This window comes from Spirosoma arboris, assembly GCF_009754945.1.
Lineage (GTDB): Bacteria > Bacteroidota > Bacteroidia > Cytophagales > Spirosomataceae > Spirosoma > Spirosoma arboris.
In genome coordinates, this window is record NZ_WPIN01000029.1 from 1 (window position 1) to 82,345 (window position 82,345).

General features: G+C 46.2%; 67 protein-coding genes. 37 read left to right on the forward strand and 30 right to left on the reverse strand.

Annotation, left to right across the window (positions count from 1 at the left end; genetic code table 11):
- Window position 1 precedes the first annotated feature (1 nt).
- The 3 genes from GO755_RS38385 to GO755_RS38395 are packed head-to-tail and all read left to right on the forward strand — an operon-like array spanning window position 2 to window position 3,834.
- Window positions 2–1,027, forward strand: coding sequence for a Gfo/Idh/MocA family oxidoreductase (locus tag GO755_RS38385; protein ID WP_317166044.1), 1,026 nt, complete (start codon window positions 2–4; stop codon window positions 1,025–1,027).
- A gap of 2 nt (window positions 1,028–1,029) precedes the next feature.
- Window positions 1,030–2,301 carry an MFS transporter gene (locus GO755_RS38390; protein ID WP_157590747.1) on the forward strand — a complete coding sequence of 424 codons (1,272 nt, stop codon included), beginning with the start codon at window positions 1,030–1,032 and terminating at the stop codon, window positions 2,299–2,301.
- 12 nt (window positions 2,302–2,313) lie between these two features.
- The gene (locus GO755_RS38395; RefSeq protein WP_157590748.1) at window positions 2,314–3,834 is read left to right on the forward strand and encodes a class I adenylate-forming enzyme family protein; all 1,521 of its coding nucleotides are present in this window, start codon (window positions 2,314–2,316) and stop codon (window positions 3,832–3,834) included.
- An 18-nt stretch (window positions 3,835–3,852) separates the two neighbouring features.
- Here the strand turns inward: GO755_RS38395 and GO755_RS38400 are convergent, their stop codons facing one another.
- Complete coding sequence (locus tag GO755_RS38400) at window positions 3,853–4,464, reverse strand: NAD(P)H-dependent oxidoreductase (protein WP_157590749.1); 612 nt, start codon at window positions 4,462–4,464, stop codon at window positions 3,853–3,855.
- Window positions 4,465–4,562: 98 nt separating this feature from the next.
- Here GO755_RS38400 and GO755_RS38405 point away from each other — a divergent pair, with 98 nt between their 5' ends.
- The 6 genes from GO755_RS38405 to GO755_RS38430 all read left to right on the forward strand — a co-directional run bounded on the left by GO755_RS38405 (window position 4,563) and on the right by GO755_RS38430 (window position 16,072).
- Window positions 4,563–5,462, forward strand: a complete 900-nt coding sequence (locus GO755_RS38405) for a LysR family transcriptional regulator (protein ID WP_157590750.1) — start codon at window positions 4,563–4,565, stop codon at window positions 5,460–5,462.
- 87 nt (window positions 5,463–5,549) lie between these two features.
- Entirely contained in the window at window positions 5,550–6,077 is a 528-nt protein-coding gene (locus GO755_RS38410) for a CopD family protein (protein ID WP_157590751.1), read from the forward strand.
- A gap of 664 nt (window positions 6,078–6,741) precedes the next feature.
- Entirely contained in the window at window positions 6,742–12,420 is a 5,679-nt protein-coding gene (locus tag GO755_RS38415; protein ID WP_157590752.1) for an SdrD B-like domain-containing protein, read from the forward strand.
- A gap of 283 nt (window positions 12,421–12,703) precedes the next feature.
- On the forward strand, window positions 12,704–13,078 hold the full coding sequence (locus GO755_RS38420) for a hypothetical protein (RefSeq protein WP_227687267.1): 375 nt from the start codon (window positions 12,704–12,706) through the stop codon (window positions 13,076–13,078).
- Window positions 13,079–13,974: 896 nt separating this feature from the next.
- On the forward strand, window positions 13,975–14,304 hold the full coding sequence (locus GO755_RS38425) for a hypothetical protein (protein WP_157590753.1): 330 nt from the start codon (window positions 13,975–13,977) through the stop codon (window positions 14,302–14,304).
- Window positions 14,305–14,593: 289 nt separating this feature from the next.
- Window positions 14,594–16,072, forward strand: coding sequence for a sensor histidine kinase (locus tag GO755_RS38430; RefSeq protein ID WP_157590754.1), 1,479 nt, complete (start codon window positions 14,594–14,596; stop codon window positions 16,070–16,072).
- A 4-nt stretch (window positions 16,073–16,076) separates the two neighbouring features.
- Here the strand turns inward: GO755_RS38430 and GO755_RS38435 are convergent, their stop codons facing one another.
- The 6 genes from GO755_RS38435 to GO755_RS38460 form a co-directional block, all read right to left on the reverse strand.
- The gene (locus GO755_RS38435) at window positions 16,077–17,324 is read right to left on the reverse strand and encodes a GAF domain-containing sensor histidine kinase (protein ID WP_157590755.1); all 1,248 of its coding nucleotides are present in this window, start codon (window positions 17,322–17,324) and stop codon (window positions 16,077–16,079) included.
- 356 nt (window positions 17,325–17,680) lie between these two features.
- A complete protein-coding gene (locus GO755_RS38440; protein WP_157590756.1) occupies window positions 17,681–17,875 on the reverse strand; it encodes a hypothetical protein in 195 nt (64 codons plus the stop codon).
- Between the two features lie 137 nt (window positions 17,876–18,012).
- A complete protein-coding gene (locus GO755_RS38445; protein ID WP_157590757.1) occupies window positions 18,013–18,444 on the reverse strand; it encodes a hypothetical protein in 432 nt (143 codons plus the stop codon).
- Between the two features lie 93 nt (window positions 18,445–18,537).
- On the reverse strand, window positions 18,538–18,741 hold the full coding sequence (locus GO755_RS38450; RefSeq protein WP_157590758.1) for a hypothetical protein: 204 nt from the start codon (window positions 18,739–18,741) through the stop codon (window positions 18,538–18,540).
- 24 nt (window positions 18,742–18,765) lie between these two features.
- Window positions 18,766–19,146 (reverse strand): LytTR family DNA-binding domain-containing protein, encoded by a 381-nt coding sequence (locus tag GO755_RS38455; RefSeq protein WP_157590759.1) that lies wholly within the window; start codon window positions 19,144–19,146, stop codon window positions 18,766–18,768.
- Between the two features lie 203 nt (window positions 19,147–19,349).
- Complete coding sequence (locus GO755_RS38460) at window positions 19,350–19,598, reverse strand: hypothetical protein (RefSeq protein WP_157590760.1); 249 nt, start codon at window positions 19,596–19,598, stop codon at window positions 19,350–19,352.
- A 372-nt stretch (window positions 19,599–19,970) separates the two neighbouring features.
- Here GO755_RS38460 and GO755_RS38465 point away from each other — a divergent pair, with 372 nt between their 5' ends.
- From GO755_RS38465 to GO755_RS38475, 3 genes are all read left to right on the forward strand, one after another.
- The gene (locus GO755_RS38465; RefSeq protein WP_157590761.1) at window positions 19,971–20,558 is read left to right on the forward strand and encodes a hypothetical protein; all 588 of its coding nucleotides are present in this window, start codon (window positions 19,971–19,973) and stop codon (window positions 20,556–20,558) included.
- A gap of 130 nt (window positions 20,559–20,688) precedes the next feature.
- Window positions 20,689–20,856, forward strand: coding sequence for a lmo0937 family membrane protein (locus GO755_RS38470; protein ID WP_157590762.1), 168 nt, complete (start codon window positions 20,689–20,691; stop codon window positions 20,854–20,856).
- Window positions 20,857–21,005: 149 nt separating this feature from the next.
- The gene (locus GO755_RS38475) at window positions 21,006–22,133 is read left to right on the forward strand and encodes a S41 family peptidase (RefSeq protein WP_157590763.1); all 1,128 of its coding nucleotides are present in this window, start codon (window positions 21,006–21,008) and stop codon (window positions 22,131–22,133) included.
- A 13-nt stretch (window positions 22,134–22,146) separates the two neighbouring features.
- Here the strand turns inward: GO755_RS38475 and GO755_RS38480 are convergent, their stop codons facing one another.
- The gene (locus GO755_RS38480; protein ID WP_157590764.1) at window positions 22,147–22,293 is read right to left on the reverse strand and encodes a hypothetical protein; all 147 of its coding nucleotides are present in this window, start codon (window positions 22,291–22,293) and stop codon (window positions 22,147–22,149) included.
- A gap of 536 nt (window positions 22,294–22,829) precedes the next feature.
- On the opposite strand from GO755_RS38480, the gene GO755_RS38485 reads away from it, so the two are divergent.
- Window positions 22,830–23,114: a hypothetical protein gene (locus GO755_RS38485; RefSeq protein ID WP_157590765.1), complete on the forward strand. Its 285-nt coding sequence runs from the start codon at window positions 22,830–22,832 to the stop codon at window positions 23,112–23,114.
- Window positions 23,115–23,512: 398 nt separating this feature from the next.
- Window positions 23,513–23,902 carry a LytR/AlgR family response regulator transcription factor gene (locus GO755_RS38490; protein ID WP_157590766.1) on the forward strand — a complete coding sequence of 130 codons (390 nt, stop codon included), beginning with the start codon at window positions 23,513–23,515 and terminating at the stop codon, window positions 23,900–23,902.
- A 69-nt stretch (window positions 23,903–23,971) separates the two neighbouring features.
- On the opposite strand, the gene GO755_RS38495 is transcribed toward GO755_RS38490, so the two are convergent.
- The gene (locus tag GO755_RS38495; protein WP_157590767.1) at window positions 23,972–24,127 is read right to left on the reverse strand and encodes a hypothetical protein; all 156 of its coding nucleotides are present in this window, start codon (window positions 24,125–24,127) and stop codon (window positions 23,972–23,974) included.
- A 163-nt stretch (window positions 24,128–24,290) separates the two neighbouring features.
- Between GO755_RS38495 and GO755_RS38500 the strand changes: the two genes are divergently transcribed.
- On the forward strand, window positions 24,291–25,172 hold the full coding sequence (locus GO755_RS38500; protein ID WP_157590768.1) for a hypothetical protein: 882 nt from the start codon (window positions 24,291–24,293) through the stop codon (window positions 25,170–25,172).
- A 139-nt stretch (window positions 25,173–25,311) separates the two neighbouring features.
- Here GO755_RS38500 and GO755_RS38505 read toward each other — a convergent pair whose 3' ends face one another.
- Window positions 25,312–27,945, reverse strand: a complete 2,634-nt coding sequence (locus tag GO755_RS38505) for a GEVED domain-containing protein (protein WP_157590769.1) — start codon at window positions 27,943–27,945, stop codon at window positions 25,312–25,314.
- 303 nt (window positions 27,946–28,248) lie between these two features.
- Here GO755_RS38505 and GO755_RS38510 point away from each other — a divergent pair, with 303 nt between their 5' ends.
- Window positions 28,249–28,530, forward strand: a complete 282-nt coding sequence (locus tag GO755_RS38510) for a hypothetical protein (RefSeq protein WP_157590770.1) — start codon at window positions 28,249–28,251, stop codon at window positions 28,528–28,530.
- A gap of 247 nt (window positions 28,531–28,777) precedes the next feature.
- On the opposite strand, the gene GO755_RS38515 is transcribed toward GO755_RS38510, so the two are convergent.
- The 6 genes from GO755_RS38515 to GO755_RS38540 form a co-directional block, all read right to left on the reverse strand.
- Entirely contained in the window at window positions 28,778–29,284 is a 507-nt protein-coding gene (locus tag GO755_RS38515; protein ID WP_157590771.1) for a hypothetical protein, read from the reverse strand.
- A 457-nt stretch (window positions 29,285–29,741) separates the two neighbouring features.
- On the reverse strand, window positions 29,742–30,521 hold the full coding sequence (locus GO755_RS38520; RefSeq protein WP_157590772.1) for a hypothetical protein: 780 nt from the start codon (window positions 30,519–30,521) through the stop codon (window positions 29,742–29,744).
- A gap of 235 nt (window positions 30,522–30,756) precedes the next feature.
- Window positions 30,757–32,907 carry a sensor histidine kinase gene (locus tag GO755_RS38525; RefSeq protein ID WP_227687268.1) on the reverse strand — a complete coding sequence of 717 codons (2,151 nt, stop codon included), beginning with the start codon at window positions 32,905–32,907 and terminating at the stop codon, window positions 30,757–30,759.
- 39 nt (window positions 32,908–32,946) lie between these two features.
- On the reverse strand, window positions 32,947–33,657 hold the full coding sequence (locus GO755_RS38530; protein ID WP_157590773.1) for a hypothetical protein: 711 nt from the start codon (window positions 33,655–33,657) through the stop codon (window positions 32,947–32,949).
- A 195-nt stretch (window positions 33,658–33,852) separates the two neighbouring features.
- Window positions 33,853–34,704: a T9SS type A sorting domain-containing protein gene (locus GO755_RS38535; protein ID WP_157590774.1), complete on the reverse strand. Its 852-nt coding sequence runs from the start codon at window positions 34,702–34,704 to the stop codon at window positions 33,853–33,855.
- Between the two features lie 106 nt (window positions 34,705–34,810).
- On the reverse strand, window positions 34,811–35,413 hold the full coding sequence (locus GO755_RS38540; protein ID WP_157590775.1) for an Hcp family type VI secretion system effector: 603 nt from the start codon (window positions 35,411–35,413) through the stop codon (window positions 34,811–34,813).
- A gap of 627 nt (window positions 35,414–36,040) precedes the next feature.
- On the opposite strand from GO755_RS38540, the gene GO755_RS38545 reads away from it, so the two are divergent.
- Together GO755_RS38545 and GO755_RS38550 are read left to right on the forward strand one after the other, a co-directional pair.
- The gene (locus tag GO755_RS38545; protein WP_157590776.1) at window positions 36,041–36,355 is read left to right on the forward strand and encodes a hypothetical protein; all 315 of its coding nucleotides are present in this window, start codon (window positions 36,041–36,043) and stop codon (window positions 36,353–36,355) included.
- A gap of 170 nt (window positions 36,356–36,525) precedes the next feature.
- Window positions 36,526–36,852 (forward strand): hypothetical protein, encoded by a 327-nt coding sequence (locus tag GO755_RS38550; RefSeq protein ID WP_157590777.1) that lies wholly within the window; start codon window positions 36,526–36,528, stop codon window positions 36,850–36,852.
- Window positions 36,853–37,075: 223 nt separating this feature from the next.
- Here GO755_RS38550 and GO755_RS38555 read toward each other — a convergent pair whose 3' ends face one another.
- Window positions 37,076–37,588 carry a hypothetical protein gene (locus GO755_RS38555; protein WP_157590778.1) on the reverse strand — a complete coding sequence of 171 codons (513 nt, stop codon included), beginning with the start codon at window positions 37,586–37,588 and terminating at the stop codon, window positions 37,076–37,078.
- Between the two features lie 503 nt (window positions 37,589–38,091).
- Here GO755_RS38555 and GO755_RS38560 point away from each other — a divergent pair.
- Together GO755_RS38560 and GO755_RS38565 are read left to right on the forward strand one after the other, a co-directional pair.
- A complete protein-coding gene (locus GO755_RS38560) occupies window positions 38,092–38,337 on the forward strand; it encodes a hypothetical protein (protein WP_157590779.1) in 246 nt (81 codons plus the stop codon).
- Between the two features lie 169 nt (window positions 38,338–38,506).
- Window positions 38,507–38,791 (forward strand): hypothetical protein, encoded by a 285-nt coding sequence (locus GO755_RS38565; RefSeq protein WP_157590780.1) that lies wholly within the window; start codon window positions 38,507–38,509, stop codon window positions 38,789–38,791.
- Between the two features lie 488 nt (window positions 38,792–39,279).
- On the opposite strand, the gene GO755_RS38570 is transcribed toward GO755_RS38565, so the two are convergent.
- The 3 genes from GO755_RS38570 to GO755_RS42100 all read right to left on the reverse strand — a co-directional run bounded on the left by GO755_RS38570 (window position 39,280) and on the right by GO755_RS42100 (window position 42,596).
- On the reverse strand, window positions 39,280–40,362 hold the full coding sequence (locus GO755_RS38570; RefSeq protein ID WP_157590781.1) for a cytochrome-c peroxidase: 1,083 nt from the start codon (window positions 40,360–40,362) through the stop codon (window positions 39,280–39,282).
- Between the two features lie 485 nt (window positions 40,363–40,847).
- Window positions 40,848–41,660 carry a class I SAM-dependent methyltransferase gene (locus GO755_RS38575; RefSeq protein ID WP_157590782.1) on the reverse strand — a complete coding sequence of 271 codons (813 nt, stop codon included), beginning with the start codon at window positions 41,658–41,660 and terminating at the stop codon, window positions 40,848–40,850.
- Between the two features lie 159 nt (window positions 41,661–41,819).
- The gene (locus GO755_RS42100) at window positions 41,820–42,596 is read right to left on the reverse strand and encodes a helix-turn-helix domain-containing protein (protein WP_157590783.1); all 777 of its coding nucleotides are present in this window, start codon (window positions 42,594–42,596) and stop codon (window positions 41,820–41,822) included.
- 616 nt (window positions 42,597–43,212) lie between these two features.
- Between GO755_RS42100 and GO755_RS38585 the strand changes: the two genes are divergently transcribed.
- Window positions 43,213–45,012: a glycoside hydrolase family 97 protein gene (locus tag GO755_RS38585; protein WP_394351062.1), complete on the forward strand. Its 1,800-nt coding sequence runs from the start codon at window positions 43,213–43,215 to the stop codon at window positions 45,010–45,012.
- A 122-nt stretch (window positions 45,013–45,134) separates the two neighbouring features.
- Here the strand turns inward: GO755_RS38585 and GO755_RS38590 are convergent, their stop codons facing one another.
- The 3 genes from GO755_RS38590 to GO755_RS38600 all read right to left on the reverse strand — a co-directional run bounded on the left by GO755_RS38590 (window position 45,135) and on the right by GO755_RS38600 (window position 51,525).
- Window positions 45,135–46,595: an FAD-dependent monooxygenase gene (locus GO755_RS38590; protein WP_157590785.1), complete on the reverse strand. Its 1,461-nt coding sequence runs from the start codon at window positions 46,593–46,595 to the stop codon at window positions 45,135–45,137.
- Window positions 46,596–46,664: 69 nt separating this feature from the next.
- On the reverse strand, window positions 46,665–47,198 hold the full coding sequence (locus GO755_RS38595) for a Crp/Fnr family transcriptional regulator (RefSeq protein WP_157590786.1): 534 nt from the start codon (window positions 47,196–47,198) through the stop codon (window positions 46,665–46,667).
- Window positions 47,199–47,256: 58 nt separating this feature from the next.
- Window positions 47,257–51,525, reverse strand: coding sequence for a hybrid sensor histidine kinase/response regulator transcription factor (locus GO755_RS38600; protein WP_157590787.1), 4,269 nt, complete (start codon window positions 51,523–51,525; stop codon window positions 47,257–47,259).
- A 254-nt stretch (window positions 51,526–51,779) separates the two neighbouring features.
- Here GO755_RS38600 and GO755_RS38605 point away from each other — a divergent pair, with 254 nt between their 5' ends.
- The 5 genes from GO755_RS38605 to GO755_RS38625 are packed head-to-tail and all read left to right on the forward strand — an operon-like array spanning window position 51,780 to window position 62,512.
- A complete protein-coding gene (locus tag GO755_RS38605; protein ID WP_198175057.1) occupies window positions 51,780–55,013 on the forward strand; it encodes a SusC/RagA family TonB-linked outer membrane protein in 3,234 nt (1,077 codons plus the stop codon).
- 18 nt (window positions 55,014–55,031) lie between these two features.
- Window positions 55,032–56,774 carry a RagB/SusD family nutrient uptake outer membrane protein gene (locus GO755_RS38610; RefSeq protein WP_157590789.1) on the forward strand — a complete coding sequence of 581 codons (1,743 nt, stop codon included), beginning with the start codon at window positions 55,032–55,034 and terminating at the stop codon, window positions 56,772–56,774.
- A gap of 17 nt (window positions 56,775–56,791) precedes the next feature.
- Window positions 56,792–58,216, forward strand: a complete 1,425-nt coding sequence (locus tag GO755_RS38615; RefSeq protein ID WP_157590790.1) for a glycosyl hydrolase family 28 protein — start codon at window positions 56,792–56,794, stop codon at window positions 58,214–58,216.
- A gap of 5 nt (window positions 58,217–58,221) precedes the next feature.
- Window positions 58,222–60,084 (forward strand): glycoside hydrolase family 97 protein, encoded by a 1,863-nt coding sequence (locus GO755_RS38620; RefSeq protein WP_157590791.1) that lies wholly within the window; start codon window positions 58,222–58,224, stop codon window positions 60,082–60,084.
- 28 nt (window positions 60,085–60,112) lie between these two features.
- Window positions 60,113–62,512: a heparinase II/III domain-containing protein gene (locus GO755_RS38625; RefSeq protein ID WP_227687269.1), complete on the forward strand. Its 2,400-nt coding sequence runs from the start codon at window positions 60,113–60,115 to the stop codon at window positions 62,510–62,512.
- A 69-nt stretch (window positions 62,513–62,581) separates the two neighbouring features.
- Here GO755_RS38625 and GO755_RS38630 read toward each other — a convergent pair whose 3' ends face one another.
- Entirely contained in the window at window positions 62,582–63,577 is a 996-nt protein-coding gene (locus GO755_RS38630; RefSeq protein WP_157590792.1) for a toll/interleukin-1 receptor domain-containing protein, read from the reverse strand.
- A gap of 264 nt (window positions 63,578–63,841) precedes the next feature.
- On the opposite strand from GO755_RS38630, the gene GO755_RS41940 reads away from it, so the two are divergent.
- Window positions 63,842–63,973 (forward strand): hypothetical protein, encoded by a 132-nt coding sequence (locus tag GO755_RS41940; RefSeq protein ID WP_262887047.1) that lies wholly within the window; start codon window positions 63,842–63,844, stop codon window positions 63,971–63,973.
- Between the two features lie 84 nt (window positions 63,974–64,057).
- Here the strand turns inward: GO755_RS41940 and GO755_RS38635 are convergent, their stop codons facing one another.
- Window positions 64,058–64,882: a class I SAM-dependent methyltransferase gene (locus GO755_RS38635; protein WP_157590793.1), complete on the reverse strand. Its 825-nt coding sequence runs from the start codon at window positions 64,880–64,882 to the stop codon at window positions 64,058–64,060.
- Between the two features lie 394 nt (window positions 64,883–65,276).
- On the opposite strand from GO755_RS38635, the gene GO755_RS38640 reads away from it, so the two are divergent.
- Window positions 65,277–66,857, forward strand: coding sequence for an autotransporter outer membrane beta-barrel domain-containing protein (locus GO755_RS38640; RefSeq protein ID WP_157590794.1), 1,581 nt, complete (start codon window positions 65,277–65,279; stop codon window positions 66,855–66,857).
- An 817-nt stretch (window positions 66,858–67,674) separates the two neighbouring features.
- Here the strand turns inward: GO755_RS38640 and GO755_RS38645 are convergent.
- The 4 genes from GO755_RS38645 to GO755_RS38660 form a co-directional block, all read right to left on the reverse strand.
- Window positions 67,675–67,812 (reverse strand): hypothetical protein, encoded by a 138-nt coding sequence (locus GO755_RS38645; RefSeq protein ID WP_157590795.1) that lies wholly within the window; start codon window positions 67,810–67,812, stop codon window positions 67,675–67,677.
- Between the two features lie 272 nt (window positions 67,813–68,084).
- Entirely contained in the window at window positions 68,085–68,357 is a 273-nt protein-coding gene (locus GO755_RS38650; protein WP_157590796.1) for a hypothetical protein, read from the reverse strand.
- 184 nt (window positions 68,358–68,541) lie between these two features.
- Window positions 68,542–68,778, reverse strand: coding sequence for a hypothetical protein (locus tag GO755_RS38655; RefSeq protein WP_157590797.1), 237 nt, complete (start codon window positions 68,776–68,778; stop codon window positions 68,542–68,544).
- A gap of 212 nt (window positions 68,779–68,990) precedes the next feature.
- Window positions 68,991–70,331: an autotransporter outer membrane beta-barrel domain-containing protein gene (locus GO755_RS38660; RefSeq protein WP_227687270.1), complete on the reverse strand. Its 1,341-nt coding sequence runs from the start codon at window positions 70,329–70,331 to the stop codon at window positions 68,991–68,993.
- A 1,032-nt stretch (window positions 70,332–71,363) separates the two neighbouring features.
- On the opposite strand from GO755_RS38660, the gene GO755_RS38665 reads away from it, so the two are divergent.
- The 7 genes from GO755_RS38665 (at window position 71,364) to GO755_RS38695 (ending at window position 77,880) form a co-directional block, all read left to right on the forward strand.
- The gene (locus tag GO755_RS38665; protein ID WP_157590799.1) at window positions 71,364–72,692 is read left to right on the forward strand and encodes a site-specific integrase; all 1,329 of its coding nucleotides are present in this window, start codon (window positions 71,364–71,366) and stop codon (window positions 72,690–72,692) included.
- A gap of 20 nt (window positions 72,693–72,712) precedes the next feature.
- Complete coding sequence (locus tag GO755_RS38670) at window positions 72,713–73,660, forward strand: hypothetical protein (protein WP_157590800.1); 948 nt, start codon at window positions 72,713–72,715, stop codon at window positions 73,658–73,660.
- Window positions 73,661–73,727: 67 nt separating this feature from the next.
- Entirely contained in the window at window positions 73,728–74,114 is a 387-nt protein-coding gene (locus GO755_RS38675; protein ID WP_157590801.1) for a hypothetical protein, read from the forward strand.
- Entirely contained in the window at window positions 74,111–74,599 is a 489-nt protein-coding gene (locus tag GO755_RS38680) for a VRR-NUC domain-containing protein (protein ID WP_157590802.1), read from the forward strand. The genes GO755_RS38675 and GO755_RS38680 overlap by 4 nt, the downstream gene beginning before the upstream one ends.
- Window positions 74,600–74,658: 59 nt before the next feature.
- Window positions 74,659–75,906 (forward strand): hypothetical protein, encoded by a 1,248-nt coding sequence (locus GO755_RS38685; protein ID WP_157590803.1) that lies wholly within the window; start codon window positions 74,659–74,661, stop codon window positions 75,904–75,906.
- Between the two features lie 104 nt (window positions 75,907–76,010).
- Complete coding sequence (locus GO755_RS38690; protein ID WP_157590804.1) at window positions 76,011–77,552, forward strand: BT4734/BF3469 family protein; 1,542 nt, start codon at window positions 76,011–76,013, stop codon at window positions 77,550–77,552.
- A gap of 4 nt (window positions 77,553–77,556) precedes the next feature.
- Window positions 77,557–77,880, forward strand: a complete 324-nt coding sequence (locus GO755_RS38695) for a hypothetical protein (protein WP_157590805.1) — start codon at window positions 77,557–77,559, stop codon at window positions 77,878–77,880.
- Between the two features lie 13 nt (window positions 77,881–77,893).
- Here GO755_RS38695 and GO755_RS38700 read toward each other — a convergent pair whose 3' ends face one another.
- The gene (locus GO755_RS38700) at window positions 77,894–78,265 is read right to left on the reverse strand and encodes a nuclear transport factor 2 family protein (protein ID WP_157590806.1); all 372 of its coding nucleotides are present in this window, start codon (window positions 78,263–78,265) and stop codon (window positions 77,894–77,896) included.
- A 680-nt stretch (window positions 78,266–78,945) separates the two neighbouring features.
- Here GO755_RS38700 and GO755_RS38705 point away from each other — a divergent pair.
- Complete coding sequence (locus tag GO755_RS38705) at window positions 78,946–79,263, forward strand: HNH endonuclease (protein WP_157590807.1); 318 nt, start codon at window positions 78,946–78,948, stop codon at window positions 79,261–79,263.
- A 36-nt stretch (window positions 79,264–79,299) separates the two neighbouring features.
- Complete coding sequence (locus GO755_RS38710) at window positions 79,300–82,230, forward strand: hypothetical protein (RefSeq protein WP_157590808.1); 2,931 nt, start codon at window positions 79,300–79,302, stop codon at window positions 82,228–82,230.
- Window positions 82,231–82,345 lie beyond the last annotated feature (115 nt).

The following is an 82,345-nucleotide window of genomic DNA, read 5'->3' on the forward strand; positions in this document are numbered from 1 at the left end:
TATTAATGTTGGTTTGGTTGGTTTTGGCTTGTCTGGACGGTATTTCCATACGCCGTTTTTGTCTGTCAATCCAAAGTTTCATATAAAGAAGATCGCCAGTAGCCGTCCCGATGCGGTTCGAGAGTTCGATGCGTCGATTGAGTGGGTCGCTACGCCCGAGGAGTTGTTCGCCGATCCATCTATCGATCTCGTTTTCATTTGTTCGCCCAACGAAACGCATGTCGACTACGCGCGAAAGGCACTTGAACAAGGCAAAAACGTCGTGGTTGAAAAACCCTTTGCGCTTTCGGAAGCCGAAGCAATTGAGTTATTGGCGTTAGCCAAACAACAGGGGCTTATCGCTACCGCGTATCAGAACCGACGGTGGGATTCTGACTTTTTAACCATCAAACGACTACTGGCCGAGGATGCCTTAGGAGAACTCGTTGATTATGAATGTCTGTATGATCGCTACTCGCCTGTTCCACCGAATTCCCAAAGCTGGAAAGAACAGGCTGGTGAAGGTCGGGGTAATCTGTACAACTTAGGGCCCCACTTGCTCGATCAGGCGCTGAATCTGTTTGGCAAGCCCGATACCGTACAGGCTACCATCCGAATCCTCCGTCCGAACAGCCATGTGCCTGACTATTTCGACATAAAACTTGGCTACCCTGACAAGGTGGTTCGACTTGAGTCGAATCTGATGGTGTACAACAATCAGTTACGGTTTAGTCTGCATGGTACCAAAGGCTCATTTATTAAAGGTGGGTTGGATGTGCAGGAAGAACGGCAACGGCTCAACGAATTACCGAATAAACCCGATTGGGGCGTTGAACCAGAAGACCGTTGGGGAACACTGTACCGGGATGGGAAGGCCGAAGTGATCGAAAGCGAACCCGGCAACTACACCCCTTTTTACGATAATCTCTACGACGCAATTGTGAACGGAGCCGAACCCGCTATTACCCCTGCCGATATTCAACAACTTGCCCGTGTCATCGACCTAGCGCTGGAAAGTAGTCAAACACAACGTACCATCGCTTATTAATCATGACCACCTACCGCTGGCGAATTGTAGTGCTTCTGTTTGTAGCCACGACTATAAACTATTTGGACCGACAGGTGATCAGCCTGCTCAAGCCCACACTGGAAACCGTTTTCAACTGGACCGAAACCGATTACAGTCATATCGTGATGGCGTTTCAGGCTGCTTATGCCTTTAGCTACGTTGTGTTTGGAAGGCTGATCGATGCCATTGGCACCAAGATGGGCTATGCAATTGCCGTTTCGGTGTGGAGCATTGCCGCCATGATGCATGGGCTGGCAACCAGCACATTCGGATTTGGTGTTTACCGCGCTCTCCTGGGTTTGGGCGAAGGCGGAAACTTCCCCGCAGCCATCAAAACAGTAGCGGAGTGGTTCCCCCGTAAAGAACGGGCCCTGGCAACAGGTATCTTTAATTCCGGTACAAACATCGGTGCGGTGGTTGCTCCGATTCTGGTCCCATGGGTATTGGGGGCTTATGGTTGGCAAATGGCGTTCGTGCTGACGGGGCTGGTTGGATTCATCTGGCTTGTTTTCTGGTGGATGAGTTACGAAAGTCCCCAACGGCATAAAAAATTATCATCGGAAGAACTGGTCTATATCACCAGCGATGCTGAAACAACCACCGGCGAATCGATCCCATGGCTGAATCTTCTTCGGTACCGGCAAACCTGGGCGTTCATTCTTGGCAAATTATTCACTGACCCGGTCTGGTGGTTTTTCCTGTTCTGGCTGCCCTCCTATTTTGCTTCCTCGTTTAACCTTGACCTGAAAAAGCCCAGCTTACCCCTCATTTTTGTGTACACAGCGGCTACGCTCGGCAGCGTAGGGGGTGGGTATTTGTCGGGTTACTTTATTCGTCGGGGATGGACGATAAACCGGTCCCGCAAAACGGCCATGCTGCTCTATGCGCTCTGTATTGTACCAATTGTGCTAACCCGTTATGCAACCTCTATTTGGGAAGTTGTTGGTTTGCTGAGTCTGGCTGTTGCCGCTCACCAGGCCTGGAGCGCCAATCTGTTTACGCTCGTGTCGGATATGTTTCCCAAGAATGCCGTTAGCTCGGTTGTCGGGCTTGGCGGCATGGCGGGTTCATTGGGTGGACTCGGCTTCCCGATTGTAGTAGGGGCACTGCTGGATACCTACAAAGCACAGGGCGATATTACTATTGGCTATAACTATCTGTTTTTGCTTTGCGGCAGCGCCTATATACTGGCCTGGTTATGCATCCACTTTTTTGCGCCTAAGTTGAAGCCAGTTGAAATAATAGAACGCTGATTTTTATGATCTATGTATCCCCTTACCATTAATCACTGGCTGACGCAGCACGCTCAATTTCGAGCCAATCATCTGGCGTTCGTCTTTGGCGATACACGCCTTACGTTTGCGGAGTTGAACCGAAGTGTCAACCGGATGGCGAATGCGCTGCGGGCAGCTGGTATTGGTAAAGGAGATAAGGTTGCCACTGTACTGCCTAATAGTCGCGAGTTGTACGAAACCTTTTGGGCGGTGGCTAAACTGGGCGCAGTACTTGTACCCATGAGCCCGATGGTACGTGGCCGTGGCTTAATAAATCTGCTCAACGATGCTGATTCTGGCTTGGTCCTGACCGATTCTGCTCATGCCCCTTTTCTTGACGAAGTTCGCAGCGAACTGATTATCCCTGATACCAACTACTGGCTTACCGACGGCGAGCAACCCAATTGGCAATCGTATCCTGCCTTATGGCAAGCGGCTTCGCCAGATGAGCCACCTACGCCAGAACTCGACGGTGACGATCTGTACAACATCATGTACAGCAGTGGCACAACCGGATTGCCAAAAGGGATTATGCACTCCCATTTTGTTCGGTCGATGTATGGTTCGCTGTTTGCCAACGCCTATCGAATCCGACCCGAAAGCGTTATTATGCACTCAGGCTCCATTGTGTTCAACGGGGCTATGCTGACGTTTATGCCGGCTATGTTTATCGGCTGCACCTATGTGCTGTTGAAAGAATTTTCGGTACAGCCAGTCCTGCAAACGTTGGCCAGTGAGGGTGTTACGCACACGATTCTGGTGCCTACCCAAATCGCATCCTGTCTGCGTTATCCTGAATTCACCATCAGTAAACTGCCAACAATCGAGTACATTCTATCAGTTGGCGCGCCGTTGTTGAGCGAACAGAAAGAAGAATTGATCAGGCGATTCCCGAATACGTTTTACGAGTTATATGGTCTGACGGAGGGATTCATGACCGTTTTAGATAAGACAGTTTCGGCCGAAAAAACCGGTTCGGTTGGGCGGCCGATCTGGTTTTCAGAAATGAAGATTGTCGACGATAATGGCCTTGAACAACCCATAGGCGAAGTCGGTGAAATCATTGGCCGGGCTCCTTTTCTGACATCGGGTTATTACAAAAAGCCAGCCCAAACCGCCGATGCCCTCCGAAACGGCTGGCTTTACACTGGCGATCTGGGCTATATTGATGACGATGGGTATCTGTTTTTGGCGGGCCGTAAGAAAGATCTGATTATTTCGGGTGGGGTTAACGTCTACCCAAAAGATATTGAAGAGATTATCATTCGCCATCCCGCCGTTGCTGAAGTAGCCGTATTTGGCGTCCCACACGTCGACTGGGGTGAAACACCCGTTGCAGCTGTCCGTTTAGTGACCGATGTGTCTGCCCAGGAGCTAAAAGACTGGACGAATAAACACATAGAAGCTCGTTATCAGAAGATTTTCGGAGTCATGCAGGTCGATGAATTTCCGAAGAACGTAGCCGGGAAAATCCTGAAAAACGAACTGCGGGTGCAGTATGATAAAGAGTAGGGACAGAAGCTCACACTACTAACAAACCTCTACCACGCTCCCCAACAGCACTTTCTCTAAGTGTGCTTTATACAGTACCTCGTCCCGAATTAAATTAATATTCTTTTCCACGTCGTGAAAGTGAATACTTTCCAGAGGCTCCATGCCGGTGAAAGCGTTCATGCGGTGAAAACCGAACATAACACCTTCATCGACGCTTTTTTGCCCGAAAAACTCACCCGGCAATGTGAAGGCTTCTTTAGGTGCATTCCAACTTGTGGTAAGCATATACTGCCGTCCCTGTAAGGTTCCTCCGGTGCCGTAGTTGATGGCTGGATTATTCCGTGAACGGCCATCACTTACGTAAATTCCCTGCTGATGCCCAGCTGTAAATACCAGGTCGATGTACTCTTTCATCCGGTGAGGCAGTTGAAACCACCAGACGGGTGTATGATAAATCACGATGTCGGCCCAAACGTATTTTTTTACTTCTTCTGCCGGATCGTAGTCGTCATTAATGTTAGTAACCTGAACGGAAAAATCAGGGTGTTGCTTCAGGAAATCGAGTGTCCAGCCAGTCAGCGTTTCGTTAAATGCGCCACCAGAGTGGGCGAATTTTTGACCGCCATTGATCACAAAAATATTTTTCATGGATGTGTTCGTCTTTATTGTTGATGCAAAATTAGTGGCACTAGTAGTATTATAAAAATAAGTTAACTAGTAGATTTGTATCATAAAAATGATAGATAATGATTGTTAATTTGGAATGGTTTCGAACGTTCAAAGCCATCTACGAAACCGGCTCACTAACAGCGGCTGCTCAGGCTTTATATATTTCTCAACCAGGTGTGAGCCTCCATCTCAATTCGCTGGAAGCACATACGGGCTACAAATTATTTGACCGGGCCGCCCGAAAAATGGTGCCTACTGAGCGGGGCAAGCTGATGTACAATTTTATTCTGGAGCCAATCACGAAGCTGGAAGCGGCTGAGCAACAGTTTAATAAGAGCTCGAAAACGGACAAGGCCACTATTAGCATCGGCATGTGCTTTGAAACCTTTCAGTTTACGCTGGAGCCGCATATGAGTACGCTGCCGTTTAATGTCATTATCAAGTTTGGGGAATATGTTCAAATGCAGCATGATCTTGATAAAGGATTGCTGGACTTGATCATTACGCCACAAAAGGGGATACAGACGAATCTGGATTACCGACCATTTTCCAAAGAGCGAATTGTCCTCATAGGCGGCTCTCGATCAAATACCGATGCGTTTGACAACCTCCTGTCGGCAGGAAAGGTTACTGAAGCCGAAGCCTGGTTGAAACAGCAGGTTTGGTACAGTACAGCCGCTGATATGGATCATCTGAAAAAATTCTGGCACCTGAATTTCAATAAGCATCCCGACTTCAAGCCAAATTATATTGTGCCTAACATTTGCTCTATCGTACGCTGTTTAAGTGACGGAATAGGCTTTTCGATCATCCCGGATTTTTTATGCCGAAACGAGCTTGAGCAGGGTAAAGTGAAGCTGGTTTGGGAAGGCAGGAAAGTGATTGAAAACATACTTTATTTTGGCACCCGCAAAAAGACGATTTATACCAATGAAATCAATCAGATCCAGCGGATTTTTGAAAATCATACTACCTGATAAGTAATATATGGCGTCGGTTATAAGTAGCTGACACCACGCCCAACTCGTATCTTTACCACAAGATGTCCCCCTTTGCGTTGAATCATGACGTTTTATTACAGCAAAGCTCTACATATTATTTTTGTCGTGACCTGGTTTGCGGGTTTGTTTTACATACCGAGGCTATTTATCTACGCAACCGAAGCCGAACCACTGGCTGAGCCGGGACGCAGCGTTCTTCAGCAGCAATTGTTGTTGATGCAGCGTCGGCTCTGGTTTGGTATTACCTGGCCATCGGCCATAATTACCTTGTTACTTGGGTTGAATACGTGGTACAACTACGGCTCAACACCCGACTGGCTGGTCTATAAGCTCGTACTGGTGGTTGGCTTATACGTGTATCATGGTTTGTGTCATGTCATTTTCCGGCAGGAACAGCGCGGTGAATTCCGCTATACCTCCAATCAACTGCGCATCTGGAATGAAGTAGCCACTTTATTTTTGTTCGCCATCGTCTTTCTGGTCGTTCTAAAAGATGCCCTGAATATGTTGTGGGGTATGCTTGGCTTACTGGCTTTACTAGTCGTTTTAATGGTAGCCATTCGTGTTTACCGACGTTTGCGGAAAGGATAATCCTACCGAGAAAAAAGAATTTCGTTCTTTTGGGCTAGCCAGGAATACTTGTCAAAAATGAGACGAGGTTGGCTTATAATCCAAGTTGATGAGCACCCTTAAGGCTTGTGTTGCTAGTAGTAATGTTATTTATCTTGTTGTTTGATGTGAATTTCTTCGTGTACGTTTAATTTGGCACGCTATTGGTGGGGTCTTTGTGTCTAATAATAATAGAGCTATTGCAATAAGCCGGATACAGTACAGTGCCTGATTTGAAAAATAATTCTACAAATTTCAACGATTCATTTTTATAACGTTATATATAAGATAAGTAGATCTATCATATGATTTTTATATACTAATTAATTTGACCTATCTAGTCGGCCTATTCAATTACTTTTCCTGCAAACTATTGATTACGAGAAAGTTGCTTGTTTTTTTATAACTCTGTATCTACCTATAAATATATACTGATACTACTAATATATAGTTTACCTTATATTGCTAAGCATATCATTAATATACCAAATTTAGTCGTTAGCAAAGTTAAAGTCCCGATTTTCAAGAAAGTGGCACTCCATTTGTCCTGTTTAGAGTCAGTGCACCTCTAAGACGAAAATCTCTGATTTTCATCTGTATTGGCGTGTGTCAGTACGTATTTTTTATACGCTCAACTAACAGTTCTATGAAAAAAAAACTTTACACTAAAAAGGATAAGCTGGTTAATTGTTCCACCTGGGGAGAAGTGCCTCAGGTATACCAGATTATCTATACTCTGTTTTTTTTCATAACCTCATGCCTAACGGCGCATGCACAAATCTCTGGCACTGTTTATCGCGACTTTAATGAAGATGGTATACGCAGTTTTACGGCTGCTACCCCTTTGGATGGTGAGATTGGTGTGGGCGGGGTTACGGTCAACATATATAATGCAACCGGTTTAGTTGGAAGTACGGTTACCAGCTCGGCCACGGCTATAGCAGGCTCATACACAGCTACAGTGTCGGGAACGGGTCCTTATCGGGTCGAGTTTGTTGGTCTGCCTACAGGTTACTACGATGGATTTCGGGGTGCACAAAGTGGAACCTCTGTCCAGTTTATTGATAGTTCGCCTGCTACAGACGTTAACCTTGGTATTAACTATCCCTACGATTACTGCCAGCCTATACCCAATTTTCTGGTGCCCTGTTATGTAAATGGAGATCCGTTGGGTGGAGGAACATCTGGCTTACAGAATGTTTTTGTCACCTTGCCTTATAATTCTACGAGTAGTCAGATGACTACTATTATAGGTGGTAATACAGATTCAGAAACAGCTATCAGTATAAATAATGAATTAGGAACCGTATATGGGGTGGCGTATCAACGGGCTACAAAATACACCTATACGGCTGCTTTTATAAAGCGGCATGCCGGGCTTGGCGTAGGGGGAGCAGGAGGGATTTATATCACAAAATCTTCGGGAGGTACCTATACAAGCAGCCTTTTTACTACGCTCCCGACGGCGGCAACAGCTATTATCAGTACTGGGGTATCGGGTACTGTTGCCACACTGAGTTCGAGTACGGTTGGCTCTAATACAGACCGTGGATTACCTGCTACTTTAACGGATCGAAATCGAGATCCATCGGCGTTCGACCTGGTTGGGAAGGCAGGTTTAGGTGATCTGGAAGTTTCAGAAGATGGCACCCAATTGTATGTCGTTAATCTGGGCGATCGGCGATTGTACCAAATTCCGATTGTTGATCCTACAAGTGCTAACCCAACGGCTGGTACGCCTACCAGTTATGAAATTCCCTCGCCAAGTCAGAAACCGGGCAGCGTTTTTAGACCATTTGGCCTGAAATATTATCGAGGACGCGTCTACGTAGGTGGGGTTACAACAAACGAAGGTGTCGAAGGAACGGTCAATTTTGGCGTAGGCGGAGATATTAATGGCCCCCCAAGCAGTAATAGCCTGATTACTCAGGATACAACTAGTATGAAAGCGGTTGTCTATGAATACAACCCGATCGATAATAGCTTCACCGACGTATTATCCTTTCCACTTACGTATCAAAAAGGAGCGCCTAATAACGATAAAGTCGGTGCTGACCGTGCTGAGCACTGGCTACCCTGGATTAGTGCGCAACCAACACGTTTCGCGCGCAACGATCTGCCTAACTGTAGTTATCCACAACCCATGTTGACAGGCATTGAGTTTGATGTTGATGGGTCTATGATTATAAGCATTCGGGATCGTTTCGGGGACCAGTACGGCAATAATAACCTTGGGCCAGATGCCAACAGTACGCCTGACCCGACGCAAACATACCGGGCCATTGCCCCTGGCGATATTCTGCGAGCGGGTAAATGTATTGATGGGGTTAATAAATGGACGCTCGAGTACAATGCCAGCGTTTGCAATGGAATCGCCACGGCAGGAGCTAATACGACGCAGGGGCCCGGTAATGGAGAATATTATTATGGAGATGCCGTTGGATTCGGTTTGTCCAGTGGGCCGTTCCACCTGGAAGTGAGCGAGGGGGCGCTGGCGTTGCTACCCGGAAGTGGCGAAGTGGCTTCTATTGCACTTAACCCAACATTTAACGTCAATTCTGGCGGTATCCGACGATTTAGAAACGCAGATGGTTCGGGCAGTGCGTCTACTAGTGTTCAAATCTATAGAAGTGATGATCCGGGAACGTATGGAAAAGCCAATGGATTGGGCGATCTTGAATTAGACTGCGATTTACCACCTATTCAAATTGGTAACCGCGTTTGGCGGGATATCAATAACAATGGCCTGCAGGAGCCGGGAGAACCGGGTTTGGCGGGCGTACAGGTGGTTTTGCAAGGGCCGGGTTCAACAACGATTGCTACGGTAACGACCAATGCCAATGGGGAATATTACTTTTCGAATGCGGTCGGTACCAATGTGTTGGGATCGGTGTATAACTTAACATTGACGACAGGGGGAAGCTACACCCTTAGTTTTCCAACTAGTGTCAGCGCCTTTACTATAAGCACTCCACCGGGCTCTACCCCAGCAACGGATGCCATAGATTCAAATCCTGACGCAACGGGGAGCATTGCATTTACCCTTGGGCAGGCTGGCCAAAATAACTTTACATACGATGCTGGCTATGTGTGCGCCCCATTAGCCTTGTCGTTAACATCGGTGACCGTTTGCGCTGGTCAACCAATTAGTCTGACAGCTACGGATGGGTTTAGCAGCTACACATTTTCAACGGGTTTAACGCAGATAGGTATCACCAATGTGGCTAGTGCAACTGCTGCGGGTACGTACTCTGTGACAGCTTTAAATTCGGCGGGTTGCTCGGGTACGGCTACAGGAAGTAGTACGATTGAGGCATTACCCGTGATAACGCTTACGTCGCAAACGATTTGTGCGGGCCAGATCGCTAGTCTGACGGCTACTGCGGGCTATGCGTCTTATATCTTCTCGACCGGACTCGCTCAACTGGGTACATCCAATGTTGCCATCGGTACTACAGACGGTACCTATTCGGTAACGGCTATAAGTACAGCAGGTTGTGCTGGAACCGCGACAGGTAGCATAACGGTCAATCCATTGCCTATCGTCACGCTTTCCTCGGCGAGTGTTTGTGCCGGCCAAACCGCAGTACTGATGGCAACGGCTGGATTTGACACATACCTCTTTTCAGCTGGCCTTTCTCAAGTAGGCAACTCGAATGTGGCAACGGCTACGGTAGACGGTATCTATTCCGTAACGGCCATCAATAGCCAAGGGTGCTCGGGAACGGCTACCGGCAGTATCACAATCAACCCACTACCAGTTGTCACGCTTTCTTCGGTGACGATTTGCGCAGGCCAGTCGGCAACCCTGACAGCTACAGCGGGTTATGCGTCTTATCAATTCCCCTTGGGTTTAACACCTGTGATAGGCCAGCCAAATGTGGCTACGGGCACAGTAGGAGGCACCTATTCGGTAACGGTAACCAGCGTTGACGGGTGTGTCAGTGAGGGATCTGGCACGATCACGGTCAATCCGTTGCCAGTCGTAGCGCTTACATCAGCGACGATGTGTGCGGGTCAGACAGTAAGTTTAACGGCCACGGCGGGTTATGCCTCTTATGTGTTCTCGGCAGGACTTACTCAATTAAATGCATCAAACGTAGCAGTTGGCGCAACAGATGGCACCTATTCAGTAACAGCCATTAATACAGCGGGTTGTTCGGCTACGGCCACAGGTAGTATCACAATTAATGCGAATCCAGTTGTCACGCTTTCGTCGGCAACGGTTTGTGCTGGTCAAACGGCAATTTTGTCGGCAACTCCCGGTTATACTACTTATTTATTTTCTTCAGGACTGGCTCAAGTAGGTAGCTCGAATGTGGCCACCGGCACCGCAGATGGTATTTATTCGGTAACAGCTATCAGTGATGTGGGTTGCTCGGGTACAGCTACCGGAAGTATTACGGTGAATCCTTTACCAGTGGTTGATCTTATCTCCGCGACGATTTGCGTTGGTCAGTCGGCGACGCTGGTTGCCACAGCCGGTTATGCCAGTTATACCTTTTCTGCCGGGTTAACGCCAATCTCAGGCCAACCAAATATGGCCATAGGTACTGTTGACGGTACCTATTCCGTAACAGCCACTAGTGTAGATGGTTGCGTAGGCACTGGAGCAGGCAGCATTACAGTGAGCCCCTTACCTGTGGTCACGTTATCCTCTACTACGATTTGCGCAGGCCAATCTGCCACATTAGTCGCGACTTCAGGTTATGACAGCTATAGTTTCTCGGCAGGTTTAACGCCAGTAGCAGGAACGCCGAATGCAGCTATAGGTGACACGGGTGGTCTTTATTCGGTAACTGCCACAACACTGGCAGGCTGCTCTGCCACGGCCACGAGTAGTATTACGGTAAACCCATTGCCGGTAGTTAGTCTAACTTCGGCCACTATTTGTATCGGCCAAACAGCTAGCCTGAGTGCTACGGCGGGTTATGCCAGTTATCTTTTCTCGACGGGCTTAACGCCAGTACCAGGCACGCCTAATGTGGCTACCGGGACAGCCGATGGTATTTACTCCGTGACGGCCATTAGTACAGATGGTTGTTCGGCTACGACTACGGGTAGCATCACGGTCAGCCCTGCGGTTGTGGTAACGCTCTCTTCAGCAACGATTTGTGCAGGCCAGGTGGGTGTATTGACCGCGACAGCTGGCTACGATACTTACATTTTCTCGGCAGGTTTAACGCAGGATGGTGTTACAAACATAGCGAGTGGAACTGTAGATGGCATGTACTCCGTAACAGCCATCAGTGCAGCAGGTTGCATAGGCACAGCGACAGGTAGCATAACGGTCAATCCATCGGCTGTCGTCGCGCTTAGCTCGGCTACAATCTGTGCGGGCCAGTCGGCGACCTTAACAGCTACCCCCGGATTTGCAAATTATGTTTTCTCTGTCGGATTAACTCCGGTAATAGGCCAACCAAATGTAGCGATCGGCACCATTGATGGGACGTATTCCGTGACTGCCACCAGCAGCGCAAGTTGCTCTGGTTCTGCTACAGGTACCATTACCATAACCCCATTGCCAATAGCTGTTATTGCGGTTAGTAGTGCCACGCTTTGCGAGGGACAAAGTGCGACCTTAACCGCCAGTGGTGGAGACTTGTATGCATGGTCAACCGGAGAACAAAGCGCTTCAATTGTCGTGACGACTAGTAACGTTTATTCGGTGACAGTAAGTACGATTACCGGATGTTCAGATGTAGCCAGCACGACAATCACTGTAAACCCATTACCCGTATTAACAGTGAATTCTGCAACAGTATGTTCGGGTCAGTCGGCAACATTAACAATAACAGGTTGCGAAGGGGGGACAATTCTCTGGTCAACAACCGAAAGTACGGCTACTATACTGGTATCTCCTGTACTAACAGCGGCTTACTCGGCAACCTGCACATTCGCGACGGGCTGTTCATCAACGACATCGACTACGGTTACGGTGAATGATGTTCCCTGGTATACGGCTGTTCCTCAGGCAACAACAGCTACCTGCACAGGAGCGGTAGCGAATAACGATGCTCGAATCGATTTCGCGACTTTACAAAATACCGAACGGGCAGATATTGTTGCGGGCAGTACTTATGGAAGTGGACCTGCCTACGGTGCACCAACAAACGTGACTGTAACGGCTGGCACTGTTAGCTTCACGAACTTGCTGAATCCTGCCACGAGTCAGCCATACACCATTCGACTGTACAGCCCAGGCGGTACTTGCTACACCGATGTCACGGTGATACTTGAGCCAGCTTTCTGCAATTGCCCGGACCCCAAGTGTGTACCGTTGATTATTCAGAAGACGAGAACCGGTCGAACCGCTATTCGGTAACGTATATTGAAGAAGGTAAAGGGTTTTATAGTGTCGACCGTTTTGATCGGCACTATAAAACCCTTTACTAGTTACACTGGGGATGGATGATAGATTCCCTTCAGTGTCCTCCAACTTCAATTTTGTCCGCAAGTGAACAGGATATGTCCAGTTACGGACGATACCTATAAGTAGTAAAATGTGTAATGTGTTGATAATCATTATGATTAATAAGCTGGCACGTACTTTGGATTATATGTACCAACTCAGTAAACAACAACATAAACACTAAACAACTACTACCATGTTACCACTAATGAGCAAAGTCGCTGCTTCCCTTTTACTAAGCGCTTCGACACTTTTTAACCCTACTACCCCTAAAACACTCTCCTTTGATGCCAGCGCGTATGTGACGACTGACCATCAAATTCGGTTAGCCGTCCAGAAGTCAGCTGAGATGCCAGTCGATGTGGTACTTCGCAACAAAAGCCATGAGGTGCTTTATCAACACAGTATTGGCAAGAAAGAAAGCAAATACGCCGTAAAGTTGAATGTGAATGATCTGGCCGATGGGGAGTATGAATTGGAAATCAAATCGAGCGAAGGCAGCATTGTTAAGCAATTGAATGTGTCTTCTCAACCAGTTCAACAGGTTAGCCGTGTTATTGCCATGAACTAAGAGCAGGCAATTGAAACTACTAGCAAAGCCCGGCAGCCGCTGGGCTTTGTTGCTATAGGATGAATTGAGTATGCAGATTTTTTAATGTCCCTCTCTATATAATGCCCAGAACGCCAGCAACAAGCCAGCCACTATAAGCAGCGAGATAATGATTGCCAGACGGTTATTTTTTGGATTCGACATGATCAGTTGAGTGCCTTTAGTAAGATTGATGCAAATCCTTGCTGTTTTCTGTAAACAGGCGCATGTTACTCATAGTTAATCCCCACTATGGATATTGATTAATAGGTCGTTGCGATTAAAAATTTGTTAAAAATACTTAAGTATAAATACAGTATTATTTGCAGACTATTTACTTTGCCTTATCATTCACTGTAACTACCTAAATCAATGGCTATTAAGAAAAACGCTTTCCCTGTTCCTGGTCCCTGGACCCTCATTTTTCTCGTCTCCGGCTCCCTTTTCTACTGGACGATCCGAGTGATTTATCATCTATTTGTCCCTTAGTTTCTTTGTCAGTTCGCTTCCTAATAAAAGAGGGTTTAAGGCGTAATGATTTTTTGTCATTTGTTGACGTTCATGTTGATAAAACGTGAGAAATAAACTTCTACGCGCACTAAGCATTCTTTCATTGCTGATATCAGTTTTCTTAATCGCTACTGCCCTGTTTCTTTTAGGTCAAGCCAGTGGTAATCAAGCGTTGCTATGTTTTCTGGCTTCATTTGTTTTTACAGGTCTAGGGCTTTTCTTCTCAGCCAAGTCAACCGATTAACAGATTATGATTGTCCCTCTGTTTATTAACGAAGTTAAATTTTAGTTAGGATTCGGTCGTACTAAGTCCTTTTTTATCCCATTCTGGTTTCACTACTATTAAACAATACAATGTATTGATTAACATGAAAATCAAGATCAAGTCGCTACTCATTGTCGTGCCTAGTCGTTCCTGTTATACAGTTCCTGTCAGTTCAACTGGTTCCTTGTGGACTGGATATGGAGGCTGGAGGTACTCGGCCTGCTCATTTTCGTTGGTGAAGCTGAACACTCACCTTAAAGCGCGAATTAATCATTCTGCCTGTCGATTTATCCATCCTGGCGTTGATTACTTTACTAATCCTTACCCATCAGCTCCGCTTAGTTCTCACTCTCCTTTGCGCAGGTGGGCCAAGATTGATATGCAGGTGTCAGTTCCGATGTTTCAGAATACCCCGCAGAAGTGGGCAGCTTAGGCTTCCCTGGCACGATTGTAGCTTTACTAGAATAGAGAATAACCAAAAAAAACTGATCTGCTCAAGACCAGTTTTTTTTGTGCATTAGTTACTACCCTTTAGGAGATTTAAGGGTATTTTGCATAAACCTTATTCAATTGACAATGCTTGTTAATCGAATAAACGAAACAATGGTTATCTGTTCCTGCCGTTTAACGAAGTAGATTTACGTCGAAAGATACTCCCTTACAAAAGCCTTACTAGCCGGCTCTGAAGCTGGCTAATTGACCGTTATGTCTACTGCTCCGTTATGAACCCATTGCGCCTTACTATTTTGCTAATAGGCACTTTCGGACTTATTAGTATACTGCTTAGTCTGACCGCTAACTTGTCTTGGCGAAGTAATCAACAACAACGAAAGCTAAATGAACAGGTACGCCACACGTATGAGATTATCTCTAAAGTAGAACAGGTTGCGGCATTGTCCCGAGACATTCAGACAGACGCCCGTAATTATGAACTGACGGGGAGGAAGGATTTCTTATTGACTTATCAACAAGCCAGGCAGCAACTGCCTACCCAACTACAACAGCTTGATCAGGCACTTAGTCACGAACCTAAGGAACAGGCTTTATTTCGGCAATTGAGGCAATTTATTGGCCAACGTATGCAGGTTAGTGAGCGCCTGTTTGCCAAACGGCATCAACAAACGCCGAGCCCTACGTCAGAAGAACTGCTGGCAGAAGGTCGCGAATTGCTGGCGCAAATGCGGCCACTCGTTAGTCGATTGATTGAGCATCAGCGAACGCTTGCTATCTGGCGTCGGGGGAAAGCCCAAAATGCTTACGAGGTAACTCAGCGATGGATTATCCTGTCGAGTATTGTCTCTATAACCGTAATTGCCCTTGTTTTCTGGATACTCTTCCGGCAATTGCTTCGTCGCATTCAGAATGAAACGAAACTGGCTCAGTATGAGACTGAATTGCAAAATCAACTGCGTCAGCAACAAGCGCATAATCAGGCGCTGGACCAACTCAATCAGCAACTAACACGGTCGAATGAGAATCTGCAACAGTTCGCTTACATTGCTTCGCACGATTTACAGGAGCCCCTACGCAAAATTCATCAATTCAGTGATCTGTTGAAGACCCGTTATGCAGCTCCATCGGGTGAGGAACTAAATTACCTGAACCGAATGCAGCTAGCGGCCAGCCGAATGTCGCTCCTGATAAAAGATTTGCTAACATTCTCCCGCATTTCAACCAGTCCAGCGCCAGACGTTTCTGTATCACTTCAACAGGTCATAAACGATGCGATCGATAATTTATCGGTTACCATTGGCGAAACACAGGCTCAGATTCAAGTAGGGATTTTACCTACTGTGCAGGGTGATCCTTCTCAATTAGGCCAGCTCTTCCAGAACTTGCTTTCTAATGCCATTAAGTTCAGTCGTAAAGATCAGTCGGGCCAGCAGATAGCTCCACAGATTACTATTCAGGCGACCAACTTATTGGCCAACGAGTTGCCTGTGACGGTAAAGCCAGTTCAGTCAACTGAGGCTTATTATTACATAAAGGTGATAGACAACGGAATTGGTTTTGATGAGAAGTATACCGATCGCATTTTTCAGGTATTCCAGCGACTACATGGAAAGGGTGAGTTTGCCGGAACAGGTGTGGGCCTGGCAATTTGTCAGAAAGTAGTGACCAATCATGGAGGAGCTATCACGGCTACCAGTAAGCCTGGTGAGGGAGCTACCTTCAGTGTGTATTTGCCCATAGCAGCCTAAAGGCTTACTGTACGCCAATCGGAAGCTGAATGGTCATAGTTGTACCCTGGCCTATTTCTGATTTGGCCTCGATGCGTCCAGAATGATTGCGAACAATTTTGCGACAGTAGGCCAGACCAATGCCCTCACCAGCTCGAATCTGATTCGTTGAAGGCACTTGAGAAAACATATTAAAGATCTTTTCAAGCTGGGATTTTTCAATGCCGATCCCATTGTCGATTAGCCGAATTTCAATAAAACTCGGTTCGTTTCCTGCCAGATGGCCCGATTTCGATGAGGGTAATTCGTTCGCTGTGATCTCAATTCGTAGATCTACATCTTTTTTCGCAAACTTAACCGCATTGTGAAGTAAGTGATAAAAAAGCTGTTCCATCTGAAAACGGTCGGCCTGTATAGAGGGTAGCGTATCTATATGAAACGTGGCTTTGCTTGCCGTCAGTTGTGGCTTTAGCTGAACGCGTACGTCTTCGATTAGTTGTCCCAAATTAACGGTTTCAACAACAGTATTCTCGGCGTTTACCTCCGTAAAGCTGGATACATCTTTTATCATCATGGACAGGCGCTGCGCACTGGAACTGATTCGTGCGGCAACAATCTTAGCCTGACCAAGATCATTCTTTTCCGTGGCATCGATCAACATACCACTAAAGACCCGAATTTTTCGAAGTGGTTCCTGAAGGTTATGATTGGAAATATGTCGATACTGCCGATTTTCATCAAGTGAGTTCGATAATTGCTGATGTACCGTTTCCAGAGAAGCCTGACTTTGCTCTAATAATTCGATTTGTTGCAAATGAAACGCAATCAATTCTACAAACAAGGTGAACATACCAATCACCTTTGAATTATTGAGTAGGGCCGGTCTGGGGTCAATAGCGCAGAGCGTCCCGAAAAAGTCTCCGTTTTTCAGAATAATAGGAACAGAAATATAACTCTGAAATCCGTACATGGCAGGCGTGGGATGATTGCAGTAAAATTCGCTGGTCTCCACATGATCGATAATGACGGCTTGATGCGTATCCCTGATCTGATCACAAATAGTGGTTTCTACTTTTAACTCCCCACCGGGCTTTAGACCAAACTGAATCTCATCGCGCACACTACAGGCAATCCATCGGTCCTGCGTGACACGGGCAATGGCCGCAAATCCCATTCCGGTTGTTTGGCACACAACATCAAGTAAGGTGGATATAATCGGGATTTGCCCTACCCGTTCAATATCATTAACTAAAGCGGTGTCTGTATAGATCATTTTATCGAACGGCCTGCTTATCAAAGATACTGATTAAGCTATCGGTATCTTCTGTTTCGCTCTACTTTGGTAGTAATTAGACTCTTTCTGAAATCTGATCGAACTCAGATATGACTTAATAGAGCACGTGATCTAACCAGTAATCAAACGGTGTGAACTAATCTGCCATAGTCGTTGGCAGCTCAAGATTGAGCAAAATTTATTTATTTCTCTTTCTGAAAAGCAGCCAGAATACTACCCCCAGTCCGATTGCAAGTAAGAGAGGCAACACAAAGTTTCCTTTGTAAACTACACCGTAGTAATCGCCTGGCTGATCTTGTTGTATGCTGATTTTCATGAGGCTAGATCGACTTTTGTTAATTTGTGCCTGATTGCACCGAGTTTATTCTCGCTTTCTCGACTGCCTTGCGTGTTGAATCCTGCCTCAGCCGGTTGGTTTCCGAGATCGAATAATTGTTCATGTCTTCCAGCACTAAAGCAGCTACATAAATCAGGGCAATCACCAAAATGTAGCGCAGAACATCCCACTCCTTGACATTATCCTCTTGCATCTAGCCAGTTGTTTTGGTGTAGAATACTAAACTACCAGGAATTGATTCTAAAGGCAAATGCCAGCTAACCGGTTCATTACAAACTGCTCTCCAAAATTCGGAAAAGCGCAATGTCGACTTTAGTAAAGGCTAAAACGCTATCTTTTTCCTACAGAAGTAATCGTCTGCGTAAAGTTGTTCGCAGGGCTTATTATGGTTTGTGAGAAAGAAAAACCCGTCAGCGAAAGATACCCGCTACTTAGGCTGGTTGCTTTTGGATCATTGGCCGGTAAAGAAGGTATTAACGTAAAATTGGTTCCGCCATTAACCGACTCGCCAAGAATAATCATCCGTGCTGTATCAGCATAGATAATTAAGCGCTTTGGGTCGCCATAAGGTTCAGGCCCTATTGACTCATACCCGCCCCCAATAATCGTTTTGGGAGCAGCCCCGCCAATAATTGTCGTTTTGGTATACTGTCCACTATAAAACCCTAAATAAGGCGACGAATAGGATGAAGGCGCAACATCTTTCTTGCCTGAACAACTGGCCAATAGCAGTACTAACAAAAGAAGTCGATAGGAGCTCATGGAACTAGTGATAAGGGTGTTAACCTAAAGGCTAATACAAGTCAAGTCTAATCAGTACCTGCACTTGTTGCCTGATCCAGCCTGAACGGATTACTAGATAGTTCGGCTTCTAAGGAAGCGAAATCCTGCATAGGAATACAATAAAATCCCCCCTGTATCGCGAATGGCCTCATTATGATCTCTGGCGAAGATTCCTGTCCTGTAGTCCTGAATCCAGTCAATCAACGCCCAGCAATAGATAGCAAAGCCTAGCAGGCCAGCCAGCAAAAATGCGATAATGAGCAATGAATTCTTCATAACGTTCTCTTTAAAGGAATACACCTACCAGCTAGCCATTAATGCATCGGTTTCTAAACTTATTCCACTGATTTTCGCTAATACCGGCTCAATTCGTCTACGGGAAACCTTTGATTTGTAGTTATTCAGTAAACAAATCTCCAGCTGACTAGCATCAAAGAGATCGATCGATTGAATGAATAGTGGGTTAATCAGCTCTGATTTATGAACTCGAACAAAGCCAGGTAAATGGGTCTCAAACCATTTGAGTGTCAGTGCGATTAGTACGGGAGCTGCCTGAGTAGAAAGATATAGCCAGGTGTAATTACCATCACCCTGCAAGCGGATAATGGCTTTTACTGAAAAGGGTTTTCCAAGACCAGGCAATTTGATAAAATCGGGCCCACTATTGACAAAATCATTCATTTAGAAAGCAGTTAAAGTGATTAGGTGGATTATATCAGACTTCTCCTCGTCAGGTCACGATCCGACCGCCAGGAAATACCTATAAATTCAGTTGATAAATAAGAGGCACACTTTATCACAGAAACAGCTAACCTGTTCACTATGAACCAATACGAGCCATAAACGAATCGTTTGTCGTTCGTTTGCGCTTTAGCCAAAGCGTGTTATAAAAGAAACTGAGAGAATCCTAAATAGAGAGGAGAAACACTCTGATTGCCTGTATAGAGAGTGTGGGAAGTGAGGCTGTAATACCTGGAACGGTGGAGCTGTAGAGCAGAATTTGCAAAAATGAGTAGAAAAGGGTCAAGGGCAATTGGGTCGAAAGATGGCTCACCGAGGAAAGCCGTTTTAGCTGAGCGTCGCTGTCGATCAGTCAGGAAAGCATTTTTTAAAGCTGCAAGAATAGGGTTCATGGTAACTAATTTAAATGGTTAATATCGACCAGTTTTTAGGTGAGTGTGGAGTAAACACCGATACCATGCGAAAAGGCAAGCATCGTTGGTTGGCTATATACGCTTAAACGAGTACCCTATAAAAATGTTTAACGCTCTACAATGGCTGACTTAGTAAGTATTGAACGCTTTCAATAGCCGCCAGCCATGCATAATACAAGCAGAGAATTCAGCTCTATAATGTCACTATATTTTAAATTTTGTGTCTGAAAAAGGCAGTTGATAAAGTTTACAGGCTTCCTTCCACTTAAAACAGATCCCATTTTAACAAATCGACCCGGGCCAAGTTGTGATGGACAGTTTCTCACCTTTACTTAAAATTTATCAACGATTATGAGACCATTTTCCAGACTTCTACTGGCAACGCTTTTGAGCACGATTATCTTTTCATCCTGTAGCCGCCCTGTGGCTTATTTCCAGCCCACGGCTCGCCAGCAGTTTACCTCTACCCAGTCAATTGTTTCAGTCAAGCCAACTGAAGCCAGTGCGTCCGATCTGATCGAAACCGAACCTGCTGTAGCAGTTTCTCCATCTGAACCGATCATACAAACCAAACAGGCTATTAGTCAGGTAGAAACCTATGTACGCAACGATAGTAAACTGGCGTCAAATAAAAAGTTAGCCAAACGCATAGCCAGAGTAAATGAATTACTCTCGGCCCCAAAGACTCAGGAGGCTTTGGCTACCAAAACCACGACTACCAAAACAACTCTTGCTCAGCGCCTTATGCTCAAGCAGGTAGATAAAAAAATAAAGAATCATTTGTCGCCTGAGAAGCCTATGGCTAAGTCGGTTCTGACCATTGGCCTGATCATCGGTATTATTGGTCTGATACTTCTCCTGCTTAATGTCGCTTCTCCTTTGGGGATTATCGCCCTGCTTGTGGGACTTGTCCTTATCCTGGTCGATTTGATACGGTAGCTTACCATAGCTGGTAGTCTAGCTTATTGACCGATGCGGATAGCTTTGAATTAGATCTATCAACTCACTTTTCCAATTTTTAAATAAGGGCGAAAGTCCACTAGTTTTTCAACTTTAAACGAATATTGACATGGGCAATCTATTGTACACCATCGCAGTGATATTAATTATTATCTGGCTGCTAGGCTTCTTAGGTGTTTTAGGCGCTGGCATGGCTGGCAGTGGTTTAATTCACATCTTACTGGTAATTGCTGTTATTGCTATTATTCTTCGATTAATTCAGGGCCGAAGTGTTTAATAGGCAATAGCGCTTGTAACGCTCAAAAAAAACGACCACTGGCAACTACGTCGCCAGTGGTCGTTTTTTTTGAGCGATTTTATAGTTTAGTTTTAAATTTGAGTTAAGCATCTAACCGAAAATTGGTAAAAATCGACAATTACTGATCTATGCCTAAACCCGTTAGCGTTTTCCTAATCCTATTCATCTGCTTATTGACTGAGTTGTGTCTTGCTCAAGTGAGACAAAAACCAAGTCAACCCATATCGTCAACCTGCTCCTGTTCTGCAATTCTTGACGAAACGATTGATAAGATTAGCCGGATTTATGCGGGCTTCCAGGATAAGGTCAATCTTCAAACCCAGGCGCAGTACAATCAACTCGTTCAAACCGTTCGGAAACAAGCTCGACAAGCTGACTCACAAACCACCTGTCGGGATGTGCTAAAAGCATATACGAGCTTTTTTAAGGATAGCCATGTCTTTGTCATCTGGCGCCAATCGGCCTCTCAGCGTACCGTATATGCCGAGGCAGTTAAAAACCGCTCGGATCTGGTCGAATTTAAACAACTCAATCAGGACTATCTCTATGTCAAACTATCGCTATTCAATCAACGGGAGGTTGATCGATTAGACAGTTTACTGAGAGCCAATCAGGACTTGATAGCCAAAACACCGAATCTGATTTTTGATCTTCGGGGCAATGGAGGAGGCAACGCCAGTACGACCGATGAAATGATTAAACTCATTTACACCAATCCCATTGTATATCCAGCCTGGGATTACCGGTCGAGCCCCGAACGAATCCAGGCCACATTAGATGAACTGGCGGGATATCAGAAAGATACCGTGGCGAATGCTTTTTTCTATCAGCGAGCCAAACAATTACTAAAAGACATGCTGGCCAATCCAGGTGGATTGGTGCGGGAAGGAGAAGCCTTAACGCGTACTGCCGATGTAGACCCGGCGGCCAACCCCCGGCGAGTTGCGTTTTTAATTGATAAAGGCTGTGGCAGTTCGACTGAATTTTTTGTCTTCGAGGGTAAACAGAGTAAGAAAGTGACGCTGTTTGGTACCAATACGTTTGGGGTCATGGATTACGGCAGTGACCAAAACTTTAATTTATGCGATGGTACCTTCAACTTAGCCGTCCCATGGGGGCGTAATGGTTGGGTGCGCCAGTATCGAATCGATACGATAGGTTTTGCTCCAGATGTTCGAATTCCGGCAGGAGAGAAAGATTGGGTTGCCTTTGTGCAACGCTACTACCAAAAGTCCGATGCTACGCTAAGGAAGTAACGGATCTTTTTTCTTAAAAACTATCTCTTCGTGAGCTATCGGGCACGGCGACAATCTTGCCATCTGCTCCCCGTTTTACCCGAATGCCAATAGGCTGCTTCCTGGATTGGCTGTTGCATGCCAGCAGGGTTAATAACAATAAAAGTGCTGTTGCTTTCATGGGGTTAAGTTACGCAAAACGTCGATATCAAAGCCACGAAGATGGATCGGAAATGGATGCACCGGAGTGATAACTAAACGGCCTGAGTTTGGTTGACACAGTTACTAAAAAAATGCCGACTCGATCCGAGTCGGCATTTCATTATTATCCACACCACTATGTACTGCTTAGGCACATAGCTACTTTAAACGTAAAAGGGCAAAGTCTCACGGTTATACTAATCCAGACCTTTTAGGTCCATGGGTAATGTGGATTAGAATACGAAAACACCTGCCTTACTGGGAATAGCCTTGTTTGACCCTATTTTAGTAGTATTGAAAGGCGGATGGGAATAATCAGACTAGTTTTATAACGTTATTCATTCAGTCATTACTAAAGGAAGCATAAACAATGATCCGATCTTGCTTTTTAAGTGGCAAAATAAACTGACTATTAGGTAAGTATCTTTGTATTAGTAGAGTAAATTTACTAGTACTTAAGGTAAGTATAAATGCTTAAAATAGGTATATTAGCTTTGTTATTCACCGTAACAACATATGAAAGCATCCATGCCTAAAAGCTCCTTGCCGAGCTTTGAATATCGTCTGATGGAAGGACTTCACAAAGCCATACCTGGCGCATTGGCCTTCATTGAAGTTGACAATCCATCGTTTCAGGGGCGCCTTATCACGATCTGCGATGAAGCGGCTGACATTACCATTCAGCATAAACTTCTCGATACTGAAGTTAATGAGTGGAGGGGCGATTCCGAACAGTTATATATATCGCTGCTAATTGAGGAGTTGAAAGTTGCCTTCAACGCGAGAAAAAAAGCACTCTAAAGCTGCGCACTTTATCCACTATCCCCAGGTACTCACAATGAGTGAGCATCAGCAGGACTCAGTGTAGTCTTGTATAGTAAAAACGGGAAAAAGACGGTATGTAATGGGGTGTTTTTCCCCTATTCTGGAAGGGGAAATGTCTCGATTATTGATACCGCTTTTACAATCTATCCATGCAAGAACTATAAGTTATCTGAACCCATAGCTAAAGAAGGCTTCTTCGCTCAATCTGAGCAAAAGCAGCCTGAAAGTACCTTTTGACATTCGTTACGTTTTATTGCTTTTGGGCTCAAAAGTGCTTTACATAAAGCGCTGTATTTCACAAGTAGCATAAGCCTGACTATGTCTGGGCTTAGCTACGGGGAGATATGAGTTGGTCTCTCCAGCTACTTGTTTCTATGATTTATTATTTAAAACATCAACCAGCAGAGGTGGTTGATCTGCTAGCCTGGCCCCCGCTTCGGGTCTATAACAATGCCACGGGCGCACAATGGCTATCGATAGCTGACTTAATATATTTAGAAGGAGTAGCCAATTATACCTGGCTACACTGGGCAGATGGTCGGCGAGTGCTAATTCCTTATACGTTAAAACGATTGGAATCCCAATTGCCTGACGCCTGGTTTCTACGGCTGCACCGGCAGTATCTAGTCAACCGTCAGTTTATTGAGCGGGTAGAATTGACGATAGATAAGCCACAGATTCAGTTGATTACGGGCCTGTATTTACCTATTTCCCGGCGTCGCTGGGTATTACTTCGTCAGCATCTTTGCCTTCAGAAGCCATAGGTGATCCAGTCACTGGTTTTTATCTACTCCTTACGGATAGCTAGCTACCCTTTAGCGAACTATTAAGATTTATTTCTTTTCCAGCAATTGCTTCACCAGCTTCGCTAACTCGTCGAGCCTTGCCTGTTGCTTGTCAAGTTGGTTTTGCCTGGTCTGGTCAGCCTTTTCTAATTGGATACTATACAAGGTCAATTCCTCGACCTGCTCTAGCAGCATAGCATTCATTTTTACTAAATCGACCCCATTGAAAACTACTTTCCAAATCTCACTTACCTTTCTATCGCTCAGCCTATAAACAGGTATAGTGGAAATAGTCGAGCCGTATCGCCGAAATCTCCAGACAATCCATTAGCTGTAAATAGTCATAATATCTTATCACCCTAACGACATGAACACAACACGTTTACTTCAGGGCTTGGGCAGCCTGCTACTTTTTATTAGTTTTTTCGGCTGCACCGACCATCGAATTCCCTCGGTTACACCAGGAGCGACCCGACTACGGGTTAAAACAATAACTCAGGAGGGGTCAAATGGTACCTCAAAGGTGAGTGCATTTAAATACGACGCGCAAGGACGACTTAGTCTGATTATTGGGTATCAGACACCCGACAGTAGCACAGCATCACTAGAAAATACAATTTTTCAATATGATGCCCAAAATCGGCTCACGCAAGCTCAGCACTCGCAAATCCGACCTGGATCGTATACTGAAACCTACACCTTTACGTACAATGGAGCAGGTCAGGTGTCGGGATTGCGTAACATGCCGTCTACATTTGGTGTAGGCATCCAGTACAACTCCGCTAATCAGCCATCGACATATACTAAAGGAATTAACGTAGGTGGTCTTCTGTCCAGCGGAAGTGGTTCGTTCACCTTTACCGGGAATAACGTAACTGCATCCTCTGACCTATTTACCGTAACCCGTTTAGGGGAGCCTTCATCCGCTCCAAAGTACGGCTGGTCGGCAAACACCACCTTTACATACGATGATAAAATAAATCCGTTTTATGGTGTATTTATCATTCCCGCGCCGGGCGTGTTTCTACCTTCTGCCGGTGTGGGATCGTTTGGTCCTTTCTACACGTATTACGGAGGAATAGATAATAAGCTTAACTTTAGCCAGAACAACGTAGCCTCAGCTACAGATGGGGGAGTCGTCACTCTATACTCGTACACCTACAACGCTGCTGATCTACCAACCAAGCGTGTGACGGCGCGTGGTAATAGTGTCGTGGAAACTTTATACTTCGAGTACGAAAACTATTAGGGGATACTTGGTGGGAGTGCTATTAGTCAGATAACTAAATGAAAATAATAAAGCCCCAACCGTGAGGAAGGGGCTTTTGGTTGTTTAATTCAGATACTCAATGAATAACTGACATAGCAAGCGGAGTGTGCAAATGGCTTTATAACCCACTAATAATACGGGCGTACACATTGTTGGACAAATTGCCGTCGTAAGTCATTGTCAAATCATCCTTCACATTCACCGTGATGTTAGCCGCACTGCCCGAATTAGCCGTTGTTCGGGTAATGCTGAACCCTAAACTAGCCTCTCGACCCGCACCAATGAACACGCCACCATTCATCGTCAGCGTTAGTTGTCGATCCGATACATTATTAGTCTGAGTCCAGTGAGTATTATCGACTGGTACCAGGTTGCCTGAACCTCCCGACACACTAGTACTGACGAGCGCGGGAGCAAACGCAAGCGTGTAACCTATGGGGGCTGTCACGGTGATGGTTACATTCCCCGAGGAAGTAGGCAGTCCTCCTACTTCAAATATATTCACAATGAAATTATTGACCGTCCCTACCTTGGCAAAGTTGGCCTGGGGTAGATCAAGCGTAAGGGTTAAATCGGCACCCGTAACAGGAATACTGGCGGTGGCAGTACAACCAGCAGGATTGGTAAGGGTGACCGAATAGACGCCACTTGCCGTAACGGAGATGACTGGCGTAGTTTCGCCGGTAGACCAAATCAGTATACCCGAACCTGTTGCAGACAAACTGGCCGTTGGACTGGCTTGTGTTAATGTGGCACTGGTAGGACTCACACTCAAGGTAGGCGCAGTCAGGCAATTGATAGTCACCGTCGCCGTTCCACTGACCGTACCCTGACCACAACTATTGGCTACATTCCCAAGGGTATAAGTTGTACTTACGCCTGGGCTCACTGTGAAATTAAAGGGGGATGCCGCAATACCCGAAAAGGTAATTGGTGGACCATTACTGCCATTTACCGTTAAGGAGTAGGGGGCCGTACCGGTTAGGCTGACCGAGAGTGTAGTTGTTTGCCCTGTTGAAATGGAAGTTGCACCACTTAGGCTGGCAATTGGTGCAATACATGGTTGATTGACAATTAGTGTATACTCCTCAGTTTCTCCATAGTCATAAATTCCGCATGGATCGGAGGGAATAGCATTGTAAGCACTAATAACACGCATCGTAATTGCACTGGCTGTGGTGCTTAGTGGAATGGCCAGACTGCCCGAAAACGTACTCACTATATTGGACTCTGGCGTTTGATATAACAGTTCACTGTCGTCAAACGAACCGTTATTATCCAGATCAACCCAAATAGCACCTCCCATGGGAAATGTAGCTGTTCCTTTGGTTACGGTAAAAGTTGCCGATTGCCCAGCCGTAACAGTCCCACTAACAGCGGTAAATGACGTAAAAGAACCATTGGGACTTGGTGAGCAGCCTGAATTCTGACTTAGATCTGTTCCATTAACGGCCACGCCTGTTATAGTAATATTATATTGACAGCCATCATTTGTAAAAGTAGGAATGCAATTTGGTGCTATAGCGGTAGCTGTAGGGCTAATGCTAGCATCTGTCGAATTGGAAGCCTTAATTCGATAGTAATAGGTAGTTTGGGGTGTAAAGAATGCATCTGTAAATGTCTTTACATCAGGACCAACACCACCTATTGGTAGAAATCCCGTTGTAGGGTTGGTAGAGCGTTCGATGAAATACCCCATTTCAGTACTGGAATTATCCTGCCAGGTAATAACCACACCACCTCTACTCATTGTGGCAACTACAGCTGAAGGAGCAGCCATGACTGTTGAGGGCGCATCGAGCGTATAAGATGTGTGAGTTTGGCGTAAGGCCAGCCCTGCCTGGATACGGTCGTACTGCCCAGGGGTGAAATCATGGCTGCATGGAAAATAATAGGACATAATATTGGTAGGCGAAGGCTGATACTTATTGCCTTGACCATCAACAAACGAACACGTATAGGTAGCCGGGCATCCAGATACACAGGCATCGGTTGCCTTTGTAAAGGCTGCGTAGGGGTCGGCAGGTGTATCACAGACCCTATCGCCTGCAGTGGTGCAATTGGCTCCAGCTCCACGTGTCACTAATTCATAGCCGTAAGCTGACTCAAAGGTGTGTAGCAGATTAAATGTATGACCTAGCTCATGCGGTACCAGTCGATTACCCATATCAAGATCATCACCTTCATCCAGAATAATAGTACGGGTAGACGCTACATTATCAGCGGGGAATTGGGCATAACCGCCCAAACCAGCATTGTTGAATGCGTGAACATAATACTGGTTCAAGGCATTATTCACATCGTACGGAGCTACCGTACGATCATCCGTATTTTGCAGATACTGATTATACAACCTGGTATTGTCTATATAATCAGGAGTAGTACCAGCGAAATAAAATTGGATACCACTTCCATTCTGGAGATAATACTTGTTGGTGAGCGCCAATACATTGTTGAGACTGGCCATCGAATAGCCACCTGTGCCATCCGATTTGCGGATAATATGCGGCCTGATTGGGACATACGTAATCGTAGACGTAAAGCCAGGGGCTTTTAAGCTAAGTGCTTTGGCTGCTGCAACTTCCAGAGCCTGCCGATCGGCAGGCGATATGCTTTCTGTGCCACATTGGGCGCCATGCCGCTCAATTGATTGAGCAGATACTGCTCGTGGCAAAGCGAACGCCAAACCAATAAGCAGATACAGAAATAGTCTAGCTGAATAGCTAGACTGCGTTGGGTAAATAACAGACATAGATTAAGAGGGCTAAGTTTTGCGTCCTGAAAATACGTACATATATTCAGTAAATTAGTTCTTGCTTTACTGAGTGGTTAATTCGTAGTTAAAAGGCACAGGACTAATCTGGCAGAAAAGTGTAAACTGCGAGTCAGATCAGAGAAATCGGTGCGTAGTTAAGAGTGCGAATCCTGATCAAATGAAAAGAGAAGGCCAGGCTTAAATCTATTATGTTGTAAAAACTGATAAAATGAAAACAAAAATGATTAATAAATTGTATTTATAGTAACATTTGTTTTCCATTTCGTCTATATTAGGCGCATGAAAACAGCGCTACTACCACCCTCCGACCGACAAATTCATATCACCATTGAGGCCATTAAGAATCGCCTGAAACACCCAGCCATGAACAAGCCTGCAAACCGAGCGCTGAAAGAGGGCTATTCGGAAATGATTAACATTCTAAAAGAACGACGCGAGACGTATACTGGCATTAATCGACTCTGTGCGCTAAGAGCTCAGGCTATTGCCATGCTGGGGGTAGACTACATTGTCGGCCATTGCAGCGATCGGTCGCTATTAGATTTGCCAATAAAAGAATAAACGCCGGAAGCAGGAGCAGGCTCAATTGAAGCAGATGTTGCAGCAGCTATTGAATTATATATAATGCTTGTTGCTCATTGGTGTACGTGGGCTCATGCTCATTTACGGTATAGAAAAATATAAATGCCGACCCGGATCGAGTCGGCATTGTTTGCAAAATCAGCCGATACCTAAACAGGTGACGACTATAGAAATCAGGCACTAATTAAAATGACCCCTCCCAGATTGGTAGTAGAGAGTCAACAGGTTAAAAGGTATCTACTCGTTGGGGGTCTTTTTGTACTTTATAACGAATAACCCCGTGTAAGACAGGCCTTAATTTATGAGCCAGTCCGTCCAAATACATGAAACCCGCTTTGGCTAAAGTGCTTTTCCCTGTATGATAGCGAATGGGAGTTATGTTACGCTCACTCGATCCGCTACTGTCTATTTCAGAAGAGAGATGCATTCGGCCAGTTAATTTGACCAGACCACCTATGACGGAAACTTGACCCATGAAAAAAGCCCCCTGACTGCTTAGCGATGGATTTCCTTTCGTACTAATCAACATCCCATCGCTGGCGAGCGAAAATAATATGGAATGTTCAGTCAAGACTTGACTAATAGCCTGGTAAGCCTGCTTATCGGCCAGGTCTGTGGTAATGAAAATTACATTGGCATCCTCAAAAGGAAGTGGCTGACCCATGGAGGGGGTAAGAGAGAAACTGGTTAGGATTAGCCAGTAACCGAGCTGACTGCGTAGGGTGTTTTTCATTGCTTGCTTATGGATTAGGTTGATTTGCCTATACACGCAACTAACAGACAGCCTTTCTTGTGGACAGTTCTCCATTTCAGAAACAGAAAAATCGCCAAAGTGCAGGCTAAACTATCTATTGTATTACGTGTAGCCAATTTCGCATACAATATACTTACAGTCAAATAGTTATAGCAATAAAATGTAAAAATAAATCTATTGGAATGCCAATGGCGCGACTAAGTATAACTAGCCGCTGTCACCCTGCCCAGAACTATCCTGAAGCCTAAGAATGAGATAGTAAAAGCAGGCCGTGTCGCTTTCAAGGATTCAGGGCAAAACGACTTCTGGTAGATAATTAGTTGCATTGTTCGATGAGGTAATCACATTCCGATTCAATGCTCTATGTTTCTGTAATTCAGTTGATTAGTTGAGTACTTGAGTAGGTATGCAATTGCCGTAGTCCATCTGCAACTAGCTAATAAGCTTCATATTCGTAAATAAACTCGTATCCTCCGTTGCGTTGGGTGACTTTGACTAATAAACCATTGGAATCGTATGTATTGATTTCGCTGTCATTCAGTACATTATTTTTGCTGAATGTCTTCCAGTCAGGATCAAGATAATAGCCAAATAAGAACCTGTAGAACGGATTTGGTTTATCATCGTATTGATACGTGGCTACAGAGTTACTTTTATCGTAGGTCGTGGTCTGGGTTCTTATTCTCACTTTTTGTTGCACAATATTACCTCCCTGATAGGTATACTCTTGAATAGTTGAATCCCTTGCCATACCTAATCGGCCAGACAGGGATAACATTCGAATGGGGACGGGGTCCGTCGAGTTACTATAGGTCAAGTGATCTTCCTGGGTTAAGGATTCATAACCGGGAACGGATATGTAGGCGTACTTAGCGGAGAGCCGGCCAGTTGTATCGAAATAAAGTATGTATTTATTACTACCCGTGTTTGTGGTTGCTTTAATTACCCTTCCTTTTTGGTCATAATCGTAAAGAAATCCAACCGTCACAGGAGCAGGTATACCATCTGTCGTATGACTGACAGCCGAGTCTATCCAGCCGTTACGGTTATAGGTATAGATGGTTTCGACGGGAAGGGAGCCAGACTTAGGATAGAATTTAGTTACCTTTTTAATTCGAAACTTCTGCTGAACTACTGGATTATCAGGCCGTTGGCAGGCAAAAAACAACACAGGAATGCTGAAAAAGCAAATCCAGATAGACAACTTAAGCTTCATTATAGAAAAGATGATTGGAAAGCATCTGTTTCTGATAGATCGGCGAAGTAAAAAAAAGGTAAGTCTATTGGGTAGAATAATTCATACTCCTGTTCCACGGTCAGTTAATAGTTGGGCAGATTGCGGCTATACAGGGTTAATTTTTACTTAGGATGCTTTCTTTTAAAGGCTGGGTAATGGACAGGGAATCAGAATAAGTAGACTACATAAATGAGGTCGCTCTCAAATCAGTCAATCACGAAGAGATAACAACTGGTTTAGTTATGGGTAGCTCAATTCTAAACTCGGTTCCCTCTCCTTGATGACTGTCCACCAGCAGGGTACCACCATGACCCTTCGTAATAATATCATAGCTTAGAGATAAGCCTAGCCCGGTTCCCTCCCCGGTAGGCTTAGTGGTGAAAAAAGGCTGAAAGATCTTCGCCTTCACCGACTTTGGAATACCCGTACCGTTGTCCCGTACTCGGATGATCTCCTGCCCTGACACCTGGCTTGTGCTAACCCAAACTGTCGGTTTATAATCCGCATTATGGTTTTGGCTGGCTCGCTGCGCAACCGCATAAAAGGCATTGTTGTACAGATTTAGCAATACCCGTCCAATCTCCTGGGGAGCCACTTCGACAGGCTCCAACGCCGGATCAAACTCAGTGATCAACTCGCAATTGAAACCAACCTTGTCCTTGGCTTTTAGACCATAATAAGCAATCTGGAAGTACTCATCGGCTAAGGCATTCAGATCGGTAGGTCGTTTCTCGCCCGATTCTGTACGACTGTGCTCCAGCATACCTTTGACGATGCTACTGGCTCGATTGCCGTGATGGTTTATTTTTTGGAGATTGCTGGTGAGGTCATCGGCAATGGCCATCACTTCATCGGTGTTACCCGCCTGAGCTTCTTGCTTTAATTCGTCAATGAGTTCGGTAGACACCTCCGAGAAGTTATTGACGAAGTTGAGCGGATTTTGAATCTCATGGGCAATGCCCGCTGTCAACTCGCCTAAGCTGGCCAGTTTTTCCTTCTGGATGAGTTGAGTTTGAGACGCTTTGAGTTCGGCGGTACGGGCTTCTACCTGCGCTTCGAGCCGTTCATTCTGCGTGGCTAAAAGCTGATTTTTTTCTTCCGTTACCTGCAAAACGGCGGTGGCCTGTTGTTGAATTTCCGTCAACGTTTCTTTGAAGCGAAGCGCAATATAGACCAGAAAAGCTACCGGTAACGACAGAGCAATGCCGGTAAAGTTTAAATAGAAATCGAAGTCAGTTTTCCTGAATACCGAAATAGCGTAGAGAATCGAAAACACATTTGAGCTGATCAGGCCTGAAACAATAGCCCACTGCGCGCCTTTTAGTCGCTTCCAGTAATAAATTATCAGAGAAACGTAAAAGAGTTGTTGCAGGATATTGGCAATAGAAATAACCGTATCACCGCCTACCTGATCGCCAATAACCGTTGCTGAGAACGCGATTAGAATACTGATACTAAGCCACTGATACTTAATTCGGTAGCCGAATAAATTCAGTGAAACCATAATTGCAAAGAAAAGAGTCTGCCACAGACAAAAATGCATAACGAATCGACTTCCATAATACACGGCAAACGAAGGATCGCTGATGGCTGTGAATCGGCATAAATTAGAAATAGCGCCAAACGTCCAAAGAATTGCCAATAGTCTGATCGTTTTTTTTTCGTAAAGATTTTGTCCGGAAAGCAGCCAAAAAAATAAGGTTATGAACACAGATACCGAACTCCAGAGTGTAATATAGGCTGCGTATTTACTCGTTTTTTTGATTAACGCATTCGTGTAGGCCGATTTCGTTAACTGAAGACAATTTGCCAGACTGCCCTCAACTTGTGACTTTAGTCTTTTTTGAAAAAAATAAGGTAAGGGACAGGTATAATCGACTATATGCAAGGCAATCAAATACTCTTTGCCCGCTTCAATTGGTATGTCAATCGGTGGTTGATAGGGGAATCTGTTCTCAGTATAGGGCGCACCTTCGCTGCCTGTCCGACCAAAGGAGGCCACCAACTGACCATTTATATAGACCTCTGTGGCCGCCCAGGTGCCGTTTTGTAACCCCATCGACATCCGATTGAACGATGAATCGAGCCGGATCTTCAGCCGGAACCAGCCCTCGACCCGTCCGTTTTGATCGGCATCATCGACCGACAAATCACTCGGCTTTCGCCCAACCCAGGCCGTTGCATCGACAGCCTGTCCGGCCCAGGCCGGATTATGCCCCGAATGATAGACCCAGCCTGATTCAGTCGCGAGCGGGATCTGGTGATTGGGTGAAAACATGCTCGTGCCGAGTTTCAGTGTCGTGTCCTGCGCGCGCACAGCCGCCAGGCTTACATACAGTATGAGGAAGAGCAAACCTAATTTCATCGGCCAGGCTATTTACGTGTGCTGAAACGGTACGGTAGTTTAGCTACCTGATGCTGAATCGTGAGCATTCGGATTCCACAGGGGAATCGTCTTGGTGTCAAGCATAATTTCACGGCCCAGCCATCCAGTGAGCAGCGACACATCCAACTTTTCCGAAAAATCGAGGGGTGCATAGCTGTTGTCGACATACGCCTGAGTAAGTAAGCCAAGGGCTTTGTAGGTATGCGCCACTAATTGGCTACAGAAAAAAGTATTATCCGTAACCGGCAGATTCTTGAACCGACCGATTATGAAGTTCATCATTTCTTCCATGCCTGGGCCGCCTTCTTGCGGAAAATTGGCTGAATGAGTTTCCTTAATAACTGCCTCTAGGATGGCTATCTGGTGTTGTGTAATTGGCTGGGGCAGATACAGTTTCCGGGCAGCTACGTCGCTGTCATATTTCACCGATGTGTTGTAGACGATCCGGTCATACAGTCGGGTTAGTTGAGGCCCCTGTTTGGAAACGTTCAGGATTACGTCGTCAATGGGGTCCTGTGTATTACTTTCCCACAGTAGTCGGGTTTCTGGGTGAATGCCCGGAAGGTTCAGGTCGCCCGCTACAACGACAATGGCACTGTGAGACCAATTGGCACCTTCGACGGTTTCAACTGCCAAGCTACTGGCGTGCAGCCCGTGCATCAGGAGGATGTCAAATGTCTGGAGAGAATTTAGAAAATCGCTAAATGGGAGTGGTCGTTTGGTAAACATATTCGTTATATAGTTTAAGAGTTGATTACATACTTATTGAAAAAGTGACCATTGGTAATCGTCCGGCATATCAAAGGTCGGACTCATTGTGAAGAAGCATTGTCACATTTGGGCCAAAGGCTGATACGTTTGGGACAGGGAGTTTTGCCATTCAGGTAAGTTGCAATGAATTTTTGTCCCCTTCACCAGCATTGGTCAGGGCTGCACCAGGAAGGCAGTCGTTGCTGGCTGTTCGTTGATAACGACCCGCACATAGTATCGGCCCGGTGTTAGGGCCATCGTTGTTGGCAGTGCAAAACGCCCTAAGCCATCTAACTCCATGCGCGGATTCTGGAATAAGGTTCGCCCTTGTCCATCATAGAACATGACCGACACGGCTTCGCCTGATTGGCCAGCTACTTCAAATTGTAGACTGGTAACAGTCCCCGGATTGGGGAAGGCTTTGACGCTCGGCCGAAACTCCACACCCCGGATGGCTACTGAGGGACTGTATACTGGCTGCCCTACGGCGTTGACCCAACTAAGTCGGTAATAGCTGAGACCAGTGTGTGTGTTGTTGTCCAGGTGCTGACCCTGTGTTCCTGCAGCGGGGCTGGTGGGTAGCCAGTTCACCGGCTCAAAGCCCGCGTTTGAGTCAAACGACCGTTCGATAACCATCGACGCATTGCTCAGCTTATTGGCACGTGCCCAGGTAAGCTGTATTTGTCGTTCGTCCTGGCGCACGCCTTGCAACGTAGGTGTTTGCTGGGCAACCGCGACCATACGACTGGCTTTACAAAATCGACTGGCAACGGTAAGGGCTATACGTCGATCTTGATTGAGGTTTTGCCAATCGGGAATCAGCATCGCCTGGTAGTAGCCGGGTCGGGTCATGGCCACTAACTGCTCGGCTCGTTGCTTAACACTGGCGACCGAAGAAGTCTGTGACGATGTTGACTGAGCCCGTAGCGTACCAAGTCCCAATAGAACCCAACTCAGGGCGGCTAAGCTGAACCATTGGTGGCTCCTGCCGGTGGGGAAGCTAATGCATTTACAGGGAGTGGACATGGAAAATTCTAAATCTAAGAGTGTGTTAGGAAGGTATGTTTGGCAGTACCGCCGGTGCAACCCGTTGCGTACAAAGTTGACGCAGCTCGCGACCTTTCTTAATTCCCTATTTGAGTGGCACGCTGGGATTTATATCCTTGGTATTAGTAAGCCGGCTCCAGCCAGCTATGTTCTGCGACTTAATCGTACCATTGTCGTCCAGACTATTAGTGGTAAGTACATAGGCACCATAGTCAAAACTAATGCTCTCGGCTACAGAATCACAGTTAGCTGAACTGACCGCCATGGTTTTAACGAGGGCTTGTTTAAAGGTGATTTTGTTGATGACAACTTTGGGGCCCTGTGAAGATTTGATTAAAACAAAATCAACAAGCGGAAACGAACTTCCACTGGCCATAGCTTGAAAGAGCGGCCCCGAAGCCTCATTAACCTGTTTAGTGATCACCAGCGGGTTGAAGGTAATTTTTCCGGCACCGGTTGAACCACCCGAAACCGAGTTATTGGTCTGCGCAAAATCAAATTGAATACTCGATACCTGTATATATCCAGTTAGGTCAACTGTGCCCTTATAATCCTGTACGTTATTCAGTTTGGACGGAGAATTTCCAGTTACGGTCGTGATTTTCATATAAATGTCAATCTGAGCCTTTAACGCTAGTGGACTACAAATGGCGAGGAAAGCGAAGAGGAAGCGAAACCAGGTTTTCATAAAAAGTGGAAGGTTAGGCAGCCGTAACTGCTTGAATTTTTATTGATTAGTACTGAGACAAAGGTCGCTGGCCACGTTGACTGGGGCTGTCAAAGTTGAGTCATTTGCTAGCAAGTTTGGGACAACGGACTTAACCTTTATCTCTTACTAGATTGCGCACTGTGGAGGTAATTCGCACGTATATAAGACATGCCGCAGAAGAGATGGTTAAGCACATTTACAACCTATCCATCTGGCTCTCAAGTCTCTAAACACCCACATTTATGGGGAAAGTATGCCCCCTTTTCCACATTCAGCAGGGAGTGGCAAAGGCAATGTAAAATACGTAAATGGTTTACTATCAGGGAAATTGTAAACCATTTGGCAAATTGGCACAGTTTACGCTATATAGGAATCAACAAACGGATTCGCTAGTTGCCAGCAAGTAAAGGCAGCGTATTTATAGATTATCTACTCAACGTTAAGAAAACTGAAAAGAAAGAAGCTCGGTATTTGCCGGGCTTCTTTCGCTTTGTGTTCTACTTCGAACCAGCCAATCGCTTCGGTATCGCACCGACGACCTGGTTAGAGGGCTCTTTTTCAACCATTAACCTTATTTGCGAGTCTTGACAGAAAGACCGATTACTGATGAAAAAGCTAAGCGCTATCACCTGCTTACTTAGTATTATTATGGGATGCCATTCCAATTCGGTCCTCCCTGATCAGCCAGTGAAAGCTACTCTATTGGGTATCGTACCCGTTCCGCTCAATGGGGAATGCTATGCCTTGCAGCTACAAATTGGTGAGTACCGGTACGCTACTAACCCGGCAGACTTTCCCTCAAGTATACCCTATACAGTACCTGGCACAATCGTTTATATCACCTACCAGGCCGATACAACTTGTGCCCAATTTGGTGGTGACAGGCGCTACTTGATTCGAGTAACATCGGCTCATCAATAGACTAAGCCAAGCGCAATTAAATTATCTAAGGAAAAACGCCTTTCTTGCTTTACTGTCCAAGGGCTTCCGGGAGAGGACTTGTTAGTAATTTATCGGAATGCCCACTCTTTCAGGGCAAGGTAATTAGATTTATACAGGGAAGAGTCTATGACAGACGAGAGAATTACTTTATGAACAACTTAGTCGCTTGGGTTACGGACAAATGGGTGATGAATAGTTCCACAAAGGGCCATGGGTTCGTGGTTTGGTACTATGTGGCTAGATACATCCATGTCGAGGAGCTACACATCAGACTTCGCTTTTACGAGTCTACTTTTCAGCGCGAGCACAACCCGTCTATATCCAAAGCTGATATAGAATTTAGAATTAGAATGGGTATACTGGGTGAGCGAGGTAGCTATCAATTATTTGAGAAAGAAGAAAATGGACTAAAGCCTATTCGCTCCTTCACGAATGAGATTGACCTGCTTATTCATTTAGATACGGCTGAAAGATGAGTAGTGTCCCACCTGCTTTGCAAAAAAAGTAAGACAAGTGCCTCATCCTGAGTAAGAGCAAGTCATGGTGCCCATAGGGGTAAACCCCGCAGGTCGACACCCTATGATAAACAGCTTCATTATTTCTTTTTCGCCAGCGCAACTAATTTTCTGAGCGGATAGGCCACATTAAGACTCCATACCCGGTTATATACCTTTTCGTCAGGGTTATGGGGGTTGATATTTACCAGGCCAAGCTGTAGGTCAGGTAACCAAAAGGTTCCAGATAATTCATGCGAGTCGTTGATCCTGTACCGCCCGACCCTTTACCAATAAGCTGAGCCCCATAGAGGAACCCAAGGTGGCTTGGCGATGACCGCTTGGCGATTGATGGCCCTGGTAGGGTATCGTTAGCAGCTACTAAGGTGGCTAGGTTAGCGGGACGGTAGTGTCTGGAAGCGAATGCCCCATACTTGGCTAAAACACGGTTTATTCCATCCTTGTCGTGATTGGAGATGGCTAAATTAAGGGCATTCAAATCTTCGGTATTACTATTAAATTTAGCAAGTCTGGTCGTCTCGGTTATCCGCTGTTCGGCAAGCTCCAGGGAAGCTGACACCATTGGGAAACTATCCATTTGTTGAGTAGCGTACTCCTCTGGCGAGCAACTGGCTAGGCTTCCCAGCAGGGGCATTAAAGCTAGCCAAAAGAGGTTTTTGCAGTAGACAGTACCAGACTGTCGAAAAGAAAATTTCATGACTGTAATGGGCATTGGTTCGATATGTCAAAATTCCATTACAGTCACGAACAGGGAAATAGTTAGTAGTAACTATTTCCCTGTTAAGAGCTACAGTGTTTAGCCAACGCGACCGTCGATGTGGTTCTGAGTAGTAATAGTTCGGCTCGGATGGAGGCTAATGACGAACATATTACAGATTCACCCGATCACCTAATTACTTATGTATTAGTTGAGTAAAATTACTTATATTGCTTGCAGAATTAACTTTGATGATTAGGACAGCATAAACGCCAGTCTCGATGAGACTGGCGTTTTTTACGGCAATAAATACTAATCTCCTGCTATACACCTCAAAATCTATTTTGCACCTGTCTGATAGTTAATTGTAAGGATCCGTTGCATACCTACTTAGGTCGCCTACCTACAAATCCCCGTCGCTCACATACATTGGTCAGCGCAGCCTTATGAAGCGATATACCTTTGAACCAGTTATTTAACTAAACTTTCCTTGACTGACTCAAATGGACTACACAAAAAATACCCACTCAGCTATACTTGCCGCCACCTTACTATTTCTGCTCAGCGCCTGCTCACCTAAAGATCCTATGATTCCTAACGGAACATCAACGTCAACGGCTGGCTCTGCCCGGACATCAGGTTATATCGTGGCTAATTTCTTAACTGTCGACCAGTATGACTCTGACAATGACACCCCCATCTGCAAAAATGGTTTCCAGGTACCAGTTAGCCAATCCCGCTGTTGTTAGTAATCTGTCAAGCAGTTTGCTTCTATCTTACCCACCTCACACGTTGCTTTATAATCGCCCCAGCAGTCTGTTTTTTTAATGAGAATCCTTTTCGGTTTTATGAGATTTTTAAACGCTTTTACCCTCTTTTTCGTTATATAGGTAAAAAATATCTTTAAATAATACTAGCATGATTGCCGAGGTCCATAACCCAATTCCTACCCTTACTAGGGAGGACATTCAACAATATGTTGCTACGCATGAGTTTAACGAGATTGGCGACCGGCAGTGGTTTCGGCTCATCCCTCACGGCGAGGATTTGTTTCGAACACCCGAGTACGGGTTCTTCTACGGTACGGAGTTAACCACAGGTGATATATTATGGATAGCGGTCGGGCTTAGCAGCGGTTACCAGGCAAGACCCTATACTGCTGAATCTATCTCAGCTTCATCTCTTGCCGAAATGCATCAGTAAGTAATAAATAATCAGTTTATAGTATAAATAACCAGGCCTGCTATTTTTTGCTCTTACCTTTTCTCAATCTTGGCTAGTTCTTCGGAAAAGTACTGCACGGATGGTCAGTCGCTTTAGGGAGGCTAATTCTGCCTGGGTTGACGTTTTCCGTTACCTATTTTTTCGATTATCGTCTAAGCCACGATTGCCAGGTTGCAATCAATTAACGGTAGGCGCACTAATGCTGGCTCTGGTAGGGTCAGCATTTTTTAATAGTAAAACCGCTGCCTACTAATCTTTTACCTGCAAAGTTGTGTATCTGAGAGGTACATATTGGTGTGGATTAGAATGAAATGCCGACCCGGTTCGAGTCGGCATTTTTTATCAAAAACAGCCGACACCTAAGCAGATGTCGGCTGTATAAACTTTAGATTATCACTGACTTTCTATTACGCAGGAAGCAAATGGTTTGTTGCTGAAAGTGAGGGAATGGAAAAGTCCCAACCAGACTATCTTGTATTGATTACAGGCTTCGCCGGAGTGGGCGTTGTCATACTGGATTCGGCAAACCGGCAGTCCTGCAGAAACGAATCGTCGGTCAGAGTACGCAAAAAAGCTACGATGTCTGCCTGTTCTCTAGGGGTGAGCGAAAGGCCAAGAATGCCCGTTTCGTGGTCTTTTTTCAGAAGGTAGTCCAACGTTTCGCCGTGCTGAACACCCGAGCCATAGTGCGCCACAACTTCTTCTAACGTATCAAATCGACCGTCGTGCATGTAGGGGGCTGTTACAGCTATGTTGCGCAGGGTAGGTACTTTAAACTTGTAACGATCGTCGTTTTTTAACGTAATGTCAAATTGGCCCTGATCATCGCTTTCCGTTTTGGATAGACCGTTATTTCGAAACGAGAAGTCAGTGAATAAGGGCTCTGGATGACAACCGCTGCATTTTCGCTCAACCAATATCCAGCCAGCTCGCTCGTTTGGCGTGAACGTAGCGCCTTCGTTACGTACCGCTCTATCGTAGCGCGAATTAGCCGACACCATGGTGAGTATAAACTGCGAGATTGCTTTTAAAAGTCGCTCAGCAGTAATATCAGGACTACCAAACGCCTTCGTAAACAGAGGTGGATAATCTCGCTTTTGGCGGAGTTTCTCCAGAATATTTGGCAGCGACTCATTCATTTCGGTTTCATTCTGAATAGGGACCAACGGAAATAAATCCAGATCATGTACCCCACCATCCCACCCAAAATGGCTCGACCAGGCCAGGTTTGCCAGTGGCATTGCATTACGTTTTGTCGACAAATCGTTGATTCCCCGGCTGAGAGCATGACCATGCTGGGTAAAACCCGATGCCTGTTGGTGGCAACTGCCGCAACTAATAGTATTGTCTTTTGAAAGAAGGGTCTCGTAAAACAGGGCCCTGCCTAGCTCGATTCCGGCTTCGGTCAGTGGGTTTCGTTCGAATGGATAAACAGGCTTTGGGAAATGAGATGGCACGTTGAGGAGAGGTGCTTTCTGATGGGCTGAAAAGAAAAATGCCATTATCAGCAATGCGACCGACGTAACAAGTATCGTTATCTTCAACTTCATGATGTACAGCCATCAATTCATCTCTAAACCAGAAGAATACGTTTTATTGGCCGATGTTCCACCAATAAAGTCCGTTAAATTACTAAAAACGATTGTTTTGTTAACGTATTGTTAGTGTGTTCGTGGAGTTTATGGGGATGCATATCTACTAGAGTAAATAGCCTCAGGAAAGCGATCAACTAGTTACGGACTAACCGAATTTCCTCCCAAGGTGACAATTAGACCCTGGGTGGTCCGGTTAGCCCCCAAAATTGAAATAATACTCATGAGTTACATCGTAAAGCCGTTGGGTAGCCTGCTTACAGGAAATTGAACAGATTGCCGTTGATTAGACGAAATGGTTAATGTCAAAACGCACCGAAAGCTATTAAACAAATAATGGTGGTATAGGAGATAGAAACAGGATGAAAATGAGGAACGTAGCAAATTTGAACTAAGTCCAGGGTATCAAAAGGTTAAGTCTGACAAAAACGATTTATGTATGTCTAACATTGAACAGTCACTCGTAAGAATGTGGCCGGGATGGACGTGCTAGTCTTATCAGCGCTTTTATTTTGGCTGGCGAACAAGTCGTCTAATTCACGTTGCAGTTCCGTAGCCTTGCCATTCTTTTCGGCCGCTTCAAAGGCATTCATCGTCGGGCCGTAATAGTTTTTAAACATGTTGACCAGCTCAGAGGGGGGATAAGTAGCCTCAAATGTAAACGTATCTCTACTAAAGGTTATGTTCTCCTGAGCTACGCCAGCTTGCTCAAACCGTTCAATTACGTGGCTTTCTATGCCCCACAACATAGGACTAATGAATCCTTCTGGCGGTGGAGGGGTAAAGGTTGAACTGATTCTTAGTATTTGCGCAACTAGAGTAGGATCACCGGGTATCCAGTTGCCCATCACGATTCGTCCCCCTGGGCGAGTAACACGAATCATTTCCCTGGCTACGTCAAATGGCGTTGGAGCAAACATGGCTCCGAAGATGCTTACGACCAAATCAAAACGATGATCCGCCAATTCAGCCAAATCGGTCGCATCACCTTCCTGAAATGTACAATTGGTAAGACCTTCTGCTTTTGCCCGACGGTTGCCCGCTTCAACCAGGTTTCGGGCTATATCGACCCCTAAAACCGTGGCCCCCAGTTTAGCTTCCGGGATAGCCGTGGTGCCATCACCACAACCCAGATCAAGAACGGTTAGATTCTGGGTAATACCGAGTTGAGCAACTAATGCCGCACCGCTTTCTCGCATGGTTTGGGCAATTTGGGTGAAGTCCCCTTTTTCCCATAAGGCTTTATTTGGATTCATCTGCTTTTGTTTTTAGACATGTGAAGGAAAAATGTCAAACGAGCAGTCAACGCCTTCCGGATTCGTTTTTGTGCTCGTGAGCTTACTTGATGAGCACAAATATATTGGGTCGGTAAAGCCTGGGCTTTGCCCACAAGTCCAAACATATGACTAATCGGTTCAGACCAGGAGCCGCTGCCTGACGAATGCAGGCGCTATGCCGAAACGCTGCCGGAAAGCACGGCTGAAATGGGTCGCATTTTCAAAACCACATTCAAAGCTTGTTTCGCCCACTGTTTTTCCTCGATTGGCCAGTAGATGCTGGGCATGAGTTAAGCGTTTTTCCAATAACCATTTACCCGGAGTCGTTTGATAAATCGACTTAAAATCCCGTTTAAATCCTGATAAACTACGGGCACATAAAGCCGCAAATTCTTCCAGTTTAAGATTATAACAGTAATTGGCTTCCATTATCAATTGGAGCGATACGCTTTGCGGCTCCTCCAGCAAAGAACAGAAGTAAGCCAGTAGTTCCTGATTGGCTGTATTGTCAGCTACAGTAAGAATTAATTCTTTAAATTTTAATTCCAGCAAGGCCGGATCAGGTTGACATTCCTCCTCAACATAAGGAAGCATGGATTGGAAGAAAGTATGAATGGCAATACTGTTGGCCAGGGGCATAACAGGCTCGTGTTTGCGGACTGTTGACCGAATGGGTGTTGATTTAGCGTTTAATGTTTCGCAGATAAAGGCATCGGGAATAAAAAAAAGGAAGAAACAGAACTCGGTATCAAAAAACTGCTCGACAATGCAGGCTCCCTTTCTGACAAACACGCAACTACCCTCCCGCAGGTCGTAAGCACCATGGGCCGTGTGCCAGATTTTTCGGCCTTCCACTACGTATACGATATAGTTATGATGGCTCCAGAGATCTTCATACTTATTTTTTGAGACCACAATTGAAAATTGTAAAAAGCGTATCCTTGTAGGTCAGCCGTTTGCATCGGCTGGGATTGGTGGCAATATGGGTATAAAGGTTGTACATTATCGTAGATAAAAACGTCGTGTATTGCTGACAGTATGACTAACTAGGCGGGGAGGAAGCCGAAGGAACTGGCGTCAGTAAAAGAAACGGAACAGAAAGTGATAATTCGCCATGATTTGTAGACCTGCTTACGAATAAACGAAAATTAGCAGGGCTACCTCCCAACTCTTTAGGTATCGGTAATCGCTTAACTAATACCTCAATGGTTTCATAAAAAAAGATGAATTAGTTCCTTCTTATGCCAAATGATGGAAGTGCCCCTTCAAACAGTAAAACACATTGCTTACTAATTCAAACGAGTTGGAGAGTAGAAGTCGACAAGAACGTTCTCTCAATTCCGTAGATTCCCAGTCCCCCAAGTCAGGTCGCCCCGCGTTGGCACTAAGAACCCCAATCAGTAGAATGAGAAATGTATTGATTTACAAAGTCCTTCCCTTTTTAGTCGGAGCAATTTTTCTTTTCAGCGGCTTTACAGCAGCAAGCCAATCGATGAGCCTGAGTTCGAAGCTTGGGTCAAATAAAATTACATTGTCTTTGACCAAAAATGGAGAATTGCATTACAACGTAACACGCCGGGATAAAACCATCATTGCCGATTCTCCACTTGGCCTCAACGCTGACGATCAGGATTTTACGTCTGGACTCTCTCTCGTTAACGTTTCACCCATTGCTGTAAGACGGGAGAAATACGATTTGAAGGTGGGTAATGTCAAAACGATAGATCATGTTTTTGACACGAAGAGTATAACATTTAAAAACAGGTCGGGCGCGCTCATGATTATTGATTTGATAACCGGAAAGGAGGGCGTTGCTTTCCGTTACCGGTTCCCGGATCAGGATAAAAAAATACGGGTGATTAACACAGAGAGCACCGGATTTCATATTGAAAAAAATGCGAAAGGCTGGTTGCAACCTTATAATAAAGCGGGAAAGGTCACTCCAGGCTATGAAGATTTTTACTTCAAAATACATCCCGGCGACACAATCAGTAATCCCCGTAACCCGTCTGTGGGGTGGTGTATGCCTGCCCTTTTTCAGGTAAATGAGGGTAAAAACTGGGTTTTACTGGCAGAGTCCGGAACAGATGGATCGTATCCAGGTTGTCATTTGCAACCCGACTCGCAGGGCGGAGTGTATAAAATTGCCTTTGCTGAACAAGACGAAAAATATACCCTTCCCTTGAGCGGCAACAATCATCCGGCATACAATCTCCCCTGGACGATGCCCTGGCGGGTGATCATCATTGGTGAACAGGCCGGAGACATTCTGCTTTCAAGCTTGATTACGGATTTGGCGCCTGCCTCTAAACTAGACGATACGTCCTGGATCGAACCAGGAAAAGCCACTTGGTCATGGTGGTCACATCCTGAGGATCGCTCCCCCGAAACGTATAACTCATTCACTGATCTTGCGGCCTCGTTCGGGTTTGGATATACGCTGTTTGATGCGGGCTGGGAGAAAGCCAATACAGAAAAGGGGATCATTGCTAAGGCTACTGCCAGGGGTGTCAAACCTATGGTGTGGGCCTATTCGGCTGCGTATTTCGACCCGGAAAAACGAAGAATGAAATTTAAAGAACTGGCGGCTATGGGCGTCAAAGGGGTGAAAATAGATTTTTGGTGCTCAGACCGACAGGAGGTGATGGCCTGCTTCCAGTCACTTTTTGAGGATGCCGCGAAAGAGCATTTACTGGTAAACCTTCATGGTACTACCGTTCCAAGAGGCTGGCATCGAACATGGCCAAATTTCATGACAGCCGAAGCTGTTTTAGGAACGGAACATTATTTTTATGAATCTAGATATCCGGATAAAGCCGCTGAACAGAATACCGTATTGCCATTCACCAGAAATGTAGCTGGCCCTACAGACTACACCCCGTTTGCCCTAACCATCCGAAAATATCCCCGGTTGAACACGGCGGTTCATGAGCTTGCTACGGCTATGATCTATACGTCGGGCATTATTCATTTTGCGGATTCAAAAGAGATATTTGACTCGCTGCCTGTGTCGGTTCGACAATTATTGAAAGACATGCCTGCTACCTGGGATAAAACGGAAAGTATTGTGGCCGAACCGGGGGAACAGCTAATACTTTCTCGTCAGAAGGACCACCTTTCTTACATTGTCGGAATCAATGGTACGAATAAAGTAGTACCTGTCAACCTAAATCTGGCCAAGTATGCAAAGGGCTTTTCTAAGTTTAGAGTCATTATGGAAGGCGAAAATCCATTGATGACGTTTAAAACGGAGACATATCCAATCTCGTCTAATTGGCAGTACGCTTTTGCTCCCAAAGGCGGCTTTATTATCCAGTTTGTTAATGAGTAAGACTGACCCTATATAATCATCTCAAAAAAACGCTCGTAGTTGAGCCAAAGGCATTCATGTAGTTGCTTCTTAAAGGAGGATTGTTTGTTGGGGTTAAGGCGAAAAAAAATTGTGGATACAGATCACTGAAGCTGATCAAAATAGGTATAAACATCACTAGGATCGACAGTAATAAGAGCGATATAACCGTCAGGTCGAATCAAGACCATTCCCTCCGAGAATCCATAAGCCTTCATCAGCGCTTTGTCGTCGACGTTGATGATCTTCAGGTGGTTATTGGGTTCAACTTCAACATTGTTCAATAACAGTAATTTCCATTCGGGGCCTCTCAGTTGTTCGGATAGCCAACTCCCATCGGCTAATTGAACGTCGGGTGCCCGGTCGCCGGGCTGTATAGTACTTTGCGTAGCTAGTCCTTTTACAGTCAATGAGCTTTCCCGATAATTCAGATTGAGTTGCGTACCATCCTTGGTGGCCAATGTTTCAAAGCCTCCTTTACCTGCCGTAGCGGCCTTTATCATTACTTGCTGGCGCTCAGAAGTGGTTTTCAACAGCCAGTCAGCAATTGGTATGCGTTCTTCTGCATAGGTATCTAATAAACGGTCATTGGCTTCCCCCTGAATGACAGCGGCAAGTTTCCAGCCCAGGTTATACGCATCCTGTATACCGGTATTCATGCCCATGCCACCAGCTATTGAATGAACATGGCAAGCGTCACCAGCAATAAAGGCATTGCCTATCCGGTATTGTTCTGCCCGACGGATATTGACACGATAGATAGACTGCCAGGTACTGTTGGTAAATGTAACGCCTTCCATCTGCGTACGCTCTTTAAAAAGCTGGTTGAAGCCTTCCAGAGTGGGCGTTGGGGTATTCCCATCGGCATCTGGCGGCATGACTGCTTGTAGCTGCCAGCTAGTGGAATCTTTAAATGGAAATAAAGCAAAGGCAAGTCCGAATTCAGGGCTTAACCAGTTATACCAGGCATCGGGTTTGAGTCCTTCTACGTCTACGTCGCCAACCCAAAGCTGCTCGAGCGAATGCGTTTCACCCACGAAATTGATACCCAGTTTTTTACGGGTTGTGCTTTTGCCGCCATCACACGCAACCATATAGGTGCACCTAAGCTCCTCAGTCCAGTTCGGATGTTCCAGGCGACAAGTGATGCTATTATCCAATTGGGTAAATTCGACCAATTCGGTGGACCATTCTACCGTGCCGCCTAATTCGTTGAGTTTAGCCCGCAACTCTGCTTCTACTTTGTATTGTGGCAACAGCAGAATTTTGGGATAACGGGTGTCTTCCCGTAAAAAACTAGTACGAGGTGTTTCCCCGATGAACTGATTCCCATTGAATTTGCGATATGGAAGGTCGGTATAGCCCAGTGGCATCAGGGCTTCAGCGATTCCCAGATCGTTTAATATTTCCAGGCTGCGTGGTTGCAGCGCCTTTGCCCTGGAGCCATGTGGTGGTTCGGCGGAGCGTTCAACGATCCGGTAAGGAATCGCGCGTCGGGCCATTTCACAAGCCAATGTTAGGCCTACGGGGCCTGCACCAATAATAAGAACCGTCGTGTTGTTCATCGCTGTTACAGTTTGTTGAGGCAAAATTACCGGACCACAATCCCGTCGGCGATAACAATTGTTAATTACTTATTTACGGTTGCGAATTCGGCTGAGCGAAACGGATGTAATCCCCAGAAATGACGCGATATAGTGCTGGGGTATCCGGCGAATGATCTCGGGGTGTTGCGTGAGTAATTCACGATACCTTTTTTCTGGGCTGTCTTTAATACGAGACACAAACAGCTTTTGATAGTGCAATAGCCGTTTTTCGACGTGATCGTAGTAAATGGCCTTCACCTCTGGATGCGATACTCTCTGCTGTTTAAACTCATTGATAGGCATACTGTAGGCAACCGTTGATTCCAGAGTTTCCACACTATACCAACTGGGTTCATCGGAAATGATGGTTTCCATTGACGACACAAAACTTCCTTCGAAACCGAAATTCATGGTTACTTCTTTGCCGTCGTCGGTGTTAAACCAGCATCGACAACAGCCTGTTTCGACAAAGAAAAGCTTCTTGGCAAAGGCCCCTTCTTTGACCAGCAGGCTTTTTGCCGGAAATTCTTCCCGAGTCCAGGAATCTTTAATACGGTCGATAAATTGTGCAGAATCAGGCATATACACTTTAGTCCCAAACCCAACAAACTCTTGGCACTTATAAATTTTACTTATTTATTCAGATTGATGGAAAGTCAATCAGTGTGGTTTGTTCGCCTGCGTTCTCTTTATTTCGAAACTGTTTTATATAGTCTGAAGGAGAGATGTTGTAGAGCTTCTGGAAATTTTTACTGAATTGCTTGGGGTCATCGATGCCGACCTGCATAGCCACGTCAGAAATCCGAAGTGATGTATTTGCTAAGAGGTAAGCTCCCCGTTTCATCCGTACATCCCGAATAAATTCGACAACCGTTTGGCCCGTCATATTTTTGATTCGTCGATAGAAAACCGATTGACTCATCGCCATCTCGCGAACTAATTCCGGGACGTTGAATTCCGGATTAGTCATATTCTTTTCTACAATACTCATGGCCTGTTCCAGGAATTGCCGGTCGGCATCTGGAATATCGATTTCCGTAGGTTCTAACAGAATCTGGCGTTTATAGTACTCTCGAAGGCGGTATCGATTTAGAAGTAATGTTACAACTCGGGCTTGCAGGAGTTGGGAGTTGAAGGGTTTGGCTATGTAATCATCGGCCCCCATTTCCAGTCCTTCCAACTCATGGGTTGCTGCTGTGCGAGCCGTCAGCAGAATGACCGGAATGTGCGCGGTTTTAGGGTTTTGCTTGATCTTCCGGCAAAGTTCCAGTCCGTCACTACGAGGCATCATCACATCACTTATCACGACATCCGGCTGAATTTCCAGCGCTTTGTTCCAGCCCTCCAATCCATCCACAGCCGTGTGCACGTCAAATTCACTGGTAAAAATACCTTCAACATACTGGCGCAAATCGTCATTGTCTTCCACAACCAATAGTCGGAACGTATTTTTAAGATCAGCGGGTAGCGATAAACGTTCCGGCCGGGTTTCGGCTGCGGGCAGGTAGGTTGCGTCCTTTATTATGGGGGACGTATCCGCGCCAAAATCAGTCGCTTTCAAATGAGCTTTACCAAAAGGCAGTTTGACCGTAAACGTAGTGCCATGAGCTAGCTCACTTTGTACGCTGATGTCACCCTGGTGTCGTTCGACCAACTGCGCAACCAGCGAAAGACCGATGCCAGTGCCCATAACCCGTAGCGTTTCGGTATGAGAAGCCTGGTAGTACGGGTCAAAAATTTTGTCAACCTCATCGGGCCTCATGCCAACACCCCAATCGCGCACAGTAATTTCAATGAAATTATCGGTCAGCTTACCGGCCTGAAAGATGGCAGGTCGATCTGGCTGGCCAATTACTTCAGCAGATACCTGCACTCGGCCACCCTGCGGACTGTATTTGAATGCATTGGACAATAGATTAACCAGAATAATTTCCAGCTTGGACGTATCAAAATAGAGCGGTACAGCCGTGGGCGGAATAGTTAGTTCATAGTTCAGTTGCTGTTCTTCGGCTTTCAGCTTGAACAGGATAAACAGTTCGTTCAAAAAGCTAATAATGTCTCCCTGCGTTACCCGTAACGAAATATGCCCTGATTCAACCTTGCGGAATTCCAGTAGTTGATTGACCAGATCGAACAATTTGTGCGTCTGTCGGTGCATCAATGTCACTTTTTCCTTAAAGCCCGTCTGTTGGCCCAATGCCGTAACCAGCTCTTCCATCGGCCCCAGAATCAGAGTGAGCGGGGTACGTAATTCGTGCGATACGTTGGTAAAAAAACGCAGCTTCGTATCGGTCATTTCTTTTTCTTTTTCGACCTTAAACTGTTCCAGTTCCAGCTTATTTTTCAGGTCCTGTTGCGTCAGTTCAATTCGTCGATAGATGAATAAGGCGGCTCCAATGGTTAGTGCATAGAGCAGGTAGGCCCACCAGGTTCGCCACCAGGGGGGAAGTACTGTGAGCGATAAGGTGGTCAGTGGCGTTGACCAGACACCATCCCCATTACTGCCTTTGACCCGAAACGTATAATCTCCGGCGGGCAAGTTGGCAAAGTTGGCGGTTCGTTGACCATCAATTGGATACACCCAGTCGTCATTATAGCCTACCAATTGATAGGCGTAGCGATTTTGCCGAGGGCTGGCGAAGTTTAAACCCACGAATTCAATGGTAAAATCATTCTCTGAGGGTTTAATACGAAGCGCCTGCGGTTCCGAAAAGGGTTTAGAAATTAACACCCGACCATTGATCGTATCTCCGCTGGTAACGGGCTGGTTCATAACGCGTAAGCCCACTATCTGCATTTGGGGCGGAACCGGATTGGATCGGATGGCAGATGGGTTGAAGGCCGTTACGCCGTTGATTCCGCCAACGTACAGCGTTCCATCAGTAGCGCGGTAAGCCGCACCTACTTTGAACGAGTTGCTTTGTAAACCATCTGAAACGGTATAATGAAGAACCTGCCGGGTAGCCGGATTAAATTGGAACAATCCTTCCCCACCAATCCAGACTGTGCCAGCCTTATCCAATAATAGGGCTTCTACGTCTGTTTCGGGGACCTGCTGATTATAGCGCTGAATTACTTCCTGTCCACCTGCATTGGTGACAAGTCGGTTCAGGCCCCCGCCGATCGTACCAACCCAGAGATTGCCTTGTGGATCTTTCTGAACCGACCAAGTGAAATTAGACGATAAACTGGCTTCCCGATTTGGATCATGTTTGAACTGCCTCACCAGCGAGAGTGAGGTGGGCGTAATCTGCATTTTTAGCAACCCTGCGTTCTTGGTACTCACCCATAATAAGTCCTGCTGGTTATCGGAATAAAGACTACTCAGTTGATTGGACAGTAAGGTTTGGTTCGCTTCGGCGTATGAACGGATATAGCGGCCCTGAAGCGTAAACCGGTGTAAGCCTGTCCCAGACGTAGCAACCCAGATCGTATGAAATCGATCTTCGGTGATGCTCTCGATACGCACATTGGCCCAGGATAAATTAGGAATGGCGGAGAGTAGGGTAGGGAGGGTGTTCGTATCATTCAGTAGAAAAAGGCCCTTATTCCGCGTACCCACCCAGACTGTACCCGCTGATGACCGAAAAAGGGCGCTGACACCAATCATGTTAACATTGGCCGATGATGGGGTTCGTAAGTAATAGCGGAACGTTTTCTGCCCCAGATCATAACGAGCCAACCCGTTTAGCGAGCCAATCCACAGTCGGTTACGTTGCTCGTCCTTGGTAATCGCCAGTACATAATTATCGGCTAGTGTCGTTTGCCGACTGGCCTGTAATTGAAGATGAACAAAAGGTTTAGATTGCAGCCGGACCTGATTCAGACCACCGGCCGACGTAGCCAGCCAAAGGTTATGGAACCGATCTTCCAGCATATCATGCACCCAGACAGAGGTAATGCTATACGAATCAGTAGCATCCGGTATAAAAATGCGGGCGTTCGTTTCCAGAACAGGCGGAGTTTTGCCCGAAGCGGGTCCCGAGCCGATTTGCCAAAGGCCGGCGTTGGTGCCGATCCAAAGGCGGTCCATCGAGTCCAGAAATAGACCTTCTACATCGGTAAAATGTTGTTTTAGTGATTGAGCCTGGAAAGTGGCAGGTTGCCTGATCATGCTGACACTTGCCCAGAAAACCTGATCAGCGGTACCGATCCATAAATCGCCGTGTGTGTCGAGATGGAGCGCGTGTATGGTTAGATTCGGGAATGACGATACTTGAGTTGCCTTCAGAATCGGCATCTCCTGATTTGATCCTTGAACCATCCACAATCCAGCATCTAACGTACCGATCCATACCTTGCCTTGCTGGTCGGTAACCAGTTTCCGGACGGGATGGATACTATGCGTTATTGGATCACGCACGCTAATCTGTTGTAAATAACGAATGCGCCCTTCCTGGTCAATAGCCAAACGAAAGAGCGACTCCTGCGTTCCTACCCAAACGTTACCCTGCCGATCGGAGGTGATAGCAAAGACACTGGTCTGAGCCAGAAGGGGAATCAGATGCCGATAGGCAGGCGGACAGGGCAATGCCCGGATAGAGATGAATTTGTCATGAGTGGCATCAAACCAGAACAAACCTGCCCGTTCGCCACCCGCCCATACGCTACTATCCGGACTGACGTGCAGAACCCGAATCCGATTGCTCGACAGGCCGCTGAGCTGGTTCATGGGAAGACCATATTTCTTCAGCCCATAGCCATCGTAGCGGTTAATTCCCTTGTTGGTGCCAATCCAGATAAACCCCTGCTTGTCTTGAGTAACGGCCAGGGCATCACTATGAGACAGACCTTCATCCATAGTAATATGCTCGAACCGGAACCGCCCCTGCGTGTCCTGAGTCCGCCCAACCGTAGTCAATAGCCCAACTGCCCAAATACAATATATCGTTCTAGAAAGCCACTTCATACGATCTGACGAATTCTGCCACCTTTTTGACGAAAAAACACTCCCGTCAGCCCTGACTTACGCTCTAGTTTTGCACTATTCAAATTCTAATTTGACCAATAAGCGAATCGAAAACAACTAATTCCTTTATTAATCTGACCTTAACTGACTTGTGTATGAACAGGAAATGGCTACTTTGTTTAAGTTCCTTGCTTGCTTTGCAGAGTGCCCTGGCAAGACCAATCACGACTGTGACTGCCAAAAACAGTCCATCTATGCGACCAGAACCGCATGGTCTACAAACCAGTAAACAAACATCGGCAGATATTACAATTTCCGGAATGGTGACGGACGAAAAAGAAGCACCTTTACCGGGCGTTACTATTGCCGTTAAAGGTACAACCCGAGGCACCACATCTGATGCGAATGGCAAGTATACAATTAACGCACCGAGCGAAACGGCAATACTGGTTTTCTCCTTTGTTGGCTACGAAAAACAGGAAATACTAGTCGGAAAACAGACATCACTGACTATTCAGTTAAAAGGAGAAGCGCGTGGACTCGATGAGGTAGTGGTGGTTGGATACGGTTCCCAGAAAAGAGCTACGCTAACAGGAGCCATTGCCACTATCGACAATAAAGTGTTTCAGGATCGGGGTGTTGTCGATAATCCACTATCGGCTTTGCAAGGTCAGGTACCGGGCGTTATTGTTACCCGCTCATCAACAGCCCCTGGTCGCGCCAACTGGAACTTCGCCATTCGGGGGGCGACGTCAACCAACGGTACTGAACCCTTGATCGTCATTGACGGCGTGCCCGTCAGTAGCCAGTCGGCACTCAACTCAATTAACCCAAACGACATTGAAAATATGTCGTTTTTGAAAGATGCGGCTGCTGCCATCTATGGAGCACGGGCTGCGGGTGGGGTTGTTCTGGTGACCACCAAGCGGGCACGATCGGGTAAAGTCGTCATTCAATATGATGGGTCTGTTTCTCAAAAGAGAATTGGCTTACAGCCTCATTTGATCGATGTAAAGACCTTTGGCCAGGGATTAGTGGATGCGACAACAAACGATTGGTACGGGGTTCCTCCAACGACCAATCTATGGTATAAAATGGGGCAACAGATGCTCAATGCCCCTGCCAGTGGCTACCTTGATTTAACAACCTACAACGGACAAACAGTTGCTCCAGCCTCTAACCCACTCAACCCCGGTTTTGGGGATGTAAAAGACCTGACATTTTTTAATACCAATTGGGTAGACGTGTTATGGGGAACCGCGACCTCTACGCAACATAACCTGAGTGTGGCAGGCCGTACCGATAAAGCAGGTTACCGAATTTCGGCGGGTTATCTGCACGACGCTAGTTTGCTGCAATGGGGTAATAACTCAAACAATCGCTACAACCTCCGATTTACGCACGATTATCAGTTTACCGACCGACTCAAGCTTGAATCAAACATTTCATTGGAGAAAAACGACATTATCCAGCCTACAATGCTGGGCAATGTATTAGGTCAATATCAGCAGCCAGGCTTCCCCGTCTCGACCCTCAACGGGCAACCTTATGCCTGGGGTACGCAATATAGCCCCAACTGGCAGGCCGAACTGGGTGGCGATCAGAAAGAATATAATACGCGGGTTTATACCAACTTCAGATTGACCTATAATCTGACTAAAAATCTCCGGCTTATCGGCACCGCAGGGTATAACTGGTTATCGCAGGACTCAAAGATTCAACAGAAAACAATTCACTGGTATAATTATCTGGGCACGATTCAGGCGCCCGATAACCCAACACAAGCCAACTCGTACTATCAGCGGCAACTCAACAAGGATTCCTATTACAACTTAAATGCATACCTGGAATACCAGAAGACGATCCGGCAGGATCATGACATTGCGCTGACCGTAGGCACGAACTACGAACGCGATGAGACAAATCTTTACTGGGCCAAAACGACTAACGTCGCCAATGACAATGTGCCTTCGTTAAATCTGGCTATTGGCGATAATACCACGAAAACCGTTTCTGAATCCCAGAGTCATTACGCTATCGGGTCCTATTTTGGGCGGGCTAACTATGCCTACAAACAGAAATACCTGCTGGAAGCACAGGCTCGTTATGATGGCTCCTCCAAGTTTGACGCGAAGAACCGCTGGCAACTTTTCTATGGATTTTCTGGCGGCTGGCGCATCGCGCAGGAAGCATTCATGCAAAACCTCACTTTTCTGAATGAGCTAAAGCTTCGCGCATCCTGGGGTAGTGTAGGCAATCAGAGCGGCATTGGCTTGTACGATTATATCCAACTGCTGAATGTTGGCGCTACAACTGGACCAACCAACAGCGGTTTCCCGATCATCGGCACTTCTCCCGTTGTTTATGTTGGCCCAACGGCTAGCCTGGTGAGTTTGAATCGTACATGGGAGCGGGTCGAAACGTCGAACATTGGGCTGGATTACAGCGTGTTGAATCGGCGCCTATCAGGAAGTTTTGATTATTTTATCAAGCACAACCGCAACATGTTGCTGGGTCAGACCTATGCGGCTGTGATTGGGGCTGTGGCTCCAGCGGGTAATATTGGGCACTTAAAAACATGGGGTTGGGAAGCCTCTCTCCAATGGCGCGATCATATCGGCCCTGTTAACTATCGGATCGGTGGTAGCCTGACCGATAATCAAAACAAGCTGGTGAGTTATGGAGGTGCCAATATTATAAATCCAGGCTTTAATAGTGCTGTAGAAGGGTACCCTGTCGGTTCTTATTTCGGGCTGGAGTATGCAGGACGTATTCAGACTGCCGAGCAGTTGGCGGCCTATCGCCCGCTGGCAACCGGGAACAACATCAGTATGCCCCTTGGCTCCTTCAATGCCGATGGAACCGTGAAAGTACCCGGTGTTCGGTTAGGCGATAACATGTTTCGGGACCTCAATGGGGATGGAAAACTAACCACACCCGGCGATTTGAAATACCTGGGCCGGGACGATCCTCGCTACAGTTTCGCGTTGAATCTGGGGGCAGACTGGAAAGGCTTTGATATTCAGGCCATCTTTCAGGGAGTAGGCCAGCGAACGATCTTCCGGGAAGGAAACTGGCGCGTACCCTTTGGATCTATTTTCCAGGGACAAACCGATTTCTGGGTTGGTGATACCTGGACACCGACGCATACCGACGCTACGTATCCAGTCATTTCAGCCGGTCAGAACGGAACAACTTATAACACCTATAACTACCAGATCTCGGATTGGTCCGTGCAGAATGGCGCTTATGTACGCCTGAAAAATCTGGTGGTGGGCTATACACTCCCCCCGGTTATTACCAAAAAGATCCGGGTTGATCGGTTGCGAATTTACTATTCCGGTAATGACCTATGGGAGCTTACACACATTAAAGATGGATGGGACCCCGAAGCGACACGTAGCGTCGGCCGGGCAAATAGCGAATCGACAACGTCCCGTTACCCATTTTATCGACTGCATACCGTCGGTGTAAATCTTACTTTCTAAGAACTTAAAAAGTTGACGATGAAACCATATCGTATTCTCCATATTCTTTTATTGGTTGGTGCGTTGACACTGACCCAAACCAGTTGCAATAAAGTGTTGGAACTAGACCCGCTTGATCAGCTTTCCGATGCAGCCTACTGGAAGACGCCCAACGATTTTATGCTGGCGGCCAATCAATATTATCTATTCCTGCGGACGTTTACCGATGCAGTATCAGATAATCCCCATGCCGATATCCGCTCCGATATCGTGGGAGGTCAGAATGCATTTAGTCGCGGAACGAATACCGTTCCCACCACAGACGGCGTCTGGAATAGCAATTATAGCGGTAGTGTTCCAACGGGTGCCTGGAGCCGGATTCGGGTTATTAATTATCTCCTGGATAAAGCGGCTACCTACCCTAACCCAACGGAAATCGCCAAATACGTAGCAGAAGCCAAATTCTTCCGTGCCTATATCTACTTTGATTTAGTACAGCTCTACGGAGGTGTACCCATTGTAGACAAAATTTTAGGCCCGAATTCGTCGGAGTTACAGGGACCACGCAATTCACGGGACGAGGTGACCGATTTTATTCTTAAAGATATAAACGATGCGATCACCGCTTTGCCTGCCAAGACGGCCCAAACGGCGGCTGAATTGGGTCGAATCAACAAGGAGTCCGCTCAGGCATTTCTCAGTCGGGTTGCGTTATATGAAGGCACCTGGCAGAAGTTTCGAAATAATACTGCCCGAGCCAATACGTTACTGGACATGGCTATTTCGGCTAGTGGTGCCGTCATAACGGGTGGTCAATACAGTTTATTCGCTCCAGCCGCCTTGGGAGACTCTGCCCAGAAGTACCTGTTCATCCTGGAAAATCAGAAGTCGAATCCTGCGAATATCACCAAGACAGCTAATACGGAATATATAGTGGTGAACCGCTATGATCAGACATTACGGCAAATCCGCTTCAATATTTCTCATACGGGTACCGGAGCCCCTACGCGCACTTTTGCGAATCTGTATTTATGTAAAGACGGATTACCTATTGAAAAATCCCCCCTCTTTCAAGGCTACGCTAAAGTGAATTCTGAATATCAAAACCGGGAAACCCGGATGCGGTATAACCTGGGCGTACCGGGTGCTCCGAGTTGGCAGGGAAATGCAAACTGGCGGGTAGACTGGGTTAGCGGTCCGGCCGATCTGGCGAATGCCCTAAAGGGAATTTATGGTGCTAATCCTGGTTATGGTTCCTCTAAATTTATTGCTGAACGTCAGGTTGCAGATAATGAAGAGGGCTATGATTATCCAGTTATTCGCTACGCGGAAGTGCTCCTGACGTATGCAGAAGCCGTTTTTGAGCGCAATGGAACAATCAGTGATGCCGATCTGGATAAATCGCTAAATCTGACCCGACTTCGCATCAATAAAACAATGCCTAAACTCAGCAATCAGTTCGTGCAAACGAATGGCCTGGATATGCGGACCGAAATTCGCCGGGAGCGCACCGTCGAATTTTGGGCAGAGGGTTTTCGGACCGACGATTTAAAACGGTGGCACAATGCAGTTGAGCTGTTAGCCCAACCCGAGCTATCGACCAAATGGACAGGTACCGAATTTGAGAAGACGTATCCTGCGGGAGCGTCGGCCGCTAAAGATGCAGACGGAGTGATTATTATCGATGCTGTTCGCAGTTTCTCAGAAAAGAATTACCTGTGGCCTATCCCATCCCAGCAGCTTCAGCTGAACCCAAAATTAGAACAGAATCCAGGTTGGTAAGCGTAGTCAGAAAATAAATGAAACACGTCACTCACGTTCTTTTTTTCTTCCTGATAGCTGCATTATCTACCGCATTAGCGCAGACGTTAGTAGTACATCCCGTTCCGCAGGAACTTGTCTATTCAGCTCACAATGATGACTTTACGGTTCGAGTCCGTAGATCTGGCGAAGCCTGGCAGGATTTGTTTGAATACGCAGTAGACGTGGATATGGATAAAGTCCAGATTGCGTCGATGGTTACCTTCGATTTTTCGGGAACGGTCGAGGTGGCCGTAACCGCAAATAATGAGACGATTCAGGCCGTACAGATTCGTCCGTTGTCGGCGGAGATAGTGCCTACGCTCAGGGGTAAAACGCTCTACTTCAAGCTGAATCAGCCGCGTAACTTATCCATCGAAATCAATGGAGATAAACGCCATAACCTGCATCTGTTTGCCAATCCGCTTGAAACGTATAAGCCTAACCCGAATGACCCGAACATAGTCTATTTTGGTCCTGGCATCCATACCCCCGGCGACAAGCCCGGCGATGTATTTAATATACCGAGTGACAAAACGGTATATCTGGCCGGAGGAGCCGTGTTACGGGGAAAGTTAGTCTGCGACAAAGTAAAGAACGTACGGATTTTAGGACGGGGCATTTTGGATCACCCCCTGCGCGGGATCGAGATTACGCATTCAGAAAATGTAGAGGTGGATGGCCTCATTGTCCGAAATCCACAGCATTACACCGTTTATGGCGGACAATCGAAAGGAATTACGATTCGGAATCTGAAATCGTTTAGCTGCAAAGGCTGGAGCGACGGCATTGACCTGATGAGTTGTTCGGACGTGCTCGTAGACAATGTATTCATGCGGAATTCTGATGACTGCATTGCCCTTTACGGGCATCGGTGGAACTATTACGGAAGCTGCCGGAATGTGACGGTGAAGAATTCGATCCTCTGGGCCGATGTCGCGCATCCGATCAATTTAGGGCTCCACGGAAATACCGTTTCGGTAGGGGATACGCTGGAAAATATCACCTTCACAAACATCGACATTCTGGAACATGATGAAGATGATCCGAATTATCAGGGGTGTATGGCTATTAGCTGCGGAGATTTAAATTTGATTCGCAACATACGTTTCGAAAACATTCGGGTTGACGATTTTGAAGAAGGGCAATTAGTCAATCTTCGCGTGCTGTATAATCAGAAGTATAATACCGGCCCTGGTCGTAATATTGAAGATGTTCTGTTTAAGAATATCACGTACACGGGTGCTTTAGCCAATCCGTCCATCATTGAAGGGTTAAGCGAAAAGGGAGCCATCAAAGGCGTGACATTTGACAACATCTCTATAAACGGGAAACAAATTCTCTCTACCACCGACTTCGGTCTTAAGGTGGGGAGGTTTACTGAAGCCATAAAATTTACGCCTGTTTCTGCTACATTAAAATAGATATAATGATCGCTTGTTCTTGTCGCTACCGACTTTTCTTTTCATTCCTGATAATCGGGTGGACATTTTCTCAATCCGTTACAGCCGCTCCAAAGCCCAATATATATCAGGCAAATTCGCCAGATACAAAGACGCGTATAGATATAACCGTTAATGATCAAAAAGAGCTTGTTTACCGCATGTGGCAAGCCGATGAACCGGTCTTGAATTGGTCAGGGCTGGGATTTCAATTGGACGCGGTGAGTGTCGGACAGGCTGTAGTGGTCAAAAAACAGACTGCACACACACACAAAGAACAGTTTGCCTGGCCGCTGGGTGAAAACGACGTCATTCAGAATGAGTATAACGAGCTGAAACTGGATTGTCAATCAGGATCGGTTTCTTATCAACTCATTGTCCGCGTGTTCAACGGTAGTGTGGCGTTTCGATACGTACTGCCGAAGCAGAAAGAAGAGAATGTGGGCGTTATCAGGCAAGAATACACCACCTTCGCACTGACCGATGCGTACACGATTTATCAGTACAACGAAGAGTCTGTCTTTACACCAACTACCGTTTCTGATCTTCAAAAAAGCTGCGATTTCCCGGCTACGCTGACCAACGGCCGGTTTTTTCTAACCATCGGTGAAGCAGATAATCGAGAGTATACTAAATCCGTCCTGACAGCAGGAAAAGCCAATAATTCACTGGCAATCGCTTTTCACAACGATTCAGTAAAGACAACGACAGGCTTTCAAACACCCTGGCGTACCATCAGTGTTGCTACATCGGCTATTGGTTTACATCAATTCAGCGATTTGCCGCTGCGGCTTTGTACTCCGACGAGCCCAACCGTTCCCGCATGGATAAAACCGGGGAAGCTCATTCGGTCGGGCCTGTCAACGCAAGGTGGACTCAACTGCATCGACTTTGCGGCTAAGCATGACTTTCAATACATTATGTTTGATGCAGGTTGGTACGGTGCCGAATTTCGAACCACCTCCGACCCGACTCAGGTCATTCCAGCCATTGATCTGCCTAAAGTCATTCAATACGGAAAGGAGAAAGGAATTGGGGTGATTTTGTACGTAAATCGGGTGGGCTTACGGGCAAAACTGGACGAAATTCTGCCATTGTATAAGAAATGGGGCGTCGCCGGATTAAAGTTTGGATTCGTGGATGGTCTAACCCAGGAAGGGATTACCTGGCTGGCCAGCGCTATTAAAAAGGTGTATGACCACGGTTTCATTCTGGACATTCACGATAACTATAAACCCACGGGCCTGAGCCGAACGTATCCAAATCTGCTCACTCAGGAAGGTATTCGAGGCAACGAAAATAACCCCGATGCGTTTCATAATACGGTGCTTCCTTTTACCCGCTTTATGGCTGGTGCTGCCGATTATACCTTCTGTTACCCCAACACCAATCGCTACTTTACCGACAATCTGTATAAGACCAAACTACAAGTCAGCAAGGGTCAGCAGTTGGCTCTTTCGGTCGTGTATTTCAGTCCATTGCAGGCTATCTTCTGGTACGGAAACCCAACGGATTACAACGATGAAGGCGAAATCGAGTTCTTCAAACGAGTCCCTACTGTCTGGAACGAAAGCCAGTATCTGGTCGGTGAGATTGGGAAAGTGGTTAGTGTCGCCCGCAGACAGGGTAGCACTTGGTACGTCGGTTCTGTGGCTGGCCTATCTGATTGGACGGGTACATTGCCGCTTCATTTTCTGTCCTCAGGGAAACAGTATAAGGCTACCATTTACGACGACGACGCTGCGGGTGGGATTCGCAAACAAGTCATTGACCTAAAGCCGACTGATAGTTTTCCTATTAGCCTGAAGGCCAAGGGGGGGCAAGCTATAATTATCGAAGAAAAGAACTAACGATTCGGATAACTATAGACCAGTACCCATGAGTCAACATAATCAAGTTTACCTCTTTTGTTGGGCTTACACGATGAGTCTGGCGTGGGCAATCATACCGGTACAGGCAGCCAAAGCGCATCCGTATCTGTTTTACACCCCGCAACGGACCAGTCGACTGAAAGAACGCATCAAAACGGATACGTTACTGGCCAATCGCTGGAACGAGATTCGGCAGCGGTGCGATCATTGGCTGTCGGAACCAAAGGGTGGTAATATGGAGCAGTTGGCTCTGGCGTATACCATGACTAGCGACAAGCGATACGCTGACCGGGCCAAAATCCTGCTTGGTGAGTTAGTGAACCGAGCTTTCTGGGATGGAATGGATGATCGAACGCCACGTTGGAACGCAGGCCTGGGGACTAGTCATAGCAACTGGACGGCATCGGTCACCTATGATGCTATCTATAATGCACTTTCGAAAGACGAACGCAAGGACATTGCTGCCAAAATCGTGAAACTTGGCATTGAGCCTTCGATCAATGACTGGCTATCTAAAGACAAGCGGATTCAGTCGCTCAATTCGATGGGTCACAACTGGTGGGCCGCCATTGTATTTGAAGCAGGTGTTGCATCGCTGGCTGTGATGAACGAAGTACCTCAGGCTAAAAAATGGGCTACTGATATTATGCAGGATAGTCGACAATGGTTTGCCTTTGCGGGGAGCCTATTGGAAAACAAACCAGCCAATTTTGATCCAGATGGGGGTTTTTATGAGAGCATAAGCTATGCAAACTATGGCATATCAGAATATCTGTTGTTTCGAGTAGGGTACACCAATGCCATAGGGTCTATCAAAATGCCCTATGATGCGGTGCTTCAAAAAACGGTTGATTGGTTTATTCATGCTTCATATCCAAGAGCCGGAAAGCCACTGCTATCGTTTAATTTCGGCGATAGCAATGATCTGGCCAACGGTGAACGACCTGCCAAACTACTCATTGCGTTGGGCTTGGGGAAGCCAGATTATTATTGGTACGTACAACAAACAGCAAACAATCGGTTTGGTGAAGGCTTAAAGATAGAGTCGCCTATGGGGCTTCTCTATGAGCCAGAATATCAGACTATTCCATCGCTCCCTATACTTCCACCCTCAGCCGCCTATTCGTCGATGGGGTGGGGGATGTTGCGTTCGTCGTGGCAACCCAATGCTACGTTGCTGGGTGTAAAATGCGGTTTTACCTGGAATCACGCCCATGCCGATGCAGGTTCGTTCGTACTCTATCATAAGGGTGAATACCTGCTCATCGATGGAGGGGATGTTAGCTATGGTAATCCTGAATACAGCAATTATTTCGTGACAAGCCGGGCACACAACGTTCTCCTGTTCAACGGCGAAGCACAGGACGCACGCGATCAGTACAACGCGGTAAAGAATCCTGGTCATCTATACAATCTGATCGATGGCGGCAGCCTGAAGTATGTATTGGCAGATGCGACAGGCCCGACCTCCCGTAACTTTCTGCGCAACTATCGCAATTTCCTTTGGATTGGCAAAGTCATTCTGGTTATCGACGACGTAAAAACCTACGACATTGGCCAATTTGATTACCTACTCCACTATGCTGACAAAGCTGTTAAGCGTGGTCCCGATTTTGAGATCACCAAAGACAGTGCGGCCATCCTTTTCCGGCCATTGTATCCTGAAATGCTCCCACTGGGCTATCCGCATGACTTACCCGAAAAGATGAAATTTCGGACAGAGTACGGCCTGAAAGACCGGACGACCAATGTGCAGATTCCCTATTATGTACTGTCGCCCCCGGAGAAAACCGACCGTACCAAGTTTGTCAACGCGATCCTGCTACTGGACGAAACCAATACGTCAATCCAGACCGCAACGGGCTCGTCGGGAGCCAGTGGAGCTGCCGGGCGTAGTAATTTACCTGTCATCGAAAAGTTTGAAGGCACGAATTACTTAGGTGTTCGCATTACGCAAAATGGACAGATTGCCGAAATCTATATCAACCTGCTGGCGGATGGACGACTGATGCACCGGAACGCGAATGCAACCATTAACGGATGGGAAACGGATGCATACATTTCGGCGATCACGTTTCCACAGAATGCTGATCGCCAGGATGCTTCTCAAATTTCCTCTGTATTTATCAGTAATGGTAGTTATCTACGTCGGAATGGGAAACCACTGCTAAGCTCCCTTTCCAAGGTATTTATGTATGCAGCCAAAACGTCGGACGCTCGCACGGGCACCCAACTGAACGTTCAACTACAAGGACAGTCACTGATTGAGGCATTCTTGGGCTTTGAGAAAGTGAGCAAATTAACCGTCAATAATAAAACGGTTTCTCCGCAATACGACTTGGATAAGCTGTTACGGATCGAGGTAGATGAAACCCGATCGATGAATACACTAATAACGATTCCTTGATTGCCGAGTTAGCCGAAGGTATCCAGTTTAATCCGGTGGTGGAGTGAACTGACATTGTCTTTTGACATGTCAGTTATGCTTATCTGGTTGGACACTAAGAATCTCAATGCTTTTCTGAATTTCCTGCTCTGCATTCCGTAATATGGATTGCCGGTGGGTTCCGTCTGCATTCGCTTTCTTAAGTGCAGCCTGTGCTTCTTTGATTGCCTCTAGTAATTGAGGATACAGTTTTGGGTCAAAAGCTTCAGCCGCAAAAGAAAGTGCATTGGCAGCTTCACGTCCGATAAACGGTTTTTCTTTGCCAATCAACTGGACAAGAAACTGGAGATGTTGCAGGCTAGTAAAAACCTGTAAGATTGAAACGGCTGCCAGTCGCTCACCTGGAGACGGACTTACAATTAATTCATCGAGTAGAGGATAGGAGGCATTTGCTAAATTTCGCATTTTTTCAAAGATCTGATTCATGCGTTTAGTACGCTCATCCGACTTCCCTACCATACGTTGGCGAGTTCTTTCATAGAGCTTTGCATAACATTGAACCTGATACCGAACCAGGCTGAGCGAGGAGCTGTCTAAGTTCGATGGGGTAATAGATTGAGGTAAGGGCTTTGGTGGAGGATTTTTAACCATTTTTTCTATTTCACTGGCTATCTCCAGTAGCGCATCTTCCCGCCTTGACCAGGAAGTAACAGGCTTAGCCCCATTAGGAATGAGCTGAAGCTCACTAAAAATAGATTCTTTCCATAAACAAGGTCTAAGTAAGATGACCATAACCTTCGCTTCCCCATGCTTCGCCCGGGCGAATGCTTTCTCGACTTCCACCCCAAAACAATAATCAGAAGCCAGAAAATCGGCACTCAGTAACAGTAGAATTAGATCGGCAGAATCAAGTTGAGCGGTTATTTCAGTATTCCAGTTAGCGCCTGGCTGGATTTGGCGATCATGCCACTCAGTAATAAGCTGTTGCCGTACTAATGGGGCAAGGTAGATACTAAGTTTATCACGTAAGGCTTTGTCCTTATGAGCATACGAATAAAAAACTCGCCAGGGATCTTGGTTATTCATTCGATTAACTGGGAAAGGATAGTTTGTTTTTAAAGATACTAGTAGGTTAGTGTAGTGACTACCTGTTTTTATCTACTGGCCACAGTATTGAATTTAGTATCGGTAGCCAAAATCTGTCGGCGAGAAGGTCTCAATACCGGCATTTATTACCTCTTCCTATGTGGATAGTGAAATGGCCCGAGTAGCCCGAATGCAGGTTAGATTTCAACCAGATGTTATTCAGCCTTCATTCCTCCACAAAGCTTCCTAATCGCTAGGGAAAAGATGAAATCATCTTTAGAAGATCCGCGCGATTGCTACGACTTCGAGACGCTCTGGCAGTGGTTGGAAGACATTCAGGAACTGGCCACCACACAGCGTGAACTAGTGAGTTGTTGCAATAGGCAGGCAATGTGACGTTGCAGACAAGCTCTACAGGCAACTGGATGAGAAAGTGACTCAGCATTGTTATCCCCTTCCTATAGGGCAGTATAGAACAGCTTAGCTTTTGTACGCTACAATAATATCCTGAAAGGTGGTTGCCTTTTTTCGTCCACACCACCGACCTGGATAGATGGAGGTTTGAGCTGATAAGCCGTGTTGGTTGAGAGTATTTATTACCCAGGACTCGTCGAATGCTGTACCCAAATCCGGATCTAAGGGGGTGAAAATGTAACGCCCCTCTAATTCATACTGAAAATTGTATTGACTAGATTCTCCCACCATGAGCCTCCGCGATTCCTCATTGAGTAAGAAGAATGTAGCAAAGCAACGGCCACCGGGTTTAAGTACACGACTGATTTCAGCAATATAATGTGCTGTCTCCCGAACGGGCATGTGAGTAAACACAGAGGTTAAAAAGACGAAATCAAAGCGATTATCTTCGAACGGAAACCGGTACTCATGTGCCTGATACTGCCCACTGGGGTGATAATGGCTGTTATAGACATCCGCTAATTGAAAGTGAAAATTGGGGAAGCGCGGGGCAACTGTACGCTGACACCAGTCTGTACCCTGCTTAACAATGTCGAAGCCATCATAACTTCCAGGTGAAGTCAGATAGTCGGTTAAGGGAACGGCCATTCGACCGATTCCACAGCCTATGTCCAAAACAGACTCAGTAGGCTTTAAACTACCAAGCTGAATAAAATGCTGCTTAAATTCCTGACCAACCGTTCGAAAGTCACCCGCTCCAATAAAGATTTTAGAGCGTGGAGGAGTTAATTCGTCACGCAGACCAAAAAGCAACTCGCTATAATCAACAACACTTGTGTAGGTCTTTCTGATTGGCTTTTTTAACGATTCGGGCAGTAATTGTCGTAGCATATTCGAGGTGAAAAACGTTAGTGTGAGCGCTGACTAATAGTGTTGTATCTATTAGATCTAGCTCGTCTTTATCGGATGGGTGAAGAAAAGGTAAGTAGGAACTGAAAAGTTTTTTCGAACAGCTAGAGGGCTTGCGGTACTTTGTGACTGAAAATTTGGAGGCCGGAACGTATCAATAAACCTCTACAATAGCCCACCACTTAGCTGTATGATCAAGCTTTAGACCTAAGTGTTATTGTGCCTTTTCGTAATGGAACAAACTCATCCGCTTAATCCGCTCATACATTTATCCGATTGAAAGCCATCGCTTGGCTTGCTAGTATTGCTGTACTTTATTTCAAATCATTAGCTACTCCTATCCAGTCAGCATTAGCTGGCAAAGTCAGGCAATTCTATGAAATCACTTTTCAGTTTGGTTAGTCTAGTCCTGCTCGTTTTACCCCTTTGGGCTCAAACCAATTATATTCAACGAGTCGCGAATTCCTCATCGCCTTCCGTCGACAATACATTTGTCGGAAATCAATCCGGGAATCTGACGATGACTGGCTTTAATAATACATTTTATGGATCTAAAACAGGAACTATAAACTCCTCGGCATCAAATAATACCTTTATTGGCAGTAATGTGGGCAATTTCGCGACGACTGGTGGAGCAAATACCTTTGTGGGTAGTACCGCAGGTCTTTTTACGGATATAGGGCACGATAATAGTTTTGTCGGCGCAGCTGCGGGGCAACAAAATACGAGTGCTTCTGGCAATACATTTATGGGTAGCTTTGCGGGTAAGGGTACTCGAACAGGGCCTTCTAACACTTTTCTGGGCGCTTATTCCGGTTTCGTAAATACTACGGGCTATAGTAATACGGTTGTAGGCGCTTATGCAGCTTATAAAATTGTATCCAGTGTTTATAATGTGATAATCGGTGACTCCGCTGGATATAATGCTACGGGCTCTGAACAGGTCATGATTGGCTCGAAAGCAGGCTTTAACACCACCAGTGGAATTCAGAATACGTTTATTGGGACTCAGTCAGGGTACTCGAACACAACGGGCGGCATCAATACGTTCACCGGGTATCTAACAGGCATTAGCAACAGGACTGGTTCCAATAATACATTTACGGGTGGGCTGGCTGGCTACAGCAACGATAATGGCACGGCCAACACGTTTTTGGGAAGTAGTGCTGGCTATAGCAATAGTTCCGGCAACAATAATGTGTTTATAGGCTCCTCAACGGGAAGCAATAACACCACAGGAGCAACCAACACCTTCATTGGTAGTCAAGCGGGTTCCAACAACACGTCAGGATCAAAAAACATCATCATTGGTCCTAACTCAGGAACCGCCATTACGACCAGCGATGACAATGTACTGATGGGTTACAACAGTCAGGCCGATGAGGGTATCTTTAACGGGATTGCAATCGGTTCTAATTCTCGCGTGTCTATGAGTAACGCCCTGATTCTGGGCAACGGGGTGAATGTTGGCATTGGTACCTCGGCTCCTAAATCCCGACTGGAAGTCGTTAGCGAAGCATCAGGGACTAGCGGGCTACGATTAACCAATCTAACTAGTCAGCACCAAACGGATGAGGCTACCGACCAATTCTTAACGGTCAACGGGCAAGGGGATGTAGTTAAAGCCCGCTATCAACTGCGTATTAACAACGCTAACGAGTGGAGTGATAAGGTATTTGCTCCAGGCTACAACATGCAATCACTGACTGAAGTAAAGAAGTACATCGATGCCAACCAGCATTTGCCGGGTGTACCCTCAGCTAGTGAAGTAGTCAGAGATGGCGTCGATTTAGTGAAAATGAATGCCACCTTTCTGGAGAAAGTAGAGGAGTTAACTTTGTATAGTATTCTGCAGGACAAGGCTATACAGCAACAGAGCGAAGAATTAAGAGTCATTAAGCAAGAGCAGGCTCAATTGAAGCAGCTGCTACAACAGGTGCTGAATCGCAAACAATAGATCTGTCGGTGTAGGCAGTGTAGCAAACGCAGGGTCAAACCTATGAAGGGAAGTAACGTTTTGTCATTACTACTTGTTTCGGTTGTCGTTTAAGCCGTAAGATTGCCATGCTGCAATCAGTTAACGGTAGGTCTTCAACGCTGACTTCGCTGAGGCCATTGTTTTTTAATGACCGCTAGCTAATACGAATTGATACTTTGCCGATAATAATCGTAGGTTATACTTGAATTGGTAGCGCTCAGCGTTACTTATGGTGTGGATAAAAAGAAAATGCCGACCCGGATTGGGTCGGCATTTTTTTGATAAAACCAGCCGACACCTAAGCAGATGACGGCTGATTAATCTGTTTGATAAATTATCTTTTCTTCCTTGGCTCTACTGGCTAGGCATCCAGTTGTTACTAGCGGTGAGGTAATGGAATTAAAAATCCCCAACCTGACGAGGAAGGGACTTTGTTATTTTTGGCGTTTATTTTTTAGTAATTACTTAACTAGCTGCTTGAATTGGTCAAGTCTTGTTTGTTGCTAGTTAGGTTAGCTTTATGTGAGTAGATGAGCTGGTATTTAGTACAGGTTCAAACCCTGATAGGGTTGCTTTGAACTATAACTGCTTGAGTAAGTACCGCTCAAATTAGGATACATCTGTAAGATGGCTGTCTCGTCCTGAAAAAAGTTGACAGATTTTAGGACTTATTTTCCTGAAGAATCGGAGCCAGTATCGACTCCGATTTTTTTCTATAGGTTTTAGCTTGACGTCTGCTTGTTGGTGCATTTGAGCGGGCGTCAGATACCCACAACTTAAATGCGGTCTCACTTGGTTATAAAGTTGAATGCTTTCCGCCAAATTCTGTTTTCAAAATCCCATTGATTCGTTCGGCAACGGCCTTATCATAGGGATTGCCATCTTGAGTAGTACTGGTGCGGAACTGAGCCTGTTTGAGTAAGTCCGTGTACATTCAACTGCTGTACTGCAGACCTCGATCCGAATAATGGATGGTTGTTCGTTCATAGCATCGATTAGCCAACGCCATTGTCAACGCTTTCACTGAGGAGATCGCCAATAGATTCTGACAGACTTTATGGCCCATAGTCCATTTTGAATAGGCCTCACTCACCAGATGAAGCTAGTAGTTCCCTCCACCCGTGAGTAGGTACGTAATATCAGCAACTGCAACGACGGCCCGGCCATACTTCTTCGGGGGCAGTAGGGACTACCCCTTTGGCTAAATCAGGATACTGGTGCATCCATCCCCTGGAATCGGTGGTTCTGACAAAGCTGCGTTTTTTTGACTAACATATCCTGGCTTCTTAGCAAATTAAACAGGGTATCACGGCCAATGCAGTATCCGTCTCGGTTCAGCAGATATTGTAGCTTGCGCGTACCTAATCGAGGTAATTGCTGGCGATACAACTGAATCTGTTGGAGCAGTTGAATGGGTTTTGGGCTGGCTTGCTGAGCCGTTTGTTGGCGCTGATAATAAGCGTGTTTACTAAATACCAATTAACTACAGAGCGGCTCAACAGGCAATGACTCGGCCTGGCTTAACCGCTCGACGGCTTGATGCCATCTTTTTTAAGATGCTGATTCCTTCTTCTTGCTCGGTGATCTGGATCAAAGTCTGATAGGTTTTAACTTGCGCCAGGGCATTGACTAAAGCTTGCTCTAATTCTTTGATGCGTTGCTTTTAAGGGTCTTTCAGGGGGCGTCCCATTTGGGTGTGTGGGCTAGTTGGATACGCTAATCTACCATATTGTCGACACCATTTCAAAATGGTTGAGTTGCCTTTGATACCATACTTAAGCGCCAGTCGATCTTTGTTCAAAAGGCCTCCTTCATATTCTTGGACGATCTTGCGTTTAAAGGCAACACTATACTTTTTTGCAGGGGCCTTGAGAATAGGCTTACTAGTTTGTTTATTCATGAGTTGACTCAATAAGAATCAACCTTTTTAGGACGTGACAATAAAACAAAAAACCCCCTATCGGATTCAAACGGTAGGGGGTTTTTGTTTACAGGGGTATAGTCTCGGGGTGAGACACTTGCTTTGGGAGCAAGAAGCAGTCGATTCGACACCGGCTCTACACACATTGGCGCTCGGCTATCCACTCGGCGATCTTCTGTATTTAACGCGAATTACTTCTTTTCTAGTAGCCCTTTAACCAATCGTTCCAGCTCATCAATTTTAGCCTGCTGTTGTTGGCTGGTTTTCTCCAGTTGAATGCTATACAGGGTTAACTCCTCAATTTTCTCTAACAGCTTGGCATCCATTTTGGCCACATCAATTCCTTTCTCGACTACCTCAGTTGCTGACGGTACGCCCGGTAGATGACCCTGCTGCTGGATATGCTGTTCGACCTCGCCTAGGCTCTTTAGTTGATATCCCCTTTCAAATACTTTATCGGACCATTCACTCGTGTTTTTAATGGCTACCTTTACCTTCTCGGTTAAAATACCTTTTTCCACAAAGAGCTTGTAGTCAGAAGGTGTTTTGATCATCTGCTGACCAATGATAACACCTCCTGAGTTGTTATTTTGAAGATGTTCTCCACTGGTTTGCCACAGCCCATCAGCAGCTGTTGCAGCTTGGCGAAGATTAGGTGTACCAGATGTGGCTAGGACCACATCGCCAGAGGCTGTAACGGTCAAGAACTTATCCGTTGTATAGGTTGTCGAGACAGCGCTGGTTAGATTAGTCAGCCGCAATCCACTATTACCGGGTGTGCCTTGGGTAATTTCTAATGTATTTTGTGGAGCTTCTGTACCAATACCTACACTCAATGAATTAACCCCTGTACCTCCCAATACCATTGAGTTATTCTGATTGACAATAGCGTTGTGTCCAATAGCAACTGCATTATTAATCATTGGAGAAGAGCCAGCATTTGCCCCCAGAAATGTATTATACGAACTTTCGGCTCCTCCACCTGCTCCCAGGCCTACATAAGTATTGCCTACACCCGTTGTGTTATTATAGCCTGCATAAGTACCAACAAAAGCATTACCGGTACCAGTGGTATTATAAGCTCCTGAAGCATGACCAAAGAATGCGTTATCATTGCCAGTCGTATTCGCATTACCTGCATAGGAGCCGATGAATGCATTATCATTGCCGCTCGTATTGCTATAGCCGGTAAAATAACCGATAAATGAGTTATACTTACCCGTGATGTTCAAATAGCCAGCGCGGTTTCCGATAAAAGAATTAGAAATTCCGCTTATGTTGCTATAACCTGCCAGATAGCCTATAAAAGAATTATTACTGCCAATCGTGTTGTTATAACCCGCATTGGCCCCGATAAAGGCGTTAGATTCGCCTGTCGTATTCTGATAACCGGTACGCGCTCCAATAAATATATTTAATTGGCCTGTCGTATTGAAATAGCCTACTTCATCACCGATGAAAGCGTTATAACTTCCGGTTGTTATAGATTTACCTGCATTATGTCCTATAAGGGCGTTTTGTGAACCTAACATGGTTGTATTACCTGCGGAAGTACCGATTAGGGTATTAAAATAACTTGGATAAGTAGAGTTAGGCTCAGTGGCTAAAAAATTAGTGGGAGTCTGTGCCCTTAGAGAACTGGATACTAGTAGTAGCAAGCAGAGGTAGAGAGATGGATGCATACGATTGAATCAGTTTGGGAGTAAAAGCTATCATAAAGTTAAGCACAATCAACCAACGTATGAGAGTCCCTGGACTTAGTTAGTTGTTGCCTTTATCTTTAAAGTTGATTTTAGGTACTTATGAATTTTATAAGCTTTTAGAGTTGGTTATTTTGCAAAAAGTGGTCTCTCATGTCTATAATCAATTCTGAGGTCGTTTACTAGGCTGAAAATTAAGTCTGTTTTTTTTCTTGTTGATAATGAACTTACATCAAGTCTATTAAAGGTAATACCTCAATAGCCTGCATCTGAGCGTTATTCAGGTTCACATCATGATCCTTCAGCAGCACGACAATCGCCTTTTATAAGTAGCAGGAACGCTTAGCTTACTACTGGTAATAGTCGAAGTCTTACCATTTAATTTCGCCGTCAGCATGATCAAATTATTTAGGCACTAAGCTACATTTAATTTAATCTCTAACTACGGTCAGGCCAGTGGTGAAAGTGATAAAAGTTTAGGCCGAAACAAATACTTTTTTGCTATGGCTTCTGCCATGAATTGTTCTCCCTGATCGAGAAGTAATAAATAGCAGCAGTCCTACCAAAATCAACTATAGGAGGTGTTTCAACCGCTTCCCAACCTTTATAAAAAAAGCCAGCTAGTACGTCTACTAACTGGCTCATTTCATGAACTTTATGGGCGAGCGGGAAATGGGTCTCGAACCCACGGCCTGCAGCTTGGGAAGCTATATTTGTACGTGTTGGGTGCTTTTCGTTGGGCGAAATAGTGAGCTGCAAATCAATATATTAGCTCTTATTTTGTGTTAGTTAGTTTTGGTTGTTTTTGGTTGATTTAGTATGTTTGTGTTAGTAAGCGTGTTAGTTACTAACACAGTTCTTGTAATGGCACAGTCAACCGATCACAAAGAGAGTAAAGCGAGCGTTCGTATTGTTTATCGCAAGTACGATACGCTCCAAGATGGCTCGCACCCTTTTTTTGTCTGCATTACAAAAGACCGTCAGCGAAAATACATTGCCACCGGACTAAGTCTTCATCCCCAATTCTGGAACGACGAAAAAAACACGTTTCGTAAAAGTGTCCCTACAGCTAAACGCCAAGCCTTAGAAGCATCTTTTCAGGTGTGGAAAGATAAATACACAAATGCCGCCGAAGCGTTGGCTGATGCCGATCAGGCGCACGATGCCCGCTCGGTTGCTACCAAAGTCAGTGATGAGCGAAAGGCTACCCGGCAGTTCAAACTTCTATCGTATTTCGAGGAGCTGATCAACCAGTTCGAGAAAACGGGTAACGTTGGTAACCGGAAAGTGTACCGCGATGTACAGAACAACCTTACCCGCTACATTGGGGAGGGCAAAGACATCTCATTTGATCAGATCACCGTTAAGTTCTGTATTGGCTGGGAGAACAAGATGCGCTCCGAGGGATTGACTGAAATTACCCTATCCGTAAAGTTTAGAACGCTCCGGGCAGTCCTTAACAAAGCCATTGCCAGCGGGTATGCCAAACCCGATAGCTATCCCTTCGCCCGCAATACCGCTGAGCAGCATAAGTTTCAGGTGGGTAAGTTTGATACCCGGACCACCAAGCGGGCCATTAGCAAAGCCGATATCCGTAAGATTGAAGCCTTTGAGCCGATTCCCTACACAGGGCCCTATGCAAGCCTCAGAGATACCAGTGCTCGGGAAAAACTGGCCCGCGATCTATTCTTGTTCTCCTATTACTGCGGGGGTATCAACTTTGTCGATATGGCCATGCTTAAGTGGGCCAATGTGGGTGAAGACCTGGATGGAAAGCCCCGTCTGACCTATGTTCGTCAGAAGACGGGTGGGCGCTTCTCTGTGCGTCTAATGCCTTCTGCCCTGGCTATCCTGGAGCGCTACCGGTCAGGTATGAATGCTACGCCGACCAGCTATATTTTCCCTGTGCTCAACTCAGCCCTGCACCGGACACCCTCGCAGATACACAACCGTTGCAATAAGATCATGGGGCAGGTCAATGCTGACCTAAAGACCATTGGAACCGCTGTTGGTATCACAACACCTTTAACGACCTACGTAGCGCGGCACAGCTTCGCTACGGCCTTGAAACACTCCGGGGTGGCTACAGGTATCATTTCGGAGGCAATGGGCCACAGCGACGAGCGTACGACGCAGATATACCTGTCTGAGTTCGATACCGATTTGGTTGATGCCGCTTTTGAAAACTTATAATTCTATCACACTTAATGCAAATGGAGCCAAAGAAGTTGACGATGAGGGATCTCCAAAAAATGGAGAAAGGGGAGATGCCTATGACTGAGGAAGGACAAAGGCGCTTAGCCGAAATGAAGGAAATGGCGGATAAGATTAAGGCCAGTATTGCTGCGTCTCAAAGTGCAATCAATCCAGTCATAGTTGCCCTTACAGCGGCTACGCGGACTACAGAGTCCGCAATTGCGCAGTTTCATACCGGCCAAGCGGCAGCAAAATTAGCGGTAGGCTCTTTAGCTGCGAATATTAAAGGATTTCAAGAGTCAATGCGGCCATTTATTGAGCAGATGGCCGAAGCCTTAAGGGTGACTCGGTTAATAAAGGGTACAGCAGAAGAGGTATATGAGAAGGAAAAAGGTTTCTATGAGAAGAAGTATGGACTGACTATTAGAGATTATGATACATTTTGGTATTGGTTGTGCGAAGAATTTGACAATCACCTTTCCCAAAATGATGAAGCCAAAATACAAGTTGATTATGAAGCTATTGTAAATTATTATGGCCGCTTCTATAAAGGTCAAATGGAAAGGAGGGTTTTACTTGTTGAAAGTGAGCCAGTAGTAGGTAAATCCACTAGCGGTGTAAAGAATAGAAAAACCCAGTCTGATATCGAATCTTGCTACTCATTTATTGAAGCATTTATTGATGAAGAGAATGCATCAGAAATAATAGAAAAATTGAAAAACCTATATAAAGGCGTAGACCCTGGCCAATATGCATATATGCTATATGCCTTATACGATTTAGGATTAATCTCAGACCCCGCCACTGCCAACAAAACAAAACTACACCAGCGGCTAAATGCTACGTTTACAAATGTTGGGAGTCGACAAAATCTTAATGACCATATAAATAGACTAAATGCGCCCAGCCAACACGAAAATATTGAGATTCAGAACCATAAGAGAAAGATTCAGAACTTTAAATAGACTTGCAAGTTGCATTTTTCTTGCAAAAAACTTGCCGCAAGAAACGCCAATTTAACCTTATTGACCTTTGAGCCGTACTAAAAATACGGTCATGATAGATAATCCATTTGCAGTTATTGACCGCCGGATTAACCGGCTAGAATCTCTTTTAATAGAAATAAGGGACGCTCTGCACGGCCCTTCGAGCTCAGTCGAGGTCGACCCTTATGGCGATTTTAAATGGTTGTGCAGTACATGCCCTGGCATACCCGCCAGTACACTCCGCATTAAGTCCGCAGCTGGTGAAATTCCTGGTGTTGTCAAATTCGGCAAGCGAGTTCTATACGAAAAAGCCACTGTCCTAAACTGGCTACGTAGTCAAACTCGTCAGGCTGTTGATGCCGCTTTGATTGAACAACAGGCCGAGGAGCAGTTTGGCCAGCAACTTAGCAAAAGAGGAGGTGTACGGGCATGAGCAGATCCCTAATCACCTCCGCAAAAAAGCAGAGTGCCAGTCCCGCTCTTCAGCAACTGATAACCCTGAAAGAGGTATACCTAGCGAATCGATACCCCAATGTTCCGGCCAACTTTCGACCTAAGCCCAAATATGAAGATAATACGGCTAATGGCTTAACCCGTTGTATTCTGGACTTCATAAGGTTCTCAGGTGGCTTCGCCACACGCATCCAGTCCCAAGGTCAATACCGCCCAGGTATTAATGGTCGGCGTGGCCAGTACACCTACGGAAACACACGTAAGGGTACCGCTGATATTCATGCGGTTGCTAATGGATTCCATATTAGTGTGGAAGTAAAAATCGGGAAAGACCGAATGAGTAAAGCTCAGCGCCTGATGCAGACTGACATTCAGAAGGCGGGCGGTCATTACTTCGTAGCCCACACATTTCAGGATTTCTACGAGTTTTTTACCGCCGAGTTTCTCACTCCTCCATTTGCTTAACCTACCTCAAAACAAAACCGCCAACGGGGGCAACCGAAGGCGGCTAAAAACTTGACAATATGACAAAAGAAGAACAGGACAAAGATACATACAGACCGCCATTTTATGACATGTCGGACGAAGAATTAGCAGCATCTGCTGCCTTTGACTTCACCGCTGAAGAGTCTGAACAAATTCCCGCCGAGCAACCGCGCCAGAGTCAATCAACTAATCACCAGACGATTCTGGAGCGACTGCTTAGTAAAGAACAGGCTTTGAGTTATGCCGCCACTCAGCCTGTTGTCTTTAGCCCTCCGCTTATCAGTCGGGCTGACATTGGTATTATTGGACGCAATACGATCAATATTGTTCAAGGCGCTTTTGGTTCGCACAAGTCCCGCTGGGCAGAGCTAGTAGCTGCGCTAATGCTAACTGGCAATGATAATGATGACCCTCAGTTTCTAGAGTTCAAAAAGGCAATGCTTGAACGCTTCTGTGTGTGCTATATCGATACGGAACGAAACCTAACCGAGGAATTACCCTATGCTGTTCAAGGTATTAAACTACGAGCTGGGTACCGACTGGACCAAACACCCGAACACTTCCGATTTACCTCTATCAAAGGCGAAGAGCGGAAAGACCGCTTCAAAGCTATTGAAACGTTTATCCACCATGTTCGCGACCAGACGAGCCTGCACCTGTTCTGTCTGATTGATGTCGTGACCGACGCCATAGGCGACTTTAACGACCCGAAGGAATCAATGAAGTTGTTTGATTTTCTGGGTAACCTCTGCGATAACTATGACGCTACATTTTTGCTGGTGATCCACCAGAACCCCGGCACTGAAAAGGCCCGAGGACATACGGGTACCGAAGCGGCAAACAAAGCCAGTACGGTTTTACAGATCGGCCTGGAAAAAGATGCCAACGGCAATGACACGGACTTAATTAAACTGCGCTACTTAAAACTGCGTCGGGGCAAGAAACCGGAACCGCTATTTTTGCAATTCTGCAAAGAATATAACGGATTACAATTGGCAGGGGCTGATGCCATCGCCAACCATATTAATCACCGTAAACATAAAGCCGATACAGAGGATATCGCCGATCGATTAATAAGCCTGTTATCAGAGGGACCACTGGCTAAAAACGAGGTCTGGAAAATACTGACCTCCGAGTTTGGTGCCAAGAATGCAACCATTCGCGAACGGCTCAAATGTATTATGGAAGAACAGCCTACGATGTACGATGAGGAAGGTCTAGCGGTCCGCCTGACCGATTATAAGGAGGGTCGCAACCAGTACTTTAAACTTTCTCTAATCGAGTGAAACGAAGGTGCCAACTGCCAAACCCCTTATATAGCCTTTGGCAGTTGGCAGTATTGAATTATCCTGCCAAAATCTGTTTGGCACCTTTTTTAGCAGTTAGCAGTATGGAAACTCAAGTATTTCGCCCCACCCTGTTAGACGTACCTATTAGCTACTTTGAGTACGATCACCAGCGGGATACATTCGGCAATGTACCTGCTCAACAGACCACACTCCGTCGCATGGGGACCACCAAATTTTATCGTAATCCTATCGAAACGATCCGCGCTGAACCCGATAAGACAGTTCAGGATACATTGAAAAAACATCTACCGGCTTTTACCCCCGTTGCTTGGCTCTATCACCGCCGACGCGACACCAGTTTTAGTCAGAAGATTCGTCAGCAGTGGCCGCTCCTAATGGGGGATATAGATAAGAAAGACAACCCAGGTATCAATATGGCTGAACTAAAAAAGCATCTCACTCGACTACCATATATATTGCTTTGCGCCTATTCCGTTCGAGGGGGGCTCTGGTTTGTAGTTCGGCTGCCGGATGAGCAGACCCCCGAGATACTAGCCGCTCATTTTCGCTATTTGCAAAAGCTCTTTAGTCATAAGTTCGGTGTAAAACTGGATACAACCAAGGGGGGGAATCCAACGGACTTGCGCTTTGTCAGTTATGATGCAGATCCCTACATCAATGAAGACGCTACTGTACTGGTTGGCACTTATACACCACCTCCGCCAAAGCCTCGTGTAGTCGATTATGACCGCGCTGATGGGGAAGATGAAAGTCAACTCTTAGCTCGACTAGTTCGCTTCACAGAAAGTGCGGGAGAGGGTGAGAGGCACGCCACTTTATTGAAAGCGGCCAAGTTAGCGGGCGGGTTTGTTGCAGCCGGACGAATGGATGAGCAGACTGCAATTTATGCCCTAGAGACCGTAGCCAGCGAGTGGCCGAATCCGACTAAATCGTCAAAGACAATTCGCGATGGGATACGGTACGGGCTCACGAGTCCTGTCTACCCAGACGCAAAACCTGACCGCGAAAGCTACCGCCCAACTCAGCCTTTTTACACTAAAATGATACTGCCAACTGCCAAACCCCCTATAGTCACTTTGGCAGTTGGCAGTATTGAATTATCCCCAATCGGCGTCGACCCGCCGACTAAGCCAAACGCTGGTTACCCTCCAGATCTCCAAACTAAAGAATCGCAATTAGACTCTTTAGTTGTTGATCCAATTGTTATCCGCCGTGCTGGTCAGGATGAGTCAACAAGTTGTGTAGCCACCACTGAAAAGCTCTGGTATGAGGCAAATCCACCTACTGCCTGTATCGCTCACCCTAGGGCACCATTAGCCTTTGATGCAGGTAGACAACTAAAACGTATACAGGATAGCGTTATAGTACCTAAAGATAAAGAGAGCCCTGTCGCCGAAAACACGTTTGACAACTTGGCCGCTAGTCCTACTACTATACTTAAGCCCGGTGAATCCCAAATCGAACGGTTAGTAGTCGCCCCCTGTGATAGCTACCCTGCTGAATGGGATGAACCCAACGCGCCCGATGCGGTACCGACAATTAAGCCGCTTTCCTTTTTCGAGTGGCAGCGCCAGAATCCATCATTTAGCCAGTTAGGATTAGCCTCCTTAAACAAACAATAAGATTATGTTAACAGATCTGGATCAATCCGACGATGAGGAGACGCCCGAATTTGAGCGGATCACTGATCCTATCATCAACCGGTACGCCAAACAGCTTCATGAGCTAACCTGGGCATTGACTCAGGAAACCGAGCACTATCCACTCAACCGGGCGCAGGTGAACCAGTTCATTGATACGCTCACGACCCTGCGAGCCCTGCTGGTGTTTGCCCACGACCTGGAACGCCTTGATGGGGTGCTTCGCATGAACTTCCCGGATGTGTATTACAACCACACCGCTAACCTCGTGTCGATGCTCACAGACATACCTCTTAGCACGAAGAACTAAGCAAAGTAGAACCTTACCAAGCAACTAACGTAATGCTACCCGCGATAACCTGCCAGCGGCCCTGCCGATTGGTCCACACCCGGAAGTACCGGTACTGCCCGTCCGCTTCCTGTCCGTCGAATACGCCCCGTATATCGGCCTTTCTCGACACAATCACCAGATTATCTATGGGCTTAATAGTAGGTTCGTGGGCTACCAGGCTAGTAATATACATGGTCCGAGCGCGGTGTGAGGCCAGATCCATTGCTTTATCATACAGCGCACCATCGGGACCTACAAACAGTAAGTCATCTGCCAGTAAGGTATCCAGCGTGTCCGCGTCGGAGGCTAGCTGGGCCTTGATAAGGGCTTGTTCAGCCTGCTCTATTTGCTCGATTAGGTTCATGATCTTCACAGAAGAGGTTAATAAAGCAAAGATCAATCAGGCTACTACAGCTGCTAGTCGGCAGGACTTAAGAGTTTATCAGCATGGCTTGAGAAGCCCGAGAGGGAGGGTACGGCAAATAGCTAGGGCGCTTCAGACCACGAATCGCAGCCCTGCCACAGCTCTCCTCGTGCAAAACTCTATAGGGGGGTTACCCCTGGCTTCATATGTACAACTTCAGTTGGGAGGGAGGGGTAGGTCAAATCCCTAAAGACGGCTTCTCCGCGAATCGCATGTCTAGTCTTTCACACTTGCCGTCAAAATTGGGTAGGGGGTAGCCTTGTCTTTTCATATGTATACAAATAGTTTATATTTCATTATTTTGGTTAACTTATCGCGAATCATTTATTACCACTAGCCACACCTTCAAAATTTGGCTGAGAATTAAATTGCTGACAATCAGAAATTAACATTGAATTTGTAACCAAAATATAAAATATGAAATAGGGGGTATTTTCGAATAATATTGACACGGATTTTTTGGGGCTAGGACTGCGATTCGTACAGGCGAGGGCTTTCAAGATTTTACCCACCCCTGGGTAGGTGCCTGCACGAAGTGAAATATCCCAGCTTCCCCCTTGATAATCAGGTGAATTAGTTTATTTTTACTTTTATATACAAAGTACTTTGAAATACTTCATATGCCTACAGTAAACAAAGTAATACGACCCTGGATGAAGGGAACCCAAAAGCCGAAAAGCCGCTGGGCCAATGAAGAGCACGGCGGAGTTCCCAACCAGTTTTATAGAAATGCACCGTGGCGTCGCCTGCGTAAGCTTCAGTTAGAAAAGCAGCCCCTGTGTCAGCACTGTCTGGAGAAGAAGAAGCTAACGCCTGCCAACACCGTCGACCATATCAAACCCATCCGGTTAGGCGGGGAACCACTCGACGAAAACAACTTAATGAGTTTGTGCAAATCCTGTCACGCCCGCAAGTCGGCCAAGGAACGGAGTCAATAACAAATATTCATTCACACAACTACTACTTGAACAACTATGGGAGCAGGAGCCGTTAATATAGCCCTCGGTTTAACCATTACTGACCTACTCAGAGGGTTTAATACCGCAGGCGCAACCGTCCGCCAATTTACCAGTCTGACTCAATCGCAGTTTAATAGCCTTAATGGAGTGGGGTCTATTCCAGCAGCCTCCGTTGCCTCGATCACCACAGCAATGGGATTGGCCAACAGGCAGATAAACCCGTTGATTGCAGGATTGGGCAACCTTAGACAGTCGGGTATAGGGCTAACTTCACTCGCTAGTGGATTTGGGAGCCTCTTCGCTGTAGACAAGATCGTTGGTTTTGGGTCGGCGATTGCCGAAGCAAGCGGCAAATCAGAGAAGTACTTTGCCATACTACGTAATGGATTAGGTAGTAGCACCGGAGCAAAAGACAACCTGTCTATGCTAACGGACTTTGCCGCTTCTACTCCATTTGGACTTGATGAATTAACCGGCTCGTTCGTTAAGTTCGTCAACAGAGGGATAACGCCAACCAAGAAAGAGCTAACGAACCTGGGGGACCTAGCGGCCTCACAGGGTAAAGGATTCGATCAGTTGACCGAGGCAATCCTAGACGCTCAATCCGGCGAATTTGAACGGCTAAAGGAGTTTGGGATCAAAGCGGCTAAGTCGGGCGATTCAGTCACCCTCTCGTTCAAAGGCGTAACGCAGACAATCAAGAATACTAGTGATGAGATTACGAAGGCTATCTACGGCTTTGGTCAACTTGGTGGGGTTGCAGGCGGTATGGCTGCGGTGAGTCAAACACTGGAGGGGAAATTGAGCAATCTGGGCGATAGTTTTGATCGGCTACTGGTGGCGCTGGGTGAAGCAGGCGTTGCAGGCGGCTTCAAAGAGGCTATCGATATGGGGCAACGATTCCTTTCTTTCGTTACCGAGCTGATTGCCAAGTCTCCGGTTGAGGATCTTCGAGCCCAACAAACCGAGCTAAATGGCCTTGTTGGGGCCTTGGCGCTGGCCAGTGATAACGAGGGGGTACGACTAAATCTAATTCAGCGCCTTAAGCAGGAATACCCGGAATTTCTGGGCAACCTCAACAGTGAATCCATAACGACTGATCTATTGTCTACCCGGCTAGCTGCGGTCAACGAGCAGTACGAACGAAAGATTCGGATTGCACTAGGTCAACAGAAGATCCAAAAGGCAACAGAAGCGGTAACCCAGGCCATCGATCAACAATCGAACGCGTTACGGCAGCTCTCTCTGGCTTCGGGCCAATCGGTTACTGATCTGGAGAAATTGAGTAGTACTGAGCGGATTGCCTTGGCCCGCAGATTAGCCGCCGAACAGCCCCAGCAAAATCTGGGGATGGGGGTTTCCGGGCCAGGGCCCTTATCCGCTGTCGCTACTGTCCTGGAGCAAGCGGGTAGGCAGCAGGCAACAGCACAGGCGGAGTTAAATAATCTCCTGGCTGAGAATGCGACCCGTCAGGCAGACTTAACGACGGAAACGGTTAGTGGATACAAACAACAAATTGGGTTGATCCAGGAGAAGATTAAGCTGCATAAGATCGAGAAAGCCGAGGGGCTAGCCGAAATAAAACGCCTTAACGATCAGATCCTGATTGCTCAGGGCAAACAAATACCCGTCACACCTACGCTTTCTACGAAACCCACTGTAAAGGTGAAGGTTGAACCTTTATTAGACACTAGCAACCTGTCGGTCTTTAAGCGTTACGCCGAACAGCTTAAAAAGGAAATACAGGCAATTGGACCCACAGATGTTAATGAAGGTGATTCGGATGCGGTAAAGAGAAGTAAGGCCATGTTGGATGCCTTACTGAAGCAAAAGCAGGCTGAGTTTGTCGCTATCAATGACAGCATTAATCAATTAGAATCGCGGGTCACTAAGACGACAAGTTCGCCTGTTGCAATTCCGGGCTTGTCTGAAATAGCGAGTCCGGCTACGCGTGAGGTCGTTGCGGGCATTGTCGAACAAGTCGGGAAGCTCAAGGAAAGTACTCCTGGGATATTTACCAATACGGGCTTAAGTGGCTTTATCAGTAGCCTGGGTATAGCCAAGCCTAGTCTAGAGTTTTATCGAAATAAACTCAACGAAATACAGGCAACAATCGCAAACTTTCCTGCTTTGGGATTGCCCATACCAAAGGACGCCATCGACTTACTGGCTCTTTATACCCAGAAAGTAAACGAAGCCGAACGGGCACTTGAAGCGGCTAAACTAGCTGCCGAGAATCAACGTCTGGCGAGCCTACCCAAATTAGGCGGGGTGCAATTAGGCGGTTTAAACCTACAACTATTTAATGACTCTGCTAACACCCTGACGGAGCGATCAAAGCAATTAGGGGCTTCGGTGACCTCGGCAATTCAGGGAGCGGCTAGTAGCTCAATAACTGCTCTGGGGGAATGGGTAGGGGGAATGTTTGCCGGAACTGAAAAGCTAGGTAATCTTCCGATAGCCATTGGGGGTATTTTCGCCAACCTCGCAAAAGTTATGGGTTCCTCTCTGGTCGCCTTTGGTACGGCAGGTTTAGCCGCTAAAGCATTTGTTGGTAATCCTATAGGCGCTATTGCTGCGGGGCTTGCCTTAACCGTGCTGGGGTCCGCTTTACAGGCAACGATGCAGAAGCAGGTCTCTGGAATAAAAGATTTTGCGGGTGGTGGCTTATTCACAGGCGAAAGTATTATTCGAGTTGGTGAGAATGCCCGCGCTTTACGGGGTGGTGGTGAGTTCGTAGCCCCTGTCGCTCTTGGCGCAGATTTGATTAGTACTCGAATAATGGAAAATCTTCAACCAACGCTTAACCCCAATCTAAGGCAAAGGACTGTAGGGCTAGCGCGTAGGTCAGTTGAGGTGAATTTAAGCGGTGAATTTAAGTTAAGGGGGACCGATTTGTATTGGTCCCTTGAAAGGACAAAAGAGTCATTGCAATTCCTACTGTAATGCACCTGTTTTACACCCAAACGATATGATACCAACGGAACAAACGTACACGAAAGAGGATCGGACTTATGTGAAGTCCGATTACTTTGCATACCTGGTGCAGAATGACTTAATT

What these genes read in the sequence shown, in the direction of transcription:
- GO755_RS38390 (WP_157590747.1), top strand. Translation starts at nt 1,030, where the DNA reads ATGACCACCTACCGCTGGCGAATTGTAGTGCTTCTGTTTGTAGCCACG.
- GO755_RS38395 (WP_157590748.1), top strand. Translation starts at nt 2,314, where the DNA reads ATGTATCCCCTTACCATTAATCACTGGCTGACGCAGCACGCTCAATTT.
- GO755_RS38400 (WP_157590749.1), bottom strand. Translation starts at nt 4,464, where the DNA reads ATGAAAAATATTTTTGTGATCAATGGCGGTCAAAAATTCGCCCACTCT.
- GO755_RS38405 (WP_157590750.1), top strand. Translation starts at nt 4,563, where the DNA reads ATGATTGTTAATTTGGAATGGTTTCGAACGTTCAAAGCCATCTACGAA.
- GO755_RS38410 (WP_157590751.1), top strand. Translation starts at nt 5,550, where the DNA reads ATGACGTTTTATTACAGCAAAGCTCTACATATTATTTTTGTCGTGACC.
- GO755_RS38415 (WP_157590752.1), top strand. Translation starts at nt 6,742, where the DNA reads ATGAAAAAAAAACTTTACACTAAAAAGGATAAGCTGGTTAATTGTTCC.
- GO755_RS38420 (WP_227687267.1), top strand. Translation starts at nt 12,704, where the DNA reads ATGTTACCACTAATGAGCAAAGTCGCTGCTTCCCTTTTACTAAGCGCT.
- GO755_RS38425 (WP_157590753.1), top strand. Translation starts at nt 13,975, where the DNA reads ATGAAAATCAAGATCAAGTCGCTACTCATTGTCGTGCCTAGTCGTTCC.
- GO755_RS38430 (WP_157590754.1), top strand. Translation starts at nt 14,594, where the DNA reads ATGAACCCATTGCGCCTTACTATTTTGCTAATAGGCACTTTCGGACTT.
- GO755_RS38435 (WP_157590755.1), bottom strand. Translation starts at nt 17,324, where the DNA reads ATGATCTATACAGACACCGCTTTAGTTAATGATATTGAACGGGTAGGG.
- GO755_RS38440 (WP_157590756.1), bottom strand. Translation starts at nt 17,875, where the DNA reads ATGCAAGAGGATAATGTCAAGGAGTGGGATGTTCTGCGCTACATTTTG.
- GO755_RS38445 (WP_157590757.1), bottom strand. Translation starts at nt 18,444, where the DNA reads ATGAGCTCCTATCGACTTCTTTTGTTAGTACTGCTATTGGCCAGTTGT.
- GO755_RS38450 (WP_157590758.1), bottom strand. Translation starts at nt 18,741, where the DNA reads ATGAAGAATTCATTGCTCATTATCGCATTTTTGCTGGCTGGCCTGCTA.
- GO755_RS38455 (WP_157590759.1), bottom strand. Translation starts at nt 19,146, where the DNA reads ATGAATGATTTTGTCAATAGTGGGCCCGATTTTATCAAATTGCCTGGT.
- GO755_RS38460 (WP_157590760.1), bottom strand. Translation starts at nt 19,598, where the DNA reads ATGAACCCTATTCTTGCAGCTTTAAAAAATGCTTTCCTGACTGATCGA.
- GO755_RS38465 (WP_157590761.1), top strand. Translation starts at nt 19,971, where the DNA reads ATGAGACCATTTTCCAGACTTCTACTGGCAACGCTTTTGAGCACGATT.
- GO755_RS38470 (WP_157590762.1), top strand. Translation starts at nt 20,689, where the DNA reads ATGGGCAATCTATTGTACACCATCGCAGTGATATTAATTATTATCTGG.
- GO755_RS38475 (WP_157590763.1), top strand. Translation starts at nt 21,006, where the DNA reads ATGCCTAAACCCGTTAGCGTTTTCCTAATCCTATTCATCTGCTTATTG.
- GO755_RS38480 (WP_157590764.1), bottom strand. Translation starts at nt 22,293, where the DNA reads ATGAAAGCAACAGCACTTTTATTGTTATTAACCCTGCTGGCATGCAAC.
- GO755_RS38485 (WP_157590765.1), top strand. Translation starts at nt 22,830, where the DNA reads ATGAAAGCATCCATGCCTAAAAGCTCCTTGCCGAGCTTTGAATATCGT.
- GO755_RS38490 (WP_157590766.1), top strand. Translation starts at nt 23,513, where the DNA reads ATGATTTATTATTTAAAACATCAACCAGCAGAGGTGGTTGATCTGCTA.
- GO755_RS38495 (WP_157590767.1), bottom strand. Translation starts at nt 24,127, where the DNA reads ATGAATGCTATGCTGCTAGAGCAGGTCGAGGAATTGACCTTGTATAGT.
- GO755_RS38500 (WP_157590768.1), top strand. Translation starts at nt 24,291, where the DNA reads ATGAACACAACACGTTTACTTCAGGGCTTGGGCAGCCTGCTACTTTTT.
- GO755_RS38505 (WP_157590769.1), bottom strand. Translation starts at nt 27,945, where the DNA reads ATGTCTGTTATTTACCCAACGCAGTCTAGCTATTCAGCTAGACTATTT.
- GO755_RS38510 (WP_157590770.1), top strand. Translation starts at nt 28,249, where the DNA reads ATGAAAACAGCGCTACTACCACCCTCCGACCGACAAATTCATATCACC.
- GO755_RS38515 (WP_157590771.1), bottom strand. Translation starts at nt 29,284, where the DNA reads ATGAAAAACACCCTACGCAGTCAGCTCGGTTACTGGCTAATCCTAACC.
- GO755_RS38520 (WP_157590772.1), bottom strand. Translation starts at nt 30,521, where the DNA reads ATGAAGCTTAAGTTGTCTATCTGGATTTGCTTTTTCAGCATTCCTGTG.
- GO755_RS38525 (WP_227687268.1), bottom strand. Translation starts at nt 32,907, where the DNA reads ATGAAATTAGGTTTGCTCTTCCTCATACTGTATGTAAGCCTGGCGGCT.
- GO755_RS38530 (WP_157590773.1), bottom strand. Translation starts at nt 33,657, where the DNA reads ATGTTTACCAAACGACCACTCCCATTTAGCGATTTTCTAAATTCTCTC.
- GO755_RS38535 (WP_157590774.1), bottom strand. Translation starts at nt 34,704, where the DNA reads ATGTCCACTCCCTGTAAATGCATTAGCTTCCCCACCGGCAGGAGCCAC.
- GO755_RS38540 (WP_157590775.1), bottom strand. Translation starts at nt 35,413, where the DNA reads ATGAAAACCTGGTTTCGCTTCCTCTTCGCTTTCCTCGCCATTTGTAGT.
- GO755_RS38545 (WP_157590776.1), top strand. Translation starts at nt 36,041, where the DNA reads ATGAAAAAGCTAAGCGCTATCACCTGCTTACTTAGTATTATTATGGGA.
- GO755_RS38550 (WP_157590777.1), top strand. Translation starts at nt 36,526, where the DNA reads ATGAACAACTTAGTCGCTTGGGTTACGGACAAATGGGTGATGAATAGT.
- GO755_RS38555 (WP_157590778.1), bottom strand. Translation starts at nt 37,588, where the DNA reads ATGAAATTTTCTTTTCGACAGTCTGGTACTGTCTACTGCAAAAACCTC.
- GO755_RS38560 (WP_157590779.1), top strand. Translation starts at nt 38,092, where the DNA reads ATGGACTACACAAAAAATACCCACTCAGCTATACTTGCCGCCACCTTA.
- GO755_RS38565 (WP_157590780.1), top strand. Translation starts at nt 38,507, where the DNA reads ATGATTGCCGAGGTCCATAACCCAATTCCTACCCTTACTAGGGAGGAC.
- GO755_RS38570 (WP_157590781.1), bottom strand. Translation starts at nt 40,362, where the DNA reads ATGAAGTTGAAGATAACGATACTTGTTACGTCGGTCGCATTGCTGATA.
- GO755_RS38575 (WP_157590782.1), bottom strand. Translation starts at nt 41,660, where the DNA reads ATGAATCCAAATAAAGCCTTATGGGAAAAAGGGGACTTCACCCAAATT.
- GO755_RS38590 (WP_157590785.1), bottom strand. Translation starts at nt 46,595, where the DNA reads ATGAACAACACGACGGTTCTTATTATTGGTGCAGGCCCCGTAGGCCTA.
- GO755_RS38595 (WP_157590786.1), bottom strand. Translation starts at nt 47,198, where the DNA reads ATGCCTGATTCTGCACAATTTATCGACCGTATTAAAGATTCCTGGACT.
- GO755_RS38600 (WP_157590787.1), bottom strand. Translation starts at nt 51,525, where the DNA reads ATGAAGTGGCTTTCTAGAACGATATATTGTATTTGGGCAGTTGGGCTA.
- GO755_RS38605 (WP_198175057.1), top strand. Translation starts at nt 51,780, where the DNA reads ATGCGACCAGAACCGCATGGTCTACAAACCAGTAAACAAACATCGGCA.
- GO755_RS38610 (WP_157590789.1), top strand. Translation starts at nt 55,032, where the DNA reads ATGAAACCATATCGTATTCTCCATATTCTTTTATTGGTTGGTGCGTTG.
- GO755_RS38615 (WP_157590790.1), top strand. Translation starts at nt 56,792, where the DNA reads ATGAAACACGTCACTCACGTTCTTTTTTTCTTCCTGATAGCTGCATTA.
- GO755_RS38620 (WP_157590791.1), top strand. Translation starts at nt 58,222, where the DNA reads ATGATCGCTTGTTCTTGTCGCTACCGACTTTTCTTTTCATTCCTGATA.
- GO755_RS38625 (WP_227687269.1), top strand. Translation starts at nt 60,113, where the DNA reads ATGAGTCAACATAATCAAGTTTACCTCTTTTGTTGGGCTTACACGATG.
- GO755_RS38630 (WP_157590792.1), bottom strand. Translation starts at nt 63,577, where the DNA reads ATGAATAACCAAGATCCCTGGCGAGTTTTTTATTCGTATGCTCATAAG.
- GO755_RS41940 (WP_262887047.1), top strand. Translation starts at nt 63,842, where the DNA reads ATGAAATCATCTTTAGAAGATCCGCGCGATTGCTACGACTTCGAGACG.
- GO755_RS38635 (WP_157590793.1), bottom strand. Translation starts at nt 64,882, where the DNA reads ATGCTACGACAATTACTGCCCGAATCGTTAAAAAAGCCAATCAGAAAG.
- GO755_RS38640 (WP_157590794.1), top strand. Translation starts at nt 65,277, where the DNA reads ATGAAATCACTTTTCAGTTTGGTTAGTCTAGTCCTGCTCGTTTTACCC.
- GO755_RS38645 (WP_157590795.1), bottom strand. Translation starts at nt 67,812, where the DNA reads ATGTACACGGACTTACTCAAACAGGCTCAGTTCCGCACCAGTACTACT.
- GO755_RS38655 (WP_157590797.1), bottom strand. Translation starts at nt 68,778, where the DNA reads ATGAATAAACAAACTAGTAAGCCTATTCTCAAGGCCCCTGCAAAAAAG.
- GO755_RS38660 (WP_227687270.1), bottom strand. Translation starts at nt 70,331, where the DNA reads ATGTTAGGTTCACAAAACGCCCTTATAGGACATAATGCAGGTAAATCT.
- GO755_RS38665 (WP_157590799.1), top strand. Translation starts at nt 71,364, where the DNA reads ATGGCACAGTCAACCGATCACAAAGAGAGTAAAGCGAGCGTTCGTATT.
- GO755_RS38670 (WP_157590800.1), top strand. Translation starts at nt 72,713, where the DNA reads ATGGAGCCAAAGAAGTTGACGATGAGGGATCTCCAAAAAATGGAGAAA.
- GO755_RS38680 (WP_157590802.1), top strand. Translation starts at nt 74,111, where the DNA reads ATGAGCAGATCCCTAATCACCTCCGCAAAAAAGCAGAGTGCCAGTCCC.
- GO755_RS38685 (WP_157590803.1), top strand. Translation starts at nt 74,659, where the DNA reads ATGACAAAAGAAGAACAGGACAAAGATACATACAGACCGCCATTTTAT.
- GO755_RS38690 (WP_157590804.1), top strand. Translation starts at nt 76,011, where the DNA reads ATGGAAACTCAAGTATTTCGCCCCACCCTGTTAGACGTACCTATTAGC.
- GO755_RS38695 (WP_157590805.1), top strand. Translation starts at nt 77,557, where the DNA reads ATGTTAACAGATCTGGATCAATCCGACGATGAGGAGACGCCCGAATTT.
- GO755_RS38700 (WP_157590806.1), bottom strand. Translation starts at nt 78,265, where the DNA reads ATGAACCTAATCGAGCAAATAGAGCAGGCTGAACAAGCCCTTATCAAG.
- GO755_RS38705 (WP_157590807.1), top strand. Translation starts at nt 78,946, where the DNA reads ATGCCTACAGTAAACAAAGTAATACGACCCTGGATGAAGGGAACCCAA.
- GO755_RS38710 (WP_157590808.1), top strand. Translation starts at nt 79,300, where the DNA reads ATGGGAGCAGGAGCCGTTAATATAGCCCTCGGTTTAACCATTACTGAC.